Raw genomic sequence first — 115,343 nt, 5'->3', positions numbered from 1 at the left:
AAAGGCTTGCCATGGAAAATGATATTCTAAAGCAAGCCGCGCTGATCATGGGACGAAGGTAGATGTGATTCGTAATAATCGACACAAATATTCAGTATCAGCAATGTGCGAAGTCCTGCAAATTCCTAGAAGCACGTACTATTATGAGGCGAAAGAACGTGATGCAAAAGAAGAAGAGGAACTAACCAAGTTAATTAAGGAGATATTCAAGGAAAATAGACGAGTCTATGGCCAACGGAAAATCAAAATAGAACTTCAAAGGCTGGCAGGTCTCTCGTCGCCGCATTGGCAGAATTATGAAAGACCAAGGACTTGTCTCTAAATACACAGTTGCCCAGTTTAAGCCTAAAAAGACAACTGTAAACGAATCTGACGTCGGCAATGTGTTAAATCGTTCATTTACCCAGGACCAGCCATTGAAAGTAGTTGTAAGTGATTTGACCTACGTTCGAGTGCGACAAAAACGGCATTATATTTGTGTGCTAGTTGATCGACACAACCGTGAAATCATTGGTCACAGTGCTGGTCCCAACAAGGATGCAAAGTTAGTTCAACGTGCCTTTGCGACAGTACCATACAACTTAAATCACCTTGAATTATTCCATACAGACCGTGGAAGTGAGTTTAAAAATCAATTAATTGATGAAGCACTAATTACGTTTGGCATTGACAGATCATTAAGCCATAAAGACACGCCATACGACAATGCAGTCGCAGAAGCAACCTTTAAAACAATTAAAACAGAGTTCGTTAATGGGACAGTTTTCTCTAGTCAAGAAGAGTTAGATCTTGAATTATTTGACTACGTCAATTGGTTTAATAACATTCGCATCCATCAGTCATTAGACTATTTAACGCCAAGAGAATACAAGCTCCAGCATCAGTTAGAACTGACCGCTATCTAACTTCCATGCGTCCACTTTACTTGGAGAGATGGGAGTGATAGCCTCTTTTGGTAAGCCAGCGTAGGTTTTAAAAAAGCTGGCTTCTTGGCAATCAAATCACGCCCGTAGAGGCTCAAAGTCAAGTGATAAACTATACCTTCTATTTTCGAAAGGGACGTTTCAATTGACACCATAAAACGTTTATATTCCTTAAAAAAATTGTTTAGTTTAGTGTTGACATACCAAAAGTCAGATGAGTATGATTCAGAATAATAAAAAACTGTTAGATTCAGATTTTGCTAGAGGATTTTTAATCGATATATTAAACCTATTAGAACCATCACTCATTATTGTACTTGGTAAGGAGCATTGTAATCGAATACAGTTTCTAGAAGAAGGAATATACTTGGATAATCCAAAATCACTTCAAAATTTTCCAAGTGCTAAATACCAAATAGGGTACCATTACCGTCTTAACTCTCCAATTTTAGGTTTACACTTTAAACCGTCAGAGCAGTTTATCGGATTAGGTGGAGGAAGGGACATGAATGGTCTTAGTTTTGGAAAATATGCAACAAAAGAATCATTAAACATTATGGGTAAAGAAATAATGACAGAACTAAAGAAAGTCTTTCAAAACCATCCATTCTAGGTGAGCATAGGGACGATACTTGCGCTTATTTATGTAGTAGAACCGTCCCTGTGCTTAATTGCTGTGCTTACTTATGCCGCCATGTCTTCTTTTCTTGGGGTAGAGAATAAATAAATAGCCCCAAACATTATACCAATTCCACAGATAACAAAGACCAAGATGGTTCCAGTATAATCCATTATATAACTAAAGATTAGCATCGAAAGTAAGGCGAAACTATTTACAACCATATTATAGGTTGAAAAGACTCTTCCTATCTGATTTTGTGGAGTAACACTTTGTAAATGCGTTTCTACAATAATAAAGTAAAAAGAAGAAGTAATGCCCAGCAGTAATAATACCATTAATATAATAGGTAATATATTCGGTAAGTTACCTAAGATTATCATTAGCGAGCCATCTATTAACATAACGACACTTAAGAAAACAATAATATTATTCTTGAGTGCTTTTATGAGTCTAGGTACTAAGATACTTCCTATTAATGATCCTATCCCCAAACAACTTACGATAAGACCATAGGTAGACTCTTTTATGTTCAAATGATTTAAAAAATGAATGGGTAACAGAATACTAATGGCACTGCTAAAAAACATGATAACTATCGAAAACAGAATAAACTTCCTTATTTCTACCTTATGAAAGATATACATATATCCTTCTTTTATATTATGAAGAACCATACGCTTTTTATTATCATTTTCGAAACGGACTTTCATAAAAACTAGGGTTAACAAAGCGATAAAATATATAACGCCACATAGGCTAAAGGTAATATGAAATCCGAGGTACATGGCAATTGAAGCACCAACCAATGGAAAAACTACTTCAACAATACTTCTTACACTCATTGCCTTACTATTTATCTCTAAAATAATATCCCGATTTTCTGCAACATTTTTCAAGATTTTTTTTAATATAGGGAAACTTATTACAGAGGTTAGAGACAAAAGAAATGACAATAAGTATAAATAAAAATAATTACTGATATATGGGATTATGAAGAAAATTAGCACCTTTAACGAGAAAGAAACAAATATTATTAGTCGGGTTTTACACCTATCGGCAAAGGCACCAGCAAATGGTCCGAATAAAACAGTAGGCAATAAATTTGTTATAATGATGAATGCAACAGAAGAAGCACTGCCTCCCAAGTGAATCATGAAAAGGATTAAAACAATATTGCTCATTACACCTGCCATTCTAGTAAGGGAAACAGTTGAAACATATAATAAGTAATTTTTATTAGAAAATAATAAAGACATTTACGTCACCTCCAAAAAATACTCGCGTTTCCTCATGATGAACTCCTCTTTTCAAGAATCTGATAAGCTCATAGAATGACACTATTAACCCTGAACCTTTTGAATCAAAAATAAAGCTCCCACAAAGGGGAGAGTCCAAGGTTATTCTTTGAATATTTTCTTTATACAGAAGCTTTATTTTGAATTGATTTATCATATGTAATACCTTAACCTAGAATTTTTTGTTCATCTACAGATGACAAAGATTCCGGCAAAGATACTTTTACATCTTCAGGTAAGTGTTCGCTAAGTGTAATATCTGCTCTACTATAAGGACTTGTTTCCATTTTATTACCCGCACCTGATACATACAAAGGAATTTCATGTATTCCATCAATTTTCAACTTTGATTCTATTAAGCTCTCATTAATTGCACCAGTCGTAAAAACACCTAAATTAAGAGCCGTTCCAGTTAATAAAAAGTTTTGAGCATAATGAGTTGTTTCATAGTGCATAATTCTATAAATTCTGCTTCCTTTGTACTTCCACTTAAGACGATCAATTACACTTGTATAAAATACAGTAACACTAGCATCTAAGAAATAATCCTGGCCATAAAGGGTATCATTTAAAAATGGTTTTACATCTTTTTCTTTGGAAATTAAATTTAGTGCGTGATGTTTTTGACAATAGTGATATATTCCACTTTCTAGTCCGTCACAATAATTTACCACAGGATATAGCTCGATAGAATGTCTACCACCAGGTGATGGTGCGGCTTTTTTACTAACTCTACCAAAGAATCTTGTTGAATTTGTAAAAAGTATTCCACCTGTATAGAATAAAAGATTCGAAAGATCAGATAATGTTATTGGGCTATCCGAAAAATTGCGGCAAGTTCTTCGAAGGGTCAATATATCGGATAGACAATTATTGTCAAGACTACTTGGCGTAGGTAAAGGTATCTCTGACTCTTTACAGTTGCACTTATATGCAAGTGGAGCTGGTTCAGCAGACTTTGCAAACTCTTCTCCTACATCATCAGCAGACTTATATTGGGAATTTTTACTTTCAAGATGCATAAACCATGTCGGCTCTTCCCATTCTGACCATTCTTTTATCATTTTAGTTATTTCCGATTTATTATGTTCACTGACTGGTATTAAAACTTTAGATTCAATCAATTTGTTGATTATTGAATATAATAACCCCTCTGAAAGCACGGACTTAAGTGAAGATAATGTCTCTTTGCTTCCTCCACCAAATGCAGACACCACCGACAAAACCTTCCAATCGACTTGAATGCGACTGTGTAAAGAAGGTAAACGTAACTGCGGTTTTCCATTTATATAAGTGATAACCAAATCAGGCGTAAGCCTATATTCATTGCCAATTATATTCAAATCCATAGAGACTTCTCTCCTCATTTAAATTTAGATTTAATTCCGGAAAATAATTAAAATAGGATCGAGCATTTAACTGTGTTCTCCTATCGGTAATCCAATCTTTTTATCCTCTGGAATAAATTCACTAAATTCAATATCTCCCCTTAATTCCCTATCAGGTAATTTTGAACCTATTCCTGTTACATACATAGCAGTTTCATAGATTCCATCTATTCCAAGTACTGATTCTACTAAACTATCTTTAAACGCAGCTGTTATGAATACTCCTAAATTAAGGGCTGATCCAGTTAGCACAAAGTTTTGGGCGTAGTGACCAGTTTCAAAATGCATCAATCTATAAACTCTACTTGCTTTATATTTCCATTTAAGTCTATCAACAACACTTGTATAAAGGATAGTAACAGCAGCATCTAAAAAATAATCTTGATCGTAAAGGGCATCACTAAGAAACTCCTTAACATCTATATCTTTAGTAATCAAATGAAGTGCATGGTGCTTTTGACAATAGTGATAAATACCACTTTCTAAGCCTTCACAATTATTTACCGCTGGATATAGCTCAGTGGAATGTCTTGCCCCAGGGGATGGTGATGCTTTTTTTGCAACTGTCCCATACGAATGAGTTGCGTTTGTGAATAGTATCCCTCCAGTATAGAACAATACATCAGCTAAGTCTTGGAGCGTTATTGCCTCGCCAGAAAATCTGCGACATGTTCTGCGTTCTAGAAAGGCTTCGGAAAGTGAACGTTCATAAAGTTTGCTTGGTGCCGGTAACTTGATTTGTCGTTCTTCACTACATTCACATTTATAGTAAGACGGAGGAGAGGTAGCAATCTTTCTAAACATCTTCACACTTTCCAACCGACCTTCCTCTGTTGGATCAAACTCAGCATCCTTCGTTTGGAGATGCATGAACCAAGATGATTCATCCCAATCCTCCCATTTTTTCACGATACTGTCCGCTTCAGTTTCTTTATCTTTTTCGATTAAAATGTTACACTCTATTAATTTATTGACAATAGAGTGGATTAGTGAATCAGAAAGGGGAGGGGAAAATTTATATGTATAGGTATCTGGATCTTCACTAGAAAACATCGATATTACTTCGCAAACTTTCCAATCAACTTTATAAGTAGTATGAGTAGAAGGAAGATGTAATTTAGGCTGTCCTTCTGGAAATGTAATTACTAAATCTGGTGCTAAACGATATCTTCGTAATTGCATTGTGAATCAGTCCCCCTTTGCAAATATTTACCTGAAATAGAATCACCTGAATCTAAGGTCAGGTGATTCTACTTCTGTTTGAATTTATCAGTCAGATGGATGCATGATAACAATTGGTTCTTCTTGCTCTTCGAACACAAAAGAATCTTCTTCTCTAGCAAATTTAAGCATCTTCTTCCCTCCTTTCGAAATTATAATATCATTAATTAATTTATATTTCAAACTATTAATTAGAAATAGAATACTTTAACTATTTAGTAGTAATAGATATTTCATACTATTGTCTGATAGCAGATATTTCGAACTATTAAATTTATATTGGGGAATAAGTATTTTTCACCTATTAAGTTTCATTAATTGTGTAAGAGTGAAATAAATTCACTTTTGTCAAACAGTCGATACGTACTTCCCAGGTGCAATCCTTGGCAGACTATTACCTGGAAACTACCCATTTCAGTAGTGATGATAGTTATTGTTTGAAAAGGATCATCCATTGTTCAGTAAAATAAAGGATTTAATAAAGTAGGGTGACTGTCAGCAGAAAATTATGATGAGACAATTAATATCGTTCACGATCGAAAATAAAGGCATATGAGGGTCTACAATACAGATACCCCCATCCGTTGGGATGGGGGTAAAAGAAAGTTATTAAATGAGGATTCTTAAGTTATAAATTCTTTTGAATATCTATATATGTCCTCGAAAAGATATATTAAGAGTAAAAAAAACAGTACATTTCAATAAGTGTTCAAATTGCATGATAATCTATCGATGCAACTCAAGTGGCTACATGGAAAAGCTTATTAAACTTTCTCAATTCTGTATAAAAGCATGTCTAAAGCTAAATTTTCTTCTTCATATAATAAGCTTTTCCATCTATCTTCATCGTTCTTCGATATACGGTTCATCGTAAGACTTTAATTACAGGCTTTCGTATTTTTGTTGCTGGTCATTAAATCCTCGAACTTCCTGCGTGCCCAGCGGCACAGACGCAATCCTTACACTACCCGAGTCAGTACGACATACGAGTTCAATGCGGTCATACCGCTCCCAGTCTGGCAACACATTCTTAACAATCAATGCGACCTCGTGCAGCAGGCGAGTCGCTGGGTAGTCCGGGCCAGATGTGTTTATTTCAACCTGGTCTGCATACTTCGCCACTAAATCAGCGATCGCAGTAGCGCGCACCACCTTGGTGTATTGGGGCCAGCGAACAAAATTCGCCACTCTGTTTTCAAGTATCAGGTAGAACAGCCGGTGTCTCTTACCATTGTCGATTGATCGAACTAAGATGTCCTCCATGACCTCGACAGGCAACCAGGCCCGTTGCCACGCCCGATGCTTGTTTCGGTGAGCTTGTAAGGCGCGCTCGTATAATTCCGATTCGGAAGGTGCTCGCACAGCACCATTCTTCAGGCTATTAGAGTACATTGGCACCGAGGTGAACGGCCACTCCTCAGACTGTCGGATTAGCACTGTAATCAGTACCACACTTGCGAGTATTCCCACGGCGGTGAACAAGCCTCCCAAGGAGACTGTGGTGGTGATGTTCGAATGGTTGGTAAGGCTCGGTACAATTAGAAGCAGGTAGCACCACATTTGTACCCAGTACGCAGGACGCATCACGAATAGGATGCCGATATGCAGACAAATCCAGCTTACAACTAATGGAACTCTCGACGAAGAAATGAAGATTGCGAGCGGGGCCGCCAGTTCGATTAGCACGGTCAGAGTTGCTAACACCTGGCATAGCACCGGGCTTCCTACAAGTAGTCTGGTCATAAAGGGCCAGCGGGACGGCGAATACTTAATATAGAACCGCAATGCTTCACCATTTAACCACCCGAGGCCACCATATAGGAGCTTGGAGACTCCACCTGCGAACATCGTGTAGGATAGGAATAATAGTAGAAATAGCGGAGCAAACCCTGAAGTGAAAGCCGATTGTTCAGACACCAGTAGTGGCCAGTTCACGTACTGGGCGAGCAGACCGTCCAGCGAGAAGTCATAGGACACCGAGAAGCACATGGCCAGTAACGCATAAAGCGCCGAGTGCTTCGAGTGGTGGGAGCCTAGCGCACCAGCATTGACTATATGTAAGAATGCAAAACCAAGAAACGTCAGTATACCAGAGACCGGCTGGATGAACCCAGCCGCGGCCGCTACCCACACTACGATTGTCAGATTGGTCACAACGGACAGCACGCGGTGACTAACCCAGCTGAGGTCCATTAGCCGCATCGCTAAAACCGGCGTGTAGAAGACACGTTCGGTGCTGCCCATAATCTTTGAAGCCTGTAGTGGCGATGGAAAGTCGACTAGACACAGCAAAAGTAAGCCAGTGTAGAAGACTGCCCGCAGTACCCCGGACACCGGTGCCATTTCAAATAGCCACCAGTCCGTGATAATATTCATAGCTAACCCCCCTCCCAAGAGTTAATCCTTTCCATTGACACATTTTTAAGAATTCCTTTACCCATAAAAGAAAGGATTTTTCAAGTGCTAATTATATGGATTATAGTTAGTTTAAAGTTCGAAAGACTACTTACATAGCCCAGTGATTATTTTTGATTTTATATCGTTCTAATCGTTCTAGTAAATTCAAGATACGAGTTAGTTTTATTTGTTCTTTAGATCTTTTTTCAGTTTAATGCTTGTTGGAATATACCCCATCTTGGTATACAACTGATATGCACGTTTGTTGTGCCCGAAAACATGTAATCCAATTGAACTTACATCCATCGAGACAAGTTCTGTTTCAAATGCAATAAGTGACTGTTTTCCATAACCTTTGCCTTGAAATTCTTCGTCTATCATAATGCTGTATATAAAAGCTTGCTTCTCACCATTTTTTTCTCTGATTTCATACCAAATCGTTCCTATTGGGCCTACCTCTTCATGCTGCAATGTACACAAGTAATGCCTATCCGTATGAATACCTTTAGGTAATAGTTCATTTGTTTCTTTGGTTGCTCGTTCAATCGATTCTGATTGTTTCCATCTGCCTTCTTTCACATTTTCTTCAGCATACTCTTTGACTGTCTCTTCGAAGAATCTTTTATATTGTTCTTCGTTCATTCGAACCAAATTTATCATAGATATACCTCCAATGACTCTACTAATTCTTGCTGGCTCAAAAAAATATGGTGCCTGCTTCAATTACAGTTTTACGTAGCAATTCGTGAAAATTATTACTGAATTTTAATTAATAATACCATATTTTTAATAGTTTTCAAATTTGACTAAATACTCGCGCTAATGTTAATGTATAATTAAAATAAGTGAAATAATTGCATTGCTATTGAAAAAAAGTGGGTGATATGTGATGGTTCATAAAGTTGAAGTTTACTATGATGGATATTGTTCATTTTGTCGCAGTGTGAAAGCCAACCTCCAAAAACTAGACTGGTTAAAAAAGTTGTCGTTCGTTGATTTTAGGAATAATGAAGTGAATGGCATTGATATTGATGAGTTAAATAAAAAGATGCATGTTAAAGATTTATCAACTGGAAAAGTAACTATTGGAATATATGGTATCAAAACAATATTACAACGTGTACCGTTATTAATGCTACTGCTTCCGTTCTTGTATTTACTGATTGCTTTAGGGTTAGGGCAAATCTGTTATGATTTTGTGGCCGAACGTCGCTTGATTGTCCCTGTAGGTCATTGCACAGAGAATGGTTGTAAACTTCCGGTAAAATCGGCTAACAAATAGTAGACTTCATAGATATTTAAGATCACCTCATACCGCACATATTACTTAAAATTAAAAGAATCCATTTTGAAATTATTTTGATCAAAGTGAATTCTTTTTCTATGGGGTTATAATTACTCTTATAGTTAGGCTAACCCGTCAGCTAAACTGTTCGCCCCCTACTTGTAGAAACATGATTGATGCTGGTTGGGACAATGATTCCGTATAACAACCGAAGCTGTGATACTGCAAGAAGGATTAGGGGTACCGGTAAAGGTTGGTTATATATATTACTTTTGTATATTTATCTTTAGGAGTAAATTCATTTTTTAAAAACTCTTGCCGCTCGAACTACGGTAAATCTTCAAAATTGATAATCTCCGATTTTGGCTGTTCTGTAGAAATCTCTGATGCTTGCTATAAAACTAAATCCCAAAAGTGTTAATATAACTAATTAAAAAGTAAATCTCATAACCTTCTTCATAGATAGTAACCGAGGAAATTTCCTTTATGTTAAAGATCTTAGAGATTTCATCAGTCATTCCTTTCTCAATAAATCTAAGTCTTCTTTATCGATAATGTATGACTCATAATAATTATCTGAATAGAATATGCCTACATCGATTCCTTCTTCCATTACTCTTTATACATCTCCCTGCATTTGATAGCGATTACAAAACTATTATAATATTATATATTTTTTCTGCAATTAGGTCTCCTGTTTTCATAAATTTATACTTAAGCGAACCCAACTGACGAAAAACGCCTGGGCTTTTTATTTTTTTACAAACAAGTAGGAAATATCGTTTTTTTGTCGAATACAATATATATAGATATAAAAAATGAGGTGAAAAATTGTCTCTTTTACATATTGTTGATAAATATATCAGTCATTTAAGCTCTCTAGAGAGAATGTTAAAGTATGATAAAATTATTTTTGAGAAGTATTTAGAGAACAGAGATAAGACAGAGCTTAAGTAAAACTACCCCCCTCTTTGAATTCTATTATTACAAGCATATCAAAATATTCCGTTTAAGCAATATTTTTAGAAATATTAACGTTTAAAGGGCATTTTAGGTCTAGGAGGAACTTCAACCAAAGCGCCTAACTCCCGAATAACAACTTGTTGCTTATCCCACCAGAAATCTAAATACTTTTCAGATACAATATTTTTAAACATGCGAATAACATCTTTATAATAATCATTTTCTAAACGAATATCATAAACAAGGTGACTAAACAAATGTAAAAGCGACCAATCATTTATATCATCATAATTATATTTTCCGTTCAAATTACTGAACATACGCTTAATTCTATTGATAGTTTTATTATCTGCTAATTTACCAATTGGAACATACTGATCTTCATCTTTAAATGTCGATGTAAACACAATATCCTCTAAAATAATATCATGAAATTTATTTGAATTAATTGGCAAAGTTAATACAGATGTGGATGTATCAAAATCATCATCTAAGTACTGATATCTAAATTTATGATATGTTTTTGATTCAAGTGAATTAAAGATTGGTTTCGGGATAATTTTGTGTCGCTTCATATCTTGACGTTTATTAACACGAATAACAACTGATTCACCTTCACGTAATTGCAATAACTCATCTGCAAACAATAAAGGTCTCTCTTTTGTAGATTCGCTATGTGATTTATCAGTAGAGAGTAAATTTCCTGTTCTTGAAATATCAGTAATTGTTTTGTCCCCCAACAAACTAGAGTAATGTTCAGCTGTATCTAGATCTTGTGTTAAAATATAAATTTGATTGGAACAATTACCGATAATCGTATCCGATTCATCTTCTCCATATTGCGATTTTACTTGCGAATAGGACTGTACGATTAAATGATATCTAAACCCTCGACCAGCACCAACAGTAACCATTCCCGCCATTCCTTCGATTGCTGGCATATTTCCAAACTCATCTAACATAAAATGTACATGTCTTTTCATTTTACCTGATTGCATAGTAGCCTTTTCAGCATTTGCACGGTATAACTGACTAACAAAAATACTAGCCAACGCATGATTAGATGTATCGTAATCTGGCGTAACCATAAAAATTGCAACAGGCTTTTCACCAAAACCAACATCAGTAAATTCCAAACTATTATAACTTGTTAAACGAGCATTAGGTTCTAGCGTGAATATTTGTAATTTCTCCATGGCAATGGAAAAGATACTTGATCGTGTTTTTCCTTCTGCAAATTCACTCGTTGCATACATAATTTTTGCAGGATTCTGATCAGGTCTTTGTTTAAAGTAGTTATCTAGTTCATTATTACCTTGTGCATCTTCTTGACTCCCCAATGTACTTAATAAGTTCGCAACAGAATACATGTTAATTTTTTCCTCTTGTCCTCAACTAAATTACAACAAGATCGTTTTAGTTTATCAGCACAAAAAACAGAATTAAGAGCATATGCAAAAAACAGAAATGGAATCTAGTTGATGAATTTGTTGATGTAGAAACAGGTGGAAAATTGGATAAAAAAGGATTAAATGCTCTTCTTGATTCAGTAGAATCCGGCAAAATAGATGTTGTATTATGTATGGATCAAGACAGGCTTTCTAGGTTAGATACTACTTCCTGGGAATATTTGAAATCTATTTTAAGAGAAAATAGAGTAAAAATTGCAGAACCAAATGGAACAATAACTGATTTGGACAATGAAGATGACGAATTCATGTCAGATTTACGTAATTTAATTGCCCGTAGAGAGAAAAAATCCATCGTTAAAAGGATGATGTATGGAAAAAGGCAAAGACTTCGTGAAGGTAAAGGCTGGGGAATGTACCCTTTTGAGTATGAATATAAAAATAATTTTTATTATATAAAACATGGCTGGGATTGGATGTTCCACTTATAGACGACTTATATATAAACAAAAAACTAGGAATGGTATCTATTGCAAATGAATTGAACAAAATCTCAAAGACACCAACCGGGAATAATTGGAATGAACATCTCATTCATACAAGACTTACCTCTAAAATCTTCCATGGCTATCAAGAAATGACACTTTTTCTAATGGAGAAACAATTTCTGCTAAGGTCTTTGAACCGATGAGAACAGAAGAAACATATAACAGAATTCAAGAAATTAAAAAACTAAGACGAAAAAAATATGGTGTTATATCTAGAACTTCTACTAAAAATATTAATTTACTCAAATATGTTCCAATGCAATGTGGATATTGCGGAAGAGTGCTAAGTGTTCAACAAACAGGTAAATCTGATAAACCGTTGTTTTATGCCCGTCACGGAAGAGCAAAAGAAATGCAAACTGGGAAAGTATACAGAATCCATGTTAACGCTAAATGTTATGAGTATAATCTTATAAAAGCATTAAAAGACATATTAGTTAGCGAAGAATTATCAAAAAAATACATAGACTTTGAAACAAACGATGATGATTTAAGTCGATTAAATAAATCTGTTAAATCTAAATCTAAGTCATTAAAAAACATCAGCCAGTCCATGGATCGCTTATTAGATTTATATTTAATTAACGAAATTCAAAAAGAACCGTATATAAAAAAGAAAAATGAGCTCGAAAGTAAGATAAAAATTATAAATTCCCAGATTAGAAAAATAAAAAGGAAAATTGCAGCAATACAAAAACACGAATGGAATTATGAATCACTTTATCAATATATAGAAATCGCTAAATTAAATTGGAACAGACTTAACAAGACATGAACAAGCGAGAATTATTGGTGATATATTTATTAAAGCTGTACTTACTTATGACCACCTGATACTAACTACAGAAATTTATAAAGGAATTCCAGTTGAAATAAAAATACCTGTAGTAGAAAATGTAAGGACGGTGAACAAGTGGATGCGTCGTGACGAACGTGAAGGAAATGTGATTTATCGTTTTTAACCCCTGTAACCTTTCAAGGAACTACCCCCCCTATCATCGAAATGGAAGTAATGGCTATAATCTCAGGCAGACAAAAAGAGTAGTTAATTTTAGAAAAACCGCGTAATTTTAAGTGGAAATTAGTTTAAGAGTGTTATTGTCCAAAATTAGGGGGTTAATCCGCAAAATAAACCGCAATGCTTCGCTCAATAGCTGTCACTTACCAAATGACTGCTACATTTTTTAAAGAGGTATACTCCAACCCCACGTTTGAAACCATATGAAAGCAGTTCAACCCTCCTTACCCATTGCTTCCCAATTTCCTTTTTAAAAGCTGTTTCCCCTAAATGGCAGTATAATGCATTTTAATATGCTTTTTAGTTTAAATAGCCTAAACTTTATATGTCCGCCGTACTTCTTTTTTTAGAAAAACTTGGCTTGTCGCCAAGTCTTTATGGCGAAAGCTGTAGTTTTTCTTATACTATAAACCCTAAAATTTTATACTTTCCTATAGTATAAAAAAGATCCTCTATTTACGTTCATAAAAGGAGTTTTATCATGAACCATGTATACAGTGATATTATTCAGTATCGAGGAAATCACTATAATTACGGTGTATATCAAGGAAATCTATTAAAGTATTCACCAATCTTGGCTAATCGGAAAAAACAATGGGCTTCGTTAAAAGAACGTCACTTCATTATTGATCATCAAACTATTAAGAATTTATTACACCAATTTGCACCAGGGATTTGGGATGAACTTAAAGGATTGGCAGATACCTTAAACATGACTCTGAATGAAGCGATTCATGAATTTGGTGGTTATATGTAGAATACGGGAAGTCCGGTTGCTCCATTTATGTAAACATAAATTATTTAGACGGGGCTTGGGCCGACCGCACTTTATGTACCCAAAATGTAAAGAGCTTGGCTCGCTTTGGGAGGAAATCGAAAACCATTCATTTTTAATTTTTCCCAGTGGTTAAAAGGCACAAATACACAAGTTAAACAAATCAAAGGTGAATTAAATGCCAATCAGGGATTTGTTAATATGGAATATATAACGTAGATGAAAGATTATCGTAGAAACAAAAGCATGTTTAAGAATTTTTCATTTCTGTATAAAATATAGTTTATCTGCAAGTTTAAAGAGAAGGGATATTTATGATATTAGTCATTGATAACTATGATTCTTTTACTTTTAATCTAGTTCAATATCTTAACCAACTTAATTTTGCAACACAGGTTGTTCGTAATGATGCAATTACGCTAGAACGAATTAATCAATTACAACCGTCAGCTATTTTGCTTTCTCCTGGGCCAAGTACTCCAGATTCAGCCGGGATTTCTTTAGGGATTGTCACTAAGTTATATAAAAACTACCCTATTATCGGAATTTGTTTAGGTCATCAAATAATTGCCCAAGCATTTGGCGCAGTGATTAAAAAAGCTAAACGGCCAATGCATGGTAAAGTATCGTATATACATCATGATAATAAAGGCATATTTTCTAACTTGCCAAATCCGCTTAGCGTTACAAGATACCATTCATTAATTGTTGCTGCAGATTCACTTCCCAACTGCTTGGAGATCAGTGCCATGACAGAGGATGGTGAAGTAATGGCTATTCGGCATAAGCACTACCCCCTTGAAGGTATTCAAGCTCATCCGGAAGCCATTTTATCCGAAAAAGGATTAGACCTGTTAAGGAATTTTTTTGAGAAAAAGGATGGTTTTACATATGCAACACGACATTCCTTATCTTCATTTTGATTTTGCTAATCAAGTTGGAGAAAAGCAAACATTAGACTTTACCAATCCATATACTGTTATTCAAACTACTAAGCTAGAAGAGATCGTTTCTTGCCTGGAAACAGTTGGAGCGTATGTTGAAGCTGGATATTATGCTGCAGGTTTTGTCTCCTATGAAGCTGCCCCAGCCTTTGATTCTGCTTTTAAAGCCCATTCAGGGGGATCATTCCCACTGTTATGGTTTGGTATTTTTAAAGAAACGGTTACAGTTAATATGGTACAAGCAAGCCCTTTTCATATAGATGAATGGAAGCCTAATGTATCGACTACAGAATATCAGAAATATATCAAGCAAATTAAACAACATATTGAAAATGGAGAAACATATCAGGTGAACTATACCATTCGGTTACATAGTCGCTTTCGTGGTGATTGTTATGGATATTATCAACAGTTAGCAAAGTCGCAAGCTGCCAACTATTCCGCCTACTTACATATTGGGAGTTACTCCGTTTTATCTGCTTCCCCCGAACTTTTCTTTCATTTAAAGGACGGACAGATTACAACGAAACCGATGAAAGGTACTGTAAAAAGAGGATCTTCAGCTAGAGAAGATGACGAGCTTGCAAGTTGGTTATATCATTCGGAAAAAAATCGGGCGGAAAATGTAATGATTGTAGACTTGCTGCGAAATGACTTGGGAACTATTGCCAAACCCGGAACAGTGGAGGTTCCTCATCTATTTACGATTGAACGCTATCCAACGGTTTTTCAGATGACTTCAACTGTCACTGCTGAGGTAAAAGCAGATATTCCGGCAATTTTTAAAGCATTATTCCCTTGTGGCTCGATTACTGGTGCCCCTAAAGTAAGTACCATGAAAATTATCCATGATTTAGAAAACACTCCGCGACAAATATATTGTGGTGCAATTGGATATATTACTCCGGATAAAGAGGCGATTTTCAACGTACCAATCCGTACGGTACTTATTGAGAATTTTAGCGGTAAAGCATATTATGGGGTAGGCGGAGGTATTACGTGGGATTCTACAAGTGAAGGAGAGTATGAAGAAATTTTAACGAAAGCTCGTTTTTTGCAACAACTGCCGAAGGATTTCGACCTGTTGGAGACCATAAAGCTAGAAAATGGCAGCTATTATTTACTTGACTATCATTTACAACGCTTAGCAAAATCAGGAGACCATTTTGCTTATCCAATAGATTTAATTCCCATTCAACAACAACTGCAGCAAATAGCTAATCGCTATCCCTTAGGAATATATAGGCTGCGACTATTAGTAACTAAAGTAGGAGAAGTTTCAATCGAAGTTCAAAAAATACAGCCTAAAACACAACCGATACAAGTTGCTATAGCGAAGCATCCGATTGATAAAGCCAATCCATTTTACTACTATAAAACAACGTGTCGAGGTATGTATAAGGCATTTCTAAATGAGCACCCTCTGGCAGATGATGTATTGTTATGGAATACCGATCAGGAGCTCACAGAATTTACGATTGGTAATGTAGTGGTCGAGCTTAACGGAAAATTTTATACTCCGCCAGTAGAATGTGGATTATTAGCCGGTACTTTTCGACAGTATTTAATAGATAAAGGACGAATTAATGAAAAAGTGATCACGTTAAATGAATTGGATAAATGTACAAGTATCTGGTTGATTAATAGTGTAAAAAAATGGGTTCCAGTTATCATAAACAGTTGATTACAATGGCTGTAATCAACTTGGGTACTGAGTCGAAAAATCGGCTGGATCGGTTCACTTGAACCTGCGGCTCGAGAATGCTCGCTTAGCGGGTGCAAACTGGAGATAATAAATTTAAAAAACGATTTTCTTCTCAATGACAGAAGAAAATCGTTATTAACATATTTAACCAAGTGCAACATCGAGTACCATCATCACAGTGAAACCAACCATTAAGCTCATAGAAGCCAAGTCTCGATTTCCAGCTTCTTGAGAACCAGGAATGACCTCCTCAGCAACTACAAAGATCATAGCACCTGCAGCAAAGCTGAGCGCATATGGTAATAATGGTTGAATAAACGTAACAGCAAGTGCTCCAATAATCCCTGCAATTGGCTCTACCATGCCCGAAAATTGACCGTACATAAAGCTTTTCTTCCGAGACATTCCTTCTCTGCGTAATGGCATGGAAACTGCTAATCCTTCCGGAAAGTTTTGAATCCCAATTCCAATAGCTAAAGCGATTGCACCAGCAGTTGTAGCTGTAGGCAGATCTGCCGCAATAGCGCCAAACGCTACTCCTACTGCTAATCCTTCTGGAATATTGTGAAGGGTGATTGCTAAAACGAGTAATGTGCTTCGTTTTTTGCGATCGGGATGAATTCCTTCTGCTGCTTGGATTGGAGATGTTGGATGTAGATGCGGAAGTAATTTGTCAATCCCCCAAAGGAATATACCACCTGCCATAAAACCAATGGCCGCTGGAATCCAGGGAATCTTACCACTTGCTTTAGCCATATCTAAGGCAGGAGAGAGTAATGACCAGAAGCTTGCTGCAATCATGACACCACCCGCAAACCCTAACATACTGTCCAAAAAACGCTGGTTAAAATTTTTCGTCGTAAATACTAAAGCTGCGCCAAGTGCGGTCATCCCCCACGTAAATAATGTTGCAATCATCGCTTGAATAACTGGATGTAAGGAATAGAAATAATCCATATTATGCATACACCTTCTTCGTATTGCTGTATTTTCATAAAAATTTCAATTCATTTCCAATCTGTACATAATTATTTTAACATATAAGTATCACATGCCTAAATCAATGAACTTTACAGTAATAATAATAACTTAGATACGAAATAAAATATAAAAAAAGGAGCATCATTTCCAACCTCTACCTCATGGATATGCAGGACGAAGGAAAGTATGGATACGATCCGGAGAGATATGGGGGGTTAGCGACCGTGATTTGTGTGGAGATTTCCTAGCACGGTTATACACTTATTTTCCAAACTAATCCAGTTCGGACGATAGGATGGCTCCCACCCTGTAAATCATTTATAGATATTCAAATGATATCCAGTAATCTTGGTGAGTCAACTATATGGTGCTTATGAAATATTGAGAATACGTGAGTTTTTGGAAGAAAAATTAACTTTATTGAAGGAGGTAAACAAGTGAGACTTTGATCAACAACTTATCACCAACCTGCCAAGGCAGTAATTGTTAGGTAACATCGAGAGTGTTGTGCGTTAAGAGGAAACGCTTAGGGGAAAAGCATGCTACTTGTAAATTATGTTTTTACCTATTCTCCATATCGCCTATTTTTGTACCATCCATTTATTATGAAAGAAATGCAGCAGAGAGGTTATCAAGTTGACCCGCTTTGGAAAGATCCGTTTTATCGTGGAAAAGCCTGTCCTCCTCATACGGAAAAAAGCTTGTATAAAGAGGACCAACGTTTTATTCATGATTCCCCTATTTATCCAGAGCATGACGAATTGTATTTACAAGATTGTTTAGACAACTTAAAAGCAAAGGGCATTGACAGCATAGCGAAATAAGTGGCTTCCTAATCAAGCAACCTTTTATCTACGTGAAATACTCAATTTTTCCATCGGGAAAGTAGGTATTAATATATCCTCCTAAAGTAGATTTAATCTCTGCTTGTTCTTCATCTTGATACACGTATTTGCCAATACCATACCGTCCCCACTTCCATTTTCGCTTCGATTCATCTAATTCCAGTTTTGTCATGGGATAATTTTGTTGTATTACCCGTTTAGCGGGTTTCGTAAAGCGATGTTGAATCATTTCAAAGGTGAGATTCTTTTTCGCTCTTTCTGGTAATGCTGCTTCCAGTTTTTCAAACATCTCCTTGTAGCCATTTTTCCAGCCGTCATGTAAATAAATCGGTGCTACAATAAACCCTAGAGGATAACCAGCTTCAGCGACTTTAACAGCTGCTTCAATTCGCTCGTGTAATCTGGATGTACCAGGTTCAAAATATTTAATAATATAATCATCATTGATACTAAAGCGAAATCGAGTTCGACCGTTATGCTCTGCTTCTAGTAAATGATCAACATGGCTAAATTTGGTAACAAATCTTAATTGTCCATAATCTGTTCTGCCAAAATACTCAATTGCTCGCTTCAATGTGTGAGTCAAATGATCAAGGCCGACAATATCTGATGTGCATGATGCTTCAAATCGAGTAATCTCCGGCACTCGCTCTTGCATATATTCTTCTGCGGCATCAAATATTTCATCAACATTAACATACGTGCGGATATATGGTTTACTTCCCATTGTTGTTTGTAAATAGCAATAGTGACAATGTCCCATACAGCCAGTTGCAAAAGGGATAGCATATTCTGCGGATGGCTTTGATGTATCAAATTTTAACGTTTTCCGCACCCCTAGAACCAATGTCGATTTGGCAACTCGATATTTTTGAAAGTGATTGTCCCCTGGTAAATTGCGAATTTGATTATGTGAAGTCGTTTGTCTAATTTCAATTCCCATCTTTTCAAACTTGGATATCAGCTTCTTCCCTAACGGATAGTCTAATGCTCTTGGTTCAGCGTATACTAATTGCGGTATAAACGGCTTAACCATGATACCCTTCCTGATCAGCTGTACCGAAAGCGTCTTCATATGCTGCTTCAGCTTCATCGGCTGATTTATAGACTGCTATTTCATCTGTTAATGGATAGTACGTTTCATAAATAAACAATGCTAATTCTTTTGGCTGTTCAGGATTCTCTACAACAGCAGCCTGTTGAACTTGTGCTACATCTTGAGCGTGAGGGTTGCGGATAATGACATAAACAACTTCACCTGGTTGAAAGTTTTCTTGTATTTCCATATGATCACCTAGCTTCCTTATCGTTTACCCTCATTATGCACCATTGTAGATGATTTATGTTTATGAAAAAAATTAACTTCAATAACCTTGAATAAAAGTCAACATGCCAGACAGGGTTGTCGTTCCAATTTTTTTATAAACGGATTTGTTTAAAAGCTTCAGATTGCTCTTTTATTCCTTTTTCTGCTGCAAATCGTTCAATACTTGACGCACCAAAAAAGCCGACAATCCCATCTACTTTTTCAATGACGTATGCAGCGTCTTGTGGTTCAGCGATTGGTCCACCATGACAAATAGCTAAAATATCTGGATTGACCTCTCGACCAGCATTAACTATTTTCTGAATACGTTCTACAGAGTCATCAAGAGTTAGTGCTGTTTTAGCACCAATTGATCCTTTAGTGGTTAACCCCATATGTGCTACCAGTATATCTGCACCTGCTTCCGCCATTTTCTTTGCTTGTTCTTCATTAAAAACATATGGAGTAGTTAACATATCTAGTTCATGTGCTTTTTTAATCATATCAACTTCTAAATCATAGCCCATTCCAGTTTCTTCTAAATTTTGTCTAAACACGCCATCAATTAATCCAACCGTCGGGAAATTTTGCACCCCGCAAAATCCTTGAGATTTTAACTCCTTTAAAAATACATCCATAACCCGAAATGGATCGGTTCCGTTTACCCCTGCTAATACTGGAGTGTCCTTGACAACTGGCAATACTTCACTTCCCATTTCAACTACAATTTGATTAGCATCTCCATAGGAAAGAAGCCCAGCTAATGAACCACGACCTGCCATACGATAGCGACCCGAATTATAAACAATTAACATGTCTGCTCCGCCGGCTTCACTGCTTTTTGCGGTAATACCAGTTCCTGCTCCTACACCTAATAAGATATTCCCTTCTTTAATTTGTTCTTTAAAACGTTGTAAAATCTCTGATCTTAACATATTAATTTTCTCCTTTTTTTTCTTCTATTAATTGGATAAGCTTCTCTGCTGCTGCTTCTGCAAACGCACGATCATTGATCGCCTTTTCTAATTCAATAACCTGAACTTTATCTTGATCAATGTTCTTTTTTAACGTATCAAATAGCATTTGATCCTCTTCCGGTCCGTAAAACGGCTGTCCATGCACATCAAGACCAGATAGCCCTTTTAATGGTAAGATTAAAGCTGTATCTCCTGAGGCCATATTAAGTTTCTCCGCAAGAACTTCTCCTATGTGTTTATTTTCTTCCATATTGGTTCGCATTAACGTTACAGTTGGATTGTGCTTATAAAACTTTCGACCGGTAAATCGTTCTGGCACAGTTTCATAAGGTCCAAAGTTCACCATATCCATGGCGCCTACTGAAACAACCTGTGGGACATTATGTTTTGCTGCAGCTTCTAAGCGATGAGGTCCAGCACCAAGTACCCCCCCCACTATTTCATCTGCCCATTCTGTTGTTGTTATATCCAGTACACCTTCAATAAATCCTGCTTCAATTAAGCTTTCCATTGTACGTCCACCAATTCCCGTAGCATGAAAAACAAGCATTTCATAACCTTGCTTTTCGACGTATGCTTTCGCGTAGTTGATACATGGAGTTGTCAATCCAAACATCGTCGCAGCTAATAAAGGCTTGTTATCAAAGCGCTGTTTGTTTTCAAAGCTCAACATTCCAACAATAGCGAAAACAGCATTGGTAAATATTTTGGTGGAAATTCTATTTAATCCAGCTACATCAACAATCGATGGGTACATTATAATATCGCTCGTCCCAACATAAGGAGCTACATTACCTGAAGCAACTGTAGAGACCATTATTTTTGGAACCCCAATTGGTAATGCTCTCATTCCAGGTGTAACTATTGAAGTTCCACCAGAGCCACCAAACGAAAGAACTCCATCAAGCTTCCCTTGTTCATATAACTGTGGTAAGACAATTTCCATCCCTTTTGATAAAACAAGCGTCGCTTTACCCCGATCTTCAGCTTCCACAATTTCATTTATATTTTCTCCAGCCGCTTGAAAAATAACTTCATTGGAAATATCCGGATCAAATGCCGGTTTAAATACTCCTGTGTGAATCGTCAATGTTCTAAAGCCTAACGACTCAATCAGTTCTTTTACAAACAAAAATTCCTTTCCTTTCGTATCGAACGTACCTGCTAAAGCAATAGTTTTACTCAATATACTTCTCCCCTTTCATATGAACTGAACCTTCATTCCAGGAAACCTTACCACCCGGAATGTTTGTACCACAAGGGTATGACCTAAAGGCCTTTGAACGAAGCAGGCATACAGGGATCGTTACTCTCACTTGCTTTTCTTGGCTCACAACTATTCCTGTTATGTGCGTTTACAGCCCTTATATAAATAAATGAGAAAACGATACCAATTGTTGAAAGCCCTAAACACCGACTTATGACCTATAAGGCATTTGTGTTTTTCTTTCTATATACAAATGATACCGTTTCCTATCGTAAATAGTAATGTGCTTATGTTTGTATATTTTGTCATTACGTAAGATTTATACCTGTATTAACAAAAAAGTTACCAATTGTAATGGTAAAAACTTACTATGAAACCATACTAAAAAATTAGACAGCGGTAGCTTTTGACACAAACAATCTGTTAGTTATGTTTATGATAAAAATTGAACCTTTTTACAATATTGAATCACCCCTATGTTTATACTTCTTCATGTGAAAGTGAACATGGTTAAAGAAAGCTTCACTTTAAGAAAACAGTTGGAGAGACACCTTTTCTTTTTTTAAATATCTTACTAAACTGAGCATAATCAGGATAACCAACCATTTCGGCAACTGTGGAAAGAGGGAGTCTTTTTTCCTGCATAATTTCTATAGCTCGATTTAATCTAAAATCAATTAAATATTGTGTAAATGGAATTCCTACCTCTATCTTAAATAAAGAACTTAAATAAGGTCTGGAAAGATTTAATATGCTTGCTAAATCATTTAACGTAATCTCGTCCATATAGTGTGTACTTATATAATCTTTAATAAACTCCACATAATCTTCCTTGTTAGAAAAACCAGCCATTATTTTTTGTATATATGTTTCGTATTTAACATCATACGTTTCTTTAAATGATTTGGTTATATTAAAAATAATCTGCTCTGCCGGGATACGTTCAAATACAGAGCCGCCGATATACCCATCTATTTCTGTTCCATCATACATGAACTGCACATCGATCGGCCGATTTACAGGTCCTCCATAAACCATTTTGATCACATTCGGGTTTACCTTATCACATGCATGAAAGATATCCACAGCTAACTTCTTAGCAGATTGTAATGATTGAATTTGCTTGGCACCTAAAATTCCACCTACAGTTAAACCAAGATGTACACAAATTATATCTGCACCGGCATTAAGCATATCTATCGCTTGTGTTTCATTAAAGACAAAAGCTACAGTAATCAGATCCAACTCATTCGCAAATTGAATCGCCTCTACTTCTTTGGCAAAAGAAATACCTTGGTTCTCTAGAGCTTCGCGAAATTGGCCATCAATCAAGCCTACTGTCGGGTAGTTATTTATTCCAGCAAAACCACTGGCTTTAATTTGTCTAATATATGCATTCATATTAATCGTAGGGTCTGTAGCAAATAAGCCAAAAATCGTTGGAATCTTTTTTAAGGTTGGCAATACTTCCTTAAAAGCAAATTCCATTACCATTTGATTACTATTCGTACATGCAGTAAAACCAGCTAACGAGCTTACTCCCATCTGACGAAACCTTCCGGAGCTTAACGTCAATATAAAATCAGCGCCTCCTTGTTCGGCATATTTAGCTGTAAGGCCAGATCCGGCAGCAACTCCAATGATATGTTTATTCGCTTTAATTTGTTGATTTAACGTTTGCAGTAACTGGAATTTATTATTCATCATTTATTACTCTCCATAACGTATAGTTTTGGATGTTTCGTACCAAAATTGCTATTTTTCCAATTATATATTTTCCATTAAATCTATCTTTCTTAGTTTGGAAACAATTGTTCCAAAAACGGCTTGACACTAGCCAAATCTCTTTCTGTTGTATAGCTGTTAGATGATAAATTTCGTAAACCATGCAACATATTTTGCTCCTGGAATAAATAATAATTGTGCCAACAATGTGCCAAAAAGCCGTGAGCTTACCATCATTAATGAAACTATTTTTAAAGTTTGATAGCTTCCACGTTTGTTTACTACATCATCCGCAAGCACAGAAACTTTAGGATCTACAAAAATAACGAGCAAAATGGTTGCAACACCATTAATAAGTCCAGAAGCCATTACTGCTGTAGCAGCTCGTTCCGGTACAATTAAAGAAGCATATAAGGCTGCTAATACACCAATTGTATAAATAGCAGTAATAACCATATTAATTAGAAAAACTTTGCTTGTCGCCAAGTCCTTATGGCGAAAGCTGTAGTTTTTCTTATACTATAAACCCTAAAATTTTTATACTTTATAGTGTAAAAAATAACTTCATAGGTATATCCCTAAACTTGATTCCAGTTAAATCGGATCGTCTAGGGAAGCGAACATGCTTCCACCCTCGCAGAAAAAAATCAACGGATAGACCTTTTCGAATTAAAGCTAGTATCGAGCCATTTTCATTTGATAAATGGATAATTGCCCTGGAAAATAAAGCGATAAACGTTGGAAACACAATAATACCAGCTACCGTTCCTGCAGTAGACGCACCAATAAGTATTCGATACTGATGTTCTACAAATTGAAGTGCATTTTCAGCAGGTGCTGTATCGATTAAACTACCTGTAAAAGGTTGTTGCATCATGTTTGCCAAACGTGAGACGATAACCATAATATTAAAAAGAGCAAGAGCTGAAGCAATCATCTTCACCCTTGCTCCCGATAAGCGAACCGCATAAGCTAGCGTTTCAACACTATGAATAATAAAGATAAATAAAAAAATGAGTAATAACTTCCCAGTTAAAAAGTCCATGATGGTTACTTCCTTAAGTTTTTTATCTATCATAGCATAAAAAAGGCGACTCTATATAGTTCCACCTAGACTTATAGTGGCAGTTCAATAGCCCTATTTTCAGTTAGCTTGCTTTGAGTGTTCTGTTTTATCTTACTTATAACACTTCTTTAAATCAGTATTTTTTCTAGATAAGCTTATAGGATTTTCTTAAGATCCATAGAACAGCAATATTACTCCCTCCAATATCCCTTGTCCCTTCATTTAAATCTTTAGAGTACGGATCATAAAAAGCTGTTATCCATATATTCATGTGTAAAACATCCGGTTACTAAGACAGATGGCAGCACCAGCATCATTTATTCGACTGGCAAGTGATGAATAGTAACTTCCGGTCGACTACCGACACGGATATTAAGACCTGTTTGCCCAAGACCCTCACTAATATAAAATGGTCTGCCATTTAAGAGATGTAAGCCTTTTACCATATTCATCTTGACTAACTTCCCCATTTTGCGAAGATGATACGGCTTTGGCCAATGAATTTGTCCACCATGAAAGTGACCTGAAAGTAAATAATCAAAATGATACTCATTCATTTTTAATACAACATTAGGGTCATGTGTCAATACTAAATTACTTCCTTCTTCTACACCGTCAAATGCTCTTAATAAATCACTATGATTCGTACTAAAATTATCAATTCCAATAATATTTACACACTTACCCTGTACTTGTATTTGCTTATTTTCATTTTGTAACGTTTTAAATCCGTGTTCATTTAGCACCTTTTTTAACCACGCAAAGCTTTTGCGACTTAAAATATAATCATGATTACCAAACACGGCATAAGCACCATAAACCGGTTGCAGCTCACTTAATACCTCTAGGTAAGGAATTAATTTGGGAATGCTTCGCTTACGGTCCAAAAAATCACCAGTTAACGCAATTAAGTCAATTCGCTTTGAATCAATACTCTCAATTAAACGCTCGGGTGTTACCGAGATATTCTCAATATGCATATCTGAAATATGCAATATATTAAGCGATGTGTTTTTACTGGTTTCACTATCTGTTTCAACCTTTATCTCATTTAATACTAAAGAATGTGTGTTTTGATAGCCTTTATATACAAAATAGCTTAATAGAATCAGTATAATTAAACCGATATACAAACCGTTCACCTCCATACTCTATTATAAAGCCTATCTATTCAATGTTAACTTGTAATATATGGATATTCGTGACAAAGGTTATAATCTCTTCAATAAGCACAACGTTTTTTATTGTATAGAAAATTGTATCTGTTTCTGCATTGTAGATATCTTTCTTGAAATTAGCTTCGTTAATACAGACAATCGAGCGCTTCTAGCTTTTGTTCTCTTTACATTTATTTTTCTCCTATTCTTACTTCCAATTAAAAAATAAATGGATTGACAATGTTTTTTGAAATTAGTAAAATATTATAAAACCGTCCAGACGGTCTTTTAAGTTTTGGAATCATCAACTATCTGTCTAATCAATTGATCGATGAGATTTTTGCTTAGAAGTGCATTAAAGTGGTAAAATGTTTGGGCTTAAGTACAAGTACAACTGGGCAAACACCTACATCCGAGCTTAGGCACTAGTCAAAATTTCTTATTTGGAGGGATAATATTGGCATCGAAAGCTGAAAGGAAGCGCCAACATATTTTAAAATCTGGCACGAAATTTATATTAGAACATGATTTTAATGCTTTAACCCTAGACGCTGTAGCAAATTATGCTGGAATTAGCAAGGGCGGTCTTTTATATCACTTTCCCAATAAAGATGAATTGTTAAAAGGCTTAGCAGATTATGTTTTTGAACAATATACAAACCTGTTTTATGAATATGCAGCCAATGATCCGGCGGATAAAGGTAAATGGACACGTTCCCTTATTCAAGTATCCAAATGGGATCTTGAAAATAATGCAAAGCTAAATATAGGAATAATGGCTACCTCTATGCTCGATCCCAACATGACAAAAGAGATGTCTAAAGGGTATCAGCACATGCAATCTAAAATAGAACAAGATAAGCTGGATCCTGTTGATGCAAGTATCATTCGTCTTGCGATCGATGGTCTATATTATTCACAGCTTTTAAATATGGCACCGTTACAGAAAGATTTGCGGGAAAAAGTGATCGCTCGTTTAATTGACATGACGAAATAGACATGTTTAAATAGCCAAGTAAAAATGAACAAATAAACGTCACTACGTACAAGTAATTTAATAAATCAACAGGAAAGTTTGTAGGAAAATCATACATTAAAAAAGACGATACAGGATAAAACAAGGAGGAATACGGTGAATCCTTTTGCCCTATTATTTTTTGCAATTATTAGTGAAGTTATCGGCAGTACGATGTTGAAACTATCTAATGGTTTTAAGCGTCTCTTTCCATCCTTAGGTGTTGTTTTAGGCATGGGGACGGCTTTTTACTTTTTATCGTTAACATTGGCTAAAATACCATTAAGTACAGCTTATGCTATCTGGTCGGGAGCAGGAACTGCGCTTACAGCAGTGGTAGGTATACTATTGTTTAAAGAACATGTCTATATGCGGAAAATAGTTGGCTTACTTCTTATTATTGGTGGTGTTGTTACATTGAAATTAGCCTCTGGATATTAATTATAAGCGAGGGGTAACGAATGAAAGGTTATCTTTTTTTAATTATTGCTATTATCTTTGAAGTGTTTGGTACAACCATGCTAAAATTATCAAACGGCTTTGCAAATCTTATTCCAACTCTAAGCTTTATCCTCGGATTTAGCCTAGCATTTTATTGTTTATCTTTAAGTTTGAAAACAATTGCTTTAAGCTTTGCCTATGCTATTTGGTCAGGTCTTGGAACAGCTTTAACTGCCTTGATTGGTATATTCATTTGGAATGAACCTTTTGGCTCATTAACAGCCATTGGCTTAATTGCGATCATTGGAGGAGTTATATTACTAAATATGGCACCTACCAAAGAAACCACTTCTCATCGATCCAGTGGCTAATATTCTGGTTTTTTTTTGTTTTTAAATCCTTTCACTTTCTTGTGCGTATTACTATAAGGGGAATGAAATAACAATCATCGGAATTATAACTATCGTAATGTAATGGGGACTACCTATGCAGTTAATTATATTTATGGTTATGGATGGAATCGAATTATCATGGAATGAGATATGAAGCTATTTTGCAAGAATTGGAATACAGAGGAAAGAAAGCCAAATATGAGGGCAATAGGAAATTAATCATAGATAGAAAACCTTAAGGGTTGCGGAATGGAATAATAGTGTACAGGGAAAGCTTTTATAACAAACCAAACCATTCTAAAGTTTAATAAGTCATCCTAACGATCGCTGTTGAGCGATAACAGGAGCATATGTTTAAAACTTGTAATCTGTTTAAAATGTGTAAATTTGAATTTGCAATCATTAGTTGCAATATCATAGAACATCATATAACCAATTATTTTGTAGTATTTTAATTGATTCTGCTTATGCAAATAGTTTCCCTGTAAATCTTCCGCTATACAAAATAGCTGTAAATTTCCCTAAAATGTGCACTATCTTGAAACTCCCATTTTTGTATCTTTTTTCTTTTCACTTGATTTCTGCTAAAGTTTCTCTACTGTTCATCTCAATTGTTTCCGAAGTTTAAATCCGAAACTATTTATACTTCCTTTATTCTTTACCAGAAGTTAGTATGCCTTTAGCATAAATACAATCCGAATATATAATTAAACATTGACACAAATAAAGACAGTACGATCGGATAATAGGGAACTAATACTCCTGATGCTATATCTTTTTTCTGGAACGAACGGTATTGCTCCTATAGCTGTAAAACGGATCGTAACAATTAAAACCGTACTTGATCTTTTCTTCATATGCTCCTACCTTGCCCTGACCGTTCTCCTAGTTGCTAATCACCTGTTGAGTAGTATTTCATTTTTCAGCTAGCACCGCTTGAGAAAGGTCGTTTTTTTTACTTAGCTTAAATAACTTTTCTGAATGTCATGTCCATAACTTCTTTATAATTGATAGATTTATAGTAATAAAATTCAGCATTTTTCCTACATGATTGCAAATGCAATTTGTCAATTTAGGTTGCAATGATGTTATTCCATAGATCTAACACTTGAGCTATCCAGTTCCATGCAGATTTTGCTAGTCTACAGTCACCATTACTTATCCTAAAATTCGCAAATATGAACCTTTCTTTGCTTTTTCATACGCTTGCTGATTCATTTCTTTAATTCGATTAGACAGCTTTGATGAACGAATAAGCTGATTTTTACTTAAAATTGATGGATCAATCAAACGGGGCTTCGTTTTACGATGAATATGATAATTATTTTCATCCTCAATAACAGAAACCGGTTGTTGTAACTGTACAATTAATTGATTAATTTCCTGTTCTTGAGTTGAACGTAATATCTCGATTACTTCTTCATCCTCTAAGAAAAAATCAGATAAAGAGATGATTCCTTTTTCCAATGCTTGCTGTAAAATAACAGTTAACCGATCACTTCCATATATATTTAAAGGACCCATAAAGAAACCAATAACTTCCTTATAATATAATTCTACAAACCACTCAGCAATTTCTAACTTATTAAGATACATTTTACCGTCGATCACAATTAGATTTTGTAAAAATGCTTCTACATCAGCAAGTGAAATATTACGATATGTATACATGTCTCGGAGTGTATAATCAACCCGATCCGCACATAATTCTGGGGCAGACTGCTCTAATAGCGTCCATTTTGAATCATCCATTATGATTTCTTCATAATTATAGCCATATGTCTTTAATATTAGTGGCAATTCTGAGTTAATAACAACTTCATGAAAAATACGTTCATGATAATCCTCCTTTTCATTATCCATCACAAAATCAATGATATGAGAAAAAGCTGTATGCGAAATATCATGCAGTAACCCGGCTATTTGCTCTTCCAGTGATCCCCCTAATCGTTTAATAAGAAGCATAACTCCAATAGAATGATCAAAACGAGTTACATTCCATGCTGGATTGACCAAATAGCTTGCACCACCTTGATGTATGCCTTTTAACCGCTGTACAGGCCGACTATTAATTAATGCAGCAAGTACACCATCCACCTGATAAGTTCCATATAACGGATCATTAATTATCATTTTTTCCCTTCTTTCATACGCTATCAATATGAGATTCTTCGTCTTCAATTACATATTATAATATATCTATTGAACTTATAGAAAAGGAGCCAAGAATTAGATCGGCTCCTTTCAATTATCCTCTTATTCTGTTAACAGTGGATAGTAACCTTCTTTTGTATGGGTTTCGGTTCCAACTAATGGTGGATTAAAGACACACACCATACGCATTTGTGTTCTGGCACGAAGCTCATGTTTATCATTTTCATTTAGCAGATACATGGTGCCAGGCTTTATCTGATATACCTCACCTGTTTCAAGCTTTTCTATCTCCCCTTCTCCTTCAATGCAATAAACTGCTTCAATATGATTTTTATACCAAAAGAAATTAGCAGTGCCTGCTTTAATAATGGTATCGTTTAAACTAAAGCCAACATTATCCTTTTTCATGATAAAGCGTCTACTTGTCCAGTTTTCACTGGTAGTTTCATCGTTTGTTCCAATAATATCTTCAAGTGATTTGACAATCATTATGATTCCTCCTTTGTTTGATAAATTCATTTCTTCAGTATTTGCTTTATACTTGCTTCTAAAATATCAAAACCTTCATCAATTCCTTGTTTATCGATGATCAAAGGAGGCAGAAATTTCACTACTTCATCATCTGGACCAGAAGTCTCAACTATTAACCCATGCTGAAATGCTGCTTGACAGATCTGATTAGCCAGTTCGTTCTGTGGTAGAGCAATCCCTTGCATTAATCCTCTGCCACGGGCTTCTCCGTTTAGTGATGGGAATTTTTCAATAATTACCTCACTACGATTTTTCACCTGCTCACTTCTACGTGAAATATCTTCTGTAAAGCGCTCATCTTTCCAATAATGACGTAATGCTTCCGTTGCTGCAATGAAAGCTAAATTATTTCCCCGGAATGTCCCGTTATGTTCACCTGGTCCCCATTGATCAAATTCCGGTTTTATTAATGTAATCGCCATCGGTAGGCCAATTCCACCAATCGATTTTGATAAACAAACGACATCCGGATAAATCCCTGCTGGTTCAAAACTGAAAAATGTTCCAGTTCTTCCACAGCCCGCCTGGACATCATCGACAATCAACAAAATGTCCCATTGTTTACAAATTGCTTCAATCTTTTGCAGCCATTCCATACTTGCTGCATTAATACCGCCTTCTCCTTGAACTGTCTCCAAAATAATTGCTGCGGGTAAAGAAACACCACTGCCACTATCCTCTAAAAACCGTTCTAAATAAGCAATGGAATCCTGATTATCAATATAATTATCAAACGGCATGGAAACACTATGATGAAGTGGAATTCCTGCACCGTGCCGCTTAAATGAATTACCGGTAACCGATAACGAGCCAATAGTCATACCATGAAACGCATTGGTAAAACTAATGACGGTATCTCGTCCGGTAACTTTTCTGGCAATTTTTAAAGCACTTTCTACCGTATTTGTTCCTGTTGGTCCAGGAAACATAATTTTATAGTCAAAATTTCGGGGCTTGAGAATAATAGTATGGAATACTTCTAAAAAATCCTTGCGAGGCGTTGTTCCCATATCTAAACTATGAACAATTCCATCATTCTGTAGATACTCAATTAATCTTTCTTGCATGATGTCATGATTATGTCCATAGTTTAAGGCGCCTGCCCCTGCAAAAAAATCAATATACTCTTTCCCTTCTACATCCCACAGCTTATAGCCTTTGGCCTTTTCAAACACAGTTGGCCAACCTCTACTGTAACTTCTAACAGCTGATTCTAACTCTTCAAAAGTTTGCATGCGATTATTTTTTACTACTGTTGTAGTCACAAAATCATCCTTTTATTTGTTATTTCCCTTTTGAATAGGGCCAATTTTATACAACTGTTCATCCTCATGTCCTGTTCTTGGAAAATCAATAGAAGAATAATAGTTTCCAACAACGCATTCTGTGTTTAGCTTTTTCGCCAAGCCTAAAAACAAATATTGCGAAGGTAAATTGGAAGGCGTTACCGTAGCTTCAAGATAATTAACTTCCGCTAGATGCTCACGATTTAACAAATTCATCAACATCTTTGTCCCTAATCCTTTTCCACGTTGTGTAGCTTTTACAGCAACTTGCCAAATAAATAATGTATCCCGTTTACCCGGATGGACAAACCCGGATATAAAGCCAACTATTTCTTCTTCACTCTCGACAACGATGGATGTTTTTGAAAACATATCACACCAAAGGATATAGCTATAAGAAGAATTAAGGTCGAGCTTACCAATTTGCTTGATTAACTCCCAAACTGCAGCCCCGTCATCTTTTGTAGGCATGCGAAAAGTTAGTTCTTGTTCCTCTTTATTTTCAGTTGACGTCGTCCAAATTGTTGTTTGGATGCTTTCACCTCCCAACTAATGTAAAATAAGCTTCTATATAAGCTTATAAATAATCGGTACAAATCTCAAAACGTTTTAAGCTTGATATCACCCTATTAAACGTGCTCAGCTATGGTTATGGTTACATAAAGATCAATCCTTTAACAATAGCTAGCAAAAATTCTAAATAATAGGGCAGTTGTTTAAATTCGATGTTTGATTCTACAAAATTCTACATTTTTTTCGAGTTTTCCCTCATTTGTTTTACAAGTAATCCATTTTCTCTAATTTGTATACTCCTTCTGATGAAACAGTATTTCAACTACAGAACAAAAGCCAAAAGCGCTAGGTTAGCCGCGTACAAACTGGAGAACTTCTGACGAGATAAAGGAAACATGCCCCTGCAACAGGGTATGCCGACGGTGGGCGGTAAGCCCGCTTTTAGTCGGCCTTCCTTTTGATTCGAGCCGATGTTGACTTATCGTAGGAAGGAGTTCGAAGTTTGCTAGGCGTTGAGCACATAAGCTAGACAAACTATTTTTCAAAAAGTAATCTACCATGTAATAGTTTCCTAAACAACCACAGAAAACCTCCCTTTAAAAGCAAGATAATCTAACTTAAAGGGAGGTTTTCAATTGAAAGTTATAGCACATTTATGCTGTATTTTTATTCGAGTGTATTTTTTTCAACTTTCCCATTCTTGATGACTACTTGAATAGTTTCATTGTCTGCCAGTGAATATATATCATCTAGTGGATTTCCTTTTACAATTATAATATCTGCCAGCTTTCCTTGCTCTAACGTTCCCAGTTTATCTTGCCAGCCCAAGCACTCTGCAGCTGTTTTCGTAGAAGCAATAATTGTTTCCATCGGTGTCATACCAATATCTTTCATTAATCCAAGCTCTCGTAAATTCGTTCCATGTTTCATCACACCTGCATCTGTTCCCATCGCTATTTTAACACCGGCTTGATAAGCTTTTGCAATACTTGCATGGTGTTGTTCAATTACTTCTTTCGACTTTTCTACAGCCGTAGCTGGCATTCCTGCTTCCTCAGCTGTTTCTAAAACGGCAACCGGAGCTAATAAGGTCGGAACTAAAAACGTTCCATGCTCAAGCATTAATTCAATTGCTTCTTCATCAATAAAAATTCCATGTTCAATGGATTGGATGCCTGCTTTTACAGCATTCTTAATCCCTTCTGTACCTTGTGCATGCGCCATTACCCTTACACCTTTACGAAAACGCGCTTCCTCTACAATCACTTTTAATTCTTCCAGTGAAAATTGAGTAAATTCCGGGTGATCTGTAGCACTTAGTACCCCACCAGTAGCATGAACTTTAATTACTTCAGCACCAGCACGCAACATTTCTCTTGTTTTTTTCCGAACTTCTTCTACCCCATCACATTTTCCATTTGGCATCCCAGGATAATCAGTTGGCAATAAATCAATAATATTTCCAGACACCGTATAACCATCTCCGTGTCCTCCTGTAATCGTTAAAGCATTAATACTTAATTGCATTCTAGGACCAGGAATAAGTCCATCTTCAATTGCTTTCTTTATCCCAAGATCTGCTCCTAAAGCGTCTCTAACAGAAGTTACCCCAGCGTGTAAAGTTGTTTTTAAATACTGTGCTGCTTGATAATACATAAATGAAAATGGAGTAGCTAGTCGCTCGGCAATCGGTGAGAATTCCAACATCATATGTACATGTGTATCGATAAGGCCTGGAAGGATCGTTCCTCCATTGGCATCGATAACTGTCTCATCTCCAGATAATGAATAGCTTGCTTCTTCCCCAAAATAAACTATTTTTTCCCCTTCGATAACTACGATCCAATTCTTTTTAGGTTCACTACTTTTTCCATCAATACACAGACCATTTTGAATTAGTAGCTTTGTCATCATCATTTCCTCCCTATATAATCAAAAGATGTAAGAAAAACACTTTATTCTCTAAGTTACAATGTTTGTACTAATAAACCGGCAATAATAACAGATGCAACAGTAACTGTAGTAAAACCGCCAATTAACATTGGTGCAAGCAGTTCGTTAAAAATTAATTTTTCTTCTTCCTTATTCCTAGCTACACTTCTGCTTACTTCTTCACATAAAATGTAGTCTCCAGGAAAACCAAAAAGTGCCGTTAATGCAACAGGCATACCTTTTAATGGATCCCATTTCACTACCTTTGACATTAAATAACCGCCTAACATAATTCCAATTGTTCCTATCAGTAAGATTGTTAGAATACTAGGTAAATTCTGTAACACTTCTTCTGGTGTCACATCAGCCATTGTGCCAATAACTACAAATATAATTGCCACCATTGTAATTGAGAAAGAATTTGCTTTTTCCAGTGATCTGCTTTCAAATATGCCTGATTTCAAGCCAATTACCCCAATGGCTAAACACCATAAGCTATAATGAATAGGCGTTATTTCTCCTAAAAAAACACCTAACCCAGCACCTAAAAATACGTAAAATAATTTCAATGTTAGACTTATTTTAAGGGAGCTAATTGGTTGATTAGATGTAGCCTCTTCCCCTTGTTTCATACTTGAACTCATCGGAATAAATGTACCCGTATCTAATTGCTTCTGCATTTTCAAGGCATATTTACGCATAAAATTTAACGCAATTGGCATGCCTAAAACCCCCTGAAATGCAACAATTAATGCTGGAATAACCACGAGACTGGATCGTCCAATAGCAGCGAGCTCCTCCGTTGTAATGATTAGAGCAATAACTCCCCCACTTAGCGGCCCTACCCCTGCAACTGCTGTTGCATAGTCAAAAACAATAGAAATAATAATCAGAATAATTACACCAGATACGATGATACCACCTAAAGCAATTAGAACTGCTTTTAGTTGAGAGCGCAATAAAGAAAAAGGAATCAATGTCCCCATATGAACAATTGCAGGACCTATTAAGATAGCTCCTAATGCCGCGAATTGTGATTTTTCTAAAATATCATCCGGAAAAGCACCTGTCCATACCAGTACAAGAAAACCCGTCATTGCAGTAAGTAACATTGGTATTCTCGCTCTAGAAATAATGGAGAGCCATTCACCAAAAGCAATTAGTGAAAAAATGAGTACTGTAGAAATAAGCGGATTGGATAGCAAGAGAATTCCCTCCTTTTAAAAAATAATACTAATTACTATACCACTCGGATTATTGTTTGTCTATACAGTTTTTTTTGATAATTACCGTTTTTTTATTTTATATTCTCTTTCGCCTATTCTATAAAAACTAAAAAAACGGATAACACAATAAAGGTATCGCTTTCTTTTTTGGCAAAGGTTAAATCAAATATCGTTAAACTTTTTTGTTTATCTGATTTTGAAAATCTTTGCGCCCACTACTATAAACAAGAAAAAGCATACATTAGTAATAAAAAATGATAAAAAGAGGTGTTGATTGTGGAAAGTAACAATAGACGGAAACGGGGAGACCGTGGACCTTTTCAAGGACTTATGGAGCAAATGGATGCTTTTTTTAATGAATCAGCTAAAAATTTTAATGCTTTAATTAAACGACCATTGGCAGTCCGGACTTATGAAACGGCTTCCGACGTAATCGTGGAAGCAGAGCTACCTGGTTATAAGCGTGAGCAAATCAAATTAGAAATAGTTGGTAACCAATTGCGGATTACTGCTGAGGACCATTCTTCACAGGATTATGATGAAAGCTATTATAACAGAAAAGCAGAACGTGTCGTCAACCTTCCATTTGCTATATCTGAAAAAGAAACAAAGGCTGATCTAAAAAACGGTATTTTAAAAGTAACGATTCCAAAGAGGAATTCAAGCAGAAAATTTATTGATATTGAAGATAATACAGATGAATAAAAAATATTTGGAAGTTACTTATATTTATTTTGAACAATTCAGGCCATTAAACTACTCCTAGTATTTAGTAGGAGTTTAATGGCCCCATTTTTATGCCAATATTTTTTAATAACAATTAACTATAATTGTTAAATTGTTAAATATTTTTATAAAAATAATTAAGAAATATAAATTACGATAATCAAAAACTACCAATCCAAAATTAATACTATTGGTGGAACGTATAAAGACAGTAGTAATAATGGATGCAATGATGATAATACTTCTCAGCATGGTAACAAATTTGCTCCCAACCTATTTGATTGTTTCCATACTTTTTCATTTTCATCGCCTAAGTTGTTCTTACTCCTGATAAATTATTGATTTTTACCTATTTCCAACCTGTTGGCAACTACAAAATAAACTTATTTATACCTCTTTTTTCGTTGGTAAATGAAGAAAAACAGGATGATCAAACAGCTTGAATACCCTATATTCCAACCGTACATGATCAGAATATCATTGACGTTTAAAGAATCGTTCATTTGTACAATAACTTCAGATATCGGAGGAATCAAAAGCAATAAATATTCCCAGGATGGCGGGAGCAACTGTTGAATTCCAAGCGATGAAATAGACACGACAAGAACTAATATAATTCCCAACCATTGATTGCTCTTCGTCTCAACAATATTTCTAGTAAATAAAGCACCGATGGATATGGCTAATACTCCCAGTAACAGATGTGTTAGAAAACCAATTGTTAATGATGCTATTGTTACCTGCTCGGAAAACATGCCAAATACGACTGGATATACGACAGAAATAACTGCACATACAATCGTGATAAACAATAAACTCAGATACTTACTAACAAAGTATTTATTTTCGCTGCCTGCATGGATAATAGTTATTCCTTGCTGTATAGAATCCTCGGTATGAAAAAAGGTAACTGTTATCCATGCAGTTATGATGTACAAATAAATAGCAGTCACTCCATAACTAGACAAAACTGGGTTCGGATAAAATGCATAATTGACGATTAACATGATGATAAAAACACTAAAAGGCGCAACATAATTATACGATTTTAAATAATCCCGAAGTTGATAAGTAATCAAAGCTTTCATGTTAGCTTCCACTCCTTGGAATTTGCAATATTTGCTTGTAAAGTCTGCTGAACAAAGTAAATCGACGAACCGGATTGAATGAGTTCTACCAAAACATCATTACTTTTCTCCCCATATACTGCCAATACAAACATTCTTTCATCCACTTTAATAATTCGTACTTCACTTCGACTACTCAAGCGCGTGATTAACGAGCGATCTCGAGGGATAGAAGCCCGGATAGTGACATATTGATGTTGCCTTTTGTATGACGGATGGTAATCTTGAGAAAATACACCTTGATGTAACACGATGATTCGATTGGCAATGCGTTGCAATAGTACTTCATCATGACAAGAAAAAATAATTGTTAATCCTTTTTCCTTTAAATCATATAAAATCGACTCTAGTTCATGTTGAATGATAAAATCTAGTCCTGACAGCGGCTCATCCAGAATTAACACGGAAGGACCCATTAATAAAGCCTGCATAATACTAACTTTCTGCTTCATCCCTTTTGAGAAATATTTTATAGCTTGCATTTCATCTTGCATTCCGAATTGTTGAAGAAGATCGTTCACTCGTTTCGTTGTTTTTTTACTTGATAATCCCTGTATTTTTCCTAAGTTATAGAGATAATCAAAAGCTCTGAACCTTATTCCATTTGGAAATTGTTCCGGTGCATAGCCAACTTTGCAAGAGTCATGTGTATGTATTGTTCCACTAGTAGGTTTGGTCAGTCCTGCTAACAGTTTTAATAACGTACTCTTACCAGAACCGTTTGGCCCTAGAATGGCAACTCCCTCTCCTTTTACAAAGGAAAAGGACAAGTCTTTCAAAATATCGTTATTATTAATCGTTTTTCTAATATGATTTCCTTCAATTAGTTTTGCCATTAAATCTCTCCTCTTTAGGCTGATTTCGTTAAGTCGAAAAGCTATGGTTACTGCTGTTACAAACTAAAATTAACAATACATTTTGAGAGGAAATTATTCTTTCTACATTGTACTTGCTTTTCTCTTAGTCATTACGTATCATTATACCTGCAACAGTTATAAACGTAAAATTCTGTATTTTCCAACCCATTACCGCTATTATTCAGGGTACGACCTGCGTTTATTCGTCGTTATTAAAATTTCATTTGCATACAATTATGTACATCTTTTTCTAAACATTCTTAGCTTTTCAACAAAGACGTTTATTTAGCTTTCTGTGTGGTAAAAATATATGAAATCCCCCTCTTTAAAAATCTTTCAAATGATAAGTTCATTTTTATTAATAAAACCTGTATTGAGAATACAATTAGTAACGCCAAATATACGTGGTGTTCTTCATCCATATATGATTAATTCAAGGAAGGTGAGATCTTTATGCCTAGTGGAAAGCATGAAATCGAGATGAATGTTCCTGTTAATGACGTATGGAAGTTCGTCAGCGATATGAATCAATGGGCACCATTAGTTCCCGGATATATTGATCATGAAATTTTAAATGACAGAGAATCAACCTGGACGTTTAAGGGAGACCTTGGAATCGTTCACAAAAAAGTTCAGTTAAAAGTTATTATTACCGAATGGCAAGAGCCTAATAAAGTAACCTTTGATCTCATTGGTTTGAGTGAAAAATTCACTGGAGGCGGATCCTTCTATGCAAAAACGATTAGCGATAAAAAAATCAATATGACTGGTCATTTAAATATAAAGGCTAGTGGTATGCTCGGGTCGGTTATAAATCCCGTTTTGAAATCTTTTGTCCCTAAAATGACTAAGGAATTGACAGAAGCCGTTGCAGATAAATTAACAGAAATTTACTCCTCTTCATAACTTGATTGATGCATTTCCGAATAATTTGTCTCTTTAAGTTTATCATTTCTTATCGTAAATGTAGAACAAAAACTAGAAGCGCCCTCGTTTAGTAACGTACAAACTGCAGAACTTCTGACAGATACAGTGAAACTTCATTTAAGGAGAGCTTTTCTCCTTGAAAAAGAAGAACGCTTTTTCTGTGTGCGATGCATCGCTGACGTAGCTTTCCTTGTCCTTGAAAAAGGAAAGCACTTTTTCTGCGTGCGATGTGTCGCTGACGTAGCTTTCCTTGTCCTTGAAAAAGGAAAGCACTTTTTCTGCGTGCGATGTGTCGCTGACGTAGCTTTCCTTGTCCTTGAAAAAGGAAAGCACTTTTTCTGCGTGCGATGCATCGCTGACGTAGCTTTCCTTGTCCTTAAAAAAGGAAAGCACTTTTTCTGCGTGCGATGTGTCGCTGACGTAGCTTTCCTTGTCCTGTCGAACCAACCGAAATCGGGAATTGCGGGATAAAGAAAACATGTCTCTAAAACAGGGGGATGCCGACGCCTGAGCGACAAGCCCGCATTTAGTCGGCCTTCCTTTAGATTCCCGTGTTGACTAGAAAATCAGAGTTTGGCTATAGCTTGAGCGCCCAAGCTAGACGATGCTGCTTTTCAAAAAGATATCCACCACAAAAATATCGTTTCCCTAACAGTAAAAAACGGATTTCTCTAGTTTAGAGAAATCCGTTTTTGATCATTCCTTATGCCTATTGTTATTAATATATTGGCGAATATGCTCACTTACCCCAGCTAATTTTATTTTTGCCGGATCCGCCTCTGTATCTAACTGTACTGTTGATCCATCTTTAGGTAAAATCATCTCAAAGATTTTTTCATATTCCGCTACGGTTACTTCTATTCTTGAAGCTAGCATTTCTTCATGTTGTTTTTGATTTAAATGAGCTTGATAGTTTGGTTGTAATATACCAGTGAAGAACTCTCCTACAGCTCCAGATCCATAGCTGAATAAACCAATTCTTGCTCCTTCTTCTAAATCCTTCTGATGCTCAAGTAAAGATATCAAGCTTAAATATAAGGAGCCTGTATAAATATTACCTACGTTTTTATTATACATTTTACTATATTCCAAGTTTTCTAACAAACGCTCTTTATCCGCTTCTGTTCCCTCATCATAAATTGTCCGCAGTGCCTTTAACCCCATCTTTGTATATGGAAGATGGTAACAAATAGCGGTAAAATCTTTTATTGATAAGCCTGTAGAAGTTTTAAATGTCTGCCAAATTTCTTCAAAGAAAGAAAGATATTTTTCATTCGACAGCTTGCCATTAACTAAAGCATATTCCGAATATACAGGTCGCCAAAAGTCCATCACCTCGCCGGTCATAAAGGCACTTTTATCCTCGAGCTCCATGATACGGGGATCTCTACTAATTACTAGTGCAACTGCGCCTGCCCCTTGTGTTGCTTCACCGCCAGTTCTTAAACCATATCTAGCAATATCGGAGGCTAGAACTAGTACTTTACTGTCTGGATTTAATGCAACATGACCTTTTGCCATTTGAATACCTGCTGTTGCTCCATAACAAGCCTGCTTCACTTCAATTGTTCTTACATTCGGCTTAAGTCCTAATAAGTGGTGAACATATATTCCAGCAGCTTTAGAGTTATCCACTCCTGTCTCCGTTCCAAATATAACAAAATCAATGTTCTCCTTATCGGCATCATCTAAAATATCTAATGCCGCATTAGCAGCCAATGTCACAGAGTCCTGTGTAATTGGTGCAATTGCCATTTTTTCTTGACCAATACCTATCGTATATTTTTCTGGGTCTACATTTCTTGCTTTTGCAAGTTTATTCATATCTACATATAAATGTGGAACATAAAAACCAATTTTATCAATTCCTATTTTCATAATATACTCCTTTGCTTACTCTAATAGTTTTTGCTTCATATTTAAGTGACTAAATTCACAATTAAATTCTTGCATCGTTCAACATATAAATAATAATACAATCCGAAGCCAAACACAATTATGGCGCTTCCAAAAGATAAATTCTATCTTTCTTTATCAAGCTTTTAATAGGTGAGAAGTAGATTTTGTAGAAACAATTTAATGCCTACGTGATGCTTACCACTATTTCATTTCTATATGAAGAGAAAACGAAGGCAATCGAGCAGTTGTATAAAGTTTGCATACCTTTCTTCTACAGCTGCTTACGTTTTTGTTCTTCATACTTTTTAAGACCTTGTCTTCTTAATTTACAGGCAGGACATTTTCCACATCCGTTCCCTTTAATTCCATTATAACAAGTCAATGTTTTTTTGTTTTCATGAAAGAAAAAGCGCCTAATTGATCACTTAATTTCCATACGCCTGCTTTATTCAGCCACATTAATGGGGTATGGATAATAAATTGGTCATCCATGGCCAAATTAATGGTAACATTAAGAGACTTGATAAAACTCTCGCGACAATCCGGATAACCACTAAAATCCGTTTCTGATACACCAGTAACAATATGTTTTGCTTTGATCCGCATTGCTAACACTGCAGCAAAGGATAAAAACAATAAATTCCTACCCGGAACAAATGTATTTGGCAGTCCGTTTTCGGATTCCGTTATTTCTATATCACTGCGAGTTAAAGCATTCGGTGTAATTGACTTAACAGACTAATATCCAATTTATGATGTTTAACATTCAGCTCGCTGCAAAATTCTTTAAACTTCTAACTCAGCGACATGTCTTTGACCATACTTAAAAGTGACTGCTTCAACTGCTTGAAACTTTTCACGTGCCCAAAACAAGCAAGTAGTGCTATCTTGACCTCCACTAAAAACTACAATGGCTTTATGATTCATCACTGACCACCTTTCCCGTAAACTACTGTCTATTGTTTTACATGATTGTATAAGTGATCTTCTTTTTTCTTTATAATTCGGTCTATATCATTTAAAGCCATTTTAACATCCTTAAATGTGTATATATTTTTAAACGTATCTTGTATTTTAACTGCCTTTATAGCTATATCGTGACGAAAATTCGGCAAATATTAATTCCTTTTCCTTTTAAAGAAATAAATTGATGAATCTTTAATAGCCTTGATATGATATATGTATCTACCTCGTATAAGCCAGATAAATCAATAATAAAATATGTTCATTTGAGTTTTCGATATAATCGGATATTGTTGTCATCAACGACCTAACACGAACTTTATTCATGTTACCAATCATGGTAACTCTAATTGGTACAATCGGTGTTGAAATAGCTTCTATTTCCATTAAACTACGCTGTAAAAGCAACTCGCTTTCCTTTTCTTTCGCAACATCTTTTTGCACCCCTACAAAGTAATACTTTTGCTCTTCTTTGGACCAAATTAGATCAATCGTTAACTTATTCCGAAACCTGTTCCACCCTTTTTATAATTATATAGTTGAATGAGATCGCTTGTTTTTTATTGCCTCGTTCATTTTTTTATAAGCTGACTTTATCCGTATCTTGTCCTTAAAGAAATCGACAATTCTTGCCGATTATTTCATCTTCTTCATAACCGGAAGTTCAGTAAAGCCTTTGTTTCCATAAATGATTGGATTATCTGTTAGAGAGGGATCTGTTATTAGTAGGCCTATACTCTAGTATATTTTTATGCTTTTCAAATAGATTTAATTTTTGATTCTCTTTGTTAATCATAACACACTTCCTCTTCTACATCGTAATAACAGCTAAGGCTATATAATATCGGTATTTCTCCCTTCTTTCCCAATTGTACAAAAAAAAGATGAATGCTTACTGCATAAGACTAGGTAAAATCGTTACTAATTGTGGGAAAATAATTAACAAGAATATACAGATTATCATACCCACAATCATTGGAACTGCTCCTTTAAAAATAGTTTGTATCGGTATATGATTGGCAACCCCCTTAATAACAAAAATACTGATTCCTAAAGGGGGTGTCAATGAACCGATATTAATTGCCATGACCATAATAATCCCAAACCATACTCCATTAAACCCCAACTCTATTATAACCGGATAAATAATTGGAATAGTAAGTACAATTAGCGATAAACCTTCAATAAAGCAGCCTAATAAAAATAATGCAAATAAAATAACAATCAGAACAACAGACGAATTTAGTTCCAAGTTTCCTACCATTTGTGTCAACACTACCGGGAGTCTACTAATTGTTAGGAACTGACTAAATATAGTAGCTCCAATGAGAATTAAAAAAATATAGGCAGTTAGTTTTACCGATTCGTTAAATGATAGCTTTAATCGGTTCCAGTTTAGCCTTTTGGAAATGAATGAAAAAAACATCGCTCCAATTGCCCCTACACCAGCAGCTTCTGTCGGAGTGAAAATACCTAAATAAATTCCTCCTATACTAATGACAAACAAAGCTAAAAACGGCCAAACACTTTTTAATGTATGGAACTTCTCCCTTACAGTTGACTGCTCGACTTTTGCAGGGGCTAAAGAAGGATCTTTGCGTACAAGAATAGCAACAATAATCATAAAAATAACAACTTGAATGATCCCCGGAATAATCCCTGCGATTAATAATTCACCAATTGGCTCTCTCGTTTGTATGCCATATAAAATTAGGATTACGCTTGGAGGAATTAAAATTCCCAATGTTCCACCTGCTGCTACACAAGCAGTAGACAAGCTTGGTTTATAATTATATTTTTCCATTTCAGGTAGTGTTATTTTGGACACCGTTGCCGTAGTAGCATTCAAAGAACCAGAAATAGCTGAAAAAATAGCTGCAGTACCGATGGTTGCCATCGCTAATCCGCCTCGCAAATGGCCAATCCAACTATCTACGGCACGATATAAATCTTTTCCCATACCGGTATAAGATAAAAGCATACCCATTAAAATAAATAACGGAATGACACTTAGAGAGTATGAGCTAGCTGTATCAAAAGGAGTCCTCCCTAGTTGAAAAAATGCCACATCCCAACCACGAATCAAGGATGTTCCGGCTAGACCTACCAATATAAGAGAAACACCTACTGGAATTTTCATTAAAAATAAGATGATTAAGGCAAGAATACCTAGTGCACCTACAATTTCAGGACTCATCGTTACGAACCACCTTTTTCCAGTAGTAAAAAACATGTAAACATGCGGTTAAAGCAAATAACCCTAATCCAATCAAAGCTAAGAATACAATTGGATATAAAGGAATATTTAAATCCCCTGTTACTGTATTTGCTCTATAAAGACGTAATGCATATGTAACAGTACTCCAAGTAATAATGACCATTAACATCGCTATAATCAAATTAATTGAAAAAGAAAATAATAATTGTACGCGTTTTGAAAATCGTTCTACTACAAAATCTATCGTAATATGTTCTTCCTTGATATGTGTGTAAGCAAGAGTCAAAAAGACTACCAATGCTAGTCCAATCTCTGTGAAATCAACCGTCCCTGTAATTGGTTGTTTAAATATCCATCTTCCTAAAACATCTAAAGTAATAAGACCCGCCATGGCTAACAAGATAGCTTGTGCTATAATATGTGAGAGTCTGCTTAATTTGTTAATTAGTCTCTCCATTCACATCACTTCTTTCTCTCCTTTAAGTCATCTCTTAACTCCAATGCCCGGTTGTAAATTTTCTGTCCGGGAAACCCTTTTTTCTCCATATCTTTGATCCAAGTTTGAAAGATGGGGTCTAATGCCCGTTCCCATTCAACTAACATTTGTTCATTTATCTCAATTATTTCCGCATCATTATCTTTTGCTAATTTTCTTCCTTTTTCTCCGTCAACATCAAAAACACTCCCACTCCTTATAGACGCTTCCAGACCCGTAACCCCATTGATAATTTCTTTTTCTTCATTAGACAAACGTTCATATGTATCCTTATTCATAACCGTGAAAAATGGTGTAGTCGAAAAATTTCCTACTGTAATATAAGCAGCTACTTCATATAAGTTATAATTATAAAGCGCCTCTAAAGGAACCATTGCTCCATCAATGACACCACGTTCCATTGACTCATAAACATCTCCCATTGGCATCGAAACTGGCACAGCTCCCAATACCTCTAAAATATCGTTTGCCAATGGTGAAGGAGAACGAATACGTAAGCCTTTTAAATCCTCTGGTGATTGAATGGGATGATCTTTCGTGATCAGTTGTGCTGGGTCAGCAGTGAATAAATAAAGTGGTATCGTATCGCTATGTTCTGCTTGAATACTTGGAAATTCCTGATATAAATGTTCCATGATTTCTGAACCATGAGCCGCTGTCTCAGCCAAAAATGGCAGCTCCAAAATCGATACTAAGGGGAATCTGCCAGGGGAATATCCGTGTACACTTAATGCAATATCCACCTCCCCTGTAACAGCCATATCATACTGAGAACCTGCTCCTCCCAGTGCATTGGCCGGATATATATCATATGTAATAACTCCATTTGATTTTTCTTCTATTTCGCTACCTATTTCTTGAAACACTTCTGTTTGAATCGGATGATTACCTGGCAAAAAATGCGAAATGATTAAATGATGTTCTGATCCAGTTGAAGCTATTCCTTTTGAGCATGACGTAAGTAACAACATGAAACATAAAGCTATAAAATAATTTAATCGACGTGACATCCTTCCCCCTCCATTAATTTATCTTTATAAAGCGAATCTTCAATCAGTGAGGATTTCTTTTCTCCCCCACTGATCGTTAGTACCTTAAAGGTATGACCTAAAGGCCCCTGAACAGAATTGACATTTGTCTTACAGTTGGATTCTCCACTTATCCTCCTGGGTTTCACATCTAGCATGGAAGGGCAGGACTTACTGCCAGTTACATGCTAGATAAATTAAAACACAGAGCACTTAACGAGAAAACGTTTACATTATATATAATATTATATATAATTACGTATACATTATCAATAAATGATTAGAATAATTCGATAAAGTGAAAATTTATTCAGTAGGAGTTTCTTCCATCTCCTCTGAATGTTAGTACCACAAGGGTATGACCTAAGGCCTTTGAACGAATCGGGCATTTAGGTGCCGTTTTCTCCCACTTAGACCCTTTTGTACCAAATCAGGCTTTTAAAGTGGGGGTCTTACGGCACCTTACATGCGGGATAAATGGATGATAGTACATCTTGTCGTAATAATTCCCAACTTTTTAGTTGTTCATGATAACTTTATACTTTCGTATGGTTTATAAGGTTTGAGAAAACTCCTAAGTGATTCATGAAAATTACATCATTTAGGAGTTTTCAATACCTGTGCTTTCTATAATTATTTTTACTGCTAGCTCCGGTCATGGGCTTATTGGACACATCTGTTACTTAAACGCAAGCCACCTTGCCGCTATTCGAGCTCATGGCTTCTTTTAGCATACAAAATCCTAAAAAAATACCCGATCTTGTACAAAATTACTCTGGTCTTTAAATGCATCTCTAGTATTTAATTTATGCATTCGAGCAGCTTTTTCAATTGTTTCAAAGTCAGCTTTTTTCCTCAATAACTCAATTAATTGCTCATGTTCCTGAATGGAAGCTAAAGCGCGCTTTGGATGAAAAGCAGAACCTACTCTGCGAATCGAATCAAGCTTTAACCATAACCGACGAATTTCATCAACTAAAAATGTATTCTTACAATGTACATAAATCAACTCGTGAAAGGTACGGTTTAACTTTCCAAAATTTTGGAAATTGAATTCATCGATAGCCTCCTTCATTTGATTATTTTTTTCCGTCAGTTCTGCCAGTCTTTCTTTGGTAATGCCGTGTTGACTGCTTAAAGCTGTTGCATATCCTTCCATGACTGCTAACACAGATATTGTATTAAAATACTCATCTTTATTAATTGGAGTAACTACTGGTCCAATATTATTTTGATAATCAATTAAGCCTTCTGCCTCAAGTTGGCGAACTGCTTCACGAATTGGAATTGCGCTAGTAGATAACTCTTTCACCAATTGGTTAATTACAATTCGTTGTCCAGGTGCATAATAGCCCTCAATAATGCGCGACTTCATATAATCATAAGCTTTTTGTTTTTTTGTAATCGGTTGAATTTCCATAGTGGATATATCATATACTATATAATATATGATTGTCAAAATTGTATAAGCTTCTTCACTTGTATTCTAGTAAAATAACAATGTTCATTACACGTAAGACATCATTTGAAAAGATTTCTTAGGATTGAAACGTTTTTTCCATGTAAAACTTAGTATGACAGATACCGCTTTTCTTAATTGCTTGATTCGATTGACTGAATCTCGATTTTAGCTTTAGTTTTTATAACGCTCATGAATATTATTTAGTTTATACGTGGGTGAGGTGAATTCATAAAGTTCTAGTGATAACGCAAAATAACGTCTCTTATAGATAGAAGAAAAATGGCGCTTCAACGCAGAAAATAATTCATCACATAATTGTTTCTTTGTTTCGACTGATCTACCCTTCCCTAATTTTAATGTTACATGAACAAAAGCGTCATCTGCTGTTCCATCTGCTACGAGATAATTATTTAATTCAATTGCCCTTGACCTAAGTCCGCCGATTGGAATCATGTCTTGATGAATAAGCAATGTAGCATTTACTGTTTTTAGCAACTCAGGAATATTTGCTTCTTCTTTAATATTATCGGTATATTCAATAATTAAATGGGGCATCAGCGCTCCTCCCTTTTAGATTTGTTACTTTTGAAATACTTCCTCACTGACAACCGTATTAACTAATCGGCCAATTCCTTCTATTTCTGTCACCACTTCATCACCAACAACCGTGTTTACAGATCCTTTCGGTGTTCCTGTTAAAATAATATCATTCGGATATAATGTCATAAACTCACTTAAATATTCAATTAATTCCGGAATACTTAAAAGCATATCAGACGTTGTTCCTTCTTGTGTTATCTTGCCATTGACGTATGTACGCAATGTTAAATTCATAGGATCTTTCATATCTTCTTTATCAATAAGCCATGGACCGATTGGGGTGCAGCTGTCCCGATTCTTTACGCGAAGGTTTGGTCGATAATAGTTTTCTAAGTAATCACGAATCGCATAGTCATTTGCGATCGTATATCCTTTAACATAATGATAGGCGTCTTCTCTTTTCACTTGCTTTGCCTGCTTGCCAATCACGACAACTAACTCACACTCATAGTGCATAAAAGTAACATCATCAGGACGCACCGTTTTCCCTTTATGTCCAATCAATGTATTCGGACCTTTAAAAAAGATAAGCGGCTCTTTTTGAACAGCTGAAAAAGATAATTCCTTGGCGTGATCTGCGTAATTTAATCCTAATGTAAAGATGGTATTTGGCACAACTGGAGGTAACCAAATAACCTCTTCTTCTCCAACTACCCTCCCATCCTGAAGCTTGACTCCATTATCGGTTACAATCGCTTCATGCAAAAGCCCTTGATAAGCAACACGTGCATACTTCATGTTGTTCCTCCTTCCCAAGCTGCTTTAGATGTTAGCTTATTTTCTAGCTTTCCTATATGTTCAATTTCTATTTGCACCAGATCATTTACTTTAGCTAGTGGTGGATCTTCGGGAATACCAACTAGTAAAACATCTCCTTTTGCCAAAGTCATAAATTCCGTAACGTCTGCAAGCAATTTTTCTATTGGACGAAGCAGATTACACGTATTATTTTCCTGCTTCACTTCTCCATTAATTTTCACGCATATGCGTAATGCATTCGGATTAGCAACTGCTTCCTTCCTAATTACCCATGGGCCGATCGGACAAAATCCATCGCGTGATTTTTCTTTAATTGCCGGTCGATACACGTTAGTATGTGGTATACTTACATCATTTACAATCGTATATCCCTCTATATAAGAAAACGCTTCTGTTTCTTTTACGTTTGTTGCCGTTTTTCCAATAACAACACCTAAAGCTGACCCTATTTCCAGTTCTGTTATGCCTTCAGGTAATAAAATGGCTGCTCCATATGAGGAAAAGGTATTCCTTGGTTTTATATATAAGATGGGCGCATTTGGTGGTGCATGGTATGGTGCTTGCGACATAGCCGGTTCTAACTGTTTATACGCCTTTCGGTAGTTTAATAATGTGCCGTAAACCGTACCGGAAATAGGAATATCAAAGCTGACTTCTTCCATCCTGTATAATTTTCCATCTATTGAAATTTTTTCATCACGTAGGCTTAGCTTTACTTCTTGATAAGGCTTAACTCCACATAGTTTAGCCCGAGCAGTTTGCACCGTATATCATCCCTTCTTTTTGTTTTCAAATGATTAAAAAATATTCGTGTGCAGGGTCTATTTAACCATTTGACAACTACACAATGCCATATGAGCTTCTAAGCTCGAAATGTCACACCGCTTTAACATATTAGAAAAACTTGGCTTGTCGCCAAGTCTTTAGCGAAAGCTGTAGTTTTTCTTATACTATAAACCCTAAAATTTTATGCTTTTGTATAGTACAAAATAGACTTAAGCAATATCCTGACAAATAATGCTACCTAAGATATTGCTTAAGAGTCAAAAAATTCTATTGCCAAACAGCTAATTATGCGCGTTGTAATAGTTTCTCGTATTCTACCAATGTTTCTCGTATTTCCTGTTGTAGCTTCTCTGAAGGTAAATCCATTGGCAGACGGAGTACGGGTTCAATTTTCCCCATCATTCCTAGTGCTGCTTTCACTGGTGCCGGGTTGGTATCTTTAAAAAGTACATCATTTAATTTCATTAATTCAAAATGAAGATCTTGTGCCAGTTTTACATTGCCTTCCTCCCAGGCATTATGCAGTTCAGCAACCTTTTTCGGCTCCACATTAGAAGTTGCACTGATAGACCCCGCACCTCCAATGGCAAGCATTGGATAACAGAGCAGTTCAATTCCAGAAAACAACAAAAAGTCTCGACCGCAGTTAAGCAAGACACGATTTACATGTTCAAAGTCTTTATTGGACTCTTTTACACCAACGATATTTGGACAATCTTCATTTAGCCTAGCTAATGTTTCTACTTCCATATTGACTGCAGTACGCCCCGGTATATTATAAACAATAATTGGAATATCAACGGAGTCTGCAACTGTCTTAAAATGCTTATATAACGCCTGCTGATTTGGTTTATTATAGTATGGAACGATGACCATGGCTGCATCTGCGTCCATTTCCTGCGCCTTCTTCGTTAAATACATCGTCTCCTCATGATTGGTTGAACCTGTCCCTGGCACAAAAGGTACTCGTCCATTAATTACTTTTTTAGCATTTTCCATAACATTTACCCGCTCTTCTATGCTTAGCGAGCTTGGTTCTCCGGATGTTCCTGTTACAGAAATTGCGTGAGTACCATTTTCCAGCTGATACTCAATTAACTCCGCCTGTTTTTCATAATCAACTTCATAATTTGCTTTAAAAGGGGTAATCAACGGGGTCATTGACCCTCGTAATCGCTGTTTAATTTCAGTAAAATTTCTACTCAAGTTAACCATCCTTTCTATCTGCCTATCTTTTAATTAAAATAAAGTGAAACTTCATTCAAGGAGTGCTCTTCTCCTTGAATGTTAGTTAAACGAATCGGGCATTTAGGTGCCGTTATCTACAATTTTAACTTCTCCGAATTCTCGTAAGTTGTAATTCTACGGCACCTTACATGCGGGATAAACACTTCTTGCTTCACGCTTAAAATAGCTGTTGAATCTCTCAATGAATAAGGTATTGCGCACAACATTCACTTCCTATAACAATCAGCAATTGCACCTGAATCCCTCTCCCAAAACAATGTTTTTATTATGTTAGATAACAAATTGCGGCTTTCTTTTCTTTAATACAGGTTCATCTAACGATATTTTTTGACCTGAATGAATATCTAATACTGTTGATGCCTCATCAAACCAGCTATCTGGCGCTTCATGCCCCCAAAATGTCTGGCGCATTGGATCATCTAAATCCCATTTAATTGGTTTAAAGTCCGGATCACTAGTTAAATAGTCTCCATTGTATAATTCAATTCGATGTCCATCTGGATCTCTTACATACAAGAAGAACGCATTTGATAACCCATGCCGTCCTGGTCCTCTTTCAATATTTTGCCCATAACCAAGTGCAGCTAGAACATCACAACCCTCTATTAAACTCATTGGATCTCTTAACCAGAAACCAATATGATGTAACTGTGGACCAGCGCCATTCATAAAAGCTATGTCATGTACCGAAGGCTTCCGATGCAACCATGCGGCCCATATTTTCTCATTTTCATCAACGGTATACTCAGAACAAGCGAAGCCTAATTCATCTATATAGTAGTTATAAGCTTCTTCTACATTTGCTACCATACAATTAAAATGATCAATACGCTGTACTTTAGCTCCCTTATATAATTCATAGCGCTGAAGTAAGCGGTCGACTGTCTCCATTTCCGCATAAAATTCGAGTGGTAAACCTGCCTTATCCTGAACGCGAAGAGTGCGTCCAACTGCTTTTTGTGTACCTTTTTTAAGCCATTTCACATTTTTCCCTTGTTGAAGAAAGAGTTTTTCCAATTCATCAAGATTCTCGTCGGTAGAGACCTTATAGCTAATTGCTTCAACTGCTGGCTCTGTACGCTTTTTTAACCACAAACTATGATGATTATGCTCCTCTAGCCCGCGCAGGAAAATATTTTCATCATCTGCTTCCGTCACAATAAAGCCCAACGCTTCATAAAATGCCCTTGATCTATCTAAGTCAGTAACATGCAAAACAGCACGTCCTGAACGGATGATATTAAATTTCATGAAAACTTCCCCCTCTATTTCCCGAACTGCGGAATATAATGGTCCTTTAATGCAACGTGAACAATTTGGGTTTCCGTGTAAAAGTCAAAGGCATAATGCCCGCCTTCACGACCTATTCCACTATGTTTCGCTCCGCCAAACGGGGTTCTTAAATCCCTTACATTTTGTGAATTGACCCATAACATTCCAGATTCTATTGCTTGGGCAACACGATGTCCTCGCTGAATGTCCTTTGTCCATACATAGCCTGCTAAACCGTAACGGACATCATTTGCTAATTCAATTACTTCTTCTTCATCCGTAAACGTCATAGCTGCAATTACCGGACCAAAAATTTCTTCTTGAACGACTCGCATATCATTTCTTGCATGTAAAAGTAATGTTGGTGCAACGTAGTTCCCATTACCAGGTGGAATATTGCCGCTAATAACCTCACATCCTTCCTCTTCTGCAAGCTTAAGGTAGTTTTTTACATTTATATAATGTTCCTTATGAATTAACGGGCCGACTTGTGTATCGCTTTCTAACGGATCACCAACTTTAATATTGACAATTCGTTGTTTTAGCTTTTCGATAAAAGGTTCCGCAACTGTTTCATGAATATATAAACGGGAATTAGCTGTACAGCGCTCCCCATTAAATGAGAAAATCCCCCATGTACAAGCATCCAATGCCCGTTCTATGTCCGCATCCTCAAATACAATAATTGGTGATTTACCACCAAGTTCCATAGAAAATCTTTTTAACCAATCAGCACCATTTTTCATAATTTCCGAACCGGTTTTCGTTTCGCCCGTGAATGAAATAAGCGCTACATCTGGATGAGCAACGAGCGATGCACCCGCTGTTTCCCCATAACCATGTACAACATTAAAAACCCCGTTTGGTAAACCGGCTTTATCAATAATTTCAGCTAGTCGATTGGCGGTAAGCGGTGACCATTCCGCTGGCTTAAGTACGACGGTGTTTCCGGTTGTAAGTGCTGGTGCAAGCTTCCACGTCTCTAGCATAAATGGAGCATTCCATGGGGTGATTAACCCTGCTACTCCTACAGGTTTATGAATGGTATAGTTTAAAAATTCATCATCAACCTGATAAGCCTCGCCAATCATACGAGTAGCTACCATTTCTGCATAAAAGCGAAAATTATAAGCAGCTCTACTGACCATTTTCTTCGTTTGACTAATTGGTAATCCGGTATCAAACGACTCTAAGGGAGCGATTTCATCAATATGTTCATCAATGAGGTCGGCAATTTTATAAATATAAGCTAACCGATCTTTCACTTTTAGCTTGCCCCATTCCCCTTTAAATGCATTTTTTGCAGCATGAACTGCTTTATCTATATCTGCTTGCTCTCCCATCGCTACCTTGTTGATCGTTTCATTGGTAAACGGACTACTATTTTCAAATACTTTGTTATGCTCAGCATCAACAAATTGTCCATCTATATAAAGCTGTATATCTTTTACTTGTTGCTGCATTTTCGCATGTTGATCTGCAAGTTGCTTTGCCATGCTATCCGCTCCTTTGTTTTATATATAAAATCATATATCATTCAGGTGACAGAAAGATCCGTTATACATATTCTGCTGGTTGATACTTCCTATACTTTCCATCATAAAATGTTAACGGGTTGCCCTCTGTTAACAAAGCATCAACTACGCTTCCGATAAAGAGCGTATGGTCACCTACCACATACGTTCGATCTACTTCACAAACAACGGATGCAAGCGATCCCTGAATAATAGGAACATTGTGAAACATTGCAAAAGGAATTTCATCGTATTTTTTTGCCTGACCAGCAAAGTGCATAGAAATATCTTGTTGTAAATCCGATAGTACATTAACCGCAAATTTGCCCGAGCAGTTGATTTTTTTTAGCATATTTGCCCGATTATCAATGGAAACCGTGATTAATTTCGGGTCTAATGAAACGGACATAAACGCATTCGCTGTCATTCCATGAACTTCTTTATTTGCTTTTGTCGTAATCACTGTCACTCCAGTAGCAAACCGTCCCATAGCATCGCGAAAAGCTCTACTTTCCATGTCTATACCCTCCCTTTTTATATACTTCTTCAGAAGCTTCATGATCATTTTGTTATCTTTACTTTCTAAACTTTCAATAAGAAGGTATGCGAAAATCAGTAAAAATGACGCAGCAAAGTCTCGAAATTCTGCTTTTCATCCTTCCGTATAAGACAATGATGACGTATGATTAAGCTCCATTTCCTCTATCAGTAATCTTCTTTTGAAACTAAAGTGTTAACGTATCGATTTTTTGGCTGCTTAAAAACTCTCGCACTTGGGCTTTATATGTTTCTTTATCATATTTATCAAAATAAGCCATTCCCATTTTGATAGGATCACCAAAGAAGTAATATTCATAATGTGTCTGTCTTGTACCAAATGCACTCATCGTTAAATCCCATGCCAACCGAAAAATTTGTACACGTTCATATCCTTCCACATTCTTCCCTTGCATGGCACGATGCAGAATGGGACCAATCTCTTCATTTTCAAAGTCTTTATAGGTTGGAATTCCCATTAATCCTGAAGCTCCGAGAATCCTAACAATTTCAGCCATTCTTGGATATACACGTGGAAACCAATTTCGAGCAGCATCTAACGCAGCAAAGTCAGGAGTCATCATCCCCCACCTATCTATTTTGGCATTATGCTCTGCGCGAAACAGATGAGACTTCATCGTCTCCAATGTCAGCATAATTTCTGTTCCTTTATCCTTTACATGCTGAAAGCCATCAATTCCAATGGAATCCATCAGTGTGAGTACGACACCGAGTAAAAATTCTGTTTTGGCAATATCTTTCACTACCACTTGATGTGTCATATGAACGACGGCATTGGTTTCTGCAAAAGCTCGATTACAAATGGACGAATTTTCCAATACAAAGATTCGATCCCATGGAACTAATACATGATCAAATGCTACAATCGCATCCCCTTCTTCAAAAGAGGAGCTTAATGGATGATCATATTTATTACTGCCAAATTTAAAAGCTTCCCGACTTAAAAGCCTTAATCCCGGTGTATTATTCGGCAAGGCAAATGCTAATGAATAGGGATCGTCAAGCTCTCCGGATTTTTTGACGGTTGAAGGAAATACTAAAATCTCATCCGTGATGGCTCCCTGTGTTGCCAGCAGCCGAATCCCATCAACAATAACACCATTATCGTTCTTTTCCACAACGTGCAAGGCGACATTCGCATCTTTTTGTTCCGCCTGAATTTTTGCCCGGTTTACTTGTGGATGAATCAGTGTATGAGTTAAACTAATATCATTTTCTCTAGCAAATTCCGCATAGTTTCTTGCATTTTCCGCAAACATCGGATCTCCTTCAGCAAAAAATTCACTTGCCTGCCCCATTGCCATCACATCTGCATTCAAGTAATCAGGAGATCTGCCCATTAATCCTTTCGTAAAACTTTGCCATTCCATAATCGCTTCCCGGCGTTCTATCAAATCTTCAACCGTTGACGGAACCATAAATGTTTTCCCGATTGGATCACCGGTTGTTGGTGATGTATATAACATTTTCTCTGGTTTTTCATACTGCATATCATATAATCTTGCCATGGATTGAATCACATTTTTAAAAGCTGGATGTTCTGTTACATCATCAACACGTTCTCCATGAATATAAACATTATTTTTTGCTTTCTTTAAACGATCAATATATTGTTGCCCTGTTTTAGCCGGCATATATTTCCCTCCCTCATTTATTGCGCAAGTGCTAACAACAACATTTTTGCATACGTTATATTCGGTACCTTATTATCTGAATAATACTTTTAATTTGAATAATACCATAATTATTACTATATTAATAATATCTATTTCATTAATTATCTATATGAAAACTATATACTTTTAAATTGGATATTTTTTCCATCATATATAAACCTGCAAAAAAACGCTTTCAAAACAGGAGGTATGAAATGAAGTTAAGGCAATTACGTTACTTTCAGACGATCGCTAAGGAAGGACAAATTACTCGTGCTGCACAAAAGCTCCATATGGCTCAACCACCCTTAAGTCAAAGCCTTAAAGAATTAGAAGAGGAATTAGGGGTAAAGCTGATGGAGCGTAATGGAAGAAAAATGGAACTAACAGAAGCTGGAAACATTCTTTACGGAAAAACGGACACCCTTTTTCAATATCTTGAAGAAGCAATCACAGAAGTAAAAGACACTGGTTCCGGGATAAAGGGTACATTATCCATTGGTTGTGTAAAGACATGCTTCAATCATATACCGAAGCAACTGAAAGCTTTTCAAAAAAAATATCCTAACGTTCATTTTCATTTAAAAGAGGGTGACTCTTCGCTTCTTACAGAACAATTAATTCACAGAGAAATTGATGTAGCTATCATTCGCCTACCTATTAACATGGATAAGTTTTCGATTCATCCCCTTCCAGATGAAAACTATGTAGCTGTGATTCCGGAAAGCTGGTTAGGGTCTTTTGAAAGTATAACCATGAAGCAGCTGAGTCAACTCCCATTATTATTGCTGCATAGAATAAGTGGTATCGGACAATATGAATTGATTTTGGAGCAATTTGATAAACACAAGTTAACTCCAAAAATTGTTTGCGAATGTCCGGATGTTGATATGATACTTCAGCTTGTTAGTGAAGAAGTTGGAGCAACGATTATTCCCGGGTCCACACTTTATCGACATCACCTGCGTGGATTAAAACAACTTCCGATTAAAGGCCATACGTTTATTTCGAAATCGGCGCTAGTTTGGCTAAAGGATCGTTACTTACCTAAAAGTGCGAAACGATTTATAAAACTGTTTCAGGAAGAAAAGCATGGCGAACATGTTGAAGCTTGTAATCAAAAAATCCGGTAAAATCAGTGCAACTAAGTCTTCCCTAGTTTTCTTTGTTATCTAGGGAAACGATATACGTTTCTACATGGTAGATATCTTTTTTAAAAGTAGTCCTTTAAGCTGTGGCAAACTTCGATCTTCTTTAAAGTTAACATTGGTCTCTTACGTCACCGTATCTTCTTTATCTAATATCTACGGTGTCCTAGGGCTTGCATCAACTAAGAAGTCTGTCTAAATAGGAGAGATAACAGCACCTTAGATTTGGGAAAAATCTCTAATCTAAGCTGCTGTTATTTTAATCGTGGGAGTTGGCTTGACCTATAACTCTTACAAGATACAATTAAAGAACTGTACCACATTTATCCTAGACATATATGTAGAGGATCCAACTGCAAGTCAAATGCCCGATTCTGTTCACTCTAACAATCAGCGAGAGATAAAAGAAAATCTCTACTGATTGAAGATTCACTTTATCCGTGATTACCTTTAAGCTTGCCAGGAAGTTTCAGTGCCATCCCAAACACCAAAACGGAAAAAGCCAAGCAAATCATCGCTACAAGATGTAAATTATCATGATTTATCTGGTGGTTAAATGTTAGACCAAGCAAACTGGATGACAGGATAGCTCCCATATATCTACTCGTTTGAAATAAACCGGATGCTTGTCCCGTAGCTTCTGCTCTAACATTTTCGTATAATGCTGTCTGCATAGAAATATTGTTAAACCCATTACTAGCACCCAGGACACTCATAATCACAAGCAACCAGCTTAGTGTAGAAGTTTCATGGTACGTTAATAATAAGCCTGTCCCGATTAAAAGTAATCCTATGCCAATAACTGCAGGTAATTTTGAACCAAACATATCTATCATTCGACCTGCTAATGGAGCGATGATAACTCCAAACCCAGCTAAAGCCAGCATAATAATTCCTGACTGTGCTTCGCTATATGTTAATGCTTGCTGAAGAAAAATAGGGAACCCAAAAAAATAGCAATAATATATCAAATTGATACTCATAAATTGAACATAGATCATCGTTACGTTCGGGTTTTTCTTTAAACTATTAATATCCATAAACGGAGCAGACCGCTTTTCTTCAAATTTATAAAAGCTAATCGCAGTCAGGAGAAAAGCAACGAACGCCCACCAGCGGATATTCCCTTCTTCAAACGAAAGCAAAAATAAAATTAAACTCGTCATGGACACCGTAAATAATAAAATCCCAGTAAAATCAATCTGCTTCACGTCGGCATTTTTTTCTTTTGTCGCTGGTAAAATAAAAATAGCTAATACAAAAGATAAAATAATAAATGGAAAATTAACGAAAAAGATAGCTTGCCAATCCCATGAATCAATTAAAAGACCACCAACCGACGGGCCAAAAGCTGCTGATGTGGAAGCAAATATAGACAACGCAGCAAGTGCTTGCCCTTGACCTTTTGTAATATGTGTCCTAATCATGCTCATCCCGCTAGGGAACAACGTAGAGCTGCCAATTGCCTGCAATGCTCGGCATGCTAATAGAAATGGAAAGTTTGGTGAAAAAGGTGCTAACAGCGACGCAAAAGCAACAAGCACTAATCCGGTCATAAATAATCGCTTTGAACCAAACATGTCACTCAGTTTCCCCATAACAGGCTGACCAGCTGCACTTGCTAAATAGAAGATAGAAATAAGCCATGATGCATTCACAAAAGACAATGCAAAATCGTCCTGAAGACGTGTTACTGCAACTGCAATCATGGATGAATTCAATGGATTTAATAAAGTTCCCAATCCAATAGTAATAATAAATAACCAACGTTTCTGCTTTAAAACTGACATGTAATCACCAATAAAAATTTTTTTAGAAAAACTTGGCTTGTCGCCAAGTTTTTATGGCGAAAGCTATAGTTTTTCTTATACTATAAACCATAAAGTTTTATACTTTCCTATAGTATAAAGAAAACTGGGGCATCGCCAAGCCTAGGCGCAGGCGAACTGTTTTGGTGCACTTTTACATAGTATTTCTATGATTCTTAATGTATGGAAAACCTATCTCTATCATAGGCGAAAGCTTTCCATGGGGAAAGTATTTTGAATCCATTAGAAACATCTACTTCCTATCTTGCAGTTGTTTCTGCAGGCTTATTAATGATTTTTCAAGTTGCTTCATCATCGTCTCCATTCCTTGTTTTGGTGGTAATTGCTCAGATAAATAAATTGGTTCGCCAAAAATAATCTGTGGTTTCATCCGTTTAAAAAGATCTTTAAAATTATTGGGACCTTGATAAGCAACTGGTACAATCGGAACCTTTGCGTAGCTAGCAATCGTAATAGCGCCTCTTTTTAATGGTACCTCTTCACTTGTTCTTGTCCCACTCGGAAAAATACCTACAACCTTTCCTTCTTTCAACAAACGCCTTGGTATTTTGATCGCACTTGGCCCTGGATTTTCTCTATCAACAGGAAATGCATTTAATTTCTCCATCAACCATCTTAAAAATCGTGACTGAAAAAGCTCCTTTTTTGCCATATAATGTATTTTGGTTGGAAGCATACAAACCCCAAGCCACAATATATCTACCCATCCTGTATGTGTACAAGCAAGTACAAACCCCCCTGATAAATTAGCATTTTCTTTTTGATAAACTTTAACTTTCCCAAATACACTTAAAATTATTTTTAATGCATACGCACAAAAATGATATACCATAGTTAATCTCCTTCTGCGTTGATGTTTTTGTTTTACGACTACATTTTAACATATAGTTATAGTATCTGGTACTAATTTATTTGAATTAATAAACTAGACACTCTATTTTATCATATTTAATCAGTGGAGAGACCTTTATCCTCCACTGATTAAATTAGCATTCTAATTATGTCATAGATTACAGCATGATTAAAAAATAGTGTATAATATCACGGCTAACAGCATAGCAATGGTAGGTAAAATAACACTTAAATATAGAATTGGTTTATAAGCCCGTTTATGTGTTTCCCTACAAATAGTTCGCACTGTTGTCACAACATAACCATTATGCGGCATGGAGTCCAATCCACCAGAACCTAATGCTGCCACACGGTGCATTGCACCTGGATCCAATCCTTGGTTTAAGTAAATCGGTGCAAGAACAGGCAAAGCAATCCCTAAACCTCCTGATGCTGAACCGGTAAGTGCACAAATAATGGTAACACCTAAGGCTAACCCTAATAAAGGAGGACCGGGTAAGTCAACTAGTCCATTTACTAACTGATCAAATGTTGATACTTGAGCAGCAACACTACCAAAACCTACTACTCCACACGTATTCGCAATAGCAACAAGCGCATTTTGTGTGCCAATAGCTAAAGAATCCCAAAAGCTTCGTAAAAAGCGCTGCATCGTAATACATGCAACAAAAATTCCAACTAGCATAGCAATTAATAATGCTGTTATAGTATTCATAAACTGACTTAAAATATTTAAAATAGCAATTACCAGAAAAAGTGGAATAATAGAAATAATAATATGAGGCAATTCGTCTGCTTTTACTTTTCCCAATGGTTTTGGATCCTCAGCTAGACCTGCAGAAGTTTCGGTTTCGGCTCTATTTGGTAAAACATAAGGTGGCGAAAAAGATTCTCCCTGTTGTACAGCTCTTTTTACTAATAGATGCAGCCAAAAGCTTCCGGTAATCATAATAAGCAGCCCAATAACGACGCCAATCCACCCACCAGCTGTTGGTGTTGTATTAAAAAACTTAGTAGGAATGATATTTTGAATTTCAGGTGAACCTGGAGAGGTCATCGTAAAGGATATCGATCCAAACACAAGTGCAGATGGTATAAAACGATGTGGCAAGTTCGCTGCTCGAAATAAAGAAACAGCAATTGGATAAATTGCAAAGCCAACGACAAACATACTAATCCCGCCATAGGTCATAATAGCTGCAGCGGCGACAATAGCAAGTACTGCCTGCTTTTCACCAATTGTCCGTTTGATCCACTGAGCAATGCTTTCAGCAGATTTCGTTTCTTGCATGATTTTTCCAAAAATAGCTCCTAGTAAAAACACTAAAAACCAAGAAGCAAAGTAATTCGTAAATCCTGTCATATAATTATCCATTAATGCCTCTTCCAAGCTCAAACCACCAGTAATTGCAACAAAAACAGAACAAATAATAGCTGCAATAATGATATTAATGCCTCTCATTGTTAAATAAATAAGCAAAATAACTGCACTTATTAGACCAATTAAACTAATCATGTCCATATATGGCTCTTCACCCCTTATTTATTCAGAAAAATCATAGTCAAAGCAAATACGGTACAGGCTCTCTATCTCCGCTTCCGTAACTATTTTCGGATGATTGCTTGGACTTCCACTTGCAATCGCATCTTTTGCCATTTTATTGATAGCGCTCTCTAATTGATGACGTGTAATTCCCCAATCACGTAAGTTTGGTATGCTTAACTGAAAGCACAATTGTTTCACAGCTTGAACCACCTTATCCGCCGAAGCTTTCTCGCCTTCTTCACCTAAGAAAATAGCAGCTACATCTGCTAAGCGATTCGTACAAGATTCTTTACTGAAATCCAATACAGCCGGCAAAAGCATCGCATTAGAATATCCATGTGGCACATGAAATAGAGCACCTAGAGGTCGTGACATACCATGTACTAGGCAAACAGAAGAATTCGAAAAAGCGATTCCTGCCTGTAATGCACCTAACGCCATTGCTTCACGTGCCTGCAGATCATCTCCATTTTGGTAAGCTTTTTCTAGATGGTGTACGATTAATTGAATAGCCGCCAAAGCTAAAGTATCTGTCATTGGATGAGCTCGTCTCGAAATATAACTTTCAATGGCATGGCTTAGTGCATCAATTCCGGTTGCGGCTGTAATATGCTTTGGAGAAGAAGCTGTTAAGATTGGATCAACTATGGCTACTATCGGCATAAACACAGGATGCTTGATCATCATTTTTATGTTAGTAGTTGTATTCGTTATGACAGTTGCATCCGTTACCTCTGAACCGGTACCTGCTGTCGTGGGAATGGCGAGATGTGGTAAAGATGGTGTTTTTACAATTGCCTCTTTTTTGATGTAATCACTAATAATTCCACCATTAGTAACTATAACAGCAACTGCTTTTGCTGTATCTATACAGCTTCCGCCACCAAGGGAAATAACGACGTCACAGCCTTCTTTTATTAGAACATGTAAGGCTTTTTCTACATACATGTCTGTGGGTTCAGAGGCCACACCTGCATACACCGCACTGCTTATCTGGTCTTTCATTAAGAGTGCTCTGGCTTCATGGATATAACCTAACTCATCCATTACTCGATCACTGATAATTAATGCTTTCTTTCCAAACTTTGTTGCTTCTTCACCTAATTTTTTAAATGCCCCTTGCCCATAATGAATAGTTTGCGGCATCCGTAACGTAGCAAACGATTGCATCAACTTCACATCCTTCTTATTATTTTTTAAGTGGTTTATCTAGCAATCTCTTAAAAATGAATGGCACAGTATATCCAGGTCAAATAGACCCCTTTACGTTACAACTGAAATGGAAGCAAAGAGTGTGCCATTATTTCCGCTGTTTAAACTGCGATAAATCGTTCCCCTTTTATGTCCTCTGTACTGTAGTTACTACAATACACTGGAATATAAAGTGAAACTTCATTCAGTAGGAGTTTCTTCCATCTCCTACTGAATGTTAGTACCTAGAAGGGTATGACCTAAAGGCCTTTACAAATCGGGCATTTAGGTGCCGTTTTCTACCACTTAGAACCTTTTGTACCAATTCAGGCTCTTAAAGTGGAGTCTTACGGCACCTTACATGCGGGATAAAGTGAAACTTCATTCCGTGGAACACGGAATGTTTAGTTGAACGAATCGGGCATTTAGGTGCCGTTTTCTACCATTTAGAATCTTTTGTACCAACTCAGGTCTTGAAGTGGGAGTCTTACGGCACCTTACATGCGGGATAAAGTGAAACTTCATTCCGTGGAACACGGAATGTTTAGTTGAACCAATCGGGCATTTAGGTGCCGTTTTCTACCATTTAGAATCTTTTGTACCAACTCAGGTCTTGAAGTGGGAGTCTTACGGCACCTTACATGCGGGATAAAAAATAATATTAGACCTTAAATACAGATGAATTGAAAATGCTATGATTAACTAACCATAAATATATAGGAAATCCGGATAGGGGTAATATTTCTCTCGCATGGATAGTTAGTTGCACTAATCAGCTTACTGGCATCTGGAGAAAGAAACTGTACTGTAATTTCTCCTTTTGTGATTACCAAAGTGTCAAATGACTCCTAGTTAGCTCAAACAGAAATCTTTGGACCAATTGCGCAAATGATTCGTGCAGAATCAGATGAATAAGCCATTGATTATGGGAATGATACTATCTATGGTTTATCGTCCGCTATCTTACTAATGATTTAAAACGAGGAAAACAAGCCGCATTACAAATGAATTCAGAAATGACATGTAAATATAACAGTGAATAATAAAGCCTATGTAGCATTTGGCGGGAATAAAGCAAGCGGTCTTGGTAGATTTAGTCATCCATGGGTAGTAGATGAATTTATTGTAAAAAAGTAGGTATCGATTCAAGAAAAGGATCGTCAGTTTCTATATCGTGCTAAGTTTAATAGAGCTTAGTACGTTTTTGTTAAACAGAACTCTATTTTGCTGTAAAATAGGGGTACTAGCTAATTTTTAATAGCTAAGACATATTCTCTTTAGATCAAGGGGTGTCCGTAATGAATGGAACAGTGCACGCAGCAATTGGTACAGTAACCGGATTTATTGTCGCAAACAATTTACAAAGCTCTCCATCAGAAACTGTTTTACTGATTAGTTTAGGTGCGACATCAGCTTTAATTCCTGATTTAGATATTGATGGCAAATTACGGGGGAAAATAACCCTATCCCATAAAATTTTACGAACGGTCACTCAAATAGTCGGTATCTTGCTTATCATCTATAGTTTATATAAAGAAGTCGATTATCGGGGGTGGATAGGAATCGGTATTGGATTCGCTTTACTCTCCTTATCTCTATCCATTAAACGAAAGCATATGTTAACCATTACCGGAATGGGTGTATTAGCAGCGGGAGTTTCATTCGATGAGGTTTGGCTTAGCCTTGTGGGAATTTATATCATTATCGCTTCTTTTGTCCCTCACCGCACTTATACACACTCCATCATCGGTCTTATTTTCTTTGGTTATATTGCCTTCCAATTCCAACAATCTGTAGGGATTGAAGGTGCCTATTATACTTGTGTAATCGGCTATATTAGCCATCTAATCGCAGACAGCAAATTTATTCCTTTTAATAGACGAGGCATAAAACTATTTTTACCTTTTTGGAATAAAGAGGTATAGTCATATCTGTTTTACCAGCTTCATTTATCGTTTTGTTAAAAGGCTAAAAAGTCAAATGCACATCATTTTACAAAACTTTTTGCACATATTCATAGTAGAGAACATCCAAAATAACAGTCCCACAGGATAACAAAAATCCTGTGGGACTGTTATTTTGTTTAGGAACTTATATCCGTTCGTACATGGTGGATAACTTTTTTGAAAAATATCTTCGTCTAGCTTATGTGCTCAACGCCTAGCAAACTTCGAACTCCTTCCTACGATAAGTCAACATCGGCTCGAATCAAAAGGAAGGCCGACTAAAAGCGGGCTTACCACCCACCGTCGGCATACCCCTGTTGCAGGGGCATGTTTCCTTTATCTCGTCAGAAGTTCTCCAGTTTGTACGGCGCTTAACGAGCACATGACGCTTTTGAGTCTAGCTTATGTGCTCAACGCCTAGCAAACTTCGAGCTTCTTCCTACGATAAGTCAACATCGGCTCGAATCAAAAGGAAGGCCGACTAAAAGCGGGCTTACCGCCCACCGTCGGCATACCCCTGTTGCAGGGGCATGTTTCCTTTATCTCGTCAGAAGTTCTCCAGTTTGTACGGCGCTTAACGAGCACATGACGCTTTTGAGTCTAGCTTCCAGCACTTGTCTAGCGATGTATAACATTAGAAAAACTTGGCTTATCGCTAAGTCTTTATGGCGAAAGCTATAGTTTTTCTTATATAAACCATAAAGTTTTATACTTTTGTATAGTACAAAAAAGGGTGACCAAAGAATTTTAAACTTTGGAACACCCATTTTTTTATTTACTACTTTCTATAGTAGATCCTTGAAATTCTTTACAACATTTTCTACTGTAAAGCCAAACTTTTTAATCACTTTATCCCCCGGGCCTGAAACGCCAAATGAATCAATGCTCATAACTGCACCATTAGTGCCGACATACTCTCGCCAACCAACTTTAGATCCCATTTCAATGGATAAACGCTTATCTAATTCTTTCGGAAGAACCTGCTCTTTATAATCGAGCGGCTGCTTATCAAATAAATCCCAAGATGGCATGCTTACAACGTGGACATAAGTTCCTTCCTCCGCTAATTTTTTCTGTGCTTGAAGTGCTAAAGAAACTTCAGATCCCGCAGCAATTAAAATGCCTACAGGAGTTGTTTCTGCTTCTGAAACAATATATGCTCCTCTTATTACGCCTTCTTGCGCTTTTTCTGCTGTTTCAGCTAGCGTAGGCAAATTTTGTCTTCCTAACACAAGCATCGTTGGCTGATTTTTTTGTGACACAGCAATTTTCCAAGCTTCTTTTGTCTCATTCGCATCTGCCGGACGTAATACGGTAAGATTAGGCATAGCACGAAAGGCTGCCAAATGCTCGACAGGCTGATGAGTAGGACCATCTTGACCGACTGCCACACTATCATGAGTAAAGACATACGTAACAGGCAGCTCCATTAAAGCAGATAATCGAATGGCCGGACGTAGATAATCTGAAAACACAAAGAATGTACTTACAAATGGTCTTAGATGATGTAAAGCCATCCCATTTGCAATGCCACCCATTGCAAATTCGCGTACCCCAAAGGAAATATTTCTGCCAGCATAATCTTCCTTTGTTAAATTAGCAAATGCTGTTAGCCTCGTTTTAGTAGATGCATCCAGGTCAGCAGAGCCGCCTACAAGCTCAGGTATATTATTTGCTAATGCTTGTAAGACTTTACTAGCTGAAGCCCGAGTTGCTATGGACTCTCCCACTTCAAATGTTGGTAATTTCTGATCCCAACCTTCTGGAAGCTCTCCAGCAATAACTCGTTTTAATTCATTTGCAAGCTCTGGATATTCATTTGCATAGCGCTCCAAAAGCTGATTCCATTCTTGTTCTTTTTTAGCGCCATTTTCTTTAATAATACTAAAGTCGTCATATACTTCTTCTGGCACATAAAAGTCTTCTTCGTAATTCCATTTATAAAAGGCTTTTGCACGTTTAATTTCTTCTGTGCCAATTGGATCACTATGTGCATCACTTTTTCCTTGAATCGTAGGTGCACCATAACCGATGACCGTTTTAATTTCAATTATCGTTGGATGAGTTTCATCTTCTTTCGCTTCATTGATTGCTTTTTCGATTGCTTCTATATCATTACCATCTTTCACAAATAAGTATTGCCATCCACAAGACTCAAAACGCTGTTTAATGTCTTCTGAAAAAGAAAGGGCCAATTCTCCGTCTAAACTGATGTCATTTGAATCATATAATATGATTAAACGACCAAGTTTTAAATGTCCAGCCAGTGATGCTGCTTCATAGGAGACACCTTCCATCAAATCACCATCACCGCAAATTGCATACGTATAGTGATCAATAACTGGAAATCCTTCTCGATTATAAGTTTCAGCAAGATGTCTTTCTGCAAGTGCTAACCCGACACTTCCCGGTATTCCTTGTCCAAGAGGACCTGTTGTTAATTCAACTCCTGGTGTAAACCCGTACTCCGGATGTCCCGGAGTCTTACTTCCTAACTGTCTAAAGTTTTTTAGTTCATCTAAAGATAAATCAAACCCGGCAAGATGCAGTAAACAATATTGAAGCATGGAACCATGTCCAGCAGCTAATACAAATCTATCTCTGTTAAACCATTCCGGATTTTTCGGATTGATATTCATTATATTTTTCCAGAGGCTATATGCCATCGGAGCTGCACCCATTGGCATACCAGGATGCCCGTGCTGAGCTTTTTCAACACTATCTATCGTTAGCGTACGAATGGTGTTAATCGATAAGTCTGCAATGTTTTTTGTTTCTTTATTCATCATAATTCCTCCATATTGTTTTTAATAGAAAGGCGTGTAATTAGTTAGCATTTTCTGTAGAGCTTTTTTTGTTGCCAAATGGGATTAACATTAAGCCAAGAATAACAATTAAGCTAATAACAATGGCAACTGGTCCTACATAGTTTGCCAGCGAGCCGAAAAAGATACCCGAAACGCCAAAGTCAGCATCAGAAAATGTTGTATTAGCAAATCCTAACTCTCCTAATACCGGTAATAAAAATACTGGTAAAAACGAAATGATAATTCCATTGACAAACGATCCGGCAACGGCTCCTTTTATCCCGCCTGTTGTATTGCCTAGAACTCCAGCGGCTGCTCCAGTAAAGAAATGAGGCACTACTCCAGGAAGAATAATCGTCGTTCCCGTGACGAACATAATTACCATACTAAAAACTCCGCCAATAAAACTGCTGAAAAATCCAATTAAAACAGCATTTGGTGCATACGGATAAATAATTGGAACATCAAGTGCCGGTTTAGCATTAGGCACAAGCTTTGTTGAAATCCCTTTAAACGCTGGTACAATTTCTGCTAATACTAAACGGACACCAGATAAGATAATAAATACACCAGCTGCAAAGCTACCGCCTTGAATCAGAGAGAAAACCAAATAGTTCGTTCCTTCACTTAGTTCTGCTTCAATAAATGAAGCACCTGCAAATAAAGCGACAATTACATACATCACGATCATTGTTAAAGCAATACTCACCGTACTATCACGTAAAAAGCCAAGTCCTTTTGGAAAATTGATATTTTCCGTTGAATTTTCTCTGCTGTTCTTGAATATTTTTCCAGTTAATCCACTTATCGCATAGCCTACTGCACTAAAATGTCCAAGAGCCACATTATCATTTCCAGTAAGCTGTCTCATAAACGGCTGAACGATTGCTGGTGATAGCGTCATTACTATTCCTAAAGCGACAGCACCTGCTATAATTAATGGCACTGTATCGAATCCTGCTACCGCCATAATAACAGCAAACATACAAGCCAGATAAAGTGTATGATGACCTGTTAAAAATATATACTTATATCTTGTAAACCGAGCGATTAATATGTTGACAATCATACCCAAAAACATAATTAACGCAGTATTTGTTCCGTATTCTGTAAGAGCTAAGGCAACAATGGCTTCGTTGTTTGGCACTACCCCTGATACATGAAACGCTTCTTGGAACATTGCACCAAATGGAGTTAAAGCTTTCTCCAAAATTCCTGCACCTGCTGCAATGACAATAAAACCTACAAACGTTTTAATTGTTCCCTTCATGATATCGGATGCATTTTTCTTTTGTGCTAATAGACCGATTAACGCAATTGCAGCAACCAAAATAGCAGGCTGACTTAAAATATCAACTAATACACTTAAGAAATTATTCATAGAAACCATCCTTTCGTTATTTATCGAAAAACATTCAAAAAGTATGTTAAAAATGATCCATTGAATTTCTTTGTACGTTAGAACACATAAAATTTTATTACTGAAGTTAAACGACAAAGTAGAAATTGTAATGTCCAAAGTATAAGTGCAACTAAGCGATGTCCGCACTCCGGTTAGCCAAGTTTCCTTTATTGCCTAATTTCCGGTAACTCATGTTTCAAAATACATATATTCAGCTCGCCAAACTAAGCAATCTCCAACTTCGACACACAGGATGTTAGTGTCGACACTAAAAAAATCTTAACCGCGGCACATCGCGATTTTTCAAGGGTGGTTGCGCCTACATCAGGTCTTTTAACTCCTTTTTAAACACATTCTTATATAATTAAATTAAATTTTTGTCTTTTACTAACTTTGTAACTTTTTCCCTTAACTCGTCCATATCAATAATGTTATCTAATACAATTACCTCACCTAGATGTGATCCACCTTCAGCAATATCTTTCGCTAAAAAATAGACATCTGCATCTCCTGGGGTAGCTGAACTTAAATCAGAATGAGATACCTCCACCCCAGTCACACCTAATTCCTGTAAAATCTGTTTAATATTCATCTCAACCATAAAGCTTGTACCTAAACCTGATCCACAAACTGCTAAAAATTTCATTATTCTTCATCTCCTTTAATTAATTTGATAATCTCTTTTGATGTTTCTGCTTCTTTCAATGCTTTAAGCGTTGGTTTATCAGCAAGAAGTTTTGTCAAATGAGATAAAGCCTTAAGATGTGCTTCATTATCAATCGCTGCTAAGCAAATAAAAATATCTATTTGATGTTCTTCTTTACCCAATAACTTTACAGGAGTCTTTGTTCTTAAAAATGACATTCCTAAGTTAATAACACCTTCCTCAGGTCTCGCATGGGGAATAGCAATTCCATTTCCTACATGAATATAAGTTCCTACTTCTTCCACTTTTTTATTCATCGCCTCAATATATTCCTGTTTTATTTTATTTGTTTTAAGCAACGGCTGTGCAGCGAGTGTGATAGCATCCCGCCATTGTAGCTTTTCTTCTGTAAATTGAATCATATCCTCTGTTAGTAAATCTGAAAGCATTGGCTTATACCCTCCTACATCGGTGTTATTCAAATAAATGACATTGACAAGTTCAGAAAATAGTTTTTTTTCGTCTTTAATATCCGCATATTTATCAATAATTTCCATTAATTGGTCGATTGAAAAATCATTATTATTCAAAGAAGGAAATTGAGAAATGACGGATTCAATTAGGTAATTTTTTTCAATTTTAGTAAGTAATGGCTTTACATGGTAAACAGGCTTTGCTAATTCCAAAGCAACCGTAGAAAAAATCAAATCATAATTTGTCGATGGAATCGTTTTTATTTGTTCTACTGTGTGTACCCTTGAAAACTTGATAGTCGGAAACATTTCTTTTAATTGTGCTCTTAGCATGATCGAAGAACTAACACCATTTGAACAAACAATTAAAGCACGAATTTCAGGTGAATTCGTTCTTCTTTCTCCCTCCAGATAACCGCCGAAATGAAGTGTAAAATAACCAATTTCCTCATCACTAATCGGCTTTCCCGTCCACTTTGATAAAGGTGCCAATGAATGTTTCACAAACTGAAATAAGTCTACATACTTCGATTTAATTTGTATTGTTAAGGGATTAACAAGTGGAATTTCAAATGCAATTCTGAAAAACGCTGGAACAAGATGGTTATATAAGCTTTGTTGTAAATATTCTTTATTCTCTATTGGTAATAATGTGTTTTTCTCAAATGCTTCAATGATTTCTATTGTCAAATTTCGTAAATAAGGATTTTCCACAAAGCTTACTTCCTCAAGAGCTATTATCAATTGCAATAAGACATAATAGCATTCATTGTTGTCTGTATCCTGGAATAATTGCTGACAGAGCCTTTTAGCTGGTACAAATAACTGTTGACTTTTTAACAATTGTTTTTCATAATCACTAAACGCAAGCAGAACTTGTTTTTTTCTTACCCTCATAAACGTAAGATGTAGTATCATTTCCGTTTTACGCGTCTTTACTAAATGTATGGAATGTTTCGTTAGAAAGTTGTTAATTATTTGCTTTGTTTCTTGATAATAGTGTTCCTGTTTCCAAGATTTTAATGTAAGAATGATTATTTCTTTCCCTAATGGTTTTGTAAGTAAATAATCGATCGCATAAACAGCCAGTTTTCTTTTTGCCAGTTCATCTCCTTTTAAATGATACCCATCCATTCGGGTGTAGACAAAAGCAACATCCTTTTCATTACACATTTCTTTAACTTTTTTTACATCAGCTAAAGCTGTATTCTTACTTACATTCATCATTAATTGATAATGGTAATTAGACAGTACTTCCTTGCGAATAAATGTATATAAATAAATGAAATAAACGCGGTCCTCCTCTGATAAAACGATTTGATTCATACTAATATCTAAGGGTGCTCCTGTATGATGTAGTTTTTTAACTTTAGCATCAACAAGAAAATTTTGATTTGAAATTATAATTTCCGGCATATTCATACTTTTTAAAGTGTTATTTACTTTGTCTAAAGCATAATAAAATTGTCGTTCTGATAAATCTGTTTTGCGAATAACTTCTGAGACTGTGATTTGATCATGTGTTATTATTTCTTTAAAAAGCCTAAAAGATCTTTGATCAAACAACTAAGAGCACCTCCTTAACTAAATTGTAGAACGCTTACACCCTTGTATCAACAGTATTTGAGCCCAATCAATGTAGATAATCTACTGGTTCTATTGTGCTCTTAAAAATGAAACAATATTACGAATCCTTCATATTCCTCAACTACTATTCTGAGCCGATATTAACGGAGCCATCTCATTACTTCATTTGCCTCCTTTACTTTAGTAATTTTACAATAATCACATAAAAAACTATGTAGAGTTTATTAACTACAGTGACACAAGCATCACTTAATCTATGATACCTAAAAGCTTGAACAATCTCGAAACAGCTCTACACTATTTATGTAGTCAATCTACCATATAAACGATTTATTTTTGAACAAAACAACAGCGGTTAGCGGTATACAAACGGCAGATCTTCTAACGGGATAAAGTGAAACTTCATTCAAGGAGTGCTCTTTCCTTGTAACAGTAGATTAAGGTCTAAGTTCGGAGGCGTCCTTAAAACCGCGGTGTATTGCTGTCACATACTCTGTCCTCTGTAACGCCTTTGTGTTTGTGATCGACACCCTTGAAAAATCGCGATGTATCGCTACCTAGGCTTCCCCTGTCCTTGAAAAGGAAAGCACTTTTCTGCGTGCGGTGTATTGGTGCCGTAGCAACTCTGTCCTTGAAAAAGAAAATCGCTTTTTCTCCATCGATGCAATGCTACCGTAGCTTTCCTTGTCCTATCGCTCGAACAAATCGGGAATTTAGGAGCCGCTGTTGACTTATCGTAGGAAGAAGTTTGAAGTTTACTAGCAACAAAAGCGCTGAAGTTACTTTTCAAAAAAGTTATCCACCATGTACTAATGAATATAATTTCCTAAATGAAAAAAACGTTTCTTATTAGAAACGATTTTAAATAGACTAATTTTATTAAGTTTTATAACATTAAAATTTCAGCTTGCTAAATCAACTTATTCATATAACTTAAACCATTGATATATAAGGGTTACGGGGAATTTTAATATTTATCACCTTTGTAAAATAACCCATTCTAAATTAAACATTTGGGGGAGGTTTTCAACAAAGCACGGACAGGCATCCGTTTTTGATCTCTGCTATCCCAAGGAAGGGAGGTCCGAGTACAAGCCCTCTGTTCGCAAATTCATCGAAAGCAATTTTACCTTTTAGTCCAGGATCGTGTTCTAAAACGGTCAGTACATTATCAATAGTTTTTGCAAATCTACCAGTGAATGGGCTTATTTCCATCTTTTGCATCCAGCTTAAATCGTCTTTTTCTACAGGCACATCTTTTACTGGTTTATCCTCTGGAAGTGTTCCAAAGTCTTCAATCGCTTGCTCATATCGTTCTTGATTAAGTACGGATGCTATTCCCGCATCGTTTAACGTAAAAGAAGCCATTTCCGTAAATGAAGGCAACCGGTTAACAGACGTTTCTGGCTTTGCTTCGTCGTCTAAATCGCCGAACTTATGAAGTCTTACATCATACTTTTTAATGGCTCATAAATAAATACTTTGTGTTCGCCTTCTAGTCGAAACAATAGAAACTATCTAATCATTCGTAATGTCAGCCCTTGAAAAGAAGTTCAAACCTAACATCTAAAACGCCTCCTAGTAAGCCTTGCTACCGTGTTTGTAACTTCTTCCCTTATTCCGTTCCATCTTCGTATAGATGGCGTCTTCTAAATCAATATCTTTGGAACCGCACAAATCAAAAATACGAATACAAACATCTGCCAACTCTTCTTCAAAATTCTCCTGGTCACCTTTTCGATCAGCTTCTAATACCTCCGATACCTCGCTATGAATAAGAGCCAGTAAAGTACCTGTTTCCCTAGGCTCATCATGCCATCCTTTGGATTTAGCTATTTGAAATACTTCTTCACATAATTGGTTAATAGGTTTATACATGTCTACCATTTCTTCCCTCTCCTTTTTTTATTGGATAAATTTAAAAATAATCTACATAATAGGCGAATGCCGTTATGTCGGGATAAATGTCTCATATACTACTTTTGACTTTAATTTTAGGAGTGATTAAATGTATCACAATTTTTATTACCAAAATCCGTATCGTACAAATCAAAATCCACATCATTATTCCCAACATTTAAAACAAAACGTATTAACGAACATAGAACCCATTGTTCAATATGGATTAAAAGAAGCTCAATATACTTCTTATAGCCATGCTTTACGAGAATCTTCGGCAATCTCATATCTTATGGGCGCTGGATATGATCCTATGATTGCAAGACAAATTGTAGAGTCTTGGGAAGTAAATGAAACCTTTTAAGTAAGTCCAATTTACTTTATACTCATTTTTCCATCCATTACTTTTAGCACTTCTTGATGTCTTTTATGTGTTGCAAAGGGCTATCTTGTAGTGCTGTTACATATTCCACTCTCAAGGTTTCCCTTATTTGATACTAATTTTTATTTAGCTATTATCGTTAGCCAAAAGTTGTTCACACCGGATTCGTATAAATTGCTTCCCTAGACCTCCTAATCCTTCATGTAATAATCCGATATAAATCCATCCGTATTTAACGGTAATCCCGGAGCTCATGGAATAGGCTGTTTCATAATGTTTTCAACTCTCTCTAAGTCAACCTGTTCCTTGGGTACATCGAGAACAACTTCATCATGAATATGCATAATAGATTCATAGCCTGCTCGATCTTAACCTTCATATAACTTTTTATTGATATACTACCTTATTTCTGATTGGTCTACATCAATATTAATTTCAGCAATTGGCAACTTATGGGACCTCCTTTAAATCAAGAATTTTTATGCTTTTCTCTCTGACTTTCTTACCATTTCTTTTACCAAGTAAGATATCAGATAGGTAAGCACTTGAAATACCTAGCATTTTCGCTAAATCTTTTTGCTGCATATCGTTAAGAATTAACTATGTTTTTACCTGTTTACTCCATTTTTCTCATTCTTTCCGTTCGATTTAATTTATAAGCTAAAAAATCAGCTTATAGTATTGACTTTTTTATGCGAAAAGTTTAATTTATTTTGACTAGCTCAAAAGGATGGTTGAGATGACAACGTTTGAGATAGTTAAAAAACTATGCAATCAAAGAAAAATTTCCATTAATGATTTAGAAAAAGCATTGGGTTATTCAAAAAACATTTTATATCGTTTAAAAACACAAACTCCTGGTGCTGATAAACTCAAAGCAATAACTGATTACTTCGACGTATCAACTGACTACCTGCTCGGTCGTACAGATAAGAAAAGATACTATGACTTAACCGAGAAAGATAAACGTGAGATCCAAAGAGAACTTAAAAAAATAATTGATGGTGAAGATGTTGATAGTGCTTTCGCAGCTTTTGACGGCAAAGTGTTAGACGATTTAAGTAAAGAAGATAGACAACTATTAATTTCGTCGCGGGAAAATACATTACGATTAACAAAAAGGTTAGCGAAGCAGAAATTCACGCCTAAGAAATATCGTAACTAGAAGAGTTATGCTAGATGGATATAAAAGAAACAGTGAGGCAGCTCGTAAAAAAACATCAAACTAATAATCCTTTTAAAATCGCAGAAACATTGAACATAATAATCGTATATGAAAATTTGGGTGATATTTCTTGGCTATGACAGCAAGTCTCACCGTTTTCAAGTTATCCACATCAATAAAAATTCATTAGAAGAGCAGCAAATTTTCACATGCGTTCATGAACTCGGACATGCTATTTAGCATCCGAATAGCAATACGTCTTTTTTAAAGTCCAGTACATTTTTTCTACCGATAAGATAGAAATCGAAGCAAATACGTTTACAGCCTGAGCTAATACTTTCTAGGGAAATTGTTAGTCCGATTACTATAAATGAAGCTGTAGAAAACTACGGCATACCCGAGCAACTACTCATTAAAAAATTTTACGCTTAAAACCAAACAAACGTTCCCGATTGGAGGAGGTGGTACCTAAACAATTCCGAAACGAGATATTCCTCCCTTTTTAATACATCTGTCCACGCATAAGAAGGGATGAATCATGAATGAAATTATATAAAACGAAAAAAGATAAAGAGTTGTACTATTACTATAATGCAAAAAAAGAAAAGCTATGGTGCTATAGACACAGATATGATGACGCTTTAGGGAAAAGAAGAGAAAAGTATAAACAAGGTTTTAAATCAGAAAATGAAGCCTATAGAGCTTTACTCGAAGTAAAAACCGCTATTCTGAACGGCGATATTAAACAGGTAGAAAAATCAAATTTAACAGTTTCTGAATGGCTAGATATTTGGTATGAAACGCATAAAAACGAATGGAAAAGATCAACTAGAGAACATCGTAAATTTGTCATTGACAAATATTTTAAACCATTACTAGGAAAGTACAAGTTAGCAGAACTAGACAAGACAACTTATAAACGTGTTTTTATAAATAGACTTTTAAAACAAATGAATCCAAATATTGTTCAACTCCTGCATTGTATTTTTAAAGCCGCCATAAATGCTGCGGTCGTCGATGAAATCTTAGATAGAAATCGTTTCACTAAAATTAAGATTCAAAAAGGGAAAAAAGCAGAAAAAACTTCTTAGCTCCAGAAGAATTAAATATCTTTCTTCCAGTTGCTAAGAAGCACCTCTCAATAACTAACTACACATTAACATTATTGCTTGCTTTCATTGGGTTTCGCAAGGGAGAGCGTTTGGATTACAGTGGAGGGACATTTGTTTTGAAGCCAAAACTATAACTGTAAACCGTACCAGAGATGAATATGGTATACGATCACCTAAAAGTGAAAGAAGTTATCGAACGATAAAGTGAAACTTCTCCTACTGAATGTTAATACCTTAATGGTATGACCTAAGGCCCTTGAACGAATCGGGCATTTAGGTCCGTTTTCTCCCACTTAGACCCTTTTGTATCAACTCAGGTCTTGAAGTGGGAGTCTTACGGCAGCTTACATGCGGGATTTAAAATTCCTTGCGAGTCGTCTTATCCTCAGCACTAAAATGTTATACATTTTAACTTACAAAAAATTTCATATGTTATTTTTGATCAAAACTTTTTTTACCTTTTTAACTAATTTAATTTATCCCTGTTCCGTTCCTTGATCATTATCATTTCTTCAGCAAGCTTAATAATTCTTTTATTTATATCTTGATCAATTATTTCATTATCATCATTAAATGAATCATTATGAATGAAGACACTACATGTAGGGACCGACCCCTTTAAATAAGTAAGGATTGGCTTTAAATGATATTCAGAAACAAGAAAATGCTTATGTGATCCTGCAGTCGTTACAATTCCTGTTACTTTTCCTTTAAACGCATCAACAGGAAAATGATCGAGTAAGTTTTTTAGCGCTCCTGTAATCGATGCCTGGTATACAGGTGTACCAAATACAATAATATCAGCACCTAACATTGTATTTACGACATGCCACGTATCTTTATTATAATATGCTAATGGGGCTCCCCGAACAAATTCAACATCATATTCCTTTAGATCGATTAATTCTGTCTCTATATTTTGATTAATACGCTTAGTGGCGAGTAACACTTCATGAACTGCTTGTGAAGTTTTCTCACCTACCAGTGATCCAGCTACTCCAACAAGTTTCAAAGCTGCTCCCTCCTGATTTAACAATCTCTTCTCTTGAATATTATATTACGTTGTCACTTGTTTGCATTTCCATCAATAGCTTCCTATAGTTAAAATTATGACTTTATCAAACAAATAAAATCCAAAGAAAAAAGCTTGCTCTAATAATTTTTTATTTTTTTAAACATATTATATAGAAAAATGGATACAAATTCGGTATATTGCAAGAGCAAAAACTTAACCGATTTACAAATTGGAGAACTTCTAGTATTAGCATTAAAGTGAGAAAAAGTATGGCACCTACAATCATTTTCTGATTTTCTAAAAATTTGTCGCACATTTATTATACCAATTGGTATAATAAGCATGTAAAAATCATAGCTTACCATTCATAGAATAGCAATTAATTTGCTCCTACAAGGCAAATAATTCATAAAGTTTTTTATTTTTATAGTTTTCACTTTTATAATTTCTTTATTTTTTATACAATATATACAGCATAAATACAATTTAGGTGATTATATGGAAAAAATGTCCACAAAGGATAAAATCTTATATTTATTAAAAAGGCAAAGCAGGCTCTCTGTAGGAGAGCTTACAAAATGCTTACATATCACAGACATGGCTGTACGAAAACATTTGTCAATATTAGAAAAAGAAAAACTTATCTATTCCGTAGAAGTAAAGCAACCCATAGGTAGACCCATCCAAAAATACATATTAACCAAAAACGCTGAATTGCTTTTCCCTAAAAGCTATGAAAGTCTTGCTGTTGAGTTTCTTAAAGACATAGAAGCGATGTATGGTGAAGAATCGATCGAGCAATTATTTCAAAATCGAGAAAAACGCTTAACAAATGAATATAACGTACGACTAGAAAACAAATCACCTATTGAAAAAATAAAAGAGTTAAAAACCATTCAAAATGAAAAAGGATATATGGCAGATGTTGCAAAAATAGGAACGAATAAATATGAATTGATTGAATATAACTGTCCTATTTTAGCTGTGGCCAGTAAATATAAAGTAGCCTGTCACTGTGAAACGTCTTTGTTTCAAAAAGTTCTACAAACAGAAGATGTAAAGCGGACAAGTTGTAAAACCGAAGGGAATGACCATTGCCGATTTTTAATCGGATTTTAACATATTGAGTACTTCATAGATTCTGTTCATTGATTAAAGGGCCAAGAAATTTAAACTGTTCAACCTGATCAAAAAAACGGTCAACTTAGCGATAAAAGTTTTGTGATTTATAAAAAGATTGGTTTACTTGATAAACAACGAATATCCGTGAAAAGCTTTCCTTCCCACGGATATTTGTTGAAGTGAATCGTGCTGTTACTATCTCTTACTCTACTTGTCCGGCTGCTTATTTGCTGAACGATCTACAGCCGGTTAATCCGGGATAAAGCGAAAAAGATCGCCTAAAATAAGCTGGTCAGAAGTTTGTAACTCCTTTCGCGCTGTCTTTACAGGATTTGGCTTTTTGCCTATTTCATTGTACGCTTAAAGTGTAACGTTATAAAAGGAGGTTATGATATGGTTGAGACCATACCAGAATTTACATTATATGACGGTTTAACAGTTCCAACTATCGGTTTTGGTACATACAAATTAAATGGAAATGAAGGGGCTAATGCGATAGTAAATGCCATAAATATCGGTTATCGACTAATTGACACTGCCTACAACTATGAGAATGAAGGGGCAGTCGGTCAAGCAATCAAGCGCAGTTCTGTTCGTCGAGAAGATTTACTGGTTACTTCAAAACTTCCAGGTCGTTATCAAGCGTATGACAAGGCCATAACCGCTATTCAAGAATCATTATATCGAGCCAGCTTGAATTATTTCGATTTATATTTAATTCATTGGCCAAACCCAAAGCAAGATATGTATGTGGAAGCATGGCAAGCCTTAATTGATGCAAAAAAATGGGGAATTATTCGCTCAATTGGGGTATGTAATTTTCTGCCGGAGCACTTAGAACGTTTAGAAAAAGAAACAGGAGTAAAACCAAGTATTAATCAAATTGAATTACACCCATTTTTCAACCAAGCAGAGCAGCGAAAATGGCATGCAGCTAATCATATTCAGACTCAATCCTGGAGTCCATTAGCTCGTGCAAATGAAATATTGAACAATGAAACTATTGTAAATATTGCTCGTCAGCATAACAAGACAGTTTCGCAAATTATATTACGCTGGCATTATCAGCTTGGCTCTATTGCGATTCCTAAATCATCTTCCTACGAGCGCCAATTGGAGAATATTTCAATTTTCGACTTTTCTTTAACCGAAGCAGAAATGAACGCCATTTCTAAATTAACGAAGCCGGATGGCAGAAGAAAAAACCAAGATCCTGCAGTATATGAGGAATTTTAAAATGTTTTGATAAACCAAACAAAACTTCATACATGAAATGTACAGAGGAAAGAGGATCGAAGTTTACTGTAGCTCGAACGCATCGACTAGACGAAGCTACTTTTAAAAAAGCTATCCACAATGGAGAAACGGATATAAACATAAAGGTGCTGCTTAAGGCTAGCACCTTTATGTTCTTTTATGATCCTAGAATTTCTCTTGTTTTATCAAGTATTTCTTCATCCTTTAAGCGAAATTTAAATTCAACCCTTCTGGAATCTTTGGCGCTGTATTTGCCATCTTCATCTGTTCTCACATCTGAAAATGATTTACTGTTAACGGTTAGTTTATTTTCTAAATGCTGTTGAATATGTTTATATGGAAACTGTTCACTTAAAATATAATCCGCAACACTATATGCCCTATCCTGCGCCAATTTTAAATTGTACAAATAAGATCCATCCCGATCTGTATGTCCTTCAATAATAATCTCTGCCACATACTCTTCATACCCTTCCTGCAGGAGAATGTCTAAATATTTGGGTACAAATTCATTTAAAAAAGTAAAAGAATCCGTCTTCAATTCTGCTTTGTCATACTCGAACAAAATCTCCGTATTAAAAATGATCGCCCCAGTTTTTTCATCCACCTCAACCCCTAAGTTAGACCCGCTAAACTCTTTTTTTAAATCATTTACCAGCTTTGCTCTTACCCCCATAATTTGATCCAAGGTCCGCTTCATTTCTTCAATTTGCAACGATTTAATAATCATCATTGCGACAAAAATAAGAATAAAGCATAGCAGTATAGTCGTTAATAAATCTGTAAAAGAGGGCCAAAAATGTCCTTCATCCCGATCCTGCCTGAATAGTCGCTGATATTTAGAATTCATTTTGATTCAACCTTATTTGATTATTTTGCGAGTAAGTTCGCTGTGATAAAGCAGCTAAATGTTGATTTAAAATTTGAATTTCACGACCGAGTTCTTGTAATGTTTGCTGGATAAACCTTTCTTGACTTTGTTGGCTGTTTTCTGCGTTCCGGCGTTGATAAAATTCCGTGCGTAACCCATCATTAACCTCTCTCAGATAAGATTGGATAGATTGAGCAACGTGCTCCAGCTTTTGACCAAGAGATCCTTCTAAATTGTTTACATAATTCATTAATGCATCTTTTAAAACATGAAGTTGATTCTCCCAATGAGTATCTTGTTGTTTATAAATTTGATTCATTTCTGTCATTGTTGTGTTGATTTCTTGAATAAACTGACTGTTTTTCATAGCCATTTGTTCATATGTGCCAGTTGCATCCTTCATTTGCTTTTCAAACGATAACATGTTCGTTGCATGTGATTTTAAATGATGATGAAAGGTACGATTAAATTCCTTTAAATCTTGAAAGCGATCCGTTAACAGATGTTTATATTCAGCTTGTGTTTGATTAACCACATCAAGAGCTTCCGGAAGCTTTATCAATGAATCTCCCATATGATCGAATACTCCGGAAAGTTCGTGTAACTGGGAAATAACCCCTGTTAACTTCGTGGAAATATCTGTACCAAATACAGTTTTAAATTCTTTATTTTGTTTCTCCATTTGCTTAACGAGATCTTTGCTTTGTGCCTGAATACTTGTAAATGCAGCTTTTAGAGTTACTTGTTCATTCAATAAAGAAGTAGTGAACTGTTTGATTTCATCCATCGATGATTCAAATTGCCGCAATATATCAAGCTGCGTTCTCGCTTGTTCTCTTGTCTTTTCAAACGTATTTTCTAATGCTTGCATCATTCGCTCATTTCTTTTATCCATTCGTTTAAAGTAAGTAAACAGTGTAGCGAAATTATCGTTTAATTGATTCGTACCAGTTGTAATATCTTCCGTTACACTTTTCATATTATGAAACAATTGCTGGAAGTCTTTAAGGTTGGTTGCGAGTCCATCGTTAAAGGATGCCAAATCTTTGGCTGATTGTTGAAGACCAGTTGTATAGTCCTGAAAATCTTTAAAAGCAAATTCAATCGTCTGAAAGGATTGCTGATTTGTTTCTGTTAAATGTAAGATGGAATCATTAATGGCTTCCGATACAGTAATCAAGCGGTTTAAGCCATTTTCTTGTGTACCTTCCAACTTTGTTTCCGTCATTAGCATAATATCTGTTAGCATAAATTCCGTATTTAACACTTTTATCAATACTGTCATAATTAAAGAAAATCCCATTCCTGCGATACTTGTGTAAAAAGCAACATCAATGCCTGCTAATACATTTGCCACCCCCTCAACTATCTCATTTCCTGCTAAATTAATACTACCTAGTGAGGAGGTTAACCCGATAAATGTTCCTAGTACGCCGAGAAGGATAAATACGGAAACGGTCATTTGAATCATCTTGATTAAACTGATAATTGGTATATGAAACATACGGAAACTTGCAAACTTTTCTTGCACAAACGTTTCCACCCTTACCGTTTCTTGTTGCTGTTGAATTTCATATTGTTCTTTAAATGATAAGACTGGTTCAATATCCATACGCCCAGTATTCTTTAAATAGTTTCTAATATGTTTGAGCTTACGAAATATAGTTAAGTGGACAATTAGCGCTAAAACAAAAGCAGAAAATAAAATAATAAAAATAAGCTCCACAATTGGATTAGCTAAAATCGCTTCTGCTTTTTGTTCGGTTGTAAATAATTCGAGAATAGATTCAACCATTTGTTTTCCCCCTATAGATAGCTTGAAGAGGATGTTCAAAAAGTCCGGTAGAAATACTTAGTGGAATTAATTATACGTTAGAAAGGATAAGATGTTAGCACTGAAATAAAAAACGAGTGGGGAACTTTAATATTCAATGTATAAGTACTGGATCCAGTATACTAAGTTTTCTTTCTACATGAAGGAGAGCAAATTTTAGTTTCCTAGTTATTTCCATGTTGTAAAATTTTCTGGACTTACGTATAAGTCTAACTAGACGATCGTTTATACCGGTGTCTTAGCACTAGCTACGTTTTTCTTTAAATGCCATCTCCTATTTTTAACTGCATAGCCTGCGCTACTCAAAACTACGTCGCTCGAACTTTGACACACAGGATATGCTCGTGTCAGCTTTTGCAAAAGAACAAGGAAAACTTCAACAGTGTCACATCGTGATTTTTTAAAGGCGTTACGATTTTTATACCCGACCGACCTCAGTCTATTATCCACTTTTTGAACACACACTTTAAGTTAATATTTCGAAAGGCTTGACTCATTATTTTATAGCTATTCAGGGCATGGCTAAATCATGAATAAATATTACCAAAAAGAGAGAGATGCGTTTTTCAATTTATAAAAATCTATTTTCCAAAGTACCTATGTTTTTAAAAAAGCGGGTTTACGTGCTAAATAAGGCATTTCCCTGGTAGTACCTGATCGTAGTCAGATTTATCATTGATCAATTGGCGAGATAATCGTATTTAATAATCCGCCGATAATGATAATCATCGCGGAAAGATAAAACCAAAGCATTAAAACAACAATACCACCTAACTGACCATAAAAGACAGAGTAGTTATTAAAACTAACAAAGGATGCAAATTGTAAAGAAACAAACTGCCAAGCGATTGTTGCGAAAATAGCACCCGGGAGAACATTTTTAACCTTTAATTTAACGTTAGGCGAAAAATAATACAATCCAATTAAAAAAATAACGATAAACATACTGCCGATCCCCCATTGAAAAAAAGTCCAAAAGCTTTGAAAACTTTGCACAGTAAAGACTTCATCTAAATAGTCTCTGATCATTCTTTCGATCACAGGTATAATAACAGAAAACAAGATTACAATCATAAATCCAATTGTAAGCAATACTCCTTCTATCGCTTGTTTGAACAAGCTTTTTTTGGTTTCAATATTATAAGCAATGTTAAGTATTCGCTTCATCGATTGAAATCCCATTGAAGCAAGCCAAACAGAAGTAATAAAACTGTATGACAATAAATTTTGCTTTTGCTGTACTAAAAAGTAAGAAATCGTATTTTCAATTAGGCGATATGTTGCTTCCGGTGCAAATGGTTGAACTAGTTCTAAAATATAATCTTCATTTAATGGCAAATACGGCAGTAAAGAATAGATCGCTACCAGAAATGGAAAAACAGATAGCAAAAAATAATAAGCCATCTGTGCAGAAAGATCATATACCTTAAACGTTAGATATCGATTAAACAACTGACGTAGGATCGTAAAAGCAGACATATAAATACTCCTTTTCATTTAGCACCTGTATCTATTCATCTTTCCCTCTTTTTCTATGCTTTATTAATGATCATTTAACCGTTGTAAAATGGGTCCCGTCTTGATAGGATCGGCATTCCTTCCAGAAAAAAAGCTAGAAGCGTATTTGGTCAACCCAGACAATAACGAAAAGGCTGCTGCCCCGCCAAAAAAGGAGTAAAGTAGCCATTAGAAACTAGGATTTGAATCTGATATGGATAAAAATGTATACAAAAATTATTCATAAGCAACAAATTATATCATCATTTAGCCCCATTAGTATTGCGTAAATGAAATAAGAATATTCAGTTAACAGATTTCTGTGATTTTGAGCCAAAAAATCAAAACCTGAAGAAAGGTAGTACTGTTCATTTGATAAAAATATACAATTAATCCAAGGCAACAACGGCAAAAGCTATTTACGGACTAGATCTTTCTTCAAACTTCCTAATCCAGACATAGGATAATTTCCTTTACATAGTGTATTTTGTATTAGGAAAATACATAATGTTGCAACTTGACATGGATCCTCTGCGAGCATGAGCTTAAAGGCAGAAAGCCAGATGTATCATGAAGTAATTTCGCCTGAAAAGGTTATCATGATTGTCGTTCCATGAAAAGTCACAACGCGAAATACCGTTGAAAACTAATGTTTTTATTTTGCACATTACATACGGAAGCAGCAAAGCAAACTTAAGAATATTTACTTAAAGGAAAGGGTTTAAAAACTATGCAAAACTCCATTCAAATAATCACAAATATAACAGATAGAATTTAACCAGTTGCTTTAGTTCTAGCTGAATTTGAGGGTGGGACATAATTAAAAAGATTAACCTAAATGCGAATGTTTACTGGAATAAGGAAGCTTATAAAAAGAGAAATCCAAACTAATTCGAATTCTAATTGAAGAATTTTGAATCATCGTTCGGACTTTTCTTTGACTAAACCACTTTTGTCCAGTCTCATTAGAAAAATTAAAGGAAGTGCACTTAAGTTTAATTTGGCGTCTCTGATGCAAAGCTCAATGAAATTACAAATTAAGTATAGTTTTAAGGAATTAAAGAAAAAATAGTAGATAAGTTGTTGAAAACAAGAGGTTAGTCCATAGAATTTAATTTTAAAAAATCAAATGTAAACCTTTACATTACTAATAAATTCGTGTATTCTTGATATGAGGATATGACGTTATAACCTCTCGGGATAACAATGATGTTTCTAGTCTAAAAAAATAGAAAGGAGACGTTTTTATGAAAAAAAACAGAGTCTTAGCAAGTCAATTGTTATCATTGATGGGAGGGTCGGACAACATAGTGTCGGTAACGTATTGTGCCACACGATTACGCCCTACATTAAAAGACCGTTCACTAGTTCAAAAAGAAAAAATTGAAGCGTTAGATGGTGTAGCAGGAACTGTTGATAAGGACTTAGGATTTCAAATAGTGATTGGTATCCATGTCGATGAGGTTTATGATGAATTTGTGAAGGTGTGGAAGGCAAATAAATCAACTGATATGGATAACGATACTGTAGATGTTTCACATACAGAGAACAAGAAGCGTCATTGGTTTAATGAGTTTATTGCTCTAGTTGTCAGTATTTTTTCACCGTTATTGCCATTATTAGCTGGCTCAGGGTTGCTTCGGGGGTTCACGATTTTAGCTAATGAGCTAGGTTGGTTATCGACTGATAGTACAACAAATTTAGTTTTAACTCTTGCAGCGACTTCAGTATTTTACTTCTTGCCATTATTAGTCGCTATTACATCAGCAAAACGATTTGATACAAGTCCATATATTGCGGTTGCTGTAATGGGCGCCTTGATTATGCCTGATTTCATCGACCTAGTACAAGGTGATGGCGGGAATACGATTACATTTTTAGGGCTTTCGATTCCTGTATTTAATTATACTAGTCAAATCATTCCGGCGATTTTAACTACTTGGGTACAATCAAAAATGGAACATTTTATGAAAATAAAACTACCTAATAGTTTGCATATGATTGTGATCCCTACTATATTATTAGTAATATTAGTTCCAATTGCTGCTGGAATAATTGGACCAATCGGAAATTATTTAAGTATAGGTATTGCCAACCTTGTGAACTGGTTAGCAAATATTAACCAAATCGTTACTGGAGCTATTATAGGCGGAATATGGAATGTTTTAATCATGTTTGGTGTGCATTGGGCACCGAATACGATGGTTATTATCCCTGAAATAGCTTCAACAGGTAGTTCTGCTTTTATTGCTTACGGTGCGAATGCGAATTTTGGTATGGCAGGAGCTGCTTTTGCTATCTTCTTACTTAGCCGAAATCGAGAATTGAAGAATTTTTCATTAACTGCAATAACTTCTGTCTTTTTATCTGGGATTGTGGAACCGGCAATTTATGGCTTGGGTGTGAGATTTAAGAGTCCATTAGTAGCTGGTTGTTTAGGTGCTGCTCTTGGTGGTGCGTTCATGGGTGCATTTCATGTAGTAGGTAACGCTTTTGTATTTGGTGGGTTGACAACAATTCCTGCATTTGCAGGACCTACATTATGGGCATATGTCATTGGTTTAGCAATTTCCTTTTTTGGTGGTATGTTATTAACAATTATTTTTGGTATTAAAGATCCAAAAGCAGAAATGTCTGCTTCAAAAAAATAGAATACTAATTATAGAAAGGATAATCGAAATGGATTTGAATTCAAAAATACAAGGAATTTTAGGATTGGCAGCAATTGGGGATGCGATGGGAGCAGCAACTGAAAATTTATCGTTTGATCAAATTCGTGCACAATTTGGTACTGTAACTAAGTTTGAAAAACCTGGTGAAACAGCATTTGCACTTGGAAATGAAGCAGGACAAGTAACAGATGATTTTTCCCAAGTATATTTTCTATGCCAAGCTATTTTGAAAAATAATGGTGTTATTGATAAAGATATTGTAATAAAAGCTATTTTAGATTGGTCAGATGTTCCTTGGTATTTTGATCGTTTTGCAGGTCCTACAACTCGTAGTGCAGTGGCAATGTATAAAGACCCCTCATTAAAAATGAAACCGTTACCAGGAGCAGCAGCGGTAGACTATGCATCAAAAGCTACGAATGGGGCAGCAATGAAAATTGCACCAGCTGGTATTTTACATCCAAACGATTTGGAAGGAGCTATTGATGCGGCGATTACTATCACACAAGTAACACATGATAATTCTTTAGCAATTTCTGGTGCTTGCGCGGTAGCTGCTACCACAAGTGCTTCTTTAGCACCTCATGCAACAGTCGATGATGCTTTAAGTGCAGGTTTATATGGAGCTTTACGTGGTGAAACAAAAGCAAAAATCATTTCTCGTGAAGTAGCAGGTCCAAATGTTGTAGAACGTATAAAATTAGCGTATGATATAGTAAATGGTGTTGGTACAAAAGAAGAAAAATTGCGTCAGTTATCACAAGTAGTTGGAAGCGGCTTGCATATTTCAGAAGCCGTACCCTGTGCATTTGGAATTGTTGCTTTAAATAAGGACAATGCCTTACAAGCAGTGATTGATGCTGTAAATATTGGATACGATACAGATACTGTTGCAACAATTGTTGGTTCTATGGTTGGTTCATTTGTGGACTTAACTGATTCAAGTTTCCAGTCTTTGTTTAAGACTGTACAACGTGCTAATGATTTTAATTTGGTAGAGTTAGCAAATTTATTAGCAAATGTGGTGATTACTTATGAGAAGAAACAAAATTAAATATTTACAAATTTATGAGGAATTAAAACAACAGATCACCAATGGGGATTATCCCATTGGTGATCTATTACCAGCAGAGCCTGACCTACAAAAACAATACAATGTGAGTCGAATCACTGTGAGACATGCCGTGCAATTGTTGGTAGATGAAGGATATGTTCAACGAATTCATGGTGTAGGTACGATTGTTCTTAGTCAAAAAAAATCATTGCAATTACAAAAATTATTAAGTTTTTCAGAAGAAAATAATGAAAATTCTTTACAATCATCCTTAATTTCATTTGAAGAGGCTATTCCGGCAAATCCGGTGGTATGTTCACAACTTGATTTGCCAAAAGGAACAATGGTTAGTTGTCATGAACGATTACGTCAATATGACGATATACCTATAGGCTTTCAACGTGTATACTGCCCTCCATTTCTCTCTTTATCTGCTGAAGAGCTTAGGGCACCGAATGTTTCTTTGTATGAATTATTCCGCAAAAAAGGATATGAAGTGAAAAAAGCAAAAGAGACAATTGAGTCAGTAGTTGCAAATGAGAAAAAGGCTAAACTTTTGAAAGTACCAAAAAACAGCCCATTATTATATGTTCAACGAATAACTAGAGACCAACAAGATCGATTAATTGAATATGCGGAGTTCTTTTATAGAGGGGATCGATATCGGTACCACGTCGAATTGCAGGTTCCATAAATCAGAGTTGACTGTAACTAGTGATAAGCTTCAGTCTTTTCCATTAAAATATTGAAAGCACTTATTAATTAAGGTTATTTAACAAAAAATACTGCTCGGTACTTTTTTCCTATTGGCTACCTGTATACTTATTAGATCGTTTATAAAAAAATATAAATAGAGACTCCGAATAAGATAATAGTAAACAGAGCTAAGAATATACCTATTACCCATTGACTTAAATTCATTTAATTTTGATACATATATAACTATCACTAGCATTACATAAATAAAATAAGACTATTCCGTTTACAACTTTCTGTAATTATGTGCCAACAAGTCAACACCTGAAGAAAGGTGGCACTATCCATTTGGTAAAATTATACATTAACTCATGGCAACGGCAAAAGCTGATTTACGGACTGGATCTTTCTTCAACTTCCTAATCCAAACATAGGATGGTTTCCAGAGCCTCTCTTTAATCAGCGAGTGATTCGCAGTAAGATTTTTTACTTTTCATCTCCAGTTGGTTTCTGTCAATGTTCTTTCGAGGTCGTCATTTCACTGCCTTTTCTGGATAAACGGTGCACTTATCCATGAATACTAGTCGAAAATGCAGCTTTACACCGGCTTTTGTTTTACGAAACGTTCCTATTTATGGTTGTTTATACTATAGGAAAGTATAAAATTTTATGGTTTATAGTATAAGAAAAACTACAGCTTTCGCTAAAGACTTGGTGATAAGCCAAGTTTTTCTAAAATTTAGTGGAAGTGTACTGAATCCATGATTTTTAATGCCCTATGCTTTCTGTTTTTATAGGGATACTGCCGAAATTTCCACACGAGATCCAAACATGGGATTGGAAAGAATAGATGGATGGATTTCCCTGTCTTTCGTGATATTTAAGAAGCACTGATCGATTCAAACCCAAGTGTTTTTTGATTAGCTTCGTCTAAAAGTGCATCACTCATTTCTTCTTTAACTCTCGAATTCGTGCATTTCGGTAAACAGTAAACGCTTAATATAAACCTCGGTTGTAAACTTTTTTGTATCGTAGTCCTGTTTAGATTCGTTTACTTGTTCAGTAAGTTTTTGAATATTAATAGCCAAGAAATGAGTATATACTCTTGTCCATGTAGATGTCCTTTACTTTTGGATTTGGACAAAAACTATTTGTACTTTCATTGTAAAGGTTTTTTTGTTGTATGAACAAGTTACTTTTGAATATTGTAAGCATTTCAAATCGACAGATATAATTAACGCAATGTTAGTGATTTAGCCAAAAAAACATATTGCTTCACCATTTAAAATGGAGGAGCAATATGTTAGTATGATTTGTCTAAGACATGGATATGTGTTTTCAATTAAAGTACTTTTCAAAATTTTTATAGCGAAAAATAAAGATAATTAACGAGTAGAAGAATAAATATGGAGGTAATATATAGTGGCAAAGCAATCTGTTTATTTTCTGACATTAATTCTCCATCTTTCTTTACTCGAAGAACTTGGTGGGTTGAATATAAAAATATAATAGCTGTTACAACAAGCATTTCCATCATTGACCCGCTCCCATATTCGCATTGATGTTAATAAATGTCTAATCATTAAATAAAACGTTGATTAGTGCAAGCTATCAGCACAAACGTGACACTTTCTACAGTAAAATTTTTTATGCCGTTGACTCAACTTCTGCACTAATTTTTCACTTACTCATCTTTAAAAGCATCCTTCAGAGTACCGCTTTTACTTAACAATTGCTCAGCAGAATAAAGTCGTAAAAGCGATGTTTTGATGTTAATTGTCACTCTGTCTTCTTTATACTTTAAAACCAATCGTATTGTTCTTATATTTGATTTGATAAAGTCGCCCAAGGCTAAATTATTCACTATCATGTATCGATTTTCGTTGACAAAAATCAGGCAAACACGCTTTAAAACGTGCAATAAGCCAGGTTTGTTTTATCTTTCTCCAGCTTCTGTTCTCAAGTAATGTATGAATTCTCCAATATAACGGTGGGTGAGGCAAAAAAGTAAATTCAATACATCGGAAAAGCCAAGAGCCTCTTTCGGTATAAGAATTTTCCTTAGCACTTTTTAAATCAACAGTACTGTACTGCAAAGCTTTATTGATTGAGCCATCTTGAGCAAGTGCTAATTCGCGTAATCCTTCTGCCATTTGTGTTGAACCTTCCGCTAATAGCTTTGCCCCGGAATAATCTGCTCTTATCTCTGTCCATTGAGCAATTAGTGACAAGCAAATAATAAAAGCTATCATCATAATGTTTATAAATATCATTAACAAGACAAAATGATCGGCCAGTAGCTTTATCTGGTCAAAGAACAAGTATACATTTAGTGCGATCACAGCAGTTATAATTATACGAGCTAGTTGATTGATTAAAACATCTCGCTTTTTTATATGGATCGCTTCATGTGCCAAAATTGCTTCAACAGCCGACTTAGACAATTTCGCTGTAGCTGTTGTCAACATAATTGTTCCTTTTCCGATATTCATGCCTGTTGCCAACCCGTTATAAACTGGTGAATCAATAAGATACAGCTTTGTCTTCGTAATCCCTGCCCGCGAGAAAATTTCCTGGGCAATAACGTATAGTTCCCCTTCTGTTACCTTTGTTGCATCTGTTGCGGTAATAAGCAATTGATCCGCTATATACAGATTAAAAAGCCACCATGTAAGGATAAATAATACAATTCCATACCATGGAGTTTTTAACGATATAAGGATAAATAAGAGTCCTGTATATGCTGAAATTCCTTTCACTGTGATGACAAAATAGCCTTTCCATAGTAAGCGTTTGATCGTTTTCGGATGCCAAAGAGGATAAACTTGCTTTACTTTCTCAATCCTTTGTTCGTTTTCATCTTTTCTCCATTGTTCATACCACCATTCTGGATTGCTTGGAGTAAGATAAATGGTTACACCGGGAAAAGACAAGCGCAGCACAGTTGTAAAAGCTTTTGTATAATCTCTATGTTCAGATAAAAATGTAAAAATTGGATGAATTCGTAAAACATCAGGAGCTGACTCTTTTTTTACATCGATTAAATCACGCATTGGCAGTTCCCTTGATTCGAATAGAGAAATAATAATGATTTTATTCTCTTCCGGTAAAGCATAAATGGTCGCAAACAAATAATCAGCCACTCTGTTAAGAAATGGAGCAAACATCATTATTAGATGTACACCAATAAGATATTTGAATACAATGTACGTCTCTGGTGCAAATAAAAGACATAAGATTGAAATGCTGCTTATCAAAATTGTTAAACAACTATCAACGAAAATACGTCTTCCATCTTTATTCTGGTCAACCATTTGAACATTCGATATCGCAACTTTCTTCTTCAATTGTTCCTTTTTTATCCACTTATCTCTATCAAAGATCTCGCTAAAACTGATATAGGTGATTAACATTACACTGACTGGCAGTAACACATCAAAAAATGAATGGCGGACAACTATATACATGGTTAAGCCAATGGCCCCAACGACTACAAGCGGAACACTTAATTTTTTAGGTATAAGATATGAAAGGAAAGCTAGAAGGATGGCTACTAAGATCACGATTACCATAATTAACTGCATGTCTCACTCACTCTTTTCGACTTAAAAGTTTTTTCAAAAATCAAGCTAAAAACGGTATCGAATTTCTCCACAAGTTAAAATTACATGCGAAATTAAGCATTCAAGTTCATTCAACGTAGTTTAAGTTCTACATGTATAAGTGCAACTCAGCTAGCGACTGCGCTCTGCTTACCGCTAGCTAAGTTTCTTTAATATGTTTCAAAAAAAGCTCTTTTTCTGCATGAGAATGAGTTTTGTAGAAGTTATATGTATTTATTTTTCATACACTCACACCATTCAAAACTCGCCTAACCTCAAAACTTATTGGCCGTTTTTATCCCCTTTTTGCATGTCCTCTTTAAACAGCACCATTTTTTCAATTAATTCCTTTATCTGTTTCAGCTCAATATTCTGATTATCTATAAGCAATGAATAACGCAATCCATTTTCATCCCACAACAAACTATGAAAGCTTTCATCATTTGTGTACGTTCCCCGTTTACCACGAATGGTTATCGTTTGCTCATTAGGTAATAAATTTTCATCTATCGCTTTATCCGGCGTTTTAAAAACCGATAAGTTTAAAAATGGGACATCATTTTTTATGTAATCCATACTTACCTCTTTACGTTTAAACTCACCTGAAAACTCGATTAGTTCAACCTTATCTATTTGCCATTCGTTTGTTTCAGGTATATAGAGGATAGACTTTCCCAATTCCTTTGGCACATCTTCTAGAGTAATTTCACGAACAGGAGATTCCTCATTTAGATTTTTGATTTCCACATCTTTTGGTAAATCAAGAGAAAACTTTTCTTCAGGAATATTTGTATCAAAATCAATCTCGTTATATATCGTTTCTTGGGTTTGGTCACCGATAACTGATATCATTTTTAAAACAATCCAATTCTCCTTATCGATCCACAATTCCTGTTTACCATATAAATTGTTGTCTTTTTTTGGTTCAGCTATGATATGCTGCGTTTTACGTCCAGCAATTTCTTCCTCTTTTCCATCGGAAATTTCATGTGTTTTTACAATTTTTTCTAAAATAAAATCAACTTGCTTCTTTGGCGAGGGTTGATTTAATTCGAGTATCTCCGGGTCATCAATTATTACTGCTTGGTTTTGTGTTTGATCATAACTAATAACTGATGTCCCGTCATTTACAGAGACCCACTTTTCTCCCCTATCGCCTCCTTGTAATTCAGTTCGAATCTTTCCTTCATCATTGCGCCATTCCTTCATAGTAAACCGTTTTACTTCCTTGCCATTTTCACTTATAACAGATGTTGACTCCCCATAGAAGGCTAAAGGTTTTACTTCAGCAGCTAACGCTTGATTGACCATTTCCTGTGGAGAATAATGATTCGATTCAGGTGTACAACCAAAACTCACGAATATTCCTCCTATACAATATACGATTAATCCGATTTTTGTTTTCCACATATTTTTCACCTTTCTGTTGCTATTGGCAGCTTGCAAATCACGCAAGTACCAACTTCTTTTTCAGCAAAAATTCTTACACTTCCACCGTGCTTTTCAATAATCTGCTTGGTTATACTTAATCCTAAGCCGGTTCCTTGTAAATGCTTTTTGCTCCTTGCTTTGCTACCTTGATAAAACGGTTCAAATACATAAGGCAATAGATCTTCTGTAATTCCCTCTCCATCATTTTGAACGATAAGTAAAACACCTACCTCTTTATTCTGTAAATAACTACCTTCATCTACAAAAGGAAATATCCATTCTGGCAAGCCATCTGATACAGCAGCCAGCCAAACTCTCTTTCCCGAAGGTGTATGAGAGATGGCGTTACTTACTAAATTATTCACTACTCGTATTAATTGATTGGGATTTACATCATATGCGCCCGTAACTTGCTGATATGTATGCAAATAAATACCTTTTTGCTTACATAGGGCATCGTAATCCGAAATAAGCATTTCAAAGAACTCTTTTCCTTCCACACGTACAAATTCCATGTCTTGCGCTGTTGAATGCAAGGTTGTATAAGTTAATAAATCATCTAGCATCGTTTTAAGAAAATCCGCTTTTTCCATAATGACATGTAAATACTCTTGTCTCTCTTCATCATCAAGCTGCTCTTCATATATTAAAGACTCTGTATATGCTTTTATCGAAGTTAGAGGCGTTTTTAAATCATGGGATACACTTGCAATTAAAAACTCTCTTGCTTGCTGTTCCTGTTTAATCGCATTACGAGCAATTTTTATTTGATTTCTCATCGCATAAAAATGCCTCATTAAATCGCCAATCTCATCATTGTTTGGTGAACTTTCTTTAATTTCTTCACCTGCTGCAAATTTTGTCATATCATTCATGATTTTCCGAAGTGGTCGATGTAGTTTCCTATTAACAAGCAAAACTACCATTGAATAAATGAGAATAAATACAATAATTAGTCCACCGCCAATTAAATAGGTACGATTAGCTACCCCTTCCAACCATTGTTCACGTGGAATTTGTACATGGAAAAAGCCGATTAATTCATCATGATCAAAGACTGGCTGGCGGTACGTATATGAACGATAACCTTGTTTTAAGTTATACAAATCCTCATACAGTTGTTCTTTTGTATACTTATAAAAGCTTGAGGTCGCAGAAGGAGAGGAAGCATAAATAACTACACCATCTTTACTTAGCAACTCGACTGTTTCCTCGGTATCTAAAGCCTTTTGGATGATATCTTTATTGACATTTAGCTTGTATAATTCCGGATCCGTTAATATGTTTTTTAACACGTCTATTTCTTTAACAATTTCGATATGTTCTTTCACTTTAAGCTCATTATTATATGCATTGATAAACATAAATAAAAAGAATGCTGCTATGACAGGAAGAATCATCACCATAAAATAAGATAGTAGAAGCCACGCTTTTATTTTCATTTCAATTCACCGATGAATCGATATCCTTTCCCCCAAACCGTTTGGATGTATTTTGGATTTTTGACCGAATCGCGAAGTTTTTCTCTTAATGATTTAATATGAACTGCAACCGTATGCACTCCATCTGATTCCAATTGGTTCCAAATGTGTTCAAACAACTCATGCTTGGAAAATGTTTGTTCAGGATGCTGTGCTAAAACAGCAAGCAATTCAAATTCTTTCCCCGTTAACATTAGTCTCTTATTAAGAAGAAAAGCCTCACGCTGGTCCCAATCGATTGTTAACCCATGAAGATACGCAGTTTTATGCTGTTGTTCGAGAATGCCTTGATATCTTCTCCAGCGTCGCAAATGAGATTCAACCCTTGCTTTTAATTCCAACATACTAAACGGTTTTGCTATGTAATCATCTGCTCCTAAACCCAGTCCTTCCACTTTATCTTGATCAGCTCTTCGTGCACTAATAATAATTACAGGGATATCGCTTTTTAAACGAATATTTTTACATAAGGAAAATCCGTCCATTTCTGGAAGCATTAAATCCACGAGAACGAGATCGTACGTCGCAGCTTGGAAATCTTCCCATCCCTCTAATCCCGTTGTAGCCCATGTTACTCTGTAATTATTACGGACAAACATATCTCTTATAACACGAGCGATTTCTGCATCATCTTCTACCAGTAAAATAGTTGCTTGCATCCATGTTTCCTCCTGTATAAGTACTATATCACGATAAATTAATCATACCGTAAACTTTATAATTTCTTTATCTTTTAAATAACTAACTACTTTATTTGAATTTCTTTTTAGAAGTCACATGAATTACCTTCTGTGCTAAACTTCATAGACAAACCTATTTTTACCATTTAAAAACTGCAGCTCCTGTTTGCTGCAGTTAGTAGTGCTTATTGCCGAATAAAAAATAAATCTTATTTTAAATTTACATTAATTAAAAATTACCAATTTTGATTGACGGTTAATCCGCTGATCGCTTATTACGCCGCTTTTTTCTTATAAAAACAAATAAAAGAAAACTAATCAAGCCCAATAAAAGTAAAATAGGAATATTACCGGCAATAAAAACAAAGCTGTTAGAAAGCGCCATCAAAATTATATTAATGCTTTTAAGAAATTGCTGTTTTGTTTTATCCCATGTATTTAAATCATCTTCACTTTTAATCACCGTATGATTTTCTCGTATCTCGATCGTTATGGTTGCCAAGTCAGCTTTATTTTTTAAATAGTTCATTCGCCCAGTAATTTGTTCAATTTCTTCTTGAACATCGGCTAGGTTATCTGAGATATCCAATAAATCTTCTGTTTTATCAGCCTGTTCCATAAAAGAAAGCAATCGCTTTTCCACTACTTTTTTTGACTTTAACCGTGCTTCTAAATCAACGAATTCCTCTGTCACATCTTCTCCTGAAACAGAGCTCTCCATCAATTTTCCTTCTCCTGTCTCCACTTTTTTCATAAACGACTGAAAATTTTTTTGAGGTATTCTTGCTGTTATACTTCCAGTTACATTACCTTTTTTGGAATCTTTATGGGTGGTAGAGTCGACAATATAACCACCCTGCGCGTCAATTAACTGCTCTAATTGAGTTACTTTTTGCTTAACAGATTTTACTTCTAATTGAATTATTGCTGTATAAATGATTTTCCGACCAGAAGCAGTATAGTTATCAGCAGCTGTTATGTTTTCCCCCGTTTCATTTTGTTCTGAAGCGTCTTCATTCTTACTTAAATCTTCATTTGGTTTAATTGGTATAGTATTTTCCACATGAATATTTTCTGCCATCTGTTTACTAGTATTATCAGATTCCGTTTGGTCATTACAGCCTCCAAGCACTAGCAAAAAAAATAAAAAACATAGAAAGAACTTTTTCATCATATCATCCGCCCCTTGTATTTTAATGGTTTACTATACTGACGGACGACTACATAAAACGTTACAACAAATTAAATTTCGTTCATCATTTTAAATTTTACGGTATGTAGCAACAACACACCTACTTTATAAAAATTACGCTAAGAAGCTAAAAATGCTCAGCTAGCGATGTACAAACGGCAGAGCTTCTCAAGATAAAGTGAAACATTCCGTGAAGCGCCTTTTACACGGAATGTTAGTACCACAAGGGTATGACCTAAGAACCTTGAACGAATCGGGGATTTAGGAGCCGTTATCTCTAATTTAGACTTCTCCGTATTCTCTATCATCTTGAAGTGGTAGTTTTACGGCACCTGACAAAAAGGATAAAGTGAAACTTCATTCAAGGAGCAATTTTCTCCTTAAAACAGTAGATCAAAAGCGTTCTTGAAAAATCGCGATGTATTGTTACCGAAGCTTTTCTTGTCCTTAAAAAATCACGATATGTCGCTGACGTAGTTTTTCCTTGTCCTTGAAAACTGCGATGTATCATCTACGTAGCTTCCTTGTCCTGTTGCCCAAACAAATCGGGGATTTAGGAGCTGTTTTTCTCATAAATTTCGTATTGATTACATATTTCATCTGTATTATCAAATATATCTAACTTTTTACTAATCGATGGGGATCGATGACAAACTTCTTGGAAGCTCCGCCATCAAACTCTTGGTATCCTGCCGGTGCTTCATCCAGCGATATTACAGTAGCATTTACTGCCTTAGCAATTTGTGCTTTCTCACTTAAAATGGCCATCATTAAATCTCGATGATACTTCATAACCGGAGTTTGCCCGGTTACAAAGGTATGAGCTTTGGCCCAACCGAGTCCAAAACGAATTTTTAACGTTCCTTCTTTTGCCTCCTCATCAATACCTCCAGGGTCTCCAGTCACATACAATCCTGGAATACCTAGTCTACCACCAGCACGAGTTATATTCATTACAGTGTTCAAAACCGTTGCTGGTGCTTCTACAGCTCCTTCACCATGACCACTTGCTTCAAACCCAACCGCATCAATCGCGCAGTCAACCTCTGGTACTCCAAGAATTTGTTCAATCTGTTCTCCTATGTTTATATGTTCACGAAGATTGATTGTCTCACAACCGAAGCTTCTTGCTTGAGCTAACCGTTCCTCAATTAAATCGCCAACAATTACAACAGATGCACCAAGTAATTGTGCAGAATGGGCTGCTGCTAATCCAACAGGCCCAGCTCCAGCAACATAAACTGTAACTCCTGGCCGAACACCAGCATTCACCGCACCGTGATATCCGGTAGGGAAAATATCAGAAAGCATCGTTAAGTCAAGAATTTTTTCCATTGCTTGTTCCTTATCTGGAAATTTTAATAGTTGAAAGTCAGCATATGGAACCATGACATATTCGGATTGACCACCAACCCATCCACCCATATCCACATAACCATAGGCAGAGCCAGGTCTGTCTGGATTAACATTTTCACAGATATGTGTATCCTGACGTTTACAATTTCTACAACGTCCACAAGCAATATTAAATGGTACCGATACAATATCTCCCTTTTGGATAAACTCTACATCCCTGCCTGTTTCAATAACTTCTCCAGTAATTTCATGACCGAGCACTAAACCACTGGGAGCTGTTGTTCTTCCTCGAACCATATGCTGATCACTACCACAAATATTCGTCGTAATTACTTTTAAAATGACACCATGCTCGCATTTTCTTCCTACATTCAAGGGGTTTACTCCAGGTCCGTCACGTAAAACAAGTTCTGGATAACCAATATCCCTTACTTTTACTTTCCCTGCACTTACATAGACTACCCCTCTGTTTGTCGTCACTTAACCACTCCTTATTTAAATTTTGATAACGGTGTCTTTGTAATCTTTGTCAATCTGATTCTATTATACTATTTATAATAGAATATTTCTATAATTCTATTAATTAGCATAACAGTTTACACCTACTAATTAAGTAATATACATTTATTTATTGGTAATATTCGCCCAATAAAATAAACATATTTTGTTAATATAACCTTTTTTTGTTAGTAAATAACCCTATTTTTCCTATTAAACTATAGTTCAATATATATAAAAAACTTGTAAAAATAAGTCGAATAGTTCATTGCATATCATTTAAATCTGCGATACTATTATTCCAAATTTAATACCAATAATTCCCAAAGAAAAGGAGAGAAGCAAATGCAAAAAAAGTGGATTCAAACAATTGGAGCAATTTCAATGACGACCGCCTTAGTAATGGGTAATGGACAAGTAATCAGTGCTGCCAATAATGATGCATGGAAGCTTAAGCCTGATGCAGAAACATTGTGGGAAGAAGATAGTATGGAAGACGTGCCTTCATTTATCAATGGAAAAGTATCCGATCAAAAAGTGACCAAAGAAAGTGATGTCAGAGCGTTCTTTCAAGCAAATCAAGATTTATTTAAAACAAATCCAAAAACAGAGTTAGCATTTATCGAAGCTAATGTAGATGAAGTAGGAATGACTCATTATATTTATCAACCCAAAATTCAGAATATTCCCATAGACAATTCAAAAGTCGTTGTACACGTGACCAAAGATAGAAAAATAACTGCGGTAAACGGTGATTTTCATCCAGATGCTCCGTCCCAATTGCTCCAAGAACATAAATTAACGAAGAAGAAGGCGATTAATGCCGCATGGAAGCATATTAATGTAAAACGAAGTAAAGCTGATAAAAAAATAAAGTCGTTAACAGGTGAAGATTTTAATTCCCTTCAAGAAAACGCTAATTTAGTAGTTTTCCAAGATGGTAAAAATTATACATTGGCCTATCACGTTGAACTGCAATTTACTCAACCTTATCCAGCCAACTGGCAAATTTGGGTAAATGCAGAAAATGGAACAATCCTAAAAGCTATAAACCAGGTTCAAGAAGCGGCAACTACCGGTACCGGAATAGGTACGTTAGGTGATACGAAACAATTAAATATGTTTTTACATCAAAATGAATATTATTTATATGACACTACCAAACAAATGAACGGTGTAATAGAAACGTTTGATAATCAAGGCGCATTCGTTAATAATCTCCCTGGTATTTATGTGACAAATAGTGATAATAACTTTAATAGTGAATCACAGCGAGCAGCTGTAGATGCTCACTACTATGCAGGTGAAGTATTCGATTACTATTTAAATAGGTTTGGTCGAGTGAGTTATGATGATAATGGTGCTTCGATCCGGTCATCCGTTCACTACGGAAATAATTACAATAATGCAGCATGGGTCGGCAACCAAATGATCTATGGAGATGGCGATGGCGTGGAATTCACTTACCTATCAGGAGCAAAAGATGTCGTCGCTCATGAATTGACTCATGCTGTGATTCAGGAAACAGCTGATCTGGTATACGAAAATCAACCGGGTGCACTAAACGAATCGTTTGCAGATGTCTTTGGCTATTTTGTTGATCCTGAAAACTGGTTAATCGGTGAAGATGTGTACACACCTGGCATAGAAGGAGATGGACTTCGCAGCTTAGAAGATCCAACTAAGTACAATCAGCCGGATCATATGGATAAATATCAAAAATTACCGAATACACGTGAAGGAGATTGGGGTGGAGTCCATATCAATAGTGGGATTCCTAATAAAGCTGCTTATCTTACGATCAATACAATAGGTGTAGATAAAGCAGAACAAATCTACTATCGAGCAATAACTGTTTACCTAACACCGAACAGCAATTTTGCAGATGCACGTCAAGCTTTAATACAATCAGCACAAGATTTATATGATGAACAAACAGCGAATGCGGTTACCGATGCATGGGATAGAGTTGGTGTACAATAATATCATAGCAAAACTAACCACCAGTGGAGACTCGCCTATCCGCTGGTGGTTAGTTTTTAATCATTTTTACGATATAACTACACTTTTATGATATTTCGAGTTGCTGTTACTCTCAAGCGCAAACGTACATAAAACTGCTAAAGCATTATCCTCAACAATAAAGTGAAACTTCATTCCGTAGAACGCTTTTTACACGGAATGTTAGTACCACAAGGGTATGACCTAAAGGCCCTTGAACGAATCGGGCATTTAGGTGCCGTTTTCTAACACTTAGACCCTTTTGTATCAACTCAGGCTCTTAAAGTGGGAGTCTTACGGCACCTTACATGCGGGATAAAGTGAAACTTCATTCCGTAGAACGCTTTTTACACGGGAATGTTAGTACCACAAGGGTATGACCTAAAGGCCCTTGAACGAATCGGGCATTTAGGTGCCGTTTTCTAACACTTAGACCCTTTTGTATCAACTCAGTCTTGAAGTGGGAATCTTACGGCACCTTACATGCGGGATAAATTTACTTCCACCTTTTAAAACTTTTATTTTCTTCATTAGTTCGGTCCATTCAAATACCGTTTGATTTTAGGATAAAAATTAATCCTACAATTTAAATCTGCCAGCTATGTTTTGCGATAACTGACAGATATTATTTTTAACAGCTGATTAAAGCAATAATAAATACGGATTTTCTAAATAATAAACAATTTTTCTTAAAAAGACAGCTGCCGGAGCTCCATCTAGTACGCGGTGATCAAATGTCAAACTTAGTGGCAACTTGATCATGGTTTGCAGCTTTTCATGCTCGTCCAGTCCCATTTCCTTCATAAATGTTCCTACACCAAGTATCCCACTTTCAGGGGGATTGAGGATAGGCGTAAAATATTCAATCCCTTGAGCACCCAAATTGGTAATCGTAAATGTAGAACCACTCATCTCTAAATTTTCTCCGGCTCTAGCAGCTTCTGTTATCTCTTGAATTTGCTTCGCCAAGCTACCAATCGGCAGTCTTTCTGCGTGTTTTACTACTGGAACTACTAATCCGTCATCTAAAGATGTGGCAATTCCTAAATGTACTGCCTCATATTGCTGCAACATATCATCTATCAAATGTGTATTTACTTCCGGATGATCTAGTAAGCTTAGGGTAACTGCCCTTGCTAGAAAAACGGTTAATGTCAGCTTTATCTCTATATTATTCTGGTCTGCTTCCTCACGAAGTTTCTTTTGAAAAACAAGCAGTTTTGTAATATCTGCTTTCCGATGTAACGTTAACTGAGCAGTATTTGCAAGACTTTCCTGCATATTTATTGCTATGGATTTACGCATAGCAGATAACCCTTTCATGTTATTAGCCTTTATTGGTCGTTCAACAACTCTTTCCTCTGTTTGCACTTTCGTTACCGCTACCTCTTTTTGTTCAGCAGCTCTCTCCACATCCCGGCGAGTAATTCTTCCTTTAGGACCTGTCCCTTCAATAGTTGCAATATTTATGTCTAATTCTTTTGCTTTTTTCCGTGCAGCTGGTGAAATTCGTCTTTTTCTATTTGGTCCATCCTGTTTTTGATCTATAAGCGGATCAACTGTTTTTTCAGGAGCTGCTTGTTGAGATAATGCTTCAGGCTTTTCTCCTTTTTTTTCCAGCAAGGTAGAAATTGTTTCGCTCACTTCTTCTCCTTCTTGGCCAACGAAACCAATCACTTCACCAACTGGAACTTCTTCCCCTACTTCTTTGGTTATATTCAATAATATCCCTGCTTTAGGGGCCTCCACTTCACTAGTTAATTTATCAGAACTTATTGTGGCAATTCCTTCTCCTTCTTTAACTGCATCTCCCGGTTTTTTCAACCACTCTTCAATCGTCCCTTCTGTCATTGTCATACCTAACTTCGGCATTACAATTGTTATAGCCATAAAATCCCCTCCTGTTTATCTTGATAAGGTAAGCTTTCCTATCATTTCTTTAGCTGTTTGTACTACTGTACTCGTATTTGGTATATATAAGTTTTCCAAATTTCTTGCAAATGGTACTGGTGCGTGCGGAGCGGTAACCATTTTAATTGGCGCATCTAAGGAATCAAACCCTTTATCCACAACCATTGCCGAAATATCTGTTGCAGCATTACAGCGTGGATTCGCTTCATCAATGATTAATAAACAACCAGTTTTATCTACAGACTGTAAAATCGTATCCTCATCAAGTGGAGATAATGACCTTGGATCAATAATTTCTGTTTCCACTCCCTGCTTTGCCAGCTCATTTGCAGCTTCTTCTGCTACATGCACCATTTTACCGATAGCAACGATTGTCAAATCATCACCGCTGCGTTTTATTTCCGCTTGTCCTAAAGGAATCGTATAATAACCTTCTGGTACTTCTCCTTTCATACTGTATAATGTCTTATCCTCAAAAAAGGCAACGATATCACTGTCTTCGATTGCTGATAACAATAAACCTTTTGCATCATAAGGATTTGACGGGACAACTACTTTTAAACCGGGGATCGCAGTAAACATTCCATATAAAGATTGTGAATGCTGAGCAGCTGCTCCAGCTCCTGCCCCATGGCTCGTCCGAATCGTTAATGGTACTTCTGCTTTCCCGCCAAACATATAGCGAATTTTTGCACCTTGATTCATCACTTCATCCAGACAGCTGCCAATAAAATCATTAAACATCAGTTCAGATATTGGCCTTAACCCTGTAACGGCTGCTGCTACCGCCGCTCCCATGTACCCTGCTTCAGCAATTGGCATATCGATGACTCGCTTACGCCCATACTTATTCCCTAATCCTTGCGTTACCCCGAAAACGCCACCCCAAGCTTCTTCATCCTGTAAATGATCAACAGTCGCTCCTCCGGCTACGTCCTCCCCAATTAAAATGACTTTATTATCTCGTTCCATTGCTATATCCATTGCCTCATTAATCGCTTTTGAAAATGTTAATTTTCTAGCCATTTTTCCTCACCTCATTTTTATTGTCTATAAGCAACATATACATTTTCAGTTAATGTCTCAGCACTTGGCTCTTTACTGTTATGAGCAAATTCCACTGCTTCTTGCACTGCTTGTTCTGAAGCACGTTCTATTTCTGTTAACTCTTCCTCCGACAATAAATCGTTTTGTAATGCATATTCCTTAAATTTTTTAATACAATCGATATCGACCGGCCATTTTTCTTTATCTGCCTCAGACTTATATGCTTGATTATCGCCTTCAAAATGTCCGTGAGTCCGATAAGTTAATGCTTCAATTAAAGTAGGACCTTCTCCATTTTTAGCTCTTTTCACCGCTTTTTCTGTTGCAGCGTAAACTTCCATGACATCATTTCCATTAACTCTAACTCCCGGAATATTATAAGCCTTTGCTCGTTCAGCGATTGTTTTTGCCGAGGTAGCATATTCAAATGGGGTCGCTTCACCAAAGCCGTTATTTTCTGCTACAAAAATAACCGGTAATTTTAAAGCTGCTGCGATATTAATTCCTTCATGAAACGTGCCATGATTATTTGCTCCATCACCAAAAAAGCAAACCGAAACACTATCCGTGCCTTGTACATAGGAAGATAAACCAGCACCAACTGCCAATGGAAACCCTCCACCGACAATACCGTTTGCCCCAAGCATTCCCACTTCGAGATCAGCAATATGCATGGAGCCGCCTTTTCCATTACATAATCCTGTCTCTTTCCCAAATATTTCTGCCATCATTCCATTTAAATCACAACCCTTAGCAATACAATGCCCATGACCGCGATGTGTACTTGTAATATAATCATCTTTATTTAAATGTGCGCATACTCCTACAGCAATAGCTTCTTCTCCTGCATATAAGTGAACAAACCCCGGTATTACACCTGTTGAGAAAATTTTTTGTACCTGATTTTCAAAATTGCGGATATCATTCATTTTGGCATAAATCCAATGCGCTTTATTTTTATCCATGGAAACATCCTCCTTTTAAGATATTTGTTGTCTTTCACAAATATAGATAGCAAATATCATGCCAACTTTTAACTCCTTTAAAATAAAGCGCTTTCAATAAACGTAATTAAAAATGAGACAACTTTTGCAAATTGTCTCATTTTGTCGCATTTTTTACTATCGTTGTTTAAGGAAATGGGTGGAATGGTTTAAAAAATGTTCAGCTCAAAATATTCGAAGTATCATTTTTGTCAACTTAAGAATTAAACGAATTAGCTACTTTTTATAGTCAATAACAGTTAAGTAAGGTTATACTTTTTTAATTTTCGGTATAAGGTACTGCGAGATATGTTTAATTCTTTTGCTGCACGTTCAACATGATTATGATGAGTGATTAATGCATCCTGAATTTTTTCATATTCTAATTGTTCACGAAAACTTAACTTTAATTTTTGATTGGCTGTTTTTTCTTCGTTTTTCGAACTCCAAAGAGAAATAATAGTATAAAGTTCTTCCTCAGAAGGTTCCCGATCTGCAAATGAAATTCGACAACGATCTAGTGCATTATATAATTCACGAATATTTCCCAACCACATACCTTCCTTAAAAATAGCAATTAGTCTAGAAACCCAGCTTGGTTGCCAATTGTTCTTACGACAAAAATCATGAATAAAAAAAGGTATATCTTCTTTTCGTTGACGAAGTGCTGGTACATCAATTGGATAACCGTAGATTCGATAAAACAAATCAGCCCGCATTTTCCCAGTGTGTACAAGGTCACGAATATCAACATTGGCAGCTGATATAATTCGTACATCGACGTCAATCGGCTGATGACCTCCTATTCGTGTCACCTGGTTCTGCTGTAATACTCGAAGTAAAGATACCTGCATGGAACTTGGCATATCACCAATTTCATCTAAAAATAAAGTCCCGCCATCTGCTGCCTCCAGCTTCCCCATTTTCCCTAATTTATGTGCGCCAGTAAATGCTCCTGGCTCATAACCAAATAATTCACTTTCTAAAAGCTGTTCAGGAACCGCTCCACAGTTTATTGAAATAAATGGGTGATCGTTTCGATCGCTATTTCTATGAATAGCTTCAGCGATTAACTCTTTTCCTGTTCCTGTCTCACCATAAATATGAACCGCTACATCAGTTGAAGCGACTTTGCTTATATTATCCAAGACCTTTTGAAATGCTTGACTTTTACCGGTAACACCACGGAAATAAATAGTCGCTTGCTTTTCCTGTTTTGGCTCCTCTACATAGATTTGATACCCAATAATCCGTCCATTTACTTTGATTGGGATTTTTTTCTCTTTTAATACAACCTCCTGTTGCAACATATCTAATGACTCACCTAATAAATACCCATATGGTTCTTTCAAAAATTTAGGTAATTTACAAATAATATTATCTCTTGAGCAAATAATTGTATTGATTGAAGTTGCACTTTTTACTAAGTATTCCATATCTTCATAAATTGTTTTTCTCCAAGCAAGCGAAATCGAATCTGCTATCATTTTCACCGTTGCCAGCACATAGCTGTAATTAATTGGATGATATGGACTCGAAATATTTAATACTCCTAAGATCTGATTATCCTGATCAACGATTGGAGCAGCAGCACAGTTCCATATTTGTGAAGCTACTGCAAAATGGGCATATCCCTTTACCGTAAACGGCTTTTTGAAACGATGTGCTAGTCCAATTGCATTGGTACCTACTTCAATTTCCCCCCAATTCGCTCCTTGAATAAAGTGAATTTCACGAGCCTTTGCTTCTACGCAATGATCCCCTATATTTTGCAGGATAAAACCATCTTTATCTGTCAATGTTGTAACAAATTTCCATCCCTTTAAAAAATAATTCAACTGATCCAATTGTTCTTCTGTCAATTTAATTAATAGTTCATTATGTTGTAATCGTCGCTGTATGTCACTTACTTTTAAAATTGATTGTGATACACCATCAAAAGGGTCTACCCCATGACTTTTGCATCGTTTCCACGAATCAATCAGTTCATAGGACATATTTTCATCTAGAAAACTCCCCTCACTAATAAAACGCTTCCAATTTTCCTTTGAAACTACTTCCGGTACCATACTTATCATCCCCCATTACTGTTGGATATAAAGTAATTACGATTTTTATAAAACGTTAATAGCGATACCCCTATATCATTATTCTAACCTACTTATTTCTAATATACATGTTATTCACAGAAAAGACATCAGATAATTGTCTGGTAAATTAGTACAGAACACTATTTTTATGTTTGTTCACTGCTGAATATAACAGATTGGAAATGTCTTGCTCTGCAATAAGCTCCTCGCTTTTCACTGTGTATCACCATAAAGCAATGCTCCCATAGATGTTTTTTGGAAGGTACCAAAACATAAAATTAATGATTACAGCAAAACGCATGATTTCTCTCCTCTTCTTATAAAAAATAGAAACATATTCATAACCTGCTTAACAAATGAAAAAACTCATTATTATGGAGTAAGCTTTATATGTAATGAACTTCATGTTTAGATACTCCTATTGTAGAAAAAATGGAAAAGACAATTTATGCGTTTATCAATGGCTGGATTTATTATCGTAAATTACAAGTATTTAGCTTTAATAAACCAGCTATTCGCTCTTATGAAAAATGTGGTTTTGTAAAAGAAGGTGTTCTAAGGAAAGAATTCTTCAGATTTGGACAGTTTTATCACATCTACATTTTTGGCCTATTAATTAAAGGAATGGATGAATTAAAATTAAACGAAGCCTTGGTAAATATGATATTTACTGGGATTTCGGTTTTTCTACTTGATTCTTAAAACAGCGCTAATACATGACTAGCATAACCGCTCTCGATTTACTATTTTGTTCCGTTTTTTATCTGATAATATTCTTTTTGCAACATCCCCATAATGATTTCATCAAAATAGACATCGTTTAACAAAATAGACTCTCTAATAACTCCTTCTCTTTTAAATCCTGCTTTCTCATAGGACTTCATACCACGTATATTATGAGAATAAACTTCCAGCTGTAGCCTATTTAGATTAATTTTTTCAAAAGCAAAGGCAAGGGCTAATTGAACAGCTTCCGTACCATAACCTTTATTGAGGTAGTTTTGATTATGTAAGGAAATCCTGAACCCTGCTTTGCGATCCGTTTGTTCAATATCTAAGATAGATAAATCACCAATTATTTGATCATCACTCACCAAACAAATTGCAAAATCATAGCGTGTTTTATCACTGCTTATTTGATCATAATGTTCATAAAGTTGTTCTAACGAAAATATATTTTTCGTACCTGTCATATACCTTATTTCTTCATCTTGAACAGCTTGGTAAAAGCTCAACATATCCTGTTTAATAATTGATCACAAATAGACCGATTTCCCTCTCATTTGTATCTCCCCCAACCTATTTTAATATATTCTCTTTTAAGCTGAAAATTTTAATTTTATTTGATTATACGCTAAGTTAACATGTTTAACCATATAGTACGATAGATTAAAAGTTTGAACTTTAGCTGTTAAAAATAATTCATGATGGACAAATCGTATAGTTAGAACTTAAAAAGCTGAGAAATGAATATTTGATATGATACAAGATGTTAAACTCTGATAATCATTTATTTTTTTAGAAAAACTTGGCTTGTCGCCAAGTCCTTATGGCAAAGCTGTAGTTTTTCTTATACTATAAAGTGAAACTTCATTCAGTAGGAGTTTTCTTCCCTCTCCTACTGAATGTTAGTGGAACCAATCGGGCATTTAGGTGCCGTTTTCTCCCACTTTGACACTTTGTATCAACTCAGGTCTTGAAGTGGGAATCTTACGGCACCTTACATGCGGGATAAACCCTAAAATTTTTATACTTTCCTATAGTGTAAAAAATAAACAGCTCATATGTATCTTTTTACAATGAGCTGTTTCCTAGCGTTTGTTAATTCAATTTTTATTTTTTCGTTAAATAGTATAAAGTAATCTCTACATGGATAATGCTTTATTAGCAAGCTTCATATCATTTTGTAATATTTTATTTAGATTATAAGCTGGATATAAACTTTTGCGATACATATAAGTGAAGATACGCTCATGGCAATCAATTGCTTTATTTAATTGTTTCTTAAAAATTTCTCTTACTGCTGGTGTAGCAGTTTCTGTAATTGCAATAGCATAATTTCGAACAGCTGCTTTGGAAAAGCTTAGTAAATCTCCAGCTAAGAAACTATCATCTGTACGGTAATCACTTGACTCTCCCGGGTGTGGTGCATATGGATAAAATTTCAATAGTTCCCTCAAATTTATTTCTAATTCGTCAATGGTTTGCAAGTAAATATTATATAACTTTTTATCTCGAATTCCCTGATTCACTGCTTTTTTCAACTTCATTAAACCGATGGACTGAAATGCAACTAATTCATGAATTTCAAGTGTTTCATGCCATGCAAGAGCTTTTGGATGATCAGACATAACCATTCTCCTTTTCTTATATTCACTTCTAGTATATGAATTAAAAAAAAATGGGTTCTTGACTATCCTCATGTACCTTAAGATTAATAATAAGAAACATTTAAAAATCTAACCTTATATAAATGTAAGAAGTAAACCAGCTGAAACTTGGAATAGCAATATAGAGCTAATCGAAATTATAATAAGAGAGTGTAAAAAGTTTTGTGTGAATGGATATACTTCCTAATAAGGGGATGATCATTTATGCAAGACTTATTTCATGAAAAAATCATTAAAGTGAATGCAATTATTCTTATCTAACATATGGTTTTATTCACTTTAATAATAATGCTAGTATTACATAAATAAAATAAAAAATTCAGATAACAACGGCAAAAGCTGTATGAACAGGTTATTTTTGAATTGTTAGTATTTCAAATAATTAGCACAATGCTAGTGATACTGGATATAGGTTTTTCTTATTTTACATATTAAGGTTAAAGTTTATTAAAGAAATACATAAAAGGCGAGCTTGATTTTTTGGTGAAGTATAATATGATAAAAAGCGAGTGCTTCATTAATCACTAACATCTATTAAGATGTAAATATTTTTCACAAAACGAATTGATATGTGAATACTTTTCTCAACGCAGATTAAAAAAGTCAGACTATAACTCTCCTTTAAAACAGAATTTCACCAAATTAAATACCTCTTTTTTTATTGTTTCAAAGTGTACAAACAAGTTCTTATCAAATTTAAAAGGAAAAATGGGGACGTGATTCGATTGGTAAATATCGACATACAAATAGATTATTCAAGTTGGGGAAATAGGAATGTTCCAACAGAATTCTCATCACTACCAGCTTCATTAATTTCGATTTAATTGACCTTACATGTTGCTGATGCTACTAAAAACCCAAATCATTTGGGACGATCTTTAAATGATTATTGGGCATTTTTAAGATATGCAATTGTTTTTCTAATGTAGGAAATTTAAGGTTAGTTCCTGAGTTTGAGGATATAGATGCGCATCAAAAGACTATATTAAGCGATGATATAGGAATGGGAATGGCTTCCTGGTCATGGATACAAGCTTTGGCATTAAATCATTAACAGATACAAGTTTCTTTCTTAAACATTTACAATCTCTTTCAGCGATGTCTACAGGCAAAAGAGGTCCTAATAAATCTCCAGACTTTTTAATATTGGATAATAACTATAATATACATCTATTAGAATGTAAGGAGACTCAGAATAAATTAACTACAAGTGAAGACCAAATTGATAAAGGTAGAATTCAAAAACATAGTATCATAGATCCTAATACAATTATTAGTGAGAAGTTGGTTATTGGGACATATATCGCAAAACCAAGAAGCACTAGAAATTCTCGAGTTAAAATTGTTGATCCAGAATTTAAATATAACTTTTCTGATTTAACAAAAGAAATCATGATAAATCTACTTTTATTAAGTCAACTGATTAAAGAATTAAGTTTTATTATGAGTAAAAACTTTTTAAAAGTTTCACCACGAAAAACTCTACTAAAAGACATATTAGAAAGTAGGAATTTTTTCAAAAAAATTAAATCACTGTTTTTAAAAAGTAATTTAACAAGGAAAAATATCGAAGTAAATGAACAGTTTGGAGAGTTTTCACTGGAAAAATCTTATAATTTAGACGTGATAAATAGCCATTAATAGACTCGTATAATATAAACAGTTTTTAGAAAAATTCCAAAATAAAAAAAGTATTGATGATGAGACTTATAGGGGAATATTTGGGTTAGAAATGAAATTATCTAAAGTATAAAATAGGTTCTAAGTCAAAGTGGAGTGGGCAATTAAAAAGCCACTCCTATTTATGCTGATGATTTCTATTTATCATATACACTCATTAACGCTCATAATGCATGTGAGATATAGGATTTACCTAATTTATTCATCACAGAAAATCACAGAAAGTCATTTTATTTAGGCGCAAAATTAGGCACAGACAAAATTACCCTTGTCACAAACGTTGATGTGACAAGGGTTAGAGCTGTTATCCGATACTTCCTTCCATTTCGAAACTGATCAAACGGTTCATTTCTACGGCGTATTCCATTGGCAGTTCTCTTGTAAATGGTTCGATGAAGCCCATTACAATCATATCTGTAGCTTCTTGTTCAGATAAGCCACGGCTCATCAAATAGAATAGTTGTTCTTCAGATACTTTGGAAACTTTTGCTTCGTGCTCCAATGAAATATTGTCATTATTGATTTCGTTGTATGGAATTGTATCAGAAGTTGATTCATTATCCATAATTAACGTATCACACTCAATATTGGAACGAGCGCCTGTTGCTTTACGTCCAAAATGTACCAGACCGCGATACGTTACTTTACCGCCATGTTTGGAGATGGATTTAGAAACAATGGATGATGATGTGTTTGGTGCTAAATGATGCATTTTTGCACCTGCATCCTGCAGTTGTCCTTTACCAGCAAGCGCAATGGATAGAGTTAACCCTCGAGCACCCTCCCCTTTTAGAAGAACAGCAGGATATTTCATTGTTATTTTCGAACCAATGTTACCATCGATCCATTCCATTGTGGCATTCTCATCACAGGTTGCACGTTTTGTAACTAGGTTATATACATTATTTGCCCAGTTTTGAATGGTTGTATAACGGCAGTATCCATCTTTTTTAACAAAAATCTCAACAACGGCACTGTGCAACGAGTTTGTTGTATAAATAGGTGCTGTACATCCTTCTACATAATGAACAGAAGCACCTTCATCCACAATGATTAATGTTCTTTCAAATTGCCCCATGTTTTCTGAATTAATTCGGAAATATGCTTGGAGAGGTGTTGTGGTCTTTACACCTTTTGGCACATAAATAAATGAGCCGCCAGACCAAACAGCAGAATTTAATGCTGCGAATTTATTATCCGTTGCTGGAATAACTTTACCAAAATATTCTTTAAACAGTTCTTCGTTTTCTTTTAAAGCTGTATCTGTATCTTTAAATACGATTCCGAGTTCTTCCAGATCTTCTTTTAGACTGTGATAAACAACTTCTGATTCATACTGAGCAGATACACCTGCCAAATACTTTTGTTCGGCTTCAGGAATTCCCAGTTTATCGAAGGTCCGTTTAATTTCTTCCGGAACTTCATCCCAAGTTCTACCTTGTTTTTCTGACGGTTTTACATAATAAACAATTTCATCAAAGTCTAACTCGGACAGATCCCCGCCCCATTGTGGCATTGGACGCTCATAAAAATGCTCAAGCGCCTTAAGACGATAATCAAGCATCCATTGCGGCTCTTCCTTCATTCTAGAAATTTCTTCAACCACTTCGCGGGTTAGCCCTTTGCCTGAACGAAAGACCGAAACGTCACGATCGCGAAATCCGTATTTATACTCTTCGATTTCTGGCATATTTTTAGCCATTCATAAACCCTCCTTAGGTCAAAATGAAATCTTTTCGGAATTTTTACTTCCTGTTTTCTTTAACGCCTTTTTCCATGGCTTTCCACGAAAGAGTTGCACATTTGATACGTGCTGGAAATTTTGCTACCCCTTGTAAGGCTTCAATATCTCCTAAATCTAGTCCTTCCGTATCAACCTTCTCACCCATCATCATTTTAGAAAAAATGTTGGACATTTTTAGTGCCTTCTCCAACTCTAACCCTTTAATAGCCTGTGTCATCATCGAGGCTGAGGCAATGCTGATGGAGCAACCTTCTCCTTCAAACTTTGCATCTTTTACAATGCCATCAGCCACTTGTAAATGTAGCTGGATCCGATCTCCACAAGTAGGGTTATTCATATCGACACTTAAAACGTCCCCATCTAAGCTTCCTTTATTTCGCGGGCTTTTATAATGATCCATAATTACTTGTCTGTATAGCGTATCTAGGTTATTTAAAGCCATTACCAAAATACTCCTTTGTCTTCCGAAGTCCATCTACTAGTCGATCTACATCTTCTTTTGTATTATACAGATAAAAGCTTGCGCGTGCAGTTGCTGTAACTTCAAGCCAACGCATTAATGGCTGTGCACAGTGATGTCCTGCCCGTACAGCTATTCCTTCTGCATCCAGTACTGTAGCCGTATCATGTGGGTGAATATCATCCAGATTAAACGTCACTAGAGCAGCCCGATGTTCCGGACCGTAGATTCTTATTCCTTCAATCGTTCTTAACTGCTCCATGGCATAATCAGCAAGCTTTTGCTCATGCTCTGTAATTTTATCCATACCGATTTCCTGAAGAAAATCGATTGCTGCCCCTAAACCAATCGCTTCAGCAATAATCGGTGTACCAGCTTCAAACTTCCACGGCAACTCTTTCCATGTGGATTCATATAGATGTACGAAATCGATCATTTCCCCGCCAAACTCCACCGGCTCCATCTGTTCAAGTATTTCTTTCTTTCCGTAAAGCACACCGATTCCAGTTGGAGCTGCCATCTTATGGCCGGAAAAAGCATAAAAATCGCAATCTAAATCTTTTACATCAATCTTCATGTGAGGAGCACCCTGTGCACCATCAACTATAATTACTGCACCATGCTCATGGGCAATAGCAGCTATTTCTTTGATCGGGTTGATCGTGCCTAAAACATTAGAAACATGTGCGATTGCAACTATTTTTGTTTGCTTCGTAACAGTTTTCCTTACATCTTCTAAACGGATCGTTCCATCCTCTTGTAACGGAATATATTTTAATGAAGCACCAGTGGCTTTGGCAGCTTGCTGCCAAGGGATGATATTACTATGATGCTCCATTGGTGTAATTATAATCTCATCCCCAGCTTTTAAGTTAGCTCGTGCATAACTGGAAGCAACCGTATTAATGGCAGTAGTGGTTCCCCTCGTGAAGATAATTTCTTTTGTGCTATCCGCATTTATAAACCGGCGAACCTTATCTCTAGCGCCCTCATATGCAGCAGTTGCTTTTGTGCCAAGTGTATGCACACCACGATGAACATTCGAATTATATGTTCGATAATAGTTATCTACAACTTCCATCACTTGAATTGGTTTCTGCGATGTAGCTGAAGAATCTAAATAGACAAAAGGATGGCCATTCACTTCCTGATTTAGAATAGGAAATTGCTCACGAATGGCTTTTACATCCATTAATATACCTTCCTTTCAATGACTTGAGTCAATTGATTTTTTACTGCTTCAATTGGTAATTGATTAACGACTGGTGCTAAGAAGCCGTGAATAATTAGGCGCTCTGCCTCATCTTTTGTAATGCCTCGACTCATCAAGTAATAAAGTTGCAACGGATCAACTCTGCCAACAGAAGCAGCGTGACCGGCTGTTACATCATCTTCATCAATTAACAGAATTGGGTTAGCATCTCCTCGAGCCTTATCACTTAGCATAAGAACACGTGATTCCTGCTCTGCATTTGCTTTCGAAGCGCCATGTTCGATTTTTCCAATGCCGTTAAAAATCGAAGTGGCTTTATCCTTCATCACCCCATGTTGAAGAATGTAGCCTTCTGAATTTTTGCCAAAGTGAACAATTTTAGCGGTGAAATTCTGTGTTTGCTTACCGCGTCCGACGGAAACTGTTTTTGCATTTGATAATGAGTTTTCTCCCATTAAATATGTTATGTTTTCAGAAACCGTATTTCCATCATTCATTTGTCCTAAAGCCCAGTCAATCGTTGCATCTCGATATGCAACGCCGCGACGATTGTTATATGCTGTCGTTCCTTCAGCAAAGTTATCAACAGCACCAAATGAAATTTTAGCATTATCATGTGCGATGACTTCTGTTACAATATTTGCAACGGTTGCTTCTTTTTCGTTATGCGAAAAATAGTTTTCCACATATGTTAAAGAGCTTCCCTCATCAGCTACAACTAGAACATGATTAAATATTGCCACTTCAGGATCTTCCTGCCAAAAGATGGTTTGTAACGGCTTATCTATAATCACGTTTTTAGGGATATAAACAAACACTCCGCCATTCATTAAAGCAGCGTGCAAGGCAGTTAAGCGATGTTCGTCAACCGCTACAGCATCCTTCATATAATATTTTTTCACTAAATCTTCGTGTTTTTGTAAAGCGGTAAAAATATCTGTAAAGATAACGCCTTTATCTTGTAATTCCTTGCTCAGCTTACTATGAGCTATGGAATGATTACGTTGGATAATCAGATTTTCAGGTAGATTATCCTGATCCAAAAACTCCTGTATTTCAGTAGGCAGTTGGTTTAATGATGTAATTTCTTCGCCCGTTGTAGTATGCTTAAATTCCGTAAAGTTCCATTTGCCAATCTTTGTTTTATCCGGCTTTGGCAATTCCAATGTATCAGCCTGTTCTAAAGCTTGAACACGTAACTCCAGCATCCATGCAGGCTCATTTCTTTCTTTGGAAAACTGTTCAATATAATCTTTATCGTATGGCAGTTTTGTTTCTACAGTCATTGTATCCCTCCTTGCCTTATGCTTTTTGCTCCACTGTTTCGTCTTCAATACCGAGTTCTTCTTTGATCCACTCATAACCTTCTGATTCCAATCGTTTTGCTAGTTCTGGTCCGCCGGATTTAACAATACGACCTTGCATCATAACATGTACATAATCCGGAGTAATGTAGTTTAATAAACGTTGGTAGTGGGTAATAATTAAGCAACCAAAGTTATCATCACGAAGCTTATTGATACCTTTAGATACAACTCTTAATGCATCAATATCTAAACCGGAATCAATTTCATCCAAAATTGCAATTTCTGGTTTTAGCAACATTAATTGTAGAATTTCATTACGCTTTTTCTCTCCACCCGAGAATCCTTCATTTAAGTATCTTTGTGCCATATTCTTATCGATTTCGAGATAGTCTAATACACTGTCCATTTCTTTAATAAAATTCATTAACGATATTTCATTTCCTTCTCCACGGCGAGCATTAATAGAAGAACGAAGGAAATCGGACGTTGTCACCCCACTAATTTCACTAGGATATTGCATGGCCAAGAATAAACCTGCTCGGGCACGTTCATCTACTTCCATTTCCAAGACATCTTTTCCGTCTAATAAAATGGACCCTTCTGTAACTTCATATTTAGGATGCCCCATAATCGCTGAAGCTAGTGTGGATTTTCCTGTCCCATTTGGCCCCATAACTGCATGGAACTCTCCACCTTTTATAGTAAGGTCGACACCTTTAAGTATCTCCTTGTCTTCAATTGAAACATGCAGATTCTTAATTTCTAAAGTTGATCCAGCCATATTTATACCTCCAACTACTGTTATTTTTATTATCACATTGAAAATGAATGTGATATTCATTCTCAATTTATTCTCATTACAATCTTAAAGCATTTCGAATTTATTATCAACTCTTTTAAATGTGAAGCCAATTACGATTAAATCTAGTAAA

At 35.9% G+C, this 115,343-nt stretch carries 98 protein-coding genes and 5 pseudogenes (1 of these 103 running past the window's edge); 28 read left to right on the top strand and 75 right to left on the bottom strand.

The annotated features are described in order from the left end of the window. Both KQI21_RS11265 and KQI21_RS11260 read left to right on the top strand, forming a co-directional pair. Positions 1–905 (top strand): annotated as a pseudogene (locus KQI21_RS11265) (IS3 family transposase) (it extends 222 nt beyond the left edge of the window). A gap of 238 nt (positions 906–1,143) precedes the next feature. Beyond that, positions 1,144–1,536: a hypothetical protein gene (locus KQI21_RS11260; RefSeq protein WP_216484250.1), complete on the top strand. Its 393-nt coding sequence runs from the start codon at positions 1,144–1,146 to the stop codon at positions 1,534–1,536. Between the two features lie 71 nt (positions 1,537–1,607). Here the strand turns inward: KQI21_RS11260 and KQI21_RS11255 are convergent, their stop codons facing one another. The 5 genes from KQI21_RS11255 to KQI21_RS11235 all read right to left on the bottom strand — a co-directional run bounded on the left by KQI21_RS11255 (position 1,608) and on the right by KQI21_RS11235 (position 8,506). Then, complete coding sequence (locus KQI21_RS11255; protein ID WP_216484249.1) at positions 1,608–2,801, bottom strand: MFS transporter; 1,194 nt, start codon at positions 2,799–2,801, stop codon at positions 1,608–1,610. A gap of 206 nt (positions 2,802–3,007) precedes the next feature. After that, on the bottom strand, positions 3,008–4,189 hold the full coding sequence (locus tag KQI21_RS11250) for a SagB/ThcOx family dehydrogenase (protein WP_216484248.1): 1,182 nt from the start codon (positions 4,187–4,189) through the stop codon (positions 3,008–3,010). Positions 4,190–4,255: 66 nt separating this feature from the next. Further along, positions 4,256–5,410, bottom strand: a complete 1,155-nt coding sequence (locus KQI21_RS11245) for a SagB/ThcOx family dehydrogenase (RefSeq protein ID WP_216484247.1) — start codon at positions 5,408–5,410, stop codon at positions 4,256–4,258. 921 nt (positions 5,411–6,331) lie between these two features. Further along, positions 6,332–7,825, bottom strand: a complete 1,494-nt coding sequence (locus tag KQI21_RS11240; protein ID WP_216484246.1) for a hypothetical protein — start codon at positions 7,823–7,825, stop codon at positions 6,332–6,334. A 204-nt stretch (positions 7,826–8,029) separates the two neighbouring features. Continuing rightward, complete coding sequence (locus tag KQI21_RS11235) at positions 8,030–8,506, bottom strand: GNAT family N-acetyltransferase (protein WP_216484245.1); 477 nt, start codon at positions 8,504–8,506, stop codon at positions 8,030–8,032. 229 nt (positions 8,507–8,735) lie between these two features. Here KQI21_RS11235 and KQI21_RS11230 point away from each other — a divergent pair, with 229 nt between their 5' ends. Further along, on the top strand, positions 8,736–9,128 hold the full coding sequence (locus KQI21_RS11230; RefSeq protein WP_216484244.1) for a DCC1-like thiol-disulfide oxidoreductase family protein: 393 nt from the start codon (positions 8,736–8,738) through the stop codon (positions 9,126–9,128). Between the two features lie 1,034 nt (positions 9,129–10,162). Here KQI21_RS11230 and KQI21_RS11225 read toward each other — a convergent pair. Further along, complete coding sequence (locus tag KQI21_RS11225; RefSeq protein WP_444972193.1) at positions 10,163–11,470, bottom strand: VirD4-like conjugal transfer protein, CD1115 family; 1,308 nt, start codon at positions 11,468–11,470, stop codon at positions 10,163–10,165. A gap of 47 nt (positions 11,471–11,517) precedes the next feature. Here KQI21_RS11225 and KQI21_RS11220 point away from each other — a divergent pair, with 47 nt between their 5' ends. The 5 genes from KQI21_RS11220 (at position 11,518) to pabB (ending at position 16,472) form a co-directional block, all read left to right on the top strand. Then, a complete protein-coding gene (locus KQI21_RS11220) occupies positions 11,518–11,994 on the top strand; it encodes a recombinase family protein (protein ID WP_216484322.1) in 477 nt (158 codons plus the stop codon). A 196-nt stretch (positions 11,995–12,190) separates the two neighbouring features. Continuing rightward, positions 12,191–12,826 carry a hypothetical protein gene (locus KQI21_RS11210; RefSeq protein ID WP_216484241.1) on the top strand — a complete coding sequence of 212 codons (636 nt, stop codon included), beginning with the start codon at positions 12,191–12,193 and terminating at the stop codon, positions 12,824–12,826. A gap of 724 nt (positions 12,827–13,550) precedes the next feature. Further along, positions 13,551–13,826: a hypothetical protein gene (locus KQI21_RS16180; RefSeq protein WP_253291403.1), complete on the top strand. Its 276-nt coding sequence runs from the start codon at positions 13,551–13,553 to the stop codon at positions 13,824–13,826. A gap of 332 nt (positions 13,827–14,158) precedes the next feature. Further along, positions 14,159–14,767 carry an anthranilate synthase component II gene (locus tag KQI21_RS11200; protein WP_216484240.1) on the top strand — a complete coding sequence of 203 codons (609 nt, stop codon included), beginning with the start codon at positions 14,159–14,161 and terminating at the stop codon, positions 14,765–14,767. Then, on the top strand, positions 14,736–16,472 hold the full coding sequence (gene pabB / locus KQI21_RS11195; protein ID WP_216484239.1) for an aminodeoxychorismate synthase component I: 1,737 nt from the start codon (positions 14,736–14,738) through the stop codon (positions 16,470–16,472). The genes KQI21_RS11200 and pabB overlap by 32 nt, the downstream gene beginning before the upstream one ends. 165 nt (positions 16,473–16,637) lie before the next feature. Here pabB and KQI21_RS11190 read toward each other — a convergent pair whose 3' ends face one another. Beyond that, positions 16,638–17,450, bottom strand: a complete 813-nt coding sequence (locus KQI21_RS11190; RefSeq protein WP_216484238.1) for a ZIP family metal transporter — start codon at positions 17,448–17,450, stop codon at positions 16,638–16,640. A gap of 563 nt (positions 17,451–18,013) precedes the next feature. Between KQI21_RS11190 and KQI21_RS11185 the strand changes: the two genes are divergently transcribed. Next, entirely contained in the window at positions 18,014–18,298 is a 285-nt protein-coding gene (locus tag KQI21_RS11185; RefSeq protein WP_309245539.1) for a pyrimidine dimer DNA glycosylase/endonuclease V, read from the top strand. 28 nt (positions 18,299–18,326) lie between these two features. On the opposite strand, the gene splB is transcribed toward KQI21_RS11185, so the two are convergent. The 7 genes and pseudogenes from splB to KQI21_RS11150 form a co-directional block, all read right to left on the bottom strand. After that, positions 18,327–19,355, bottom strand: a complete 1,029-nt coding sequence (splB, locus tag KQI21_RS11180; RefSeq protein ID WP_216484237.1) for a spore photoproduct lyase — start codon at positions 19,353–19,355, stop codon at positions 18,327–18,329. Next, positions 19,348–19,605: a transcriptional regulator SplA domain-containing protein gene (locus KQI21_RS11175; RefSeq protein WP_216484236.1), complete on the bottom strand. Its 258-nt coding sequence runs from the start codon at positions 19,603–19,605 to the stop codon at positions 19,348–19,350. The genes splB and KQI21_RS11175 overlap by 8 nt, the downstream gene beginning before the upstream one ends. A 133-nt stretch (positions 19,606–19,738) precedes the next feature. Beyond that, positions 19,739–20,560, bottom strand: a complete 822-nt coding sequence (locus tag KQI21_RS11170) for a phosphoenolpyruvate hydrolase family protein (RefSeq protein ID WP_077320184.1) — start codon at positions 20,558–20,560, stop codon at positions 19,739–19,741. 1 nt (position 20,561) lies between these two features. Beyond that, complete coding sequence (locus KQI21_RS11165; protein ID WP_216484235.1) at positions 20,562–21,788, bottom strand: Tm-1-like ATP-binding domain-containing protein; 1,227 nt, start codon at positions 21,786–21,788, stop codon at positions 20,562–20,564. Between the two features lie 543 nt (positions 21,789–22,331). Then, the gene (locus tag KQI21_RS11160; RefSeq protein ID WP_216484234.1) at positions 22,332–23,516 is read right to left on the bottom strand and encodes a phosphoenolpyruvate hydrolase family protein; all 1,185 of its coding nucleotides are present in this window, start codon (positions 23,514–23,516) and stop codon (positions 22,332–22,334) included. Positions 23,517–23,672: 156 nt separating this feature from the next. Continuing rightward, positions 23,673–24,579: pseudogene (locus KQI21_RS11155) on the bottom strand (lipid II flippase Amj family protein). 338 nt (positions 24,580–24,917) lie between these two features. Next, positions 24,918–25,733, bottom strand: coding sequence for a metallophosphoesterase (locus KQI21_RS11150; RefSeq protein WP_253291402.1), 816 nt, complete (start codon positions 25,731–25,733; stop codon positions 24,918–24,920). Positions 25,734–26,214: 481 nt separating this feature from the next. Between KQI21_RS11150 and KQI21_RS11145 the strand changes: the two genes are divergently transcribed. The 3 genes from KQI21_RS11145 (at position 26,215) to KQI21_RS11135 (ending at position 27,584) form a co-directional block, all read left to right on the top strand. Further along, positions 26,215–26,754, top strand: a complete 540-nt coding sequence (locus KQI21_RS11145; RefSeq protein WP_216484232.1) for a TetR/AcrR family transcriptional regulator — start codon at positions 26,215–26,217, stop codon at positions 26,752–26,754. Positions 26,755–26,889: 135 nt separating this feature from the next. Beyond that, positions 26,890–27,213, top strand: a complete 324-nt coding sequence (locus tag KQI21_RS11140) for a DMT family transporter (protein ID WP_216484231.1) — start codon at positions 26,890–26,892, stop codon at positions 27,211–27,213. 20 nt (positions 27,214–27,233) lie between these two features. After that, entirely contained in the window at positions 27,234–27,584 is a 351-nt protein-coding gene (locus KQI21_RS11135; protein WP_216484230.1) for a DMT family transporter, read from the top strand. Between the two features lie 1,179 nt (positions 27,585–28,763). On the opposite strand, the gene KQI21_RS11130 is transcribed toward KQI21_RS11135, so the two are convergent. The 6 genes from KQI21_RS11130 to KQI21_RS11105 all read right to left on the bottom strand — a co-directional run bounded on the left by KQI21_RS11130 (position 28,764) and on the right by KQI21_RS11105 (position 35,226). After that, a complete protein-coding gene (locus KQI21_RS11130; protein ID WP_216484229.1) occupies positions 28,764–29,738 on the bottom strand; it encodes an HD domain-containing protein in 975 nt (324 codons plus the stop codon). A 123-nt stretch (positions 29,739–29,861) separates the two neighbouring features. Continuing rightward, positions 29,862–30,248, bottom strand: coding sequence for an ectoine synthase (locus tag KQI21_RS11125; protein WP_216484228.1), 387 nt, complete (start codon positions 30,246–30,248; stop codon positions 29,862–29,864). A gap of 26 nt (positions 30,249–30,274) precedes the next feature. Then, entirely contained in the window at positions 30,275–31,555 is a 1,281-nt protein-coding gene (ectB, locus tag KQI21_RS11120) for a diaminobutyrate--2-oxoglutarate transaminase (RefSeq protein ID WP_373687648.1), read from the bottom strand. A gap of 12 nt (positions 31,556–31,567) precedes the next feature. Beyond that, complete coding sequence (ectA, locus tag KQI21_RS11115) at positions 31,568–32,125, bottom strand: diaminobutyrate acetyltransferase (protein WP_253291401.1); 558 nt, start codon at positions 32,123–32,125, stop codon at positions 31,568–31,570. Positions 32,126–32,755: 630 nt separating this feature from the next. Then, positions 32,756–34,000, bottom strand: a complete 1,245-nt coding sequence (locus KQI21_RS11110; protein ID WP_216484227.1) for a metal-dependent hydrolase family protein — start codon at positions 33,998–34,000, stop codon at positions 32,756–32,758. 56 nt (positions 34,001–34,056) lie between these two features. Then, positions 34,057–35,226 carry a hypothetical protein gene (locus KQI21_RS11105; RefSeq protein ID WP_216484226.1) on the bottom strand — a complete coding sequence of 390 codons (1,170 nt, stop codon included), beginning with the start codon at positions 35,224–35,226 and terminating at the stop codon, positions 34,057–34,059. 297 nt (positions 35,227–35,523) lie between these two features. Between KQI21_RS11105 and KQI21_RS11100 the strand changes: the two genes are divergently transcribed. Continuing rightward, a complete protein-coding gene (locus KQI21_RS11100) occupies positions 35,524–35,952 on the top strand; it encodes an Hsp20/alpha crystallin family protein (RefSeq protein WP_216484225.1) in 429 nt (142 codons plus the stop codon). Between the two features lie 404 nt (positions 35,953–36,356). Here KQI21_RS11100 and KQI21_RS11095 read toward each other — a convergent pair whose 3' ends face one another. Both KQI21_RS11095 and KQI21_RS11090 read right to left on the bottom strand, forming a co-directional pair. Continuing rightward, positions 36,357–37,061, bottom strand: a complete 705-nt coding sequence (locus KQI21_RS11095) for a hypothetical protein (RefSeq protein ID WP_216484224.1) — start codon at positions 37,059–37,061, stop codon at positions 36,357–36,359. After that, positions 37,058–37,936 (bottom strand): ABC transporter ATP-binding protein, encoded by an 879-nt coding sequence (locus tag KQI21_RS11090; RefSeq protein WP_216484223.1) that lies wholly within the window; start codon positions 37,934–37,936, stop codon positions 37,058–37,060. Before KQI21_RS11090 ends, KQI21_RS11095 begins: the two co-directional genes overlap by 4 nt. A 474-nt stretch (positions 37,937–38,410) precedes the next feature. Here KQI21_RS11090 and KQI21_RS11085 point away from each other — a divergent pair, with 474 nt between their 5' ends. Further along, positions 38,411–38,863 carry an SRPBCC family protein gene (locus KQI21_RS11085; protein ID WP_216484222.1) on the top strand — a complete coding sequence of 151 codons (453 nt, stop codon included), beginning with the start codon at positions 38,411–38,413 and terminating at the stop codon, positions 38,861–38,863. Between the two features lie 138 nt (positions 38,864–39,001). On the opposite strand, the gene KQI21_RS11080 is transcribed toward KQI21_RS11085, so the two are convergent. The 18 genes and pseudogenes from KQI21_RS11080 to hpaB all read right to left on the bottom strand — a co-directional run bounded on the left by KQI21_RS11080 (position 39,002) and on the right by hpaB (position 55,321). Next, positions 39,002–39,364: a hypothetical protein gene (locus tag KQI21_RS11080; RefSeq protein WP_216484221.1), complete on the bottom strand. Its 363-nt coding sequence runs from the start codon at positions 39,362–39,364 to the stop codon at positions 39,002–39,004. A 216-nt stretch (positions 39,365–39,580) separates the two neighbouring features. Next, complete coding sequence (locus KQI21_RS11075; protein ID WP_216484220.1) at positions 39,581–40,762, bottom strand: hydroxymethylglutaryl-CoA synthase; 1,182 nt, start codon at positions 40,760–40,762, stop codon at positions 39,581–39,583. A 292-nt stretch (positions 40,763–41,054) separates the two neighbouring features. Continuing rightward, on the bottom strand, positions 41,055–41,165 hold the full coding sequence (locus KQI21_RS16175; RefSeq protein WP_253291400.1) for a 7-cyano-7-deazaguanine synthase: 111 nt from the start codon (positions 41,163–41,165) through the stop codon (positions 41,055–41,057). After that, a pseudogene (queC, locus tag KQI21_RS11070) lies at positions 41,162–41,710 on the bottom strand (7-cyano-7-deazaguanine synthase QueC). The gene KQI21_RS16175 and the pseudogene queC overlap by 4 nt, the downstream one beginning before the upstream one ends. 29 nt (positions 41,711–41,739) lie before the next feature. Further along, positions 41,740–41,898 (bottom strand): hypothetical protein, encoded by a 159-nt coding sequence (locus KQI21_RS11065; protein WP_216484219.1) that lies wholly within the window; start codon positions 41,896–41,898, stop codon positions 41,740–41,742. A 70-nt stretch (positions 41,899–41,968) separates the two neighbouring features. Then, positions 41,969–42,190: a hypothetical protein gene (locus KQI21_RS11060; protein WP_216484218.1), complete on the bottom strand. Its 222-nt coding sequence runs from the start codon at positions 42,188–42,190 to the stop codon at positions 41,969–41,971. A 448-nt stretch (positions 42,191–42,638) separates the two neighbouring features. Next, positions 42,639–43,943, bottom strand: coding sequence for a TRAP transporter large permease (locus KQI21_RS11055; protein ID WP_216484217.1), 1,305 nt, complete (start codon positions 43,941–43,943; stop codon positions 42,639–42,641). Further along, positions 43,933–44,421, bottom strand: a complete 489-nt coding sequence (locus tag KQI21_RS11050; protein ID WP_216484216.1) for a TRAP transporter small permease — start codon at positions 44,419–44,421, stop codon at positions 43,933–43,935. The genes KQI21_RS11055 and KQI21_RS11050 overlap by 11 nt, the downstream gene beginning before the upstream one ends. Before the next feature lie 5 nt (positions 44,422–44,426). After that, a complete protein-coding gene (locus KQI21_RS11045) occupies positions 44,427–45,470 on the bottom strand; it encodes a TRAP transporter substrate-binding protein (RefSeq protein WP_216484215.1) in 1,044 nt (347 codons plus the stop codon). A gap of 760 nt (positions 45,471–46,230) precedes the next feature. Continuing rightward, positions 46,231–46,908, bottom strand: coding sequence for a GntR family transcriptional regulator (locus KQI21_RS11040; RefSeq protein ID WP_216484214.1), 678 nt, complete (start codon positions 46,906–46,908; stop codon positions 46,231–46,233). A gap of 213 nt (positions 46,909–47,121) precedes the next feature. Beyond that, positions 47,122–47,505: a 5-carboxymethyl-2-hydroxymuconate Delta-isomerase gene (locus tag KQI21_RS11035; RefSeq protein WP_216484213.1), complete on the bottom strand. Its 384-nt coding sequence runs from the start codon at positions 47,503–47,505 to the stop codon at positions 47,122–47,124. 24 nt (positions 47,506–47,529) lie between these two features. Further along, entirely contained in the window at positions 47,530–48,288 is a 759-nt protein-coding gene (locus KQI21_RS11030) for a fumarylacetoacetate hydrolase family protein (protein WP_216484212.1), read from the bottom strand. Continuing rightward, positions 48,285–49,073, bottom strand: a complete 789-nt coding sequence (locus tag KQI21_RS11025; protein WP_309245538.1) for a fumarylacetoacetate hydrolase family protein — start codon at positions 49,071–49,073, stop codon at positions 48,285–48,287. Before KQI21_RS11025 ends, KQI21_RS11030 begins: the two co-directional genes overlap by 4 nt. A 307-nt stretch (positions 49,074–49,380) precedes the next feature. Beyond that, positions 49,381–50,256 (bottom strand): 2,4-dihydroxyhept-2-ene-1,7-dioic acid aldolase, encoded by an 876-nt coding sequence (gene hpaI, locus KQI21_RS11020; protein ID WP_253291434.1) that lies wholly within the window; start codon positions 50,254–50,256, stop codon positions 49,381–49,383. A gap of 357 nt (positions 50,257–50,613) precedes the next feature. Further along, positions 50,614–51,594 (bottom strand): 3,4-dihydroxyphenylacetate 2,3-dioxygenase, encoded by a 981-nt coding sequence (hpaD, locus tag KQI21_RS11015; RefSeq protein ID WP_216484210.1) that lies wholly within the window; start codon positions 51,592–51,594, stop codon positions 50,614–50,616. 14 nt (positions 51,595–51,608) lie between these two features. Beyond that, positions 51,609–53,111, bottom strand: a complete 1,503-nt coding sequence (gene hpaE / locus KQI21_RS11010; protein ID WP_253291399.1) for a 5-carboxymethyl-2-hydroxymuconate semialdehyde dehydrogenase — start codon at positions 53,109–53,111, stop codon at positions 51,609–51,611. 61 nt (positions 53,112–53,172) lie between these two features. Further along, on the bottom strand, positions 53,173–53,646 hold the full coding sequence (locus KQI21_RS11005) for a flavin reductase family protein (protein WP_216484209.1): 474 nt from the start codon (positions 53,644–53,646) through the stop codon (positions 53,173–53,175). Between the two features lie 208 nt (positions 53,647–53,854). Beyond that, entirely contained in the window at positions 53,855–55,321 is a 1,467-nt protein-coding gene (gene hpaB, locus KQI21_RS11000) for a 4-hydroxyphenylacetate 3-monooxygenase, oxygenase component (protein WP_216484208.1), read from the bottom strand. A 236-nt stretch (positions 55,322–55,557) separates the two neighbouring features. Here hpaB and KQI21_RS10995 point away from each other — a divergent pair, with 236 nt between their 5' ends. Next, a complete protein-coding gene (locus KQI21_RS10995; RefSeq protein ID WP_216484207.1) occupies positions 55,558–56,475 on the top strand; it encodes a LysR family transcriptional regulator in 918 nt (305 codons plus the stop codon). 449 nt (positions 56,476–56,924) lie between these two features. Here KQI21_RS10995 and KQI21_RS10990 read toward each other — a convergent pair whose 3' ends face one another. The 5 genes from KQI21_RS10990 to KQI21_RS16435 all read right to left on the bottom strand — a co-directional run bounded on the left by KQI21_RS10990 (position 56,925) and on the right by KQI21_RS16435 (position 62,741). Beyond that, the gene (locus KQI21_RS10990; RefSeq protein WP_216484206.1) at positions 56,925–58,280 is read right to left on the bottom strand and encodes an MFS transporter; all 1,356 of its coding nucleotides are present in this window, start codon (positions 58,278–58,280) and stop codon (positions 56,925–56,927) included. A 271-nt stretch (positions 58,281–58,551) separates the two neighbouring features. Beyond that, positions 58,552–59,151 carry a lysophospholipid acyltransferase family protein gene (locus KQI21_RS10985; protein ID WP_216484205.1) on the bottom strand — a complete coding sequence of 200 codons (600 nt, stop codon included), beginning with the start codon at positions 59,149–59,151 and terminating at the stop codon, positions 58,552–58,554. A gap of 189 nt (positions 59,152–59,340) precedes the next feature. After that, complete coding sequence (locus KQI21_RS10980) at positions 59,341–60,687, bottom strand: GntP family permease (RefSeq protein WP_216484317.1); 1,347 nt, start codon at positions 60,685–60,687, stop codon at positions 59,341–59,343. A gap of 27 nt (positions 60,688–60,714) precedes the next feature. Continuing rightward, positions 60,715–61,887: an iron-containing alcohol dehydrogenase gene (locus KQI21_RS10975; protein WP_216484204.1), complete on the bottom strand. Its 1,173-nt coding sequence runs from the start codon at positions 61,885–61,887 to the stop codon at positions 60,715–60,717. Positions 61,888–62,606: 719 nt separating this feature from the next. Continuing rightward, the gene (locus tag KQI21_RS16435; protein WP_301281746.1) at positions 62,607–62,741 is read right to left on the bottom strand and encodes a hypothetical protein; all 135 of its coding nucleotides are present in this window, start codon (positions 62,739–62,741) and stop codon (positions 62,607–62,609) included. A gap of 465 nt (positions 62,742–63,206) precedes the next feature. Here KQI21_RS16435 and KQI21_RS10970 point away from each other — a divergent pair, with 465 nt between their 5' ends. Next, positions 63,207–63,833 carry a metal-dependent hydrolase gene (locus KQI21_RS10970; protein ID WP_216484203.1) on the top strand — a complete coding sequence of 209 codons (627 nt, stop codon included), beginning with the start codon at positions 63,207–63,209 and terminating at the stop codon, positions 63,831–63,833. 806 nt (positions 63,834–64,639) lie between these two features. On the opposite strand, the gene tkt is transcribed toward KQI21_RS10970, so the two are convergent. The 6 genes from tkt to KQI21_RS10940 all read right to left on the bottom strand — a co-directional run bounded on the left by tkt (position 64,640) and on the right by KQI21_RS10940 (position 72,656). Continuing rightward, positions 64,640–66,640, bottom strand: coding sequence for a transketolase (tkt, locus tag KQI21_RS10965; protein WP_216484202.1), 2,001 nt, complete (start codon positions 66,638–66,640; stop codon positions 64,640–64,642). A 40-nt stretch (positions 66,641–66,680) separates the two neighbouring features. Continuing rightward, on the bottom strand, positions 66,681–68,042 hold the full coding sequence (gene ulaA / locus KQI21_RS10960) for a PTS ascorbate transporter subunit IIC (RefSeq protein WP_216484201.1): 1,362 nt from the start codon (positions 68,040–68,042) through the stop codon (positions 66,681–66,683). A gap of 385 nt (positions 68,043–68,427) precedes the next feature. Next, positions 68,428–68,709, bottom strand: coding sequence for a PTS sugar transporter subunit IIB (locus KQI21_RS10955; RefSeq protein WP_077320151.1), 282 nt, complete (start codon positions 68,707–68,709; stop codon positions 68,428–68,430). Next, on the bottom strand, positions 68,709–70,748 hold the full coding sequence (locus tag KQI21_RS10950) for a BglG family transcription antiterminator (protein WP_216484200.1): 2,040 nt from the start codon (positions 70,746–70,748) through the stop codon (positions 68,709–68,711). The genes KQI21_RS10955 and KQI21_RS10950 overlap by 1 nt, the downstream gene beginning before the upstream one ends. A 1,047-nt stretch (positions 70,749–71,795) precedes the next feature. Next, positions 71,796–72,155 (bottom strand): hypothetical protein, encoded by a 360-nt coding sequence (locus KQI21_RS10945; RefSeq protein WP_216484199.1) that lies wholly within the window; start codon positions 72,153–72,155, stop codon positions 71,796–71,798. 192 nt (positions 72,156–72,347) lie between these two features. Further along, the gene (locus KQI21_RS10940; protein WP_253291397.1) at positions 72,348–72,656 is read right to left on the bottom strand and encodes a MazG nucleotide pyrophosphohydrolase domain-containing protein; all 309 of its coding nucleotides are present in this window, start codon (positions 72,654–72,656) and stop codon (positions 72,348–72,350) included. Positions 72,657–72,777: 121 nt separating this feature from the next. Between KQI21_RS10940 and KQI21_RS10935 the strand changes: the two genes are divergently transcribed. Continuing rightward, entirely contained in the window at positions 72,778–73,032 is a 255-nt protein-coding gene (locus tag KQI21_RS10935) for a hypothetical protein (protein WP_216484198.1), read from the top strand. Positions 73,033–73,500: 468 nt separating this feature from the next. Here KQI21_RS10935 and KQI21_RS10930 read toward each other — a convergent pair whose 3' ends face one another. Next, a complete protein-coding gene (locus KQI21_RS10930) occupies positions 73,501–73,635 on the bottom strand; it encodes a helix-turn-helix domain-containing protein (protein ID WP_216484197.1) in 135 nt (44 codons plus the stop codon). A gap of 154 nt (positions 73,636–73,789) precedes the next feature. Here KQI21_RS10930 and KQI21_RS10925 point away from each other — a divergent pair, with 154 nt between their 5' ends. From KQI21_RS10925 to KQI21_RS10915, 3 genes and pseudogenes are all read left to right on the top strand, one after another. Then, entirely contained in the window at positions 73,790–74,215 is a 426-nt protein-coding gene (locus tag KQI21_RS10925; protein WP_216484196.1) for a helix-turn-helix domain-containing protein, read from the top strand. Between the two features lie 108 nt (positions 74,216–74,323). Further along, entirely contained in the window at positions 74,324–74,455 is a 132-nt protein-coding gene (locus KQI21_RS16840; RefSeq protein WP_373687647.1) for an ImmA/IrrE family metallo-endopeptidase, read from the top strand. A gap of 302 nt (positions 74,456–74,757) precedes the next feature. Beyond that, positions 74,758–75,529, top strand: a pseudogene (locus KQI21_RS10915) (tyrosine-type recombinase/integrase); the annotation flags it as partial. Between the two features lie 264 nt (positions 75,530–75,793). Here the strand turns inward: KQI21_RS10915 and KQI21_RS10910 are convergent. Then, on the bottom strand, positions 75,794–76,339 hold the full coding sequence (locus tag KQI21_RS10910; RefSeq protein WP_216484195.1) for an NADPH-dependent FMN reductase: 546 nt from the start codon (positions 76,337–76,339) through the stop codon (positions 75,794–75,796). Positions 76,340–76,840: 501 nt separating this feature from the next. On the opposite strand from KQI21_RS10910, the gene KQI21_RS10905 reads away from it, so the two are divergent. Continuing rightward, on the top strand, positions 76,841–77,461 hold the full coding sequence (locus tag KQI21_RS10905) for a helix-turn-helix transcriptional regulator (protein WP_216484194.1): 621 nt from the start codon (positions 76,841–76,843) through the stop codon (positions 77,459–77,461). Positions 77,462–77,857: 396 nt separating this feature from the next. After that, on the top strand, positions 77,858–78,700 hold the full coding sequence (locus tag KQI21_RS10900; RefSeq protein ID WP_216484193.1) for an aldo/keto reductase: 843 nt from the start codon (positions 77,858–77,860) through the stop codon (positions 78,698–78,700). A gap of 178 nt (positions 78,701–78,878) precedes the next feature. Here the strand turns inward: KQI21_RS10900 and KQI21_RS10895 are convergent, their stop codons facing one another. The 3 genes from KQI21_RS10895 to KQI21_RS10885 all read right to left on the bottom strand — a co-directional run bounded on the left by KQI21_RS10895 (position 78,879) and on the right by KQI21_RS10885 (position 82,905). Further along, on the bottom strand, positions 78,879–79,571 hold the full coding sequence (locus KQI21_RS10895; protein WP_216484192.1) for an OmpA family protein: 693 nt from the start codon (positions 79,569–79,571) through the stop codon (positions 78,879–78,881). Continuing rightward, positions 79,561–81,387 (bottom strand): MotA/TolQ/ExbB proton channel family protein, encoded by a 1,827-nt coding sequence (locus KQI21_RS10890; protein ID WP_216484191.1) that lies wholly within the window; start codon positions 81,385–81,387, stop codon positions 79,561–79,563. The genes KQI21_RS10895 and KQI21_RS10890 overlap by 11 nt, the downstream gene beginning before the upstream one ends. A 711-nt stretch (positions 81,388–82,098) precedes the next feature. Beyond that, positions 82,099–82,905: a YihY/virulence factor BrkB family protein gene (locus KQI21_RS10885; RefSeq protein ID WP_216484190.1), complete on the bottom strand. Its 807-nt coding sequence runs from the start codon at positions 82,903–82,905 to the stop codon at positions 82,099–82,101. Positions 82,906–84,170: 1,265 nt separating this feature from the next. Here KQI21_RS10885 and KQI21_RS10880 point away from each other — a divergent pair. Genes KQI21_RS10880 through KQI21_RS10870 form a run of 3 tightly spaced genes read left to right on the top strand, consistent with a single transcriptional unit; the run spans position 84,171 to position 87,343 of the window. Continuing rightward, on the top strand, positions 84,171–85,574 hold the full coding sequence (locus KQI21_RS10880; protein ID WP_077320141.1) for a PTS transporter subunit EIIC: 1,404 nt from the start codon (positions 84,171–84,173) through the stop codon (positions 85,572–85,574). Positions 85,575–85,602: 28 nt separating this feature from the next. Next, on the top strand, positions 85,603–86,649 hold the full coding sequence (locus tag KQI21_RS10875) for an ADP-ribosylglycohydrolase family protein (RefSeq protein WP_216484189.1): 1,047 nt from the start codon (positions 85,603–85,605) through the stop codon (positions 86,647–86,649). Next, complete coding sequence (locus KQI21_RS10870) at positions 86,630–87,343, top strand: GntR family transcriptional regulator (RefSeq protein WP_216484188.1); 714 nt, start codon at positions 86,630–86,632, stop codon at positions 87,341–87,343. The genes KQI21_RS10875 and KQI21_RS10870 overlap by 20 nt, the downstream gene beginning before the upstream one ends. 496 nt (positions 87,344–87,839) lie before the next feature. Here KQI21_RS10870 and KQI21_RS17075 read toward each other — a convergent pair. From KQI21_RS17075 to fdhA, 8 genes and pseudogenes are all read right to left on the bottom strand, one after another. Then, positions 87,840–87,968: pseudogene (locus tag KQI21_RS17075) on the bottom strand (IS4 family transposase); the annotation flags it as partial. 740 nt (positions 87,969–88,708) lie between these two features. Beyond that, the gene (locus KQI21_RS10865; RefSeq protein WP_216484187.1) at positions 88,709–88,882 is read right to left on the bottom strand and encodes a hypothetical protein; all 174 of its coding nucleotides are present in this window, start codon (positions 88,880–88,882) and stop codon (positions 88,709–88,711) included. Between the two features lie 319 nt (positions 88,883–89,201). Beyond that, complete coding sequence (locus KQI21_RS10860) at positions 89,202–90,929, bottom strand: M56 family metallopeptidase (RefSeq protein ID WP_216484186.1); 1,728 nt, start codon at positions 90,927–90,929, stop codon at positions 89,202–89,204. 300 nt (positions 90,930–91,229) lie between these two features. Beyond that, complete coding sequence (locus tag KQI21_RS10855; protein WP_216484185.1) at positions 91,230–92,306, bottom strand: LolA family protein; 1,077 nt, start codon at positions 92,304–92,306, stop codon at positions 91,230–91,232. 56 nt (positions 92,307–92,362) lie between these two features. Further along, entirely contained in the window at positions 92,363–93,820 is a 1,458-nt protein-coding gene (locus KQI21_RS10850) for a sensor histidine kinase (protein WP_216484184.1), read from the bottom strand. Next, complete coding sequence (locus KQI21_RS10845) at positions 93,817–94,518, bottom strand: response regulator transcription factor (protein ID WP_216484183.1); 702 nt, start codon at positions 94,516–94,518, stop codon at positions 93,817–93,819. The genes KQI21_RS10850 and KQI21_RS10845 overlap by 4 nt, the downstream gene beginning before the upstream one ends. Before the next feature lie 277 nt (positions 94,519–94,795). After that, entirely contained in the window at positions 94,796–95,713 is a 918-nt protein-coding gene (locus KQI21_RS10840; protein ID WP_216484182.1) for a DUF4349 domain-containing protein, read from the bottom strand. A gap of 636 nt (positions 95,714–96,349) precedes the next feature. Then, positions 96,350–97,567, bottom strand: a complete 1,218-nt coding sequence (gene fdhA, locus KQI21_RS10835; RefSeq protein ID WP_216484181.1) for a formaldehyde dehydrogenase, glutathione-independent — start codon at positions 97,565–97,567, stop codon at positions 96,350–96,352. Between the two features lie 363 nt (positions 97,568–97,930). Here fdhA and KQI21_RS10830 point away from each other — a divergent pair, with 363 nt between their 5' ends. After that, positions 97,931–99,568: a M4 family metallopeptidase gene (locus tag KQI21_RS10830; RefSeq protein ID WP_253291395.1), complete on the top strand. Its 1,638-nt coding sequence runs from the start codon at positions 97,931–97,933 to the stop codon at positions 99,566–99,568. Positions 99,569–100,228: 660 nt separating this feature from the next. Here KQI21_RS10830 and KQI21_RS10825 read toward each other — a convergent pair. The 4 genes from KQI21_RS10825 to KQI21_RS10810 form a co-directional block, all read right to left on the bottom strand. After that, positions 100,229–101,476: a dihydrolipoamide acetyltransferase family protein gene (locus KQI21_RS10825; RefSeq protein ID WP_216484180.1), complete on the bottom strand. Its 1,248-nt coding sequence runs from the start codon at positions 101,474–101,476 to the stop codon at positions 100,229–100,231. A 15-nt stretch (positions 101,477–101,491) separates the two neighbouring features. Further along, positions 101,492–102,523: an alpha-ketoacid dehydrogenase subunit beta gene (locus tag KQI21_RS10820; RefSeq protein WP_216484179.1), complete on the bottom strand. Its 1,032-nt coding sequence runs from the start codon at positions 102,521–102,523 to the stop codon at positions 101,492–101,494. Positions 102,524–102,540: 17 nt separating this feature from the next. Further along, a complete protein-coding gene (locus tag KQI21_RS10815) occupies positions 102,541–103,509 on the bottom strand; it encodes a thiamine pyrophosphate-dependent dehydrogenase E1 component subunit alpha (RefSeq protein WP_216484178.1) in 969 nt (322 codons plus the stop codon). 278 nt (positions 103,510–103,787) lie between these two features. Further along, positions 103,788–105,596, bottom strand: a complete 1,809-nt coding sequence (locus KQI21_RS10810; protein ID WP_216484177.1) for a sigma-54-dependent Fis family transcriptional regulator — start codon at positions 105,594–105,596, stop codon at positions 103,788–103,790. 453 nt (positions 105,597–106,049) lie between these two features. On the opposite strand from KQI21_RS10810, the gene KQI21_RS16170 reads away from it, so the two are divergent. After that, a complete protein-coding gene (locus KQI21_RS16170) occupies positions 106,050–106,319 on the top strand; it encodes a GNAT family N-acetyltransferase (protein WP_253291394.1) in 270 nt (89 codons plus the stop codon). 41 nt (positions 106,320–106,360) lie between these two features. Here KQI21_RS16170 and KQI21_RS10800 read toward each other — a convergent pair whose 3' ends face one another. Beyond that, positions 106,361–106,855, bottom strand: coding sequence for a GNAT family N-acetyltransferase (locus tag KQI21_RS10800; protein ID WP_216484176.1), 495 nt, complete (start codon positions 106,853–106,855; stop codon positions 106,361–106,363). Positions 106,856–107,482: 627 nt separating this feature from the next. Then, entirely contained in the window at positions 107,483–107,968 is a 486-nt protein-coding gene (locus KQI21_RS10795; protein ID WP_216484175.1) for a spore coat protein, read from the bottom strand. A gap of 1,062 nt (positions 107,969–109,030) precedes the next feature. On the opposite strand from KQI21_RS10795, the gene KQI21_RS10790 reads away from it, so the two are divergent. Further along, a complete protein-coding gene (locus tag KQI21_RS10790) occupies positions 109,031–109,648 on the top strand; it encodes a hypothetical protein (protein WP_216484174.1) in 618 nt (205 codons plus the stop codon). 343 nt (positions 109,649–109,991) lie between these two features. Here KQI21_RS10790 and sufB read toward each other — a convergent pair whose 3' ends face one another. The 5 genes from sufB to sufC are packed head-to-tail and all read right to left on the bottom strand — an operon-like array spanning position 109,992 to position 115,192. Further along, complete coding sequence (sufB, locus tag KQI21_RS10785; protein ID WP_216484173.1) at positions 109,992–111,389, bottom strand: Fe-S cluster assembly protein SufB; 1,398 nt, start codon at positions 111,387–111,389, stop codon at positions 109,992–109,994. Between the two features lie 43 nt (positions 111,390–111,432). Further along, positions 111,433–111,873 carry a Fe-S cluster assembly sulfur transfer protein SufU gene (sufU, locus tag KQI21_RS10780; RefSeq protein ID WP_077320128.1) on the bottom strand — a complete coding sequence of 147 codons (441 nt, stop codon included), beginning with the start codon at positions 111,871–111,873 and terminating at the stop codon, positions 111,433–111,435. Beyond that, the gene (locus KQI21_RS10775; protein WP_216484172.1) at positions 111,860–113,083 is read right to left on the bottom strand and encodes a cysteine desulfurase; all 1,224 of its coding nucleotides are present in this window, start codon (positions 113,081–113,083) and stop codon (positions 111,860–111,862) included. Before KQI21_RS10775 ends, sufU begins: the two co-directional genes overlap by 14 nt. Beyond that, on the bottom strand, positions 113,083–114,390 hold the full coding sequence (gene sufD, locus KQI21_RS10770; protein WP_216484171.1) for a Fe-S cluster assembly protein SufD: 1,308 nt from the start codon (positions 114,388–114,390) through the stop codon (positions 113,083–113,085). Before sufD ends, KQI21_RS10775 begins: the two co-directional genes overlap by 1 nt. Positions 114,391–114,406: 16 nt before the next feature. Further along, the gene (gene sufC, locus KQI21_RS10765; protein ID WP_216484170.1) at positions 114,407–115,192 is read right to left on the bottom strand and encodes a Fe-S cluster assembly ATPase SufC; all 786 of its coding nucleotides are present in this window, start codon (positions 115,190–115,192) and stop codon (positions 114,407–114,409) included. Positions 115,193–115,343 lie beyond the last annotated feature (151 nt).

This window comes from Virgibacillus proomii (assembly GCF_018916875.1).
Taxonomy (GTDB): Bacteria; Bacillota; Bacilli; order Bacillales; family Amphibacillaceae; genus Virgibacillus; species Virgibacillus proomii_B.
This window is presented reverse-complemented; position numbering and strand designations above follow the sequence as displayed.

Bases quoted from the DNA above. Each gene is read 5' to 3' on its own strand.
- KQI21_RS11260 (WP_216484250.1), top strand. From the start codon at position 1,144: ATGATTCAGAATAATAAAAAACTGTTAGATTCAGATTTTGCTAGAGGA.
- KQI21_RS11255 (WP_216484249.1), bottom strand. From the start codon at position 2,801: ATGTCTTTATTATTTTCTAATAAAAATTACTTATTATATGTTTCAACT.
- KQI21_RS11250 (WP_216484248.1), bottom strand. From the start codon at position 4,189: ATGGATTTGAATATAATTGGCAATGAATATAGGCTTACGCCTGATTTG.
- KQI21_RS11245 (WP_216484247.1), bottom strand. From the start codon at position 5,410: ATGCAATTACGAAGATATCGTTTAGCACCAGATTTAGTAATTACATTT.
- KQI21_RS11240 (WP_216484246.1), bottom strand. From the start codon at position 7,825: ATGAATATTATCACGGACTGGTGGCTATTTGAAATGGCACCGGTGTCC.
- KQI21_RS11235 (WP_216484245.1), bottom strand. From the start codon at position 8,506: ATGATAAATTTGGTTCGAATGAACGAAGAACAATATAAAAGATTCTTC.
- KQI21_RS11230 (WP_216484244.1), top strand. From the start codon at position 8,736: ATGGTTCATAAAGTTGAAGTTTACTATGATGGATATTGTTCATTTTGT.
- KQI21_RS11210 (WP_216484241.1), top strand. From the start codon at position 12,191: ATGAGAACAGAAGAAACATATAACAGAATTCAAGAAATTAAAAAACTA.
- KQI21_RS16180 (WP_253291403.1), top strand. From the start codon at position 13,551: ATGAACCATGTATACAGTGATATTATTCAGTATCGAGGAAATCACTAT.
- KQI21_RS11200 (WP_216484240.1), top strand. From the start codon at position 14,159: ATGATATTAGTCATTGATAACTATGATTCTTTTACTTTTAATCTAGTT.
- pabB (WP_216484239.1), top strand. From the start codon at position 14,736: ATGCAACACGACATTCCTTATCTTCATTTTGATTTTGCTAATCAAGTT.
- KQI21_RS11190 (WP_216484238.1), bottom strand. From the start codon at position 17,450: ATGGATTATTTCTATTCCTTACATCCAGTTATTCAAGCGATGATTGCA.
- KQI21_RS11185 (WP_309245539.1), top strand. From the start codon at position 18,014: ATGCTACTTGTAAATTATGTTTTTACCTATTCTCCATATCGCCTATTT.
- splB (WP_216484237.1), bottom strand. From the start codon at position 19,355: ATGGTTAAGCCGTTTATACCGCAATTAGTATACGCTGAACCAAGAGCA.
- KQI21_RS11175 (WP_216484236.1), bottom strand. From the start codon at position 19,605: ATGGAAATACAAGAAAACTTTCAACCAGGTGAAGTTGTTTATGTCATT.
- KQI21_RS11170 (WP_077320184.1), bottom strand. From the start codon at position 20,560: ATGTTAAGATCAGAGATTTTACAACGTTTTAAAGAACAAATTAAAGAA.
- KQI21_RS11160 (WP_216484234.1), bottom strand. From the start codon at position 23,516: ATGATGAATAATAAATTCCAGTTACTGCAAACGTTAAATCAACAAATT.
- KQI21_RS11135 (WP_216484230.1), top strand. From the start codon at position 27,234: ATGAAAGGTTATCTTTTTTTAATTATTGCTATTATCTTTGAAGTGTTT.
- KQI21_RS11130 (WP_216484229.1), bottom strand. From the start codon at position 29,738: ATGATAATTAATGATCCGTTATATGGAACTTATCAGGTGGATGGTGTA.
- KQI21_RS11125 (WP_216484228.1), bottom strand. From the start codon at position 30,248: ATGATTGTCAAATCACTTGAAGATATTATTGGAACAAACGATGAAACT.
- KQI21_RS11110 (WP_216484227.1), bottom strand. From the start codon at position 34,000: ATGACAAAGCTACTAATTCAAAATGGTCTGTGTATTGATGGAAAAAGT.
- KQI21_RS11095 (WP_216484224.1), bottom strand. From the start codon at position 37,061: ATGAAAGCTTTGATTACTTATCAACTTCGGGATTATTTAAAATCGTAT.
- KQI21_RS11090 (WP_216484223.1), bottom strand. From the start codon at position 37,936: ATGGCAAAACTAATTGAAGGAAATCATATTAGAAAAACGATTAATAAT.
- KQI21_RS11085 (WP_216484222.1), top strand. From the start codon at position 38,411: ATGCCTAGTGGAAAGCATGAAATCGAGATGAATGTTCCTGTTAATGAC.
- KQI21_RS11080 (WP_216484221.1), bottom strand. From the start codon at position 39,364: ATGTTTTCTTTATCCCGCAATTCCCGATTTCGGTTGGTTCGACAGGAC.
- KQI21_RS11075 (WP_216484220.1), bottom strand. From the start codon at position 40,762: ATGAAAATAGGAATTGATAAAATTGGTTTTTATGTTCCACATTTATAT.
- KQI21_RS11055 (WP_216484217.1), bottom strand. From the start codon at position 43,943: ATGAGTCCTGAAATTGTAGGTGCACTAGGTATTCTTGCCTTAATCATC.
- KQI21_RS11050 (WP_216484216.1), bottom strand. From the start codon at position 44,421: ATGGAGAGACTAATTAACAAATTAAGCAGACTCTCACATATTATAGCA.
- KQI21_RS11045 (WP_216484215.1), bottom strand. From the start codon at position 45,470: ATGTCACGTCGATTAAATTATTTTATAGCTTTATGTTTCATGTTGTTA.
- KQI21_RS11040 (WP_216484214.1), bottom strand. From the start codon at position 46,908: ATGGAAATTCAACCGATTACAAAAAAACAAAAAGCTTATGATTATATG.
- KQI21_RS11035 (WP_216484213.1), bottom strand. From the start codon at position 47,505: ATGCCCCATTTAATTATTGAATATACCGATAATATTAAAGAAGAAGCA.
- KQI21_RS11030 (WP_216484212.1), bottom strand. From the start codon at position 48,288: ATGAAGTATGCACGTGTTGCTTATCAAGGGCTTTTGCATGAAGCGATT.
- hpaI (WP_253291434.1), bottom strand. From the start codon at position 50,256: ATGACCCCGTTGATTACCCCTTTTAAAGCAAATTATGAAGTTGATTAT.
- hpaD (WP_216484210.1), bottom strand. From the start codon at position 51,594: ATGAAATTTAATATCATCCGTTCAGGACGTGCTGTTTTGCATGTTACT.
- hpaE (WP_253291399.1), bottom strand. From the start codon at position 53,111: ATGGCAAAGCAACTTGCAGATCAACATGCGAAAATGCAGCAACAAGTA.
- KQI21_RS11005 (WP_216484209.1), bottom strand. From the start codon at position 53,646: ATGGAAAGTAGAGCTTTTCGCGATGCTATGGGACGGTTTGCTACTGGA.
- hpaB (WP_216484208.1), bottom strand. From the start codon at position 55,321: ATGCCGGCTAAAACAGGGCAACAATATATTGATCGTTTAAAGAAAGCA.
- KQI21_RS10995 (WP_216484207.1), top strand. From the start codon at position 55,558: ATGAAGTTAAGGCAATTACGTTACTTTCAGACGATCGCTAAGGAAGGA.
- KQI21_RS10990 (WP_216484206.1), bottom strand. From the start codon at position 58,280: ATGTCAGTTTTAAAGCAGAAACGTTGGTTATTTATTATTACTATTGGA.
- KQI21_RS10985 (WP_216484205.1), bottom strand. From the start codon at position 59,151: ATGGTATATCATTTTTGTGCGTATGCATTAAAAATAATTTTAAGTGTA.
- KQI21_RS10980 (WP_216484317.1), bottom strand. From the start codon at position 60,687: ATGATTAGTTTAATTGGTCTAATAAGTGCAGTTATTTTGCTTATTTAT.
- KQI21_RS10975 (WP_216484204.1), bottom strand. From the start codon at position 61,887: ATGCAATCGTTTGCTACGTTACGGATGCCGCAAACTATTCATTATGGG.
- KQI21_RS10970 (WP_216484203.1), top strand. From the start codon at position 63,207: ATGAATGGAACAGTGCACGCAGCAATTGGTACAGTAACCGGATTTATT.
- tkt (WP_216484202.1), bottom strand. From the start codon at position 66,640: ATGAATAAAGAAACAAAAAACATTGCAGACTTATCGATTAACACCATT.
- ulaA (WP_216484201.1), bottom strand. From the start codon at position 68,042: ATGAATAATTTCTTAAGTGTATTAGTTGATATTTTAAGTCAGCCTGCT.
- KQI21_RS10955 (WP_077320151.1), bottom strand. From the start codon at position 68,709: ATGAAATTTTTAGCAGTTTGTGGATCAGGTTTAGGTACAAGCTTTATG.
- KQI21_RS10940 (WP_253291397.1), bottom strand. From the start codon at position 72,656: ATGGTAGACATGTATAAACCTATTAACCAATTATGTGAAGAAGTATTT.
- KQI21_RS10935 (WP_216484198.1), top strand. From the start codon at position 72,778: ATGTATCACAATTTTTATTACCAAAATCCGTATCGTACAAATCAAAAT.
- KQI21_RS10930 (WP_216484197.1), bottom strand. From the start codon at position 73,635: ATGCAGCAAAAAGATTTAGCGAAAATGCTAGGTATTTCAAGTGCTTAC.
- KQI21_RS10925 (WP_216484196.1), top strand. From the start codon at position 73,790: ATGACAACGTTTGAGATAGTTAAAAAACTATGCAATCAAAGAAAAATT.
- KQI21_RS16840 (WP_373687647.1), top strand. From the start codon at position 74,324: ATGAAAATTTGGGTGATATTTCTTGGCTATGACAGCAAGTCTCACCGT.
- KQI21_RS10905 (WP_216484194.1), top strand. From the start codon at position 76,841: ATGGAAAAAATGTCCACAAAGGATAAAATCTTATATTTATTAAAAAGG.
- KQI21_RS10900 (WP_216484193.1), top strand. From the start codon at position 77,858: ATGGTTGAGACCATACCAGAATTTACATTATATGACGGTTTAACAGTT.
- KQI21_RS10895 (WP_216484192.1), bottom strand. From the start codon at position 79,571: ATGAATTCTAAATATCAGCGACTATTCAGGCAGGATCGGGATGAAGGA.
- KQI21_RS10890 (WP_216484191.1), bottom strand. From the start codon at position 81,387: ATGGTTGAATCTATTCTCGAATTATTTACAACCGAACAAAAAGCAGAA.
- KQI21_RS10885 (WP_216484190.1), bottom strand. From the start codon at position 82,905: ATGTCTGCTTTTACGATCCTACGTCAGTTGTTTAATCGATATCTAACG.
- KQI21_RS10880 (WP_077320141.1), top strand. From the start codon at position 84,171: ATGAAAAAAAACAGAGTCTTAGCAAGTCAATTGTTATCATTGATGGGA.
- KQI21_RS10875 (WP_216484189.1), top strand. From the start codon at position 85,603: ATGGATTTGAATTCAAAAATACAAGGAATTTTAGGATTGGCAGCAATT.
- KQI21_RS10870 (WP_216484188.1), top strand. From the start codon at position 86,630: ATGAGAAGAAACAAAATTAAATATTTACAAATTTATGAGGAATTAAAA.
- KQI21_RS10865 (WP_216484187.1), bottom strand. From the start codon at position 88,882: ATGATGGAAATGCTTGTTGTAACAGCTATTATATTTTTATATTCAACC.
- KQI21_RS10860 (WP_216484186.1), bottom strand. From the start codon at position 90,929: ATGCAGTTAATTATGGTAATCGTGATCTTAGTAGCCATCCTTCTAGCT.
- KQI21_RS10850 (WP_216484184.1), bottom strand. From the start codon at position 93,820: ATGAAAATAAAAGCGTGGCTTCTACTATCTTATTTTATGGTGATGATT.
- KQI21_RS10845 (WP_216484183.1), bottom strand. From the start codon at position 94,518: ATGCAAGCAACTATTTTACTGGTAGAAGATGATGCAGAAATCGCTCGT.
- KQI21_RS10840 (WP_216484182.1), bottom strand. From the start codon at position 95,713: ATGATGAAAAAGTTCTTTCTATGTTTTTTATTTTTTTTGCTAGTGCTT.
- KQI21_RS10830 (WP_253291395.1), top strand. From the start codon at position 97,931: ATGCAAAAAAAGTGGATTCAAACAATTGGAGCAATTTCAATGACGACC.
- KQI21_RS10825 (WP_216484180.1), bottom strand. From the start codon at position 101,476: ATGGCTATAACAATTGTAATGCCGAAGTTAGGTATGACAATGACAGAA.
- KQI21_RS10820 (WP_216484179.1), bottom strand. From the start codon at position 102,523: ATGGCTAGAAAATTAACATTTTCAAAAGCGATTAATGAGGCAATGGAT.
- KQI21_RS10815 (WP_216484178.1), bottom strand. From the start codon at position 103,509: ATGGATAAAAATAAAGCGCATTGGATTTATGCCAAAATGAATGATATC.
- KQI21_RS10810 (WP_216484177.1), bottom strand. From the start codon at position 105,596: ATGGTACCGGAAGTAGTTTCAAAGGAAAATTGGAAGCGTTTTATTAGT.
- KQI21_RS16170 (WP_253291394.1), top strand. From the start codon at position 106,050: ATGGAAAAGACAATTTATGCGTTTATCAATGGCTGGATTTATTATCGT.
- KQI21_RS10800 (WP_216484176.1), bottom strand. From the start codon at position 106,855: ATGTTGAGCTTTTACCAAGCTGTTCAAGATGAAGAAATAAGGTATATG.
- KQI21_RS10795 (WP_216484175.1), bottom strand. From the start codon at position 107,968: ATGTCTGATCATCCAAAAGCTCTTGCATGGCATGAAACACTTGAAATT.
- KQI21_RS10790 (WP_216484174.1), top strand. From the start codon at position 109,031: ATGGATACAAGCTTTGGCATTAAATCATTAACAGATACAAGTTTCTTT.
- sufB (WP_216484173.1), bottom strand. From the start codon at position 111,389: ATGGCTAAAAATATGCCAGAAATCGAAGAGTATAAATACGGATTTCGC.
- sufU (WP_077320128.1), bottom strand. From the start codon at position 111,873: ATGGCTTTAAATAACCTAGATACGCTATACAGACAAGTAATTATGGAT.
- KQI21_RS10775 (WP_216484172.1), bottom strand. From the start codon at position 113,083: ATGGATGTAAAAGCCATTCGTGAGCAATTTCCTATTCTAAATCAGGAA.
- sufD (WP_216484171.1), bottom strand. From the start codon at position 114,390: ATGACTGTAGAAACAAAACTGCCATACGATAAAGATTATATTGAACAG.
- sufC (WP_216484170.1), bottom strand. From the start codon at position 115,192: ATGGCTGGATCAACTTTAGAAATTAAGAATCTGCATGTTTCAATTGAA.